We start from the raw sequence: 86,875 nt of genomic DNA, 5'->3' as shown, positions 1-86,875 counted from the left end.
ATTTTGGACCCACCTGATTTCCATGCCGAACTCAGAAGTGAAACGAAATAGCGCCGATGGTAGTGTGGGGCTTCCCCATGTGAGAGTAGGACATCGCCAGGCTTTTAATTTAGAAAAGCCCACTCGAAAGAGTGGGCTTTTTGCGTTATTAAAGCAAATAAATATTATTTCAATTCTGTTCTAGAATAGTAATAAATTAAGCTCATTCACGCTTATATTCTGTCTTTCTAATTCCCTCTTCTCGCATCTCACCAGTATGCTAAATCTTGTTCTTCATCACGAAGAACGTCTATTTTTCGACACTTATTGACGTTTAAGGTACGTTTATCTCAAGCCAAACTCATTACAGTTCAAATCAGTGTCTGAACATTCTTACTTAAGGCTTTTAACTTTGTAATTAGAGTAACGACAAAAGCCATCCCCAACCAATCGATTTTTCAGTGTAATTCCCTGATCCAGACTGCTCATTTATCCCAATTAAAATTTTTCTATTTGGACAATATAAAAAAGGCAGCCACTTGGCTGCCTGATAATTTAGAATGCGGAATCTACGCTTCTTGAGATGCTTTTTCGGCTTGCTTCGCTTTTTCTATCATTGGTGTAATTGTCGAGCCTTGAATTAAGATTGAAAAAACGACGACAGAGTAAGTCATGACTAAGATGATTTCTTTTACGTCGATGAGTTTATCTGGAATGACCCAAATACCCGATGGAATAGATAAAGCCATAGCAAGCGCTAGGCCACCACGTAATCCCCCCCAAGTTAAGATCTTCACTGACCAAGGGTTATATGTTCTAAAGCGTTTAAAGCCGACATAGGAAATAGCGACGCTCAAGTAACGTGCAGTTAGAACAAGTGGTACTGATACAGCCATCATGATCCAGTCTTCTTTGTGGAATTCAAATAGAAGCATTGACATACCAATGAGCAAAAATAGCACACCGTTTAGGAATTCATCTACCAATTCCCAGAAGTGATCAAGATGATCCTCACTCTCTTTAGAGAAGCCAATAAAGCGTGTCCAATTCCCGATCATGATACCTGAAACCACCATAGCCAGTGGACCGGAAACATGTAGATATTCGGCTAAGGCATAGCCTGCCGTCGGAACACCTATGGTGAGTAGCAATTCCATTGAGTGGTCGTTTGTTGCACTGATTAAATAGTGAAAAATTACCCCTAGAACTAAGCCGTAAACAATACCCCCAATTGCTTCTTGAACAAATAGTAATGCTACGCTGCTTACGCTCGGTGCTTCTATTCCAAATGCGATGGTAAATATGGTCACGAAGAGCACTAGACCGAAACCGTCGTTGAATAAGGACTCACCTTCAATTTGGGTCGAAATACGCTTCGGTGCATTAAGTTTTTTGACGATCGCTAAGACTGCAATTGGGTCGGTTGGAGAAATAAGCGCGCCAAAAAGTAAGCAGTAGACGAGCTTGAATTGAATACCGATCAGTAGGCAGAAACCGTAGAGAACAAAACCGATGAAGAAAGTTGAGAAGAGAGTTGCGCCTAGAGCAAGTACTGTAATTTCCCATTTTTGGTCTTTGAGGTTAGGCAGTTTGACGCCTAAGCCACCCGCAAATAATAGAAATCCTAGGATCCCCTTAAGTAGAAAATCTTCAAAGTCGATGCTAGTGATGGTTCGTGTTGCGATATCTGTAAGTTGAAACCAATCATTTTGACCCGCGATGAGAATGAAGAGCGAAAGTATCATTGAGCCTGCGGTAATGGCTATGGTGGTTTGCATTTTTCCTATCTTACTGTTTATAAAGGCAATTAGAATTGCTGCGGCAGATAGGAAACATAAAGTATGATAGACCGACATAGAGCCCTCTATTTGTAACTTTTTATGAATGGAAATTCTCGGCCTATGTTGGCTAAATAGCAAACATTTTTTCGTGATTTCTTTGTAACTTGAAATGGACGCTAAATAATCACTAATTCTACTTTTAGACGTCTAGACTCCTTTTGTTTGTGTGATAGGATGAGAAGATAATTAAAGGAATGAGGCTGTACTGTGGGAAGTAATGTAAGAGAGCAGATAGAAGCTCAATTGAAACAACGTATTTTGCTGATTGATGGTGGTATGGGTACCATGATTCAGGGTTACAAACTTGAAGAGCAAGACTATCGAGGTTTGCGTTTTGCAGATTGGCATTGTGACCTAAAAGGTAATAACGACTTGTTAGTGCTTACTCAGCCTCAATTGATTAAGGATATTCATAGCGCATACCTCGAAGCGGGTGCTGACATTCTCGAAACAAATACTTTTAATGCAACCTCTATTGCAATGGCTGACTACGAGATGGAAAGCCTGAGTGAGGAGATTAACTTCGCCGCGGCTAAGCTTGCTCGTGAGGTCGCCGATGAATGGACAACAAAGACGCCTAGTCGTCCCCGTTATGTTGCCGGTGTTCTTGGTCCGACAAACCGTACTTGTTCGATCTCTCCGGATGTAAACGATCCGGGCTACCGTAATGTTTCTTTCGATGAACTCGTTGAAGCTTACTCCGGATCAACTCGTGCGCTGATTAAAGGTGGTTCTGATCTTATTCTGATTGAAACTATCTTTGATACACTCAATGCGAAAGCGTGTGCCTTTGCGGTAGACAGTGTCTTTGAAGAACTAGGTGTTGAGTTACCAGTCATGATCTCCGGCACCATTACCGATGCGTCTGGTCGCACGCTTTCCGGTCAAACGACAGAAGCGTTCTATAACTCTCTGCGTCATGTAAACCCGCTTTCATTTGGCTTGAATTGTGCGCTTGGCCCTGATGAATTGCGCCCTTACGTAGAGGACCTTTCTCGCATTTCTGAATCTTTTATCTCAGCACACCCTAATGCTGGTCTACCAAACGCTTTTGGTGAGTATGACCTCTCGCCAGAAGATATGGCGATTCATGTTAAAGAGTGGGCGGAAAGTGGCTTCTTGAACCTGATTGGTGGCTGTTGCGGTACGACGCCAGAGCACATTCGCCATATGGCAATGGCAGTTGAAGGTGTGAAACCTCGTGATTTGCCTGAGCTTACGGTTGCGTGTCGTTTGTCCGGTCTTGAGCCTCTTACGATTGAAAATGAGACGCTGTTTATCAACGTGGGTGAACGTACTAACGTTACCGGTTCTGCTCGCTTTAAACGTCTGATCAAAGAAGAGCTCTACGATGAGGCTCTGGAAGTTGCTCGCCAGCAAGTTGAGAACGGCGCTCAGATCATCGATATCAACATGGATGAAGGTATGTTGGATGCAGAAGCCAGTATGGTTCGCTTTCTAAATCTATGTGCGTCTGAGCCAGAAATTTCCAAAGTTCCAATTATGGTCGACTCTTCCAAATGGGAAGTGATCGAAGCGGGTCTGAAGTGTATTCAGGGCAAAGGCATCGTGAACTCCATCTCTTTGAAAGAAGGGAAAGAGATGTTTGTTAAGCAAGCGAAGCTGATTCGTCGATATGGTGCTGCGGTTATCGTGATGGCATTTGATGAGGTTGGTCAGGCAGAAACGCGTGAGCGTAAGCTAGAGATCTGTACCAATGCTTATCGCATTTTGGTTGATGAAGTGGGCTTCCCGCCGGAAGATATTATCTTTGACCCGAACATTTTTGCGGTTGCGACGGGTATCGAAGAGCACAACAACTACGCAGTTGACTTCATTGAAGCGGTTGCAGATATTAAACGTGATTTACCACATGCGATGATCTCTGGTGGCGTGTCTAACGTTTCCTTCTCCTTCCGCGGTAATAACTACGTTCGAGAAGCGATTCACGCGGTGTTCCTATACCACTGTTTTAAAAATGGTATGGATATGGGTATCGTTAACGCGGGTCAGCTAGAAATCTACGATAATGTTCCAGACAAACTGCGTGAAGCGGTCGAGGATGTGGTGCTAAACCGTCGTGATGATTCAACTGAACGACTGCTCGATATTGCTGCTGAGTATGCAGATAAAGGTGTCGGAAAAGAAGATGATGCCTCTGCGCTTGAATGGCGTACCTGGACGGTAGAAAAACGTTTAGAGCATGCGCTGGTTAAAGGCATTACCGAGTTCATCGTAGAAGATACTGAAGAAGCTCGCCTTAATGCGTCCAAACCACTTGAAGTGATCGAAGGCCCTTTAATGGATGGTATGAACGTGGTTGGCGATCTATTTGGAGAAGGCAAGATGTTCCTTCCCCAAGTAGTAAAGTCGGCACGTGTTATGAAACAGGCAGTTGCTCACCTTGAGCCCTTCATTAACAAAGAAAAACTAGCCGGTTCATCCAACGGTAAGATCCTGCTTGCGACCGTTAAAGGTGATGTTCATGACATTGGTAAGAACATTGTTGGCGTGGTGCTGCAATGTAATAACTACGAGATCATCGATCTTGGCGTAATGGTACCGTGTGAAAAGATCCTGAAAGTGGCTAAAGAAGAGAATGTCGACATTATTGGCCTTTCTGGCTTGATCACGCCATCTCTGGACGAAATGGTTCATGTCGCAAAAGAGATGGAGCGTCTAGATTTTGAACTTCCACTTCTGATCGGTGGTGCGACCACATCAAAAGCGCATACTGCCGTTAAGATTGAGCAGAACTACAAACACCCAGTAGTATACGTAAATAACGCTTCTCGTGCGGTAGGTGTGTGTACATCACTGCTATCAGATGAACGCCGTCCGGCTTTTGTTGAAAAATTGGATGAAGACTACGAACGCGTACGTGACCAACATAACCGCAAGAAGCCTCGTACCAAGCCTGTCACCTTAGAAGCCGCACGTGCTAATAAGGTTGCGATTGATTGGGAGGCGTATACACCACCTGTACCAATTAAACCAGGCATCCACATTTTTGAAGATTTTGATGTCGCTACTTTGCGTAAGTATATCGACTGGACGCCTTTCTTCATGACTTGGTCGTTAGTCGGCAAGTTCCCAACAATCTTTGACCATGTAGAAGTGGGCGAAGAAGCACTGCGTCTGTACAAAGATGCAAATGAGTTGCTTGATCGCGTTGAGCGTGAAGGGTTACTGAAAGCACGAGGTATGTGTGGTCTGTTTCCTGCGGCTAGTGTTGGCGATGATATTGAAGTTTACACAGATGAGTCACGCACCAACGTTGCTAAAGTGCTGCATAACTTACGTCAGCAGACAGAGAAACCAAAAGGCTTCAACTATTGTTTGTCTGATTATATTGCACCGAAAGAGTCTGGTAAGCATGATTGGATTGGTGCCTTTGCAGTAACGGGCGGTATTGGTGAGCGTGAACTTGCTGACGAATACAAAGCGCAAGGTGATGATTTCAATGCCATCATGATCCAAGCGGTGGCGGACCGTCTTGCAGAAGCGTTCGCAGAGTACCTACATGAGCGTGTACGTAAAGAGATTTGGGGTTACGCTGCGGATGAAGAGCTGTCGAATGAAGAACTGATTCGTGAAAAATACCAAGGCATTCGACCAGCTCCGGGTTATCCGGCATGCCCTGAGCATACTGAGAAAGGACCGCTATGGGAACTGATGAATGTTGAAGAAAACATTGGTATGTCACTGACAACAAGTTACGCGATGTACCCAGGAGCGTCCGTATCGGGTTGGTACTTCTCGCACCCTGATTCTCGTTACTTTGCGATTGCTCAGATCCAAGAGGATCAGCTACAAAGCTACGCTGATCGAAAAGGTTGGGATAGGATCGAAGCAGAAAAGTGGTTAGGTCCTAACATTAACGGTTAATCGACTCAGATAGAAACAACAAGGGCTGCGATGTGTAGCTCTTGTTGTTTCTTGGTGAATTAAAGTTTTATCGTTGAGTTAAAGCGTTCTTACTGTTCAAACAGCTCTGTATGCAGTTTTTGGATCGCTTGACGTGATACTGACTCGTGGACAAGGAAGCACAGGTTATGTGGGCTTGCTCCGTAACAGATCATACGTAGGTTGAAGTCTTCTAACGTGCCAAACACTTGCTTCGCGTAGCCTTTGCTTTCACTCATATTGTTACCAATCAGAGCGACAAGACATAGGTCGTGTTCCACTTCTACTTTACATAGTTCTTCAAGTTCCTCGCGTGCCGCTTGTGGTAATTGAGGTGCACCGCCTGACGTGTCTGTTTGATCAAGGGTGAGTGATACACTGATTTCAGATGTGGTGATCAGATCGACAGATATTTTGTGTTTCGCTAGGATCTCAAATACCTTCGCTAAGAAGCCGTAGGCGTGGAACATGTTTGCGCTGCGCAGTGTCACCATGGTTTGGTTACAGCGCAGAGCAAGTGCACGGAATAAAGGTGAGCTTTCCACTTGATGACGGATCCATGTACCGCCTTTTTCTGGCTCTTTAGAAGAGCCTACGAATACTGGGATGTCGTGACGAAGTGCCGGAACCAGTGTTGAAGGGTGCAGGATTTTTGCGCCGAAGTTTGCCATCTCTGATGCTTCACTAAAGCTGATCTCTGGGATTGGCGCTGCTTTTGAGGCGATACGTGGGTCTGTGGTGTAGATGCCCGGAACGTCGGTCCAAATCTCTAGACCTGCTGCTTTCACCCCTTCTGCAATCAATGCTGCGCTGTAGTCACTGCCGCCACGACCAAGCGTTGTCGTGTTACCTTCTTCATCTGAGCCGATGAAGCCCTGAGTGATAACAACATACTCTTGGCATAGTGGAACCAACTTTTCTTGTGCGAGTTGTGAAATGGTTTCGACATTTGGTTCAGCACGACCAAAGGTAGCATCGGTTTTTAACACGTCGCGAATATCAAAACGGATGGTGTTAATACCACGCTCACGCATTAACTGCGCAAGAATGTGAGTCGACATTAATTCGCCACAAGCGACCAAATGATCGGTCAGTTTGGTGTTTGCTTGGATAGAAGTGGCCTCTGCCAAGCTTGTGACGGTATCAAGAATCGAATAAACCTCAGCCGCCGCTTCGGTTGCGTCTTCAAGTTGCGACAGAATCGATTCGTGAATGTTTGCTAGTTTCTGTAGTACTTCCGCACGATGTTCTTGGTCTTGAACACCATTTGCGAGTTCAACTAATAGATTAGTGACACCTGAGCAAGCGCTGCTGACGACAAGGCGAGTATTTGGGTTGTTTTCTATGATAGTGGAGCAACGGCTCATTGCCTCAAAGTTGGCAACACTGGTTCCACCGAATTTTGCTACGTTAAATGCGCTCACTGCGTTCTCCCACGACTTCCTGAAAAATAACAACAATTAATTGGTTGCCTAATACATCCAATGTTTGGTGAGGAAAGGAACAGAGCAAATAGAGAGGTAGTTAGAATGTAATTTGAAAATTTACCCTCAGAAGCTCTTCATCATACGGCACTGATGACAGTTGATGGGACTCAACCCAAGTCAACCGACAAGTCAAATCCTGCAACTTTGACTTACCTCGGCACTGCTCCCCCTGAGTGATTGGTATTGGAATTGCGGCTCCACAAATCACCTGCCTGGGCAGTGCTCCTCTTCTGCATAAAGCTTAAACATTGAACGGTTTTGTTGTCACATTGTCAACCAATATCTCAACCATTATGAAAGTTTTTATTAACGAATTTGTGACAGTGGTTTGACCTCTATACTTAGGGTTAATTGCCGATAGAGGAAAAATCTATTAGGGTGAAAACTTCGATACCTGAGCCAGCCTTTGAATAGAACTTTTATAACGCTCAGGATGAAAGACTGCAATCAAGGAGCTGACATGCCGATCCAAAGCTTTATCCCCCCACACCGTATTTTGATGGGACCTGGTCCCTCTGATATTTCACCTCAGGTTTTACAGGCGCTTAGCCGTCCAACCGTTGGTCACCTAGATCCCCTTTTCATTGCCATGATGGATGAGCTAAAACAGTTGCTTAAATACGCTTTCCAAACAGAAAATGAATTCACTATCGCTGTCTCAGCTCCGGGCAGTGCGGGCATGGAAACGTGTTTCGTCAACCTGATTGAAAAGGGTGACAAAGTCATCGTCTGCCGTAATGGTGTTTTCGGTGAGCGCATGCGTGAAAACGTGGTTCGTGCTGGTGGTGAGGCCGTTGTCGTCGATGATGAGTGGGGAACGCCTGTATCGGTCGATAAAGTTGAAGAAGCGTTAAAGGAGCACTCTGATGCTAAGATTCTTGCTTTTGTTCATGCAGAAACATCGACGGGCGCGGTAAGTGACGCTCAAGTCTTGGGTAAGCTTGCGAAGCAATACGGTTTGCTATCGATCGTCGATGCCGTGACTTCGCTTGGTGGTGTGCCTCTAAAAGTCGACGAGTGGCATTTAGATGCGGTGTATTCTGGCAGCCAAAAATGCTTGTCCTGTGTTCCTGGCTTATCGCCAGTGACGCTTTCTCCTGCAGCCATAGAGAAGATTCAATCCAGAACGACACCGGTTCAAAGCTGGTTCTTGGATCAAAGCCTAGTATTAGGTTACTGGAGTGGAGAAGGCAAACGCAGCTATCACCACACAGCGCCGGTGAACAGTTTGTATGCGCTGCATGAAGCTCTACTGATCCTTAAGAATGAAGGTTTAGAAAATGCGTGGGCGCGTCACCAGTTAATGCATGAGAAGCTCAAAGCTGGTTTGCAAAAGCTAGGTTTTGAATTTGTGGTAGAAGAAGCGTATCGCCTACCGCAACTTAATGCGATTTATGTCCCCGAAGGGATTGATGAAGCAAAAGTGCGTAATCACTTACTTGAAATCTATAATCTAGAGATTGGCGCAGGTCTTGGCTCACTGGCTGGCAAAGCATGGCGCATTGGTCTGATGGGTTATGGTGCTCGACCTGAAAATGTCGCCTTGTGTTTACGAGCTTTAGAAGAGTCGTTGATCGAATAACGGATTTGGTCATAGGATAAAGAAAAGCGAAGGTTATCCCTTCGCTTTTTTTATTTATTGCTTAGCGCTTGGGGCTGGCGTTGGTGAGGCTGAAAGAGCCTGATAAGGCGGTTGATAATTCACATCACTGAAATCAATGTTAGGGAATAAGAATTGTGCTTCTGCACGAATTTGCTCAGCCTTACTTGTCTCATCCAGCCCTTGATACGCTCGTATCAGGTTGTTGTAGAACGCTGGGCGTGGTTTGTCTTTAATGATCTCTAATGACCAATCAATGTATGGCTGAATCAACGTTGGGTCTTGCTTATATAAGCCAATATTTAGGAAGGTACTGTACACATCCCAATCAAAGCGATCTTTCCATACCACGGGATTAGAGACCTGATTGAGAATGTCTGGATTGGTTGGACGCGTGGTTTCAAACTTGGTGAGTACGTAGTTTGTGTGTAGAGCACTCACCATATAGAAAGTGACCACGATAGGGAACAATAGACTACAAATGCGCAGCAAACTTTTGGTTATGCGACTAAAGCCTATTTGACGGTAACGTGAGACTCGTTGATCCACCCAATAAAGCAAAATGATAAAGATCAGCCAGTGCACAAGAGAGTGATAGAACGGGTACTCGAGTTGTGAATGCAAAACAATGGGAATGAATAGTGCTAGCAGTGCCAGACGTGTGCCTCGGTTCGCCTGATAAATTCGGTGTAGCACTAAAGACATCGCCAAAAAGATGCCAAGAATAGGCAGTAAACCGCCTTCAACGCCCCAATAAAACAGTTCATTGTGTGGATGGTCCATTGAGGGGAGGCCTGGAGGGTATTGCTCATTCAATGCGTGCTGCCGAGCCGTATACAGTATGTATTCAGATTCAAACTTCCCATAACCATATCCGGTAAATGGTTTCTCAATCACCATATCTAAGGCTTGCGGGAAGGTATAAGTACGAGGCGATTCCATGTTTACTTTTTCACTTGCTAAGCCCCCTCCACTTGGAAAGGCGATATGCATAATGAAGACAGCAAGGGCGAGCCCGGTGAGTAAAGCGGCTAGCCAACGTAAAAAACGCCCTTGAGTGGCATAGCGGTACATGTATGGAATAACTAGCAAAATAGCGATGATCGAAGCCAGCCAGCCAGTGCGAGAGGCAAGTACCACAATCAGAGGGATAGTAAAAATTGGGACGGTGTAGAGTAGATAAATATCACTTAACTTACGTGAATACTTGTATGGCTGGCGAGCAAGTAGGTAGCTGGCTATCACCAGCCCGGTGGCAAGGAAACTCGCCATCACATTGGGCTGTTGAAAGATACCATAAGGACGGTTGGCCTCTGTGTTGTAACCAAATATATTCCCCGGTTTAAGGTACAAGTATTGTGTTAAACCAAAGATGCTCTCTATAACGACAGCGAGAACAATAAACCACAGTAGGCGTTGACGGTGCTTGTTACTGAAGTGGAATTGTTGTAGCACAATAAAAAATAGCATGCCGCTCCAAAGCCCTATCAGTTTGCTGGCGGCCAATATACTGTTCGCATTAGGATAGAACACTGGCAGCGTTATGATGATGCAACTAATGAACAATCCAATGGTTAATTTGGAGTAGCGTAACTCACGATTTGTAGCGAATTGATACAAGCCGATACCTAAAGCAAAACTGAATGCAATCCACGTCGTCGCATTAAATGAGAGTGCTAACCCAGAGCCCCCAGGGTTAGGCATAAAGAAATGCATCGCCAGCAAAAACAGTGCTGCCAATACCATAAGGAACTTGCGATTGAGGGGAACGAGAACTTTTTCAGGTGAAAGTTTGGTTCCACTTACATGTATAGTAGCCATAGAGATTGCATTGTTTTAAATGAAAAAAAAGACCAGCAATGGCTGGTCTTTGTACTTTACCTGTTTTTTCTATTTCAACATAGGCTTAAGGAAGCGAGCAGTGTGCGAACCTTCGATCTGAGACACATATTCCGGTGTGCCTTGAGCAATTATCTCTCCGCCACCTTGTCCACCTTCTGGCCCTAAGTCGATGATCCAGTCAGCGGTTTTAATCACATCGAGGTTGTGTTCAATGACGACAACGGTATTTCCATGGTCGCGCAAACGGTGTAGTACAGTTAGTAGCTGCTGGATATCGTGGAAGTGCAGACCGGTTGTCGGCTCATCTAAAATGTACAAGGTTTTACCTGTATCACGCTTAGACAGTTCTCGAGCCAGTTTCACACGCTGAGCTTCACCACCAGAAAGCGTGGTTGCCGCTTGACCTAGGCGAATATAAGACAAGCCCACATCCATCAGTGTTTGCAGTTTACGGGCAATCGCTGGCACAGGGTCGAAGAAAGTACGGGCATCTTCTACAGTCATCTCTAGTACTTCATCGATCGCTTTGCCTTTATAGCGAACTTCCAACGTTTCACGGTTATAACGCTTGCCCTTACATACATCACATGGCACATACACATCGGGCAGGAAGTGCATTTCTACTTTAATAACCCCATCACCTTGACAGGCTTCGCAACGACCACCACGGACGTTAAAGCTAAAACGGCCTGGCTTGTAACCACGGGAGCGTGACTCTTGCGTACCAGCAAACAGTTCACGGATTGGGGTAAAGATCCCCGTGTAAGTCGCAGGGTTTGAACGCGGTGTTCGACCAATAGGGCTTTGGTCGATATCGATAACCTTATCGAAGTGCTCTAGACCCTTGATGGATTTATATGGTGAAGGATGCGCGGTTGTTGCACCATTCAACTGGGTATGAGCAATTTTAAAGAATGTATCGTTGATTAATGTGGACTTACCTGAGCCAGATACTCCGGTAATACAGCTAAATAAGCCGACAGGAACCGAAAGGTCGACATTCTTTAGGTTGTTGCCAGTTGCGCCAACCAGCTCAACGGTTTTCTTGGGATCGCATGGCGTACGTTCTTTTGGTACGGCAATCTCTTTAGTACCACTGAGGTATTGCCCAGTCAGTGAGTTTGGGTTAGCGATGATTTCAGCCATGGTGCCTTCCGCAACCACATTGCCACCATGAACCCCGGCACCTGGACCAATATCAATCACGTGGTCAGCACAGCGAATCGCATCTTCATCGTGCTCAACGACTAATACGGTATTCCCCAAGTCTCGTAGGTGAGTCAGGGTTTTCAATAAACGTTCATTATCTCGCTGGTGGAGGCCAATAGATGGCTCATCCAAAACATACATTACACCGACAAGACCCGCTCCGATTTGGCTTGCTAAGCGAATGCGTTGTGCTTCGCCACCCGACAGTGTTTCTGCGCTGCGTGAGAGGTTGAGATAATTCAGGCCAACATTGACAAGAAACTGTAAGCGGTCAGTGATCTCTTTCATGACCTTCTCTGCAATTTGAGCGCGTTGTCCTTCCAGTTTTAGCGTATGGAAAAACTCGAGGGAATCAGCAATGCTCAGCTCGACAATCTCTGGCAGAGTTGTATCGGCAATGAATACATTGCGGGCTTCGAGGCGTAAGCGTGTACCGCCACAGCTTGAACAAGACTTAGTTGAGATGTATTTCGCCAACTCTTCACGTACGGAGTTTGATTCCGTATCTCGGTAACGACGTTCCAGCGTATTTAAGATCCCTTCGAATGGATGACGCTTAACACGAATATCACCACGATCGTTGATGTATTTGAATTCAACGTCAGTGCGGCCTGAGCCTTTTAGAATGATTTCTTGGGTTTTCTTCGGTAGTGAGTTAAATGGCACATGAAGATCAAACCCGTAATGATCCGCTAAAGAAGACAGCATTTGGAAGTAGTAGTAGTTTTTTTGATCCCAGCCGCGGATCGCGCCTTGTGCTAAACTCAAAGAGTCATCTTGGATCACTCGACTTGGATCAAAGTACTGTTGTACCCCTAAACCATCACAAGTGCCACACGCACCAGCAGGGTTGTTGAACGAAAACAAGCGAGGCTCAAGCTCTTGCATGCTGTAGCCACAAATTGGACAAGCAAAGTTGGCAGAGAAGATCACCTCTTCACCGTCACCATCCATTGGTGCAACGACAGCAATACCACCAGAAAGCTCCAGTGTGGTTTCGAATGATTCAGCTAAGCGTTGCTGCAAATCTGGGCGTACTTTAAAGCGGTCGACAACCACTTCGATGGTGTGCTTCTTGTGCAACTCTAGCTGCGGTGGATCAGAAAGGTCGCAAGTTTCACCATCGATGCGTGCGCGAATAAAGCCCTGAGCAGCAAGATTCTCCAAGGTTTTAACGTGCTCACCTTTACGCTCTTTCACGATGGGAGCAAGTAGCATCATCTTACTGCCTTCCGGCAACGCTAACACTTTGTCTACCATCTGGCTGACAGTTTGCGCAGCAAGCGGCGAATGGTGCGTTGGACAGCGGGGCTCACCCACACGGGCATACAGTAGACGTAAGTAGTCGTAGACTTCGGTTATGGTACCTACGGTTGAGCGAGGGTTATGGGACGTCGACTTCTGTTCAATAGAAATTGCAGGAGACAAACCTTCGATGTGATCCACATCAGGCTTTTCCATAAGAGACAAAAATTGACGGGCGTAAGCCGATAATGACTCAACATAACGTCTTTGGCCTTCTGCGTACAAAGTATCGAAAGCGAGGGATGATTTGCCAGAACCACTTAATCCTGTAATCACGGTTAGTTTGTCGCGAGGGATCGTGAGGTTGATGTTTTTGAGGTTATGAGTGCGGGCACCACGAACTTCTATTTTGTCCATCATTTTTGCTCTATGTGTCACCAAGTGAAGCAAGTATTACATAGTCGGAGAAATGTGCAAAGAAGGCACTGGATAAAAAAACAGTAAAAAGCTCGGCAAGTGCCGAGCTTTTTGAGTTGTTCTATCTGGAGGCGCTATGCTTCTTTTTTGGTGGCGTGTTTACCTAGTTCTGACTTCTTTTCATCTTTCAGATAGAGGTGCTCGAAACAGTAGTTAGTTGCTTCGATGTAGCCTTCTACGCTACCACAGTCAAAACGTTGACCTTTGAATTTGTACGCCAGAACACAGCCCGCTTTGGCTTGTTTGAGCAGCGCATCCGTAATTTGGATTTCGCCGCCTTTGCCTGGTTCGGTATTTTCAATTAACTCAAAAATATCGGGTGTGAGAATATAGCGGCCAATGATCGCTAGGTTACTTGGTGCAGTACCTGGATCTGGTTTCTCAACCATGTCATCAACGCGGTAGATATCGTCTTTGATCATTTCACCAGAAATAACGCCATATTTGTGCGTTTCTTCTGCTGGTACTTCTTGTACGGCAACAATTGAGCAACGGAACTGTTTAAACAGGGTGACCATTTGCGCCAATACGCCTTCGTCTTCATTGACACATAGGTCATCAGCAAGAACAACGGCAAATGGCTCATCACCAACGAGTTCACGACCAGTCAAGATCGCATGGCCTAGGCCTTTCATTTCGCGTTGGCGAATGTAGGTAAAGTTGGCTGAGTCAATGATCTCACGAATGTCTACTAGCAGCTCTTCTTTATTGGTTCCACTGATCTGATGCTCAAGTTCGTAGTTCTTATCGAAGTGGTCCATGATTGAGTGCTTGCCACGGCCTGTTACAATACACATGCCGTTCATCCCTGCTTGAATCGCTTCTTCAACGCCGTATTCAATCAGTGGCTTGTTTACAACAGGCATCATCTCTTTTGGCATTGACTTCGTCGCTGGAAGGAAGCGCGTACCGTAGCCTGCCGCAGGAAATAGACATTTTTTAATCATTGGGGGAATATCCTTTCTTATCATTTTTAAGAATCTACGCGCTACTTTATCATGAGACACGCAGAATAATCATGAACTAAGTATGAGAAATGTGTGAAATTAGACCAACTAACAAGCTTGATTCTTACGACATTAAGTTTTGGTCTGCCCAAGCAATCGCTTGGACGCGGTTTTTGACTGACAGTTTTTTGAAAATCTGATAAAGATGCGACTTAATGGTGAACTCACTCACGAATAACTCTTCAGCCATTTGGTTATTTGAGGAGCCAGCCTGAAGGCAGCGTAGAACCTGTAACTCTCTAATGGTGAGATCCACTGTTGCAGGTGCTGTATGGGTGTTAATGACATTGCGATAGTAGTGCAACAATTGGCTCGTGACATTTCTTGGCAACCAGTTCTGCCCGTTAATGATCCCTTTGAGGCCTTCTCCGATGAGCTCGATAGCCTCATCTTGATAGAACACGCCTTTCAATTGACCGAAAGTAAGCAACTCATCCGTAGTTAAGCGCTTGGGGACATTAAACACCACCGTTTCGAAGTTTTTCCAAATCAAAGGCAGATTCTTAATCGTTCGAATAAGTGATTTATGCTCGTTGAAGTCTATCAGTAAGATTTTGTTGCGATGCTTTGGACTCGCCTCCATTAAGGCCTCTGTAGAGATCACTGGAATGTCGATATCGGTGTATCTCTCCAATGCATTAACTTTCTTCTTTGCATGCTCTTCCATACTAATCAGAAACAGTTTTCTCGCATAAGCCGATTTTTTCACGCGCCAATCTCTCCAAAGTTTACACAATGTTAATACGTTGTCATTAATGATTACTAAGAGCTATAGGGCAGGCAAAAAAATGCGTTGAGATTCAAAGGATCAGGAAACGATGTCTGCAAAGCGAATCAGAAATGCTACGTGAGGGGGGGGCATAGAGATTCAGACGCCAGAGCTTTGCCGTTACAACTCATTCGGATTAGGCTTTAATCAATTCACCAAAGCGTGTTATTCTAATGCGCTAAAATTTTATATATCCAGAGTGAAACGGAGCACATCATGGCCAGCCGTGGAATTAACAAAGTTATCTTGGTGGGAAATTTAGGTAATGACCCAGAAATTCGTTACATGCCTAATGGCGGTGCAGTAGCAAACATTACGATTGCTACTTCAGACTCATGGCGTGATAAAGCGACTGGCGAACAGCGCGAAAAAACAGAATGGCACCGTGTTGTGCTATTTGGCAAGCTAGCTGAAGTCGCGGGCGAGTACCTTCGTAAAGGTTCGCAAGTATACATTGAAGGTCAGTTACAGACTCGTAAATGGCAAAACCAGCAAGGCCAAGATCAGTACACAACAGAGGTTGTTGTTCAAGGCTTCAATGGTGTAATGCAAATGCTTGGTGGTCGTGCTCAAGGTGGCGCTCCAGCAATGGGTGGTCAGCAACCGCAGCAAGGTGGTTGGGGACAGCCTCAGCAGCCAGCCCAGCAGCAGTACAATGCCCCTAAGCAACAGCAGCAGGCTCCGCAGCAGCCACAGCAGCAATACAACGAGCCTCCAATGGATTTTGATGACGATATTCCGTTTTAAATTTCATTGCTTCTGAATTTGAAAGGCCGCGAATACGCGGCTTTTTTATGTGTTAAGCATGACCAATACCCATTACTGTGAATCATTGCTCAACCTAGCTTAGTAAAAGGGGCGAGTTTTGACTTTGAATTCGCGGGTAGATGAACATCATAGTGTTGATTCACTCGAGCTTAGATTGCGTTTTGAAACTCAATAACTTTCCGCCTCAGACTCTCACAATCAAACGAATCAGATTGTTTACTGATTGCTTATCAAGTATAAGTCATTCAATAAGGTATATGATGAATAAAAAAGGGATTTGGCATTCATGAGGTATACCCCCACTCTTAAGTTAAGCACGCGTCTGGTGGCATTTGTCACCATGATAGTTATTTGCGCAATGTTTATTTTGTTTGTCGGTGGCACCCTCTCTTTTAAACGACTAGGACAAGAGTATCTAACCCATTACTTGGAGGGGATCGTCGAGGTTGTTGATAAAGAGATGGAAGATCCAGATGCCGCGTATTCAATGCAGCGTTGGATGCCAAAAATGCTGCAAGCGAGCAGCATCGTCGAAATGACACTATCGACCAACAACGCCGTTGTTTATCGTTTTAAAGATACTTCCCATAAGATGGATAATGCGGTTTTATTTGAGCAAGAGTTTCGACTTACTCATAACCAAGATTATGTCATCTACTTCAAAGCGATTCCCCCTTACCTAGGCTATGGCTACTCAATGCAGGCGCTGTGGTCAATTACGCTTGCCGTTATTTTGATCATCTTTTGCTTAATGCGTGGTGTCGCATGGCTAAAAGAGCAGTTATCAGGCTCTGAAATGCTCGAAGAGCGTGGCCGAATGATATTAGCTGGTCGCGTAGAACAATATGCGAAAGGTGATGAAAGAGAGTGGCCTTACACTGCCAGTGAGGCCCTGGATGTTTTAATCGAAGAGCTTCAAGACGCGCGTCAAGAACGCAGCCGCTTTGATACCTTTATCCGGACACAAACTTTCCTTGATAAGTTAACGGGCACTGCTAACCGTGTATTGTTTGATAGCAAGCTTGAATCTGCGCTGTTGGAGAGTGGCGCAAGCGGGGCCGTATTATTGGTGCGCATTCAAGATTGGAAGTTGGTTGAAGAGGAGCAAGATAAACAAACGTGTGATGAGTTTATCGTTGAAGTCGGTGGTCTGCTATCCAACTTAGTACAACGCTTTCCAGAAGTCGTCTTTTCTCGTTACTACGATGCTGATTTTGCCCTTTTTCTTCCTCACTATGCTGGAAAGGATGTGGCGAATTTGGCCTCGCAGTGTATTCGTCAATTAGAGAAACTACACCCTCCGTATCCATTAGATGCAGAAAACTGGTGTCACATTGGCATGACCATGTATAAAGAAGGCGAGCGTCACAGCCAAATCATTGATGAAGCAGAAACCGCACTTCGTAGTGCCCAGTTACAGAATAGTAATAACTGGAGTCGGTTTAAAAAGTGGAATCATGATGAAAATGTACGCGGTAGCGTGAGGTGGCGTACGCTATTTGATTCAGCGCTTACATCTGAAAATGTGATAATCTACGCACAATCTGCTTATTTGATAAGTGATTCGGCGCATAAACAGACACTGCATGAAGAATTAACCTGTCGAATTCACGACCCAGAAAATGGCATTGTGAAGGCTTCCCGCTTTATCTCTGCGGTAAGACAAGTCGGTTATGAAGCGCAAATGGATCGAGCTGTTATTAATAAATTCTTAAATGATTTTAAAGGTAGCATCGATAGAACTCAGTGTTATGTCCTTAACCTTAATGTGACTCCTTTTAGAAGTAGAGAGTACTTCAAGTGGTTTCGTTATGAACTCTTGCAGTTATCACGAGAACAAAGGCAGGCGCTGATATTTGAGTTTGTAGAGGCGCAATTCGTAAAACACTTAGATTTTATGCGACCAGCGGTAAGAATGTTGGCCGGCTTAGAATGTCAGATCATGATTGGGCAGGCGGGTCGAACAATTGTGAGCACCCATTATTTAAAAGAAGTGGAAATTAGGTACTTGAAGCTGCATCGCAGTTTAGTTGCCAAAATTGACCAGAGACATGAGAACCAACTGTTTGTCCGTAGTATGTTGGGGGCGGCCGCAAACAGTAAAACTAAAATAATAGCAGTGGGAATTGAGAATAAGCATGAACTAAATACTCTGGTTGAGTTAGGGGTTCATGGCGGCCAAGGGCGTTATTTCTCCGCAGAGGAGCAGTACCTTCCTCGTCCACAGGCAAAGCAAAGTTCTCATTCTGAATCTCAAGTGAAGTTGGGAAGAAGAAATCGCTGGCGGAAATAATAAAGATAATGAACATGGATTTTAAAGCAGTATTCGGCAAGCTCAAGCGCTCATCTGCCGGTGATCGCACGTGCTTTTTGGTGATCCAGCCAGACGCCGTTTATTTATCATCATCAGCGACTCGCAGTCGGCCATCTAAGATTGACATTACAGAATCAAACTGGGAACGAGCCTGTGAGCAAGCATTAAGTGTTGCAGCAAGCGCTTATGACTCTCTGACGGTGATACTTTCGCATAACTACTATCAGATGTATCAGATCGACAAGCCCGCAATGCCGCGTCAAGAGTGGCCTTCAGCGTTGCCTTTTTTGTTGAAAGAACTGATATCTGAACGTGCAATCGACATTATTTCCGATGCCGTAGAACTGCCGAATTCGAATAAAATTCAGGCATATGTGTTGTCTCGGAAAATTGTAGATAAGCTCGTTCTGCTGGCGAGTCGAGTACACCTAACATTAGACGCAATTGTTCCTGAAGATGATGTTTGGGGTAATACTGCGGGTGAGTTAGGTAACTTCTTGTTATTGCAGTACAGTACACGTGGGCACTTCCGAATCAGTGCTTTTGTTGATCACACCATTGCTTTCCATCGTTCAATTCGCAGCGTGACACCACCATTAACCGGGGTTCCATCTAGCGAACTGCAGATGGACGGTCTTTCGCTAGAGTTACAACGTTCGATTGACTACCTCTCTTCACAGCTTCGTCATGTGCAACTGCATCAACTCAAAGTGTGTTGTGATGAGGAAGACGAGAATGAGTTAGTCCAGTCGCTCAATTACCGCCTCAGCACCAAAGTATCACCACTGCTTCCGGGGGGGCATGAGCTCTCTGGGCATTTATTGGCTGACACGGCAGCAAACGCTGTTACGCAACGGGTGAATTTATACCCAGACTTTCTAAAGCCGAAAAAGAACCTTCTCACACTGAAAAATGTGGCGATTTCTTGGGGAGTAACGGCTGCGATGATCCTTCTTTCATACGGCTATGTCACTTGGCAAAGTAATGGCGTTGAAGATGAAATTGCGATTGTGAAGAGCAAAGGCAATATCCTGAACTCTGAGCTTGAGCGCTATCAAGTTCGCCTTCGTAAGCATCAGCCTGACACAAACAAGTTAGCGGCGAAAGTGCGTCTTGAGCGAGAAGTCAAAGCAAAACGCGATTCAATGAAAGCAGTAGGTAAATATGATGACTCTCAGCGTACGGGTTACTCTGGGGTGATGCAGTCTTTAGCTAAATTGGGCAGTAATAATATTTCACTGTCAGAAATCGATATCAATAATGATACGCTTGACTTGAAAGGGTTAGCCAGGTCACCAAGTGCCGTTCCTAATTGGGTTCGCCAATTTAAAAATGAGATCAGTTTAATTGGTCGAACATTCGATGATGTGACGATTGGACGTAATGATGAAAACGTAGTGACCTTTGAGTTGAAGACGCGCGGAGATAAAGAGCAATGAAGGAATTTTGGCTCTCATTGGAAGAACGCTTTGATGAAATGAGCGCACGTGAAAAAGTGCTGGTTGCACTGTGTGGTTTAGTTGCAATCGTGATGCTGCTGTTTACTTTGGTTTTGGAGCCAAAACTAAAGGAAATTTCCAGTAATGATAAGCGACTAAGCAACTTGAAGTTGACCAATCAAAAAACAGAAATTGATATTTTACGCATTCAAGCGCAATTGAAGAAAGACCCGAATGCGGAAATTGATCAAGACATTTCTGATCTATTGGCAGAGAGTCAGTACCTTTCTCTGCAATTGTCTGAGATTATTGAGCATTTAATTACGCCTTCTCAAATGGCAGAACTACTTGAAAGCGTGCTTGAACAACAAAGTGGAATTTATTTGTTGTCGCTAAAGACCTTACCTGCAGAACCGATTACTGAAAGCAAAGAAGCGTCGCAATACTCTGGTTATTACGTACATCCTGTGCGTATGGAACTGATGGGGGATTACTTCTCGATACTGAATTACCTCTCTAAGTTAGAGCGCTTGCCCACGAGTTACTACTGGCGCAGTTTTAATTACAAGGTAGATGAGTATCCAAAAGCGAAACTGGTGTTAGAAGTGTACACGTTAGGTTCTCGAGAGGAGTTTATCGGTGGTTAAAAAACGCATTATTTCAGCGATGCTGATAGTTGCTTCAGGTGGGGGGTGGGCGAATCAAGACCCAACGGCACCATTAGGCTGGAAGAAGCCTGTGGCTGAATCGAAAGCAAAGTCAAGAGTGAAGCAATATCGCTTGCCAACACTCAACAGCATTGTGTGCCAATCCAGCACAGAATGTATTGCTACTTTAAATAACCGAATTGTTGAACAGGGAGCACTGTTCAATGGCTATCGTGTTGTAAGAATTAACAGTGAATTTGTAACGTTAAAGCGTGGTGACCGCCAGTGGAAGCTCGCGCTTTTTGGTTTGAACGTAAAAAAATAATAACCAGAGCCTGATCAGATATGCGCAAATTAGTGGTAGGAATAACAATTGCTTCCTTAATGGGATGTTCAATGGGACACCGCGACCCAGTTGAAGTGAAGCAAGCTCTCAACGAATCTATTAATCAAGCAAACAGTCGCGCGCTTGAAGAGCTCCCATCTTCAGTAGAAGCCGATTTAATGCCTAATCTAGAGAGCAATGTGGCATCAGGGCAAGGCATGTTGAAGCGTTTTATTATTCAAGCGAATGCGGTCGAAGCGCGCAGTTTCTTTACTTCATTGGTCAAAGGTACTGAGTACAGCGTCGCTATTCACCCTGCTGTACAAGGTAACGTCACCGTCAACCTTTCTGATGTGACATTGGATGAAGTACTGCGCGTCGTGCAAGATATGTATGGTTACGACGTGGTGAAGTCAGGCAAAGTGATTCAAGTATATCCAGCAGGTATGCGCACGGTAACCATTCCGGTTGATTACCTGCAGTTTAAGCGCTCGGGTCGCTCGTTGACGAGCATCGTTACTGGCTCTGTCACCTCTGCCGGAACATCGAGTTCTGGTGGTAGCTCAAATGATTCAGATTCATCCAACTCAAACTCGAGTGATAGTTCAACCACATCGACGGGTGGCACGCGGATTGAAACCATTACCGAAAGTGATTTTTGGCCAATGTTGCAACAAGCGGTCGCAAACCTGATAGGGTCCGGAAAGGGACAAAGTGTGGTGGTGACGCCGCAAGCCAGTGTGATTGTGGTTCGTGCTTTTCCTGATGAAATCCGTGAAGTGCGTGAGTTCTTAGGTGTCTCTCAAGAGCGTATGCAGCGTCAGGTGATCCTTGAAGCGAAGATTTTAGAAGTGACTTTGAGCGACGGTTATCAGCAAGGAATCAACTGGTCTGATATGACAGCATCGATTGGCAATTCAGGCAGTATAGTGGTGGAGAGAGCGGCATCAGCATTACCGCCATTGGATGCGATTGGCTCACTATTGGGCGGTCAAACCAATGTGACAATTTCGGATGGCAATTTTGAAACCGTACTGAGTTTCATGTCGACTCAAGGTGACTTGAATGTGCTTTCTAGCCCGCGTATTACCGCCGCGAATAACCAGAAATCGGTTATCAAAGTGGGTACCGATGAGTATTTTGTTACTGAGCTTTCAAGTAACGTTGGTAACGGTGAATACTCTAATGCTGTACCTGAAGTAGAATTGACCCCGTTCTTCTCGGGGATTTCTCTCGATGTTACGCCTCAAATTGATGACCAAGGTAATGTATTTCTGCATGTCCACCCGGCAGTTATCGAAGTGGAAGAAGAGGTGAAGCGGCTCAATTTAGGTGGCGATTTCCAGAATATCCAACTGCCTTTGGCAAAAAGCTCGATTCGAGAGTCAGATTCCGTGATTCGCGCGAAAAATGGCGATGTGGTTGTGATTGGCGGCTTGATGAAACAGCAAAATCGTGAGCTTGTTTCAAAGGTTCCATTCCTAGGAGACGTACCAGCATTAGGTCATTTATTCCGTAACGTGAATAACGTAACAGAGAAAACCGAACTGGTGATTTTACTTAAACCTACCGTGGTTGGGGTAAATACGTGGCAAAAAGAGTTAGAACGCTCGCGTGATTTGCTACAAGAGTGGTTCCCTGACGCTCAGTAAAGCGCACGGGAGTCGTATTTTGCCATGGCGTTGTGATTAGCTTATGTACTTGTCGCATTTCGGATTCCGGATCCAACCTTTTTCTTTGACGCCAAATACGGGCATGTTTTTGGGGTTGGAGCCTCATTATGAAGCCATCCAAACCATCTTGGCAGCGGTGAAAATGGGTGAGGGAGTGATCAAGGTCACCGGTGAGGTAGGCACCGGAAAAACCATGGTGTGCCGTAAGCTGATTGAACAAATCGAATCGCAAGTTGAACTCGTTTATTTGCCTAATCCGGCACTGAGTGGCGAGCAACTTCAGTTTGCTGTTGCGAGAGAGTTGGGAATTGAAGAGTGTAATCCGCTGTGTATTGTTTCTCTTATTCAAGAGCATTTAATTCAGGTTCACTCAAGCGGTAAGAGAACGGTATTGATTGTCGATGAGGCGCAGGTGCTGTCTGCTGAGGCGCTAGAAACATTGAGGCTATTTGGTAACTTAGAAACGGAGCAACACAAGTTGATTCAACTGGTGTTGTTCGGTCAGCCAGAACTCGATGAGCGATTAGGAACCCATGAGTTAAGGCAGTTTCGTCAGCGGATAACCTTCAGTTGTCAACTTCGTCCTCTTTCGATTGATGAAGGGGTCGCTTATATCAACAATCGCTTAGATAAAGCCGGAAATGGTGCCCATATTTTCTCAATCGAGCAGAAAAAGGCAATTTGGCGCTCTGCAATGGGGATCCCACGCCTGATAAATCAGATCAGTCATAAAGCTCTACTTTCCGCGTTTAATGATCGTTGCAGCTTTTTGAAAAATCATCACGTTTATGTGGCGATTCACGATACGTTTGACGCCCGAAAACCTAAGTTTAAAACCCCCGTATTTTGGGGATGGAGTCAGCCTTGAGTGCTATCAATAAAGCATTATCAGAACTTGCTGAAAAAGAATCGCCTTCTGCGCTAATTAAAGCAGAAGTTCCGTGTGTATCGAAGAATAAGCCGTGGCTTTGGCTGGTAGGGGGCTTTTCATTAAGCCTCGCGGTTGGTGGGTGGGCAGTGTCTCAAGAACCAACTTTCGCAGAGCAAGACAGGGTTTCCGTTCCTACCTTGGCAGTAAGAGCTCCGGAATCTGTCAACGTGCCTGTCACCACCTTGACCAAGGTGAGTGAGTCACCAACTAGCAAAGCGACGCCTAAACTGGATAACGTCATTTATACCAAGCGAGTGGAATCTCCACAGCCTGAGGTGAAGGTTGAAGATGTTCATCAGAAGCTGCTGGCGGATAAAGCGTTGCATGATACCGAACCACGCCAAGTGCCCCCCCCTGTACTGCTAGCCAAGGTTATCCCGCTGCCGAGTGCTCCATCGGCCTCAACGCCGTCGAGTTCAATGCGTATTGAGCAGGTAGAATTGACACCTCAACAGTTGGCTGAAAAAGCGTTGGTTCGTGCTGATAAGGCAATGGATGCCAATGATATGAAGAGTGCATTGGCGGCATTTAATGAGGCATTACGTTATCAACCGACCAACGTTGAAGCGCGTCAGAAATTGGCGGCGCTCTATTTTGGCAAAGGCGATACACGCGAAGCGTACGATATCCTTCAAGCGGGGATCAACTTAGATAGGAATAACCAGGTTTTGCGCTTGGCGTTATCTAAATTATTGGTTAAAGCGGAACAACTTGAAGCGGCACTGAGCCCTCTCGTTCATATGCCGCCTGCGCCAAGTCGTGACTATTTAGCCATGCGAGCAGCATTAGCACAAAAGCAAAAACAGAATGAGATTGCATTGGAAAGCTATCAGCTGCTTACCTCGCGAGAACCTGAAAACGCTCGCTGGTGGTTGGGGCTTGCGATTCAGCAAGAGCGAGCATTGGCGTTTCAATCCGCAATTGACTCATACCAACAAGCGCTTGGAAAAGTCGGCATCTCAAATCAATCACAAGCTTTCATTCGTGATCGCTTGAATCTTTTAAAGCAACTGGAGAGTGCACAATGAAAATTCAGTTGAGAAAACGCTTAGGCGATCTGTTAGTAGAAGAAGGCATTGTCTCAGAAGAGCAAATTCAGCAGGCATTATCGGCACAGCGAAGTACCGGACAGAAGCTTGGCGATGCCTTGATTGACCTCGGCTTTATTACAGAAAAGCAGATGTTGGAATTTTTGTCTCAGCAATTGGCCTTGCCTTTGATTGATCTAAGCCGCGCTCCTGTTGATGCGGATGTTGTGCCGATCCTTCCTGAAGTGCATGCCCGCCGTTTGCGCGCGTTGGTGGTGGCAAAAAATGACGACACGTTGCGTGTTGCCATGAGTGATCCTGCCGACCTATTTATCCAAGAATCGTTGATGAACTTACTTGGTCAATACAACCTAGAGTTTATCATCGCACCAGAACGTCAGTTGATTGAAAGCTTTGACCGTTACTATCGCCGAACCCAAGAAATCGCCTCTTTTGCAGAGCAGTTGCAAGCGGAGCACCAAGACGTTGAGGGATTTAACTACGGTATTGATGAAAGCGACAGTGAAGACGTCACGGTAGTGAAACTGGTTAACTCGATGTTTGAAGATGCGGTGCAAGTTGGCGCGTCAGACATTCATATCGAGCCAGATGACAAGGTGTTGCGTTTGCGTCAGCGCGTTGATGGGATATTGCATGAGACGATCCTCAATGAAGTTAAAGTAGCCCCTGCTTTAGTGTTGCGTTTAAAGCTGATGGCGCACTTAGATATTTCTGAAAAGCGTTTACCACAAGATGGTCGATTCAATATCAAAGTGCGTGGCCAATCGGTCGATATTCGTATGTCGACACTACCAACCCAATACGGTGAGTCAGTGGTGATGCGCTTGCTTAACCAATCTTCCGGTTTACGCAAACTGGAAGACTCTGGTTTACCACCTGATTTACTGGCGCGCTTACGTCGCCAGCTCTCGCGTCCGCACGGCATGATCTTGGTGACCGGACCTACGGGCTCGGGTAAAACCACGACGCTTTACGGCGCATTGAGTGAGCTCAATGACCCGGGCAAAAAGATCATTACTGCAGAAGACCCTGTAGAGTATCGTTTACCGCGTATTACTCAGGTTCAAATAAACAGTAAGATCGACCTGACTTTTTCTCGTGTGCTGCGCACCTTTCTACGCCAAGACCCGGACATTATTCTTATCGGTGAGATGCGTGACCAAGAAACGGTTGAAATCGGCTTGCGAGCAGCCCTGACAGGGCATTTGGTTCTGAGTACCTTACATACCAATGATGCGATCGAAAGTGCATTACGTATGATTGACATGGGCGCGCCTGGTTACTTGGTGGCAAGTGCGGTTCGCGCCGTGGTGGCTCAGCGACTTGTGCGCCGAATTTGTACTGATTGCAAAACGACGGATGTGTTAGATGGCGCTCGTCAGCAATGGCTAGCTGAACGGTTCCCGAATCAAGTTGGAACTGTATTCCATCGAGGTAATGGTTGCCAAAACTGCAACATGACGGGTTATCGCGGCCGAGTTGGTGTTTTTGAAATACTCGAACTTGAACAAGACATGATGGATAAGCTGCGTGCTAATGATGCGGTCGGGTTTGCACAAGTGGCGCGTCGTTCTCCAAATTACAAGCCGCTTTTGGCATCGGCGATGGAGTTGGCGTTGCAGGGAATCGTGAGTTTGGATGAAGTGATGGCGCTTGGTGAGGGTGATGCTTCTGGTCAATTAGCCCCGATTTTGATGTAGGTAAGTGAATGCCAACTTTTCGTTATCAAGGCCGTTCTTTGGACGGCAAGCCAACCAGTGGCAAAGTGGATGCGGTCAACTCAGAGGCGGCGGCTGAGGCGTTGATGAATAAAGGGATCATCCCGCTAAACCTGCGTTTAGAAAAAGAAGCGATTAAGAACAAGGTGAGCTTGTCAAAGCTGCTCGTACCGGCCATTCCGCTGGAAGTGATTATTCTGTTTTCTCGTCAACTGTTCAGTCTAACTAAAGCGGGGGTGCCGCTGCTGCGCTCTATGCGCGGTCTGCTGCAAAACTGTGAAAACAAACAGCTAAAAGACGCACTTGAAGACGTCGTGTCCGAACTCAGTAACGGTCGAGGTCTATCGGCATCGATGCAGCCGCACACTAAAGTCTTTAGCCCGCTATTTGTCTCGATGATCAATGTCGGTGAGAACACGGGTCGTTTAGATGAGGCGTTATTGCAGCTTGCTAACTATTACGAGCAGGAATTGGAGACGCGAAAACGGATCAAAGCGGCAATGCGTTATCCGACCTTTGTGATCGTGTTTATTACCATTGCGATGTTTATTCTCAACATTTTGGTAATTCCGGAATTCGCCTCTATGTTTACCCGCTTTGGAGTCGAGTTGCCATTACCGACGCGTATTCTGATCGCCACATCCAACTTTTTCGTTAACTATTGGGGCATGCTGATCGTGACCATGGTCGGTGCTTTTTTTGCATTTCAGGCATGGGTTGCAACTGCGGATGGGCTGGAGCGGTTCGATAAGTTCCGCCTGCATTTACCAATAGTCGGGGACATCGTCAACCGAGCACAATTGTCCCGTTTTGCTCGCACTTTTTCTTTGATGCTTAAATCGGGTGTGCCACTGAATCAGTCTTTGGCATTGGCTGGTGAAGCCTTGGGTAACAAGTTTTTAGAAAATCGAATTTTGGAAATGAAAGCCTCTATTGAGGCGGGCAGCACTATTTCGGTTACCGCTATCAACAGCAAAATATTTACCCCGTTAGTGATACAGATGATCGCGGTCGGTGAAGAGACGGGGCGAATTGATGAATTATTGCTGGAAGTCTCGGATTTTTATGACCGAGAGGTAGATTATGATCTTAAAACTCTCACGGCTAGAATTGAACCATTACTTTTGGTTATTGTGGCCGGCATGGTAATGGTGTTGGCGCTTGGTATTTTCTTACCAATGTGGGGAATGTTAGACATTATCAAAGGCGGCTAATGCGTGGTTGAAAACCAAACAAGGGCGTCGGCCATTCTTGGTGGATTCGTGGTGGTCATTCTGCTTGTTGCTTTGATTTATAACCTCAAACCAATTGAGCAGCAAGGCCAAGCGACCGGTGTCAATATGGCTAAGGCTTGGATGCAAGATAGCGTCCTGCGTTATCGCCACGCATGGTTACTCAATGGTGAGCCCAAAACACTGTCGATGGATGGTTTTGAGCTGCTAATGACGGACGAAGGGTTAGTCTCACCTTTTGTCGCTGGCGGAGCGCTCGATTGTGACTATTGGCTGACGGTGCACTTTCCACAACGTAGCATTATGTCGAGTGAGTTGTTGGAAACTCGTGGTGTGGTTAAAAGTAATCATTTTCTGTGTGACTATGCTTACGAAAATGGTTATAAAATTGTAGTTAATTCGAGTAATAACTACTTGAAATTGAGCGTCAAAAGGCTGGCGGAGTGAATTTTTTGGCACTTTAGCGCTACAAATGACCAGTAAAGTTAGTATAATCCAAGTATTACCATAAGAAAAAGGTTGTAATAAAAAGTAAATTTACCATGTTTACTTTTTGTCATGCTTTGAATGAATAATGACGAATCGTCATTTTGCTCAAGCGGTAGAGAAAGCGCTCATCTTGCCAATTCAACAAAGTAGGGTGAGGCGTTATTCCGTTTTAGCATTATCTAAAAAAATGGTCACGTGACCGATAAAATTTGCAGTCACACTGCATGCTTACATAGAGAGAAAAAACAATGAAAAGACAAGGTGGTTTTACCCTTATCGAGTTGGTAGTGGTTATTGTGATCCTAGGCATTCTAGCGGTGACGGCAGCGCCACGTTTCCTTAACCTGCAAGATGATGCGCGTAACTCGACACTTGAAGGTCTGAAAGGTGCAATGGTTGGCGCGGCTGGCATTACTTATGGTAAAGCAGCTATTGCAGGTCAAGAGGGAGATACTGGTGCAATTTCAATTGGTACTAGCACTTTGAATCTAGTATGGGGTTATCCAGAAGCAACATCTCAAGCTCTTGGCTTGGTAGTTGATGGGTTGAGTGAGGATTGGGTTGTTAAAGGAACTCCTACAGATACAGTTATCCGTTTTGGTATTGATGGTTATTCAAAATCTTGTGTTAAATACACTGAAGGTACAGCGAACGATGCCGCTAAAGTGGAAGTTGTTATTCCAGGTGAGGGTGATACTGAGTGTGACTAACCCTTAGTTAAACTAAATTGGTTGAGGCCAGCCAGTCTGGCCTTGTTCTTCCTCATTCTGGTTAATCTCGGAATACTGAATATGCGTACATCCTCCGGCTTGAGCTCTGTTGAGTTCGCAGTGGTTTTAATCCTCCTCGGTGTGGTTGGCTATGTGGTATTACCAAGATTTATCAGTTTTGAATCTGAGCAGGTTGAGGCGCAGTGGGAAGTCACTAAGCAAAAAGCACAACATGTTTCGGAATCGCTGAGTAACAAAAAAACTTACGATCGTATTGAGGAAGAGCTTGAACGCGCAAAGGGTGAGCGTCACTAGCAGACTAGCAGTTACGATTTACACGCGTACTCACACTTCATGCTTAAGCTTTGTAAGCCTCTCATTATCCTAGACATTTCATCGTATACTTAATTCGCTTGTCCTAAGCTTAAGGTTGGGTTATGAAAATTCGCAGCTCTGCATTAGGGTTCACTCTGATGGAATTGATCTTGGTGATCGTACTCCTTTCTATTCTCTCGTTTTACGCGGCCAGTCGCTTTGTTGGTACGGCCAGTATTTCCGCCTACGCATTACAAGAACAAGCCATCTCCGTCATTCGCCAAGTACAAATCAACCGCATGCAATCCAACATTGACGGTGAGGATGATAACTTTATCCTCCAAGTATCCAGTTCGTGTATAGGCTCTAAGACCGCATGTGAATTGAGTAGCAGCCAACGTGAATCACGCAGTGATTATGTGGCAGACCCTAAAGCGGTGTTTAGTTTGAGTGGGGCGTTCTCTCCAATTAAATTTGACTTGTTAGGTAATCCTCAAGACGTCAGTGCTGGAGTTTCTATTCTGATAGAAGATAAAAATGGCGGTAGCCGCTGCCGCGTCGAAATAAACAGTCAAGGTTACGTGTCGGAAGGAGCCTGTTCATGAAGCGCCTAATTAGGAAGCGCTTAATCATCAGAAGGCTAAGCATGAAGAGCCAAGGCGGCATGACCTTGATTGAAATGGTGATCGCCATCGTGCTGATGGGCATCGCGATGATCGCTTACACCTCCTTCTTGGTACCGCAACTGCGCGATTCCGCGACACCACACTACCAGGCCCGCGCGGCGGCATTGGCACAAGGTGTTATGTCTCAGATCTTAGCGCGTGGCTTTGATAATCATAGCGATTTTGATGGTGGTTTAATTCGTTGTAGTGAAAACGGTGCGCCGAGCTGTACTGCGCCGGATGACTTAGGGCCGGATAGCGGGGAAACGCTGCCAAGCCACTTTAATGATGCGGATGACTATATCGGCTGTTGGAGCACGCCAATCACAGCCAGCCAATGTATTGGCGAGAGTCGCGGTAACATTAGCGATGTCTTAGGTGAAGACAGCAAAGACAGCTATCGTAATTTCCGTGTCGAAGTGGCGGTTGCTTACGATGACCTCACAGGCACTCCGCCTAATGGCGTAACGAACTACAAAAAAGTGACGGTGACGATATTCTCCAGTAACACGCAGCCGCTATCGCTGAGCGGGATTAGAGGAAACTACTGATGAACGCACGTGGTTTTACTTTAGTTGAAATGATCGCCACGATTGTGATCGGCAGCTTTATTATGCTCGGCATTGCCGGCTATGTGCAGTTAGGCATGAAAGGCTATGCCGATTCAATAGATCGCCAACGTTTACAAACTCAAGCCCAATTTGTGTTGGAAAAGATGTCGCGTGAGATTCGTCATGCGGTGCCCAACAGTTTTTATGAACCTAACGGTACCACCAACTGTTTAGCGTTTGTCCCTATCGAGTATTCTGGTTTTTACACTCTGAATGGTCAGGACTTGGAATTCTTATTAGGTAATGATACGGCGCGAACGGTAATGCCTAAAGACAGTTGGTTGGTCATTAATCCAAGCCGTTATGACGATCTGTTGCCATCTTCACCGCAGAGCTATTCTGTAAGTCTACTTTCCAAAGACGATGGGGTGTTTAAGGTAAATGGCGCAGCCGATAGCATTGATAGCTCCTCTATCTCGAGCCGTCATTATGTTTACCAGGAGAGCGCACAGATAACCTACTGCTTGGACAACAATCAGGTGACTCGCCAAGATGCGGCGTTTCCAGATCCGGTGATCGTTGCTGAAAATGTCGATACTGCGGCAAGTCGAATGTATTACAAAGAACCAACGCTCCAACGTGGTGGTTTAGTACACATCAATCTCGAGTTTGTCCAAGATGGCGAGCGCAGTGTTTACCAACAAGACGTGCAGGTGCTCAATGTTCCATAGCAGAAAACAACAAGGCAATGTATTAATCGTTGTGCTGTTCGTCATTATTGTGATGGGCTTCTTGGCTTCGTCATTAATGCGTGTGAATTGGTCGAACCAAAGCACACTCACGCGAGAATTTTTAGGAACCAAAGCGTGGTTTATTGCTCAATCTGCCAATGAGTGGGCACTGACTCAGCTTTACCCATTAAATACCCCAAAGCCCGATGTTGCTAGGTTATGTTTAAGCCAAGTCAGTGGCGCAACGCCGAATGTGACACAGGGAACGGGGTGTCAGCTAAAAACGATAACATGTTCAACGATCGGTACCTTTAATCCAGGTACTTCTGAAGCAGAATCCCTCTTTAAGGTACAAGCGACAGCGATTTGTGGCTCCGGGGTGATACAGGTACAGCGCCAGCAAGAGATATGGGTTAGGGAGTAAAAATAATGAAAAAGTTGTTCAAAGTCGTCACGCTGATGTTGTTAGTTAGTGCATCTAGCTTAACGTATGGGCAGCCATCTCTAGGAATATGTGAAATTCAAACGAATAGTCAGTTTTCAGTTGGCTTTACTGTGACCGGAAGTGATGCGTTCCAAGCCGTGTACTTTGAGCACAGTGGGAACCATGCTGATGAGGTTGTTTGGTATACACAAAGCAAGAAAAGTGACACTGATAGTAAGATATACCACTTTAATGAACAGCACCTGACAAGTGGTCAAGTCTATGAAATAAAAATATTTCATGATGCGAAGAGCAATAACCTATCAAAGTACTATCGACGAATTCAGGGTCAATCTCGCTGGCAATTGATTGGTACGATGAATAAGGCGATGAAGCACGGTAAGTTAAGTGTTTATGCAAATGGTACAGATATCTCTGGGGGACATTGTGACCCTAATGCCACCGAACCTCCTCTAACGGATCTGCCTGATTACGTCTGTGAAGTATTTCCAGAGCCAATCCAAGGATGGAGAGGTTCGACAAGCACTCTAAATATCTCCAACGATAGCGCTCGAGCCTTAGGGTGGTCTGAAGAATATAAGACTTACCCTGATAATATCTATCGTTATCAACAAAGTGGGTCTAGTAGCCGTGCTTGGGACAATATTCGAGTGGGTTTCGATATCGGTACTGAGCCTTGGCCGCTATACGAGAACCCAGCAGTGGAAATCTGTGATGGCTTAGGATGTTTTCCTAAAAATGGACGTTCAGCTTCTGACCAGACTGCTGGCGATGATGGGCTTACCGAAGCGAGAAAAGTGAAAGCGCCAGCAGAGTTTACCCCAAACTTTGGTCGCTTTGACTTACACGTCAGCTCTGACCTTATAGGGAGCGGCGATCAAGCTCGACCTGAAATAGAGTCGATTTGTGATGATAATCCGGATATTTGTCGTTATGAGTACTATGGTGATAATCGGCTTAAAGTCAACGTTCTGAGCAGTTTAAGTCGTTTGGAGATCAATAATCCAGGTGATAATCCGCTATTTGACGAACTGACGATTGAGCTTGCTAATGGCATGCAAATTGGGGAATTAGAAATATCAAATGGTCGTAATGTTGTATTTAAAACATTAGATAATTCAGCGATCACTCTAGGTACATGGAAAGAGAACACGGGAGATACCAAGTACTCATTTGGTCTGAACTCCATAATAAATATCTCGTCATCATTTGTTATGAGCAATCCTATGGATCTTGCGAATAACAATAGTGTTTTGTTTTACGCGCCGACAGCAAGCGTTCGCTTTCAAACCAAAACTAATGAGTTCTATGGCTACATTTTGGCGAAGGAAGTGAAATTTGAGAACCCGATAACGATTTATGGTGCTGTTACGTCTCAAGATTTAACGATGAGAAACCGTGTCGTGATTCAAAAACCGAATTACTCCTGTCCTTTTACCCCAATTGAGGATGGAAATTTTTTTGTAGAGCCTCAATGGCAATATGGTTTGACCTGTGATCGAATTCCTGTCGAATTTAAACTTCTAGATGAGCAAGGTGAATATATTGAATCCAATGCGAGTTTCTATCCTACCGTCAGTGGCGATCAAGGTACTTCATGGTGTGAGTCTGCGGTAGGCGCTGATTGTGGCGTGACGAGTGCAAACTTGAGCAGTGGACGCAAAACCTTGTATCTATCAACCACCGACATTGGCAAGTTGCAAATTGGAGCGACTTATGAGTCAAAGCCGTATTCTGGGGGGGAAGTGGAGTTTGTTCCCTATAAGCTTCATGCTCAACTGAGCCCTGTTGAAATGATTGCTGGGCGAGCTGTCAATGTTGAAGTGAAAGCCTTGGCTTGCCGTGGTGAACAGGCAACGGCAATAAAGGGTTATAACCAAAATATTGTACTGAGTGAGGATAGCTTCAACTTAAAGAGTCCTGCTAGCGGGAAGTTATACGACTTTGATTCTTCAGACTTGCTCTTTAAGAATGGTGTCGCATCGACCGTCGTGTCTTGGAGTGATGTAGGGCATGCGCGTGTCGCGTTTGAAGATAAGGCCTTCGACTGTCGTCAATACCAAGAGGCTGAAGATAGTGGTATTTATTGCCCTATTGATGGTGGCGTGTTGAAAGGTGAGTTCAGTATTAAGTCTCGCCCTTGGAAAATCGCGGCTTGTAATATCATGGCCACAAAAGATGGAAAACACAATCCTGCCAGTCAAGCAGGCGGTGAGGGCTTTATCCCATCATCAGAAAGCTTTAGTGTGACGTATAAGCCTGTTGTTCATAGTGACGGCAAAGGTAATGCAAACACTGTTTGTGATTATCCTGTCACACAAAACTATTTTTCGGATGCAGATGTCAGTGCGCCATTGAATACGGAGTTTTCAGTCGCGTATCCATCAACAGGAGATATCGCCAATTTAGCTGGTGGGCAGCACTTAGCTTTCAGTAAGGAAGAGGCAAAATCAGGAAAGGCGGTTGAATACGTTTGGAATGAAGTGGGGTCGTTGAACTTAAAAACAAAAACGACTTATCTTGAAATGTCGTTAGATGAAGATAATGCCACGATTGGGCGCTTTTACCCGAAATACTTCCAAGTGAAAGGCAGTGCTTGGATTTACCCTGACGGTCAAAACTTTGCTTATATGGGGCAGCCTTTTGATGGCGTTTCGTACTCTGTTGAGGCATTGAACGCTAATGAAGGTTCACTAAAAAACTATGCGCTCTTTGAGTCTGCGAATCAAGCGATGTTTAACATTGATGAGCTAAGTCCATTAAGTGAACGGTTCGATGCGCCGGACTCTACAGCACGCTGGGGGTTGGTAGATAAATCCCAAAGTATTGGTGATTTCACGATAAGTGGTAATTCGCTTTGCGGGGTGGATTCTGCAAATAGAAAGCAAGGTAGCGCATGTTGGATTAAAGACTTCTCTAAGATCCACGAGCCTAAAGGATATGCTGATGGGCCATACAACACGAATACTGGCGGAGACGCCTCCCACATTGGATTGGTGTACGGGAATAATGCCGATCCAGCTTCATATTTGAATGAGGGGGAGATCCGTGATTCGAGGTTAATTAAGCAACCCGATATCCGCTTTGGTCGAGTTAACTTATCTGATGCGGGCGAAAAACAAGGCACAGATACGGTGATTCACATTCCACTTCGAATCGAGTATTGGAATGGTAGTCGATTCACTCTCAATTTAGATGATAGCCAGACTCGTGTTCTCGGCGATAAAGCGAAACAAGTGCACATGTGGCCAACGGGAGACGATGTTAAGCAGGCTGATGTTGAATTAAGCGCGGGTGGTCAGGTTATTTCTGGGCGTTCGCGTTCTATCGAAGCGCAACAGGTGGAGTCAAACCGCCAACAGACTCGTGTGTGGCTTAATCTCGATCTAAGTGGTAACGACTTACCATGGCTCAAATACAACTGGGATAAAGAGCAAGCCGGAGAGGAGAACCCATCGTCAGTGGTTACCTTTGGTATTCACCGTGGCAATGACCGCGTGATTTATCGTGGTGAACCGGGTATAACCGGACAATGACCATCGTCGGTTTCTTGCGTTAAGTAAGGAAACTGCAAGAAATTGAGGCTTTCTGCTCATGTTTATGTACCAATGCCTTGCTGTGACAGCGAGGCATTGGTACATTTAGGACAATTTTTGTCTTCTAAATTTTTGCAGGATGAGCGAAGCACATGTTTAAAAAACTTCGTGGCATGTTTTCTAACGACCTATCTATCGATTTAGGTACTGCCAACACTCTAATTTACGTAAAAGGACAGGGCATCGTTCTTGATGAACCTTCTGTCGTTGCTATTCGCCAAGATCGTGCAGGTTCTGCAAAAAGCGTTGCTGCAGTTGGCCATGCCGCAAAGCAGATGCTTGGTCGTACACCGGGCAATATCTCCGCTATCCGTCCAATGAAAGATGGCGTAATTGCTGACTTTTACGTGACTGAAAAAATGCTACAGCACTTCATTAAGCAAGTGCATGACAACAGCATTCTTAAACCAAGCCCACGTGTACTTGTTTGTGTTCCTTGTGGTTCGACTCAAGTTGAGCGTCGTGCCATCCGTGAATCGGCATTAGGTGCTGGTGCACGTGAAGTTTACCTTATCGATGAACCAATGGCGGCTGCAATCGGTGCGGGCTTGCGCGTTTCAGAACCAACTGGTTCAATGGTGGTCGATATCGGCGGTGGTACGACTGAAGTTGCGGTTATCTCACTAAACGGTGTGGTTTACTCATCTTCGGTACGTATCGGTGGTGACCGATTCGATGAATCGGTGATCAATTACGTTCGTCGTAACTACGGCAGCTTGATTGGTGAAGCAACCGCTGAAAAGATCAAACATGAGATCGGTTCTGCGTACCCAGGTGATGAAGTGCGTGAAATCGAAGTTCGCGGTCGTAACCTTGCTGAAGGTGTGCCTCGTAGCTTTAGCCTTAACTCAAACGAAATCCTAGAAGCGCTGCAAGAGCCGCTGTCTGGTATCGTTTCGGCGGTAATGGTTGCACTGGAACAGTGCCCGCCAGAGCTAGCGTCTGATATCTCAGAAAACGGTATGGTACTGACCGGTGGTGGTGCACTACTGAAAGACCTTGACCGTCTATTGATGGAAGAAACCGGCATTCCAGTGGTTATTGCTGAAGACCCACTAACGTGTGTGGCTCGTGGTGGCGGTAAAGCGCTAGAAATGATCGACATGCACGGTGGCGATCTATTCTCTGAAGAATAAAGTGTCCGGCGAAGCCTAATTTTGGCTTCGCCTTCATTTCCGCTCTCTGTAATTTCAATCTGCTCCATTCCTGGTTCGGGTTAAGCCGTATCACCAGGTTGCCAAGTAAGGCTCAATAATCATGGAAGCAATCAGGTCAAAAACAAGATGAAACCGATTTTTGGCAGAGGTCTGTCTCTGCAATTGCGTCTGTTTTTTGCTGTCATCGTGTCGGCAAGCTTAATGCTGGCGGATAGTCGTCTAGATACGTTTTCCAACGTCCGATACCTATTGAACAGTATGGTTGCGCCTATTCAGTACGCAGCAAACTTGCCTCGTAGCATGTTTGATGGTCTATTCGAGCGTCTTAATTCTCACCAAGCTTTGATTGAAGACAACCGTAACTTGAAGCGAGAAGTACTTCGCCTCAAGAGTGAGCTCGTCTTGCTTAGCCAATACAAAGAAGAAAACCAACGTCTGCGTAAATTACTTGGTTCTTCGTTTGTCCGCGATGAAAAGAAAGTCGTCACTGAGGTGATGGCGGTTGATACCTCGCCATATCGTCACCAAGTGGTGATTGATAAAGGTCGTATCGATGGCGTTTACGTTGGTCAGCCCGTGATTAACGAGAAAGGCATTGTTGGTCAGGTCACGTTTGTTGCCGCACATAACGCGCGGGTACTGTTGTTAACAGACGCGAAGAATGCGATCCCGGTACAGGTGATCCGCAATGATATCCGCGTTATCGCATCGGGTAACGGCGAAGTGGATGAGATCCAACTTGAGCATATTCCAACCAGTACCGATATCCAAGTCGGTGATTTGTTGGTGACCTCTGGTCTTGGGGGGATTTACCCAGAAGGGTATCCGGTCGCCAATGTCACATCTGTGGCTCATGATCCGCGCCAAGAATTTGCCTCGATCAAAGCTGAGCCGGTGGTGGAGTTTGATCGTTTGAGATATCTACTGTTGATCTGGCCGAATGAAGATCGCCAGCACAAAGTATTGCAGTCCAATGTGGAAGAAGGTTCAGAGCAAGAGGTAACCGATGGCCAATAGTGTATTTCGAAGCCGAATGGTCATCGGCGTCAGCTTCTTTGTTGCGTTAGTTCTACAGACGATTCCATGGCCGGGTGTATTAGACCTACTGCGCCCATCATGGTTATTCCTCGTCACCTGTTACTGGGTATTAGCATTGCCGCACCGCGTCAATGTTGGGACCGCCTTGGTGCTTGGTCTGCTATGGGATATTTTGATTGGCTCGACCTTGGGTATACGAGGGATGATGATGTCGATCGTTATCTACTTGGTTGCGCTCAACTTTTTGGTGATCCGTAACATGGCATTGTGGCAACAGTCGACACTGATTGCCTTTTTAACTGTGCTATTGGAACTTCTGATATTCTGTGGTGAATATTTGAATCAGGACGTAGTATTTAACCCATTATCTCTGTGGACGGCTGCAATAAACTGTATACTTTGGCCATGGATGTTTTTACTAATGCGACGCGTCCGTCGCGCATGGCACGTAAGGTAGCGTTGTGAAAAAGGGCTTTCCCCTCGTTCTCGCCTCGGGTTCTCCGAGAAGAAAAGAGCTGCTTGCTCAACTCGGTTACGAATTTGATATTGTGCTTCCTGATATAGAGGAAGCAAAACAAGACCACGAGCAAGCACAAGACTATGTGTTGCGTCTCTCTCTGGAAAAGGCTCAAACAGGCTTAGCAATGGCTAAGCCTGATTCTGTTGTATTGGGCTCAGATACCATTGTGGTATGCGATAATCAAGTATTAGAAAAACCCAAAAGTTTTGAAGATTCAAAGCGTATGCTCAACAACTTATCTGGTCGTCAGCATCAAGTGATGACCGCTGTGAGCATTGTTTCATCGGAACAACAACACTCAGTGGTCGTTATCACTGACGTGTGGTTCAAACCACTGTCTGAAGAAGAAATCGAACAATATTGGCAGTCAGGTGAACCATGCGATAAAGCTGGAAGTTATGGTATTCAAGGGCTCGGAGGACGTTTTGTCACCCGAATAGAAGGCAGTTATCATGCCGTAGTAGGCTTACCTTTGTTCGAAACCGATCAGCTAATTCAAGAATTTTTATAATTGTTTTGAGGTGTGCACATGAGTGCAGAATTGCTGCTAAACGTGACCCCGAGTGAAACTCGCGTGGCCATGATTGAAGGTGGAGTACTACAAGAAGTTCATATTGAACGAGAAGCGCGTCGCGGCATCGTCGGTAATATTTATAAAGGTAAAGTGAGCCGGGTATTGCCAGGTATGCAAGCGGCGTTTATTGATATCGGTCTGGATAAAGCGGCGTTTTTGCACGCGTCAGATATAGTACCACATACTGAATGTGTGGCAGAAAACGAAAAACAGCAATTTCAGGTACGCGATATTTCTGAATTGGTTCGCCAGGGCCAAGATATTGTGGTGCAAGTGGTGAAAGATCCGCTAGGCACAAAAGGCGCTCGCCTAACAACCGACATCACTCTTCCATCACGTTATCTTGTTTTTATGCCTGGCTCGAGCCATGTGGGCGTATCTCAACGCATTGAAAGTGAGAGTGAACGTGAACGCCTAAAGAAAGTGGTAAACCACTATTGTGATGAGAATGGTGGCTTTATCATTCGTACCGCTGCAGAGGGTGCTGATGAGAAAGAACTCTCTCAAGACGCGGCATTTTTGAAACGTTTGTGGCTGAAAGTCATGGAGCGTCGTTCCAAATACAAAACGCGTTCAACGCTGTACGGTGAACTGGGCTTGGCGCAGCGTATTCTGCGCGATTTTGTTGGCACTGAACTGGACAAAATCATGGTCGACTCTCGTCTCGAGTACGAAAACCTCAAAGAGTTTACCTCTGAATATGTTCCAGAGCTGACCGATAAGCTTGAGCTGTACGAGGGTGACAAGCCGATCTTTGACATGTACGACACCGAGAATGAAATCCAACGTTCTCTGGAGCGTAAGGTTGAGCTCAAATCGGGTGGTTACCTGATCATCGATCAGACCGAAGCGATGACCACGGTAGACATTAATACGGGCGCGTTTGTTGGTCGTCGTAACCTTGAAGAGACCATCTTCAACACCAACGTTGAAGCGACTCTGGCGATCGCACGTCAACTGCGTTTGCGTAATCTTGGCGGTATCATCATAATCGACTTTATCGATATGGCATCAGAAGAACATCGTAAGCGTGTACTTACCTCTCTAGAAGGCGCACTGTCAAAAGACCGAGTGAAAACCAACATCAATGGTTTTACTCAGCTAGGGTTAGTCGAGATGACTCGCAAGCGCACACGAGAAAGTATTGAACATATTCTATGTTCTGGCTGCCCTACTTGTGAAGGACGTGGCAGCGTGAAAACGGTCGAAACCGTGTGTTACGAGATCCTACGTGAAATCACCCGAGTGAACCGTGCGTACGATGCGGACAACTTTGTTGTGTATGCATCGCCATTTGTCGCGGAAGCGTTGCTAGGTGATGAATCCCACGCGCTAGCGGAACTCGAAGTATTTATTGGAAAGCAAGTTCGTATTCAAGCTGAACCCCTGTACATTCAGGAGCAGTTTGACGTCGTGATGATGTAATTGGAAAATTTGTGAATTCTGGTTTTAAGCGTTTCGGGCGTTTCTGCACGTGGAGTTTGATCACCATATTGGTTCTACTGGCCATACTGGTAACGACACTGCGCGTCGCATTGCCACAACTTAACCATTTCCAAGATGAGATCAAAACCTGGGTCAAACAAGGCACAGGTTTTGACTTTTCTATCGCCAGCGTTGCTGGTTCTTGGCGTAATAACCATCCTTCAATCTCGTTGCAAGGTTTAGAGGCTAATCTGCCGAATAATCAAGATGCACGGTTTGCTGTCGACGAGATCCATATTGAATTTGATTTAATTCAGTCACTGTTCAGCCTGAAACCTGTGGTGGCCGATCTAACTATTGATGATTTGGCATTGGATATCCGAACACTTGATATTCTTGCCAAACCAAACAAGAGTAACAAGTCTACCAACGTAAATAAAAGCGAAACTAAGCTGATTGATCAACTTGACTCGTTACTCTTACGTCAGTTTGAAGACTTTACCATCACCGACTCACGCATTTGGTATCAGTCTGTTTCTGGTGAAACTCGCCGTTTAGATATCGAGCAACTACGCTGGAGTAATCGAGGTAAGCAGCACTTAGCGGAAGGTACGGTCAGCATCGCTGATGTCAGCCTCAACTCTTTGTTAGTGAGTGCAAACTTTAAAGATTACGGATCGTTGCTTGACGTGTCGGGTGAGTTTTATGTTAGCGCTCAAGACTTGTCTGTGACGCCGTGGTTAACCACCTATATGAAGGACGCTTCTGGCATAGAGTCCGGTCGCGTGAGTTTAAATACCTGGCTGACGTTAAAGCACAGTCAACCAAATTACGCATACGTTGAGCTGCGTCCTTCAGAGTTAGTCTGGAATGAAAATGGCCGTCACGAACTACTGTTAGAGTCTGGTATTTTTATACTTTCTCCGGACAAGCAAGGTTGGAAAGTTAATGGTCACTCACTGCAAATTCGTACGGATGACCGTCCTTGGCCTGAACTGGATGTGGCGTTTGATTGGCAACCTGACGGATGGTTGCTAAACCTCTCTCTGCTTGACATTGAAGCACTGACTCCATTAATCAAGTTAGCGCCACAGTCGGAATCCACTAGCGAACTACTCAATAAATTAGCACCAAAAGGGCGAGTGGAAGATATTCGTTTGTCGATGAACGGCAGTGTAGATACATTACGTTATTCGGTCGAGCTTGACCAGCTAGGCATGGCTCAGTGGGAGCTGCTGCCGGGCTTTCATCATGTGCAGGGGACACTGTTTGGTGACTTAAAGCAGGCCAAGGCCAACATCACAGTGATTGATGATGTCTTCCCGTATGGCGATGTATTCCAAGCGCCATTGAATATCAAACAAGGTGAAGTGGACATCATTTGGCAGCAAGATGAAAACGGTTGGCGTCTATGGTCAGACAAAGTGACCGCCGCGACGCCTGATTTGCAGGTGCTTGGTGCGTTTCGTTTGGATTTTCCGCAAGATCAAAGTCCATTTCTATCGTTTTATGCTGAAGCGGATCTCTACAATGCGGGTGGAACTTGGCGGTATTTACCGACTCCAGCGCTGGGACAAGATCTGACAGACTACCTTTCAACGGCGATTCAAGGTGGCAAAGTTAATACTGCGAAGCTACTTTGGTATGGTGAATTGGGTGACTTTCCGTACAAAGAACATAATGGCATGTTCCAAGCTTGGGTGGGACTGAAAAACGCCAAATTCAGCTTTGATACCGCGTGGCCGACCATTACTGATCTGCAGCTGGACTTGCTGTTCGAAAACGATGCGATGTATTTGGACTCGAAATCTGCAACCCTAAATGGCGTAAAAGCGAAACGCATTACAGGTCGTATTCCTGATCTTGCAGAAGGTGGTCATATTGAAATCGAAGCCAAAGCAAGCGCGCTAGGTAATGAAGTTCGCGATTACATGATGGCGACGCCATTGGTTGACTCTGTTGGTGCTGCGTTGACTGCGCTGAAAGTGAGTGGGCCTGTGTACTCCGAATTCCAGCTTAATATCCCTTTTGATTCAGACAAAGACGCAAGAGTGTGGGGCTATGCGGATTTAAACAACAACCAAGTCTATATCGATGCCCCGCCGATGACGTTAGAAAACGCGACTGGACGAGTCACCTTCGATAACGATATCGTGATGGCCTCAGGCCTTTCTGCTGAGCTCCTGAAGCAGCCGATCTCGCTAGACTTTCGTGGTGAAAATGCCGAGCAAGGCTATGACGTGGCGATCAATACCCTTGGAGACTGGGAGGTTGGACCGCTTAAACCTTATTTAGGTGACCGTTGGTTGAGTTTAGTCTCTGGTCATGCACCGTGGCAGATGGATATTGACTTACAGCTTAACGACGTAGGCTTCACTTACCAAGTGGATGTGTTAGCACAGTTGAGCCAACTGACGAGTGATTACCCCTATCCGTTAGGCAGAAAACGTGGTGAGGAAGGTCAAGCCAAGTTACAGGCGTTAGGCAATCAACAAGGCATTTCTGCGCGGCTGCAAATTCCCAATGCGAAGTACCAGACTGAAATCGATATTTCTGGTGATGTGCCAGTATTGACGGCGACAAATCTTGTGATTGGCAATGGTGGATTCAAAGTCAATCCGGTCGTTGGGCATGATGCTTCAATTCGTTTGAATGAGCTCAGCCTTGAACAATGGATTGATCTGATGAATGTGCCGACGAGTAACACAGAATCTGTCCTATCGAGCATGAAGACGCCGACGATTCCGTTGCCAACCCGCGTTGAGATGAATGTAAAAAACCTTCAATTCGGTGGTATTGAGTTTCACGATGTGGATCTGAATGCCCGTAAGAAAAACTTGAGCTGGCAGTTTGACGTCGATAGTCAGGAGATTAAAGGTAAAGCGAACTATCTTAAGCCTTACGACTTGTCGGTTTCTCTTGAGCGGCTGCACTTGTACATCCCTGGCTTTGATCAGATTACCGAAGAGAGGAATTCTCTGTTTGCCAGTGAAGATCAAGCTGCGCCATTGATTTCAGATTTTGACCGCCAGCTCCATAGTGAGATGCCAAATGTCGTCTTGAATATTGATGATTTCTGGTTGCAAGGCTACAAGGTTGGTCAGGTGAATGTGGACTTACAGCGTCGAAATAATCGTTTGGAGTGGAAAAACGTCACTTTCAGTAGCGGTCAAAGCCGCGTTGATATGAATGGCTGGTGGGAGTTAACCAAAGCGCGCAGTCACTCAAATCTAACCATCAAACTGCAAGGTGAAAACAACAGCGATTTGATGGAGCGTTTCGGCATTACCTCTGGCATTCAGCGAGCGCCATTTGATATCAATGCGAACTTGGAATGGGATGGTGCACCATGGTCGATGAAAACACAAAGTTTGCAAGGAAACGTATCGACTGAATTTGGCAAAGGGGTGATCAGCGAAGTGAGCGGTGCTGCGCGACTGCTTGGTTTGTTCAGTCTGGACTCCATCATTCGCAAAATGCAGCTCGATTTCACCGATGTGTTCGATAAAGGTATGGCATTTAACTCCATCACTGGTAGTGGCAAGATCCAAGATGGCGTGTTTGTCACCAATGACATTGTCATGGATGCACTGGCTGGAGAGATGCAAATCCGAGGTATGGCCGATATTAATGCTCGTTTGGTGGATGCAGAAGTGAATTTTACGCCAGATATTACCTCTGGTTTACCAATGTTGACGGCATTTGCGGTTGCACCTCAAACCGCGCTGTATGTGTTGGCGATCTCGACCGTGATCTCTCCGGTCGTGGAAGTTTTCACCCAAGTTAACTACGAAGTAAAAGGCCGGCTTGATTCGCCAACGGTAAAAGAGATATCACGTAGTAAAGGTGAATACACATTGCCAGAAAAATTGCGTGATGAAGCGAAATAATCACGCAGTTAGTTTTCTTAGCGTATAAGGAATAGAGAACATGGAACGTGTAGGCATCATACAAATGACGTCAGGTCCAGATCGAGAGGAGAATCTGGACTTCATTGCCAAGCAGTGCGCATTGGCAGCGGCGCAAGGTGTGAAGTTGGTACTCACACCAGAAAACGCAACGCTGTTTGCTAATCGCGAAGCGTATCACCATAACGCAGAAGTGTTGTGTGATGGTCCGATTCAACAGCGTTTATCTGATATAGCAAAACAAAATCAATTGACTTTGGTTTTAGGCAGTATGCCGATTTGTACTGAGCAAGGCGTCACGACCACCACGTTGGTTTTTTCTCCAGTGGGAGAGTGCATTGCTCATTACGACAAGCTACATATGTTCGATGTCGAAGTAGCGGATGGTCATGGTCGCTATCGTGAATCCGATACCTTTCGGGCTGGTGCTCAAATTGTCACAGCAGAAACCAATATTGGCACACTTGGATTGAGTATTTGTTACGATGTGCGCTTTCCTGAGTTGTATAAAGCATTACGCTTAGCGGGAGCAGACATTATTGTCGTACCAGCGGCGTTTACTGCGGTTACGGGGAAAGCACACTGGGAAATACTGCTGAGAGCGCGTGCAATAGAAACCCAATGCTGGATTTTAGCAAGTGGGCAAACTGGCACTCACCCATGTGGACGCCAAACATGGGGACACTCGATGGTTATTGACCCCTGGGGACAGATACATGTGCAACTTCACGAGCAAGTAGGATTGCTGGTGACAGAGATAGATTTGTCACAAAGCCAGCAAGTAAGGCAGAATATGCCGCTGACTCAACACAGTCGCTTTCAAAATGAATTGAAACGGAAACTAAAGAGCTAACTATGAGCATAAATCAAATAGAACAGGCACTCCTTGCCCCAAACGGTCTGACAGAGCAAGACATCGCTGATACGCTCGCGAGAATTGCCACACGCCAGATCGATTATGCGGACATTTACTTTCAGTCCAGCTGGCATGAGTCTCTGGTTCTAGAAGACAGCATCATCAAAGATGGCTCTTTTAACATTGATTGTGGTGTTGGTGTGCGCGCTGTAACGGGTGAAAAAACCGGTTTCGCTTACTCAGACCAAATTAATCTAGAAGGTTTAAAGCAAAGTGCCATTGCCGCACGTGGTATCGCTCAGCAAGGCCAAAATGGCAACGTTCAAGCGTTCAAGCGTTCAGCTAACCAAGCGTATTATGATGCGGTAAACCCGCTAGCAAGCTGGGAAAAGCAGCAAAAAACCGAACTGTTGATGTCGCTTGATGCGTACATTCGTACCAAAGAGCCGCTGATCAAAGAAGTCTCGATCAGTATCAGTGGTGTCCATGAGCAAATGCTTGTGGCAGCAACCGATGGTACTTACGCGGGGGATATCCGTCCTCTTGTTCGTCTGTCGATCAGCGTGCTCGCTGAAAAAGGCGATCGTCGTGAGCGCGGCAGCGCAGGTGGCGGTGGTCGTTTCGGTTATGATTTCTTCCTGTCTGAAACGGACGGCGTGAAACAAGCCTTCCAATTTGCAGATGAAGCCATCCGCATGGCGCTAGTGAATTTAGAAGCGGAAGCTGCGCCTGCGGGTATGATGCCTGTCGTATTAGGCTCTGGCTGGCCAGGTGTTCTTTTGCATGAAGCGGTTGGTCACGGCTTGGAAGGTGACTTCAACCGTAAAGAGTCTTCAGTCTTCTCTGGCAAGCTAGGCCAACAAGTAACATCGCCATTATGCACCATCGTTGATGACGGTACGTTGAAAGACCTACGTGGTTCATTGAATGTGGACGATGAAGGGGTAAATGGTCAGTACAATACGCTCATCGAAAACGGTGTGCTAAAAGGCTACATGCAGGACAAGCTAAACGCGCGATTAATGGGTGAGAACCCAACGGGTAATGGTCGTCGTGAATCTTACGCGCACCTACCAATGCCGCGTATGACCAATACTTACATGCTACCGGGTGAGCACTCGCCGGAAGAGATCATCTCAACCGTGAAGAAAGGTTTGTACGCGCCCAACTTTGGTGGCGGTCAGGTCGATATCACATCAGGTAAGTTCGTATTCTCTACGTCAGAAGCGTACTTGATTGAGAATGGCAAGATCACTCGCCCAGTAAAAGGTGCAACATTGATCGGCTCTGGTATCGAAGCGATGCAGCAGGTCTCAATGGTGGGCAATGACCTAAGTATTGACAGAGGTGTTGGTGTTTGTGGCAAAGCCGGGCAAAGTGTGCCGGTTGGTGTAGGCCAGCCTACGTTGAAGCTTGACTCCATCACGGTTGGTGGTACAGAGTAAGTGACTCGATAAGTGGATGAAATAGAGCGCTCATAGAGCGCTCTTTTGTTATGGGAATACGGAGCGCTACAGGTTTTCTTCGGCAAACTCTGCCAAGCGACTACGTACTACGCCATTGAGGTGAATATTGGCGCTGCCTTCAAAGTTCTTGAAGCGTTCAACCATATAAGTCAATCCAGACGTGACTGGTGTGAGGTAATGGGAGTCAATCTGTGCCAAGTTACCCGAACACACAATCTTCGTCCCCTCACCACAGCGGGTGATGATGGTTTTGATTTGTGAAGCGGTGAGGTTCTGACACTCATCGAGCAGGACAAATGCATTCTGGATAGAGCGACCACGCATAAAGTTAATCGACTTAAACTGAATGTTGGCTTTATCGCAGATGTACTTCATCGAGCCTTCAGTACAATGGTCGTGCTTGTGCAGCGCTTCCAGTGTATCTGTTACGGCTGCCAACCACGGCATCATTTTCTCTTCTTCTGATCCGGGTAAGAAACCGATGGATTCGCCAATATCTGGCGTATTACGTGTCACAATGATCTTATCGAACATCCCTTTTTCAATGGTTTGCTCCAGTGCTGCAGCCATCGCCAACAAGGTTTTACCACTACCAGCGGCACCGGTCAGAATCACCAAGTCAATCTCTGGATCGAGTAGGGCATCCATCGCCATGCCTTGATAGATATTTTTGGGTGTGATGTCCCAAGCGCGACGGTGCATCATGCGCTCACGGCTGAGGTCAAGCAGTGTGATCTTCTCTTCATCGATGCTTTCTACGCGACCGACAAAGTCACTATTTTCATCCATCATGTATTGGTTAATGAAAGTCGGCTCAAATGGTTCGCGATTGAGTTTGTGGAACGTTTTTCCGCCCAGAGCATAGCTTTCTACTTCATCAACGCCACTCCAGAAATCTCCTTCACGCTGTTGGAAGCCTTTGGTCAGGTATTGAATATCATCAATCAGTTGATCGGTGCGATAGTCTTCAATAAAGCGAACGCCAGCGCCTTTGGCGCGTAAGCGCATATTGATGTCTTTGGTGACGAGCACGACTTCACGTGGTGCGCGTTTGTTTTGTAGATAAAGCACCGCATTGAGGATGCGATTGTCACCGGCTTTGTCGGCGAAGGCTTTGACGGTTTCCTGCAATTCGAAGTCCGCCAAAATAGAAATGGTTCCTTGAGTTGGTTTTTCTTTGGAGACCGGAATACCCTCTGATATTTCGTCTGGTGTCGTGTCTCTGAATAAGTTTTCTAAAGCACGAATCGCAACGCGCGCATCTCGTGCTACATCGCGTTTGCTGTCTTTAATGCGGTCGAGTTCTTCCAATACCGTCATAGGGATGACGACATCGTGCTCTTGGAAAGAATAGATGGCGAAGGGTTCATGAAGAAGGATATTGGTGTCGAGTACAAACAGTTTCCGATCGGTATCGCCCATAGCGTCTCCTTGCCGCAAGCGCGGCTATGCTGCAGAAAGTTAAGTAGGTAAAAATCTTAACTCTGATTGCTTGCAATAGAGGTCGTCGAGCTATGTCGGTTAGTGCGCAACTGAGTAGCAAGACAACTTATTGCAAACCCGTGTTGATCCTAATCGTGTAGTTGTACACTCAAATCATACGCAATGCTTTTGAGTGCTCCTCACAACAAGTATACGTAATATTTACTTGTTACAACTCAATAATTGCCATGAGTTTTTTACAATTTGATTGCATTCTGAGTTCAGAAAAAAAAGTTTGTGCTTCGGGGCGTTTCAGCGTGACCTATATCACAGCATCAAGTAAGATTACCGACCTTTTTCTGCACATGGGCTAAGTCCAAATTATCATGTTGAGCTGAATTGAATATCTTCAGTTAAAAGTGGCATGGCAAGCATAATTGGTATAGCAGAAGCCAGAATCAGTTCTAAACTATTACCCATGCCACCGGGCATGAGTAGACAAACAAGAATCAACAACGAGGTAGTCAATACATGACATTTGCTTTGGGGCAGCGCTGGATTAGCGATACGGAAAGTGATTTAGGTTTAGGTACCGTAGTAGCAATGGATGCTCGTACTGTGACATTGATGTTTGCCGCATCAGAGGAAAACCGAGTTTACGCACGTAACGAGGCGCCAGTTACCCGAGTAACGTTTAACGTCGGTGATGTCATCGATTGCCAAGAAGGTTGGTCACTGAAAGTTGAAGAAGTACTGGAAGATGAAGGTTTATATACTTATTTTGGTACTCGTGAAGATACACAAGAAACCGCGGTTATTTTACGTGAGATTTTTCTAAGCAATCATATCCGTTTTAACAAGCCTCAAGATAAGTTGTACGCAGGTCAGATTGACCGTATGGACAACTTTGTTTTGCGTTACCGTGCATTGAAAAACCAGTTCGAGCAGCATAAGAGTCCAATGCGTGGCTTGTGTGGCATGCGAGCGGGTTTGATTCCTCATCAGCTTTACATTGCTCACGAAGTCGGTCGCCGTTATGCACCACGTGTACTACTTGCGGATGAAGTAGGTCTTGGTAAAACCATTGAAGCAGGCATGATCATCCACCAGCAAGTGCTGTCTGGCCGTGCCGAGCGCATTCTGATTGTCGTACCTGAGACACTTCAGCACCAATGGCTGGTAGAGATGATGCGTCGTTTCAACCTGCACTTCTCAATCTTTGATGAAGAGCGTTGTATTGAAGCGTTCGCAGAAGCAGAGAACCCATTTGATACGCAGCAATATGTACTGTGTTCTTTAGACTTCCTACGTAAGAGCCGCAAGCGCTTTGAACAAGCACGAGAAGGCGAGTGGGACCTATTGGTGGTCGATGAAGCGCACCACCTTGAGTGGAGCCAAGACAAGCCAAGCCGTGAGTATCAAGTGGTTGAAGGTTTAGCAGAGCGCACAGCAGGCGTGTTACTACTAACAGCAACACCGGAGCAATTAGGTCGTGAGAGCCACTTTGCGCGTCTGCGTCTACTGGATCCAGACCGTTTCTACGATTACGACACCTTTGTCGAAGAAGAAGAGCAATACGCGCCAGTCGCCGACGCAATTACGTCGCTATTCTCTGGTGAGAAACTGCCTGACGAAGCGAAGAACCAAATTACGGAGCTGCTTTCTGAGCAAGATGTTGAGCCGCTATTCCGCATTATCGAAAGCGACAGTGATGAAGACTTAAAAGCCTCAGCACGCCAAGAGCTTATCGACAATCTAATGGATCGTCACGGTACAGGTCGCGTGCTATTCCGTAACACGCGCGCGGCAATTAAAGGCTTCCCGACCCGTAATGTGCATTTAATGCCAATGGACATCCCATCACAGTACACAACGTCAATGCGAGTGTCTGGCATGATTGGTGGCAAGATGTCACCAGAAGCGCGGGCGATGAAAAACCTGTATCCAGAAGAGATCTTCCAAGAGTTTGAAGGTGATGACTCAAGCTGGTGGCAATTTGACTCACGCGTGAACTGGTTGCTTGAGAAAGTAAAAGAAAAACGCAGCGAAAAAGTACTCGTGATTGCGTCTCGTGCAAGTACGGCTTTGCAACTTGAGCAAGCCCTGCGTGAGCGTGAAGGTATCCGCGCCACCGTATTCCACGAAGGCATGTCTATCCTAGAGCGTGATAAAGCGGCCGCTTACTTCGCACAAGAAGAGGGCGGCGCACAGGTTCTGATCTGTAGTGAAATCGGCTCAGAAGGTCGTAACTTCCAATTTGCTAACCAGCTAGTGATGTTCGATTTGCCGTTTAACCCAGACTTGCTTGAGCAGCGTATTGGCCGTCTTGACCGTATTGGTCAAAAGCGTGATATCGATATTCATGTACCGTACCTAAAAGGTACGTCACAAGCAATCCTGGCGCGTTGGTTTGATGAAGGTTTGAATGCGTTCTCTGAAACTTGCCCAACTGGTCGCGCAGTTTACGACAAGTACTCAGATGCATTGATTGAGATGCTAGCGTCTGGTGATACGTCAAATCTTGATGAAGTGATTGAAGAGTCAACGAAGCTGAACAAAGAGTTGAAATCACAGCTTGAGCAAGGCCGTGACCGTTTGCTAGAGATGCATTCAAACGGTGGCGAGAAAGCACTGCAAATCGTTGAGAAAATATCATCCACAGATGGCGATACGAACCTAGTGACATTCGCACTGTCTCTGTTCGACACTATTGGCCTGAATCAAGACGATAAAGGCGAAAATGCGCTAGTGGTCACCCCATCTGAGCACATGATGGTCCCAAGTTACCCAGGTCTTCCGTACGAAGGGGCGACGATTACCTTTGATCGTGACACGGCACTCTCTCGTGAAGATATGCACTTTATCAGTTGGGAACACCCAATGATCCAAGGCGGTATCGATCTTCTGATGAGTGAAGGGGTGGGTACGTCGGCGGTTTCACTACTGAAGAATAAAGCGCTGCCAGTCGGAACAATTTTACTTGAGCTAATTTATGCAGTGGATGCGCAAGCACCGAAGCGTAGTGGTATTGCTCGTTTCTTACCAAAGACGCCAATTCGTCTGATGATGGATGCTCGTGGTAATGATCTCTCTTCTCAAGTGGAGTTTGAAGGCTTCAACCGTCAACTGAGCCCTGTAAATCGTCACCTAGGTAGCAAGCTAGTGACATCAGTACAGAAAGATATTCACAACCTAATCGAAGCGGGTGATGCGCAGGTTGAAAAGCAAGTGGAAGAAGTGCGTCAGCAAGCGCATCAAGAGATGCAGCACAGCTTGAATGCAGAGCTAGAACGTCTGCAAGCGCTGAAAGCCGTGAACCCGAATATCCGTGATGAAGAAATTGAAGCAATCGAAGCGCAAATTAAAGAGCTTACCGGTTACATTAACCAAGCTCAAGTGCAGCTCGATTCATTGCGTTTAATCGTGGTAAGCCACAACTGATTGGTTTTTATCTAAAAACTTGATAATAAAAAACGGCTCCTTTACGGGAGTCGTTTTCGTATTAAAATAGCCTTCTTTTCTATATTTTGAGAGCACACTGATGGCAATGCTTGAATACAATCCACCGACTGATCCTTGGACCGATATCGTGTTTGAGGACGATCATATCTTAGCTGTGAATAAGCCATCAGGTTTGCTATCTGTGCCGGGACGTCTTGCTGAACACCACGACAGCATGTGGAGTCGTCTTCAGGAGCAGTATCCAGAGATCCAGGTGGTGCATCGCTTGGATATGTCGACTTCTGGCTTGATGGTTCTTGCGAAAAACAAACGTGCTGAGAGCGCATTGAAAAAGCAGTTCCAATTTCGTCTAACCCACAAAATTTATTATGCGCGCGTTTGGGGACACATTGATCAGCAAGAAGGCGAGATCGATCTGCCGCTGATTTGTGATTGGCCGAACCGCCCATTACAAAAGGTGTGCTTTGACGACGGTAAGCCATCGAAAACCCTATTTCAGGTGGCGAAGTTAGAAGAACATGAAGACGGTTCGAAAACGACCATTGTGCGATTATTGCCAATCACGGGCCGTTCACACCAGCTGCGTGTCCATATGCAGGCGCTAGGGCATCCGATTGTCGGTGATGAGTTCTATGCAACGGAAGAGGCGAAAGCGTTCTCAGAGCGTCTTGAATTACACGCCTCAGAACTGAGTTTCTACCACCCAAAGAGCGATTGGCTGCGTAGCATTTTTGTTCCTTGTGATTTTTATCCTGAAGCGGAAGAGATGATCTTTGACTATTTCGACCCAGCGCGTAAATTACCTGATTATAAAACACTGCCTCGCTCATAAATTAATCCTCAGGCAGTGAACAAGGAGCTGTTATGTCACTGCCTAAAGTGGTCTTTCTTGACCGTGCGACCATCCCTGCTCATATTCAGATACCACGCCCTAGCTTTGCTCACCAATGGGTAGAATATGAGTACACATCACCACAGCAAGTCACTGAACGCCTTACGGATGCACACATCGTTATTAGCAACAAGGTGGTGCTCGATCAAACCATTCTTACCCAATTGCCGAATATCAAAATGATCGCCGTAGCCGCGACAGGATTTAATAACGTCGATGTGCACTATTGTGCGGAGCGTGATATCGCGGTGGCTAACGTACGTGGTTATGCGACTCGATCTGTACCAGAGCATGTTATCGCCATGTTGTTTGCGTTGCGCCGTAATCTATTTGGTTACCACCAAGATATTGCCGCAGGAGAGTGGCAACGCAATAAGCAGTTTTGTTTTTTTACTCATCCTATTGGTGATATCGCAGGCAGCACACTCGGTGTGATTGGCGGTGGTGCATTAGGTCAAGCAACCGCTCAGTTGGCGCAGGCCGTCGGTATGAAGGTATTGTTTGCCGAGCACAAAGGCGTGAGTGAGTGTCGAGAGGGGTACACCGAGTTTGATGAGGTACTCAAGCAGTCCGATGCGATTACGCTGCATTGCCCATTGAATGACGATACTTATCACCTAATCAGCACGGTTGAATTGCAGAAAATGAAGTCGACGGCGATTTTGATCAATACGGGGCGCGGTGGTCTGGTGGATGAGTTAGCGTTGGTGGATGCGCTGAAAGAAGAGGAGATTGCCGCCGCAGGTGTGGACGTATTTACTCAGGAGCCCGCCGATGAAACGAATCCACTGCTCGCCAATATGCACTTGCCGAATTTGTTGCTCACACCACATGTTGCATGGGGGAGCGATTCTTCTCTCCAGCGTTTGGCTGAAATCTTAATCGAGAATATTAATGCGTTTGAGCGGGGCGAAAGGTTCAATCGCTTAACCTGATGTGTGTATCGCTTGGAAGTAATAAAAAGCAGACCTCAAGTGAGGTCTGCTTTTTTTGCTGTTAAACGGAGTAGAATTAAACTTCTTCTTCGTTCAGCGCTTTTAGAATTTGGAAGATTTCACGGTAAGACTTTGCTGGCTTGCCGGCTTTCTTCTCTTTCGCTGCTTGACGCGCAAGTTGACGAAGGCGTTGACGGTCTGCAGTTGGGTACAGATCTACCACATCATCAATTGCCTTATCACCTTCTTCTACTACACGATCTCGTAGCACTTCTAGCTTGTGCAGTACGGCTGTTGCTTGCGAGTGCTTGTTGCGAACTTTGTCCAGAGCCGCTTGGATTGGCTCTGGATCTTCATAGCGCATCAATTTACCGATACGTTGCAATTGACGACGGCGAGCTTCGTTTTTAAAGCGTTGTGCATCCGCAATTGCTTCTCGCAGATCTTCGCTCATTGGGAACTTTTCTAATGTCGATGGCTTAAGACCGACTAGCTCTTCACCAAGCTTTTGCAGCTCTTCCATGTCGCGCTTCATCTCGGATTTACTTACCCAGATGATCTCTTCTTCTGGTTCCCATGGCGCTTTTTGATTCTTACGTGCCATTTCAGTTGCCTGTGTTCTGATTAATATTATGACTATTTTAACAAGAATCGTGGGGAGAAAGCGAAATTCTTGTTATTCTATTGTACATCGAATACATGATGTGAAAGACAATGGATATTAAACAGCAGGTTGCCGAGCAACGAACCGAGCTAGAACAAGCCGTCGCAAGGGCGTTGGAGATCGCTGCAGCGAAGTCTGATGCCGCTGAAGTCGCAATTACAAAAAGCACAGGCTTGAGTGTTTCCACTCGCATGGGCGATGTAGAAAATGTTGAGTTCAACAGCGATGGTGCACTTGGCATCACCGTCTACCGTGGCCAACGCAAAGGCAGTGCTTCCACATCAGACTTGAGCGAAGCCGCAATTAAGCAAACCGTGTTAGCGGCATTAGACATTGCTCAATACACATCAGAAGACCCATTTGCAGGCCCTGCGGCAAAAGAGTTCATGGTCAAAGACATTCCGGACCTAGACCTGTTCCATCCAGACGCTCCCAATCCAGATTATGCAGCAGAAGTAGCGATTGCGGCTGAAAAAGAAGCACTGAACTACAGTGAAGCGATTAAGCAAAGTGATGGTGCCAGTTACGACAGCCACTACGGCGTAAAAGTCTATGGTAACAGCCATGGCTTGCTAGCAAGTTACGCGTCAAGTCGTCACAGCACTAGTTGCTGTGTGATTGGCGTGGGTAAAAATGGCGAGATGGAACGTGATTACAGCTACACCGTAGCACGTCACCGTGATGATCTTTGGACACCAGAGACGGTTGGCCGTAAAGCGGCGGAAAAAACCATCAGCCGCCTCGATGCGCAAAAGCTAAAAACGGGTAAGTACCCTGTGATGTTTGCCGCTGATGTAGCGACGGGCTTGATTGGTCATCTAGTGATGGCGATTAGCGGTGGTAACTTGTACCGTAAATCCTCTTTCCTGCTTGATCACCTTGGCAAGCAAGTGCTGCCGGAGTGGTTCAATATCTCAGAGCGTCCGCACGTGCTGCGCGGCTTGGCTTCAAGCCCATTTGACAGTGAAGGCGTATACACACAAGACCGTGAAATCATCACTGATGGTGTTTTGGCGACTTACTTACTAACTAGCTACGCTGCTCGCAAGATGAAGATGGACCCAACGGGTCACGCTGGTGGTATTCATAACTGGTATGTGAAGTCTACGGGTCAAAACTTCGAGCAAATGCTGAAAGAGCTGGGCACTGGTCTACTGGTAACAGAAACCATGGGTCAAGGCGTGAACGTGGTGACCGGTGATTATTCACGTGGTGCTGCGGGTTTTTGGGTAGAGAATGGTGTCATCCAATATCCAGTATCCGAGATCACGATTGCTGGCAACCTGAAAGAGATGTTCAACAAGATTGTTGCAGTGGGTAGTGATGTGGAGACCCGCTCACAAATCCAGACGGGGTCTATCTTGCTTGATACCATGAAGGTGGCGGGGGAGTAAGCTTTTCTAGCCAATAGATGTGAAAAAGCCTGATGTGTTCATCAGGCTTTTTTTTGTTTTTAAGCGTCCTAGCCCTGAGTCAGATCGCTAGGGTTGCCAGGCCAAGGAAGACTGAAAGACCAATCACATCGGTGACGGTGGTCAATGCCATTCCACCCGCTAAGGCTGGATCGATGTTCATCTTCTTAAGCAGTATTGGAATACTTACCCCGGCAACACCCGCAACCAACAGGTTGGTTAACATGGCAGCCGAGATGATCCCACCGAGCATCCAGTTCCCTTTCCACACGACAACAATGCCGCCGATGATCAATGCCCACATGATGCCATTGAGTAAGCCGATGGCGGCTTCTTTCATCAATAGTTCGCGTTTGTTGGCGTCACCGATATGGCCAAGTGCAAGGCCACGAATGACCAGTGCAACCGTTTGGTTCCCCGCAACACCGCCCATCGATGGCACAATGGTCATTAAGACAGCGATTGCGGCCATTTGATCGAGCGTGGCTTCGAACATGTTCGACACGGATGCCGCTGCCAGTGCGGCAAGCACGTTGGCGCCTAACCAGACACTACGTTTACGTGCCGATTTAAACACTGGGGCGAAGGTATCTTCGTCGTCATCCATACCCGCCATACTCATCATTGAGTGTTCTGCGTCTTCGCGAATAACGTCGACCACGTCATCGATGGTGATACGGCCAACGAGGTGCTGATTTTCATCCACGACTGGCGCTGAAACCCAGTTACGACGTTCAAATAGGCTTGCCACATCAGAGTCACTGGTGTCTACCGTGATGGCGTCGTCTGCATCTTCCATCACATCCCTGACTTTTACATCAGGTTGAGTGGTGATCAGTGTGGTGATTGGCAGTTCACCGATCAGCTTGTTCTCATCGTCAATGACGTAAAGCGCGTCGGTTGCTTCAGGCAGTTCGCCTTTCATGCGCAAGTAACGCAGGACGACGTCGACGTCGACGTCACCACGAATGGTGATGACATCGGTATTCATCAATCCGCCAGCGGAATCCTCAGGGTAGGATAGGGCGGTCTCGACGCGTAGGCGGTCGTCAGAGTCCATTTGTGATAGGACTTCACGCGATAGCGTATCTGGCAAGCTCCGTAGTACGTAAGCCACGTCATCGGTGTCCATGCCTTCTGTCGCTTCTGCCAGCGCTTCAGGGGCCATTTTTGACACCAGACTGTCTTTTACGTCTTCGTTCAGTTCATCGAGGATCTCACCGTAGTCTTCCGGATCGGTCAGCTGCCATAGTACTTCACGACTTTTACGCGGAGATGCTTCTAAAAGGTGCGCGATATCCTCAGGTTCCATGTCCTGTAGTTGACGACGAACATGGACGAAGCGGCCATTCTCTAGTGCTTCTGTGACTTCTTGGAGGGCTTGGTGAGCTTGGTCGAATTCTATTTGCTCTGCCATTCATTCCTCCCAATTCCTGATATTTACAATGCGTTGAATAGTATCTTAATTCTAGGCACCTTTTAATAACAACTTATGAAAGTAGACAAAATTATTTGTTGATGGGAGGCTAGGGATGAGAAGGGATGTGTGCAGATGTGAGCAAAGCGAGTGAATCACTCGCTTTCTTCAAATTTGTCTTCGATCAGGTGACAAACTGCATTGAGGGCTTGCTCTGACTGTTCGCCAGTGGCGTGGATAGTAACATATTGTCCTTGAGCGGATTCGAGCATTAGCAGGCCCATCACGCTGTCTGCGGTCGCCGTTGTATCCTCTTCGTTGTTGATAGTAACGACGGCATCAAAACTTTGTGCCAGTTCAACTAACTTAATGGCTGCGCGAGCATGTAAGCCTAAGCGATTTTGGATCAATACTTTACGACTTAATTCCACCGTTATTCCTTAACGTTTTTTTCCAATGAAGTGTGGCGAATTTGCACTTGATGCCCTTTTTCTGCGAAGTATTCACCAATTTTTTGTGTTAGATATACCGAGCGATGTTTACCCCCTGTACAGCCAATCGCAACCGTTAGGTAGCTGCGGTTGTTTTTCTCTAACATCGGTAACCATGTCTCAATAAAACTTTCAATTTGCTTTTTGAGCTCAAGAACCGGTTGATGTTGTTCTAAAAAGGCAGCAATAGGGGCATCTAATCCTGTAAATGGACGCAGTGCAGGTTCCCAGTGCGGGTTTGGTAAAAAGCGAACGTCAAATACGTAATCCGCATCTGATGGTAGACCAAATTTGAAGCCAAATGACTCAAACACCATGACGAGGTCTTTGCGTTCACGCCCTTCAACACGCATACGCACGGTCTCGCTCAAGTCATGCAGCGATTGACCGCTGCTATTGAGCACGAGATCGGCATGGGCTTTTAGTGGCATCAAAATGTTCTGCTCAAGCTCGATCGCCTGATCCAAAGAGAGGGATTGACCGTCAAGTGAAAGTGGGTGAATCCGGCGTGTTTCGCTGTAGCGTTTGAGTAACGTTTCTTTGTTTGCATCTAAGAACAGCACCGTCACGTCGAGTTCCGCTTTGAGCTTTTCTAACGTTGCGTTTAGTTCTTTGAGTTTCTTAGGGATATTACGGATATCAATACTTACAGCGACGTTTTGTTTACTGCCGGCAGTGGACTGAACAAATGCATCAAGCAAATTAACCGGTAGATTGTCTACGCAGTAATAACCCATATCCTCAAGTACACGCAGGGCAACACTTTTACCAGCACCAGAGTGCCCACTGACTACGATTAATCGCATGATGATCGCCTTGATTACTGATGAATCATAATGTCGTAGAGTTCTTCATCACTCTGAGCATTGCGCAGCATTTTTAACACTTGCTTGTTGCTCAGACGCTCTGCCATGGAGGATAAAGTCTTGAGGTGCTCTTTGCATTGCTCTTCTGGTACGAGAAGAGCGAAAAGAAGATCGACTGGACGGTTGTCGATAGCATCAAATTCAATCGCTTCGTCACATTGTAGTAGCACGGCGATGGCTTTGTCGCTGGATGGCATTCTGGCATGAGGAATAGCGATACCGTTACCGATACCTGTACTGCCCATTTTTTCTCTGTTTAGCATACACTCAAACAGCTCTGTTGAATCTTGACCCGTACTTTCAGCCACGATTTGGCTGATCATTTCCAGGGCACGTTTTTTACTCGTACAATGGACTGCACTTTTCGTGCAGTCCAATGACAGTATCTCGCTAAGTTGCATGATTAATGACTGTTTAATTTTTCTTTGTGCTTGTTAAGTTGGCGAACTAACTTATCCACCAGCGAGTCAATCGCTGCATACATATTTTCGTCATCGGCTGACGCGTGGATTTCGCCCTGATTTACGTGGAGCGTAGCTTCCGCGATTTGCTGAAGTTTTTCAACTTTTAGTACAACTTGAACTTGATTGATATGGTCGAAGAACCTTTCGAGCTTCTGAAACTTTGTTTGAACATAGTCTTGCATTGAATCGGTAAGATCAACGTGATGGCCTTGAATATTGATTAGCATAGACTTTCCTTTTCAGTTGGTGCCTTAAAGTAGGCGTTTACGCTGACTTGAAGGGGCAATACCCAAGGATTCGCGATATTTCGCTATGGTTCGTCTTGCGACTTGAATCCCTTGATCAGCCAGAAGAGTAGCAATCTTGCTGTCACTAAGTGGTTTGGCAGTATTCTCCGCTGCGACCAGTTTCTTGATGAGAGCACGAATTGCTGTGGACGAACATTCTCCCCCATTGTCAGTACTGACATGACTGGAGAAGAAGTACTTCAATTCAAATATGCCACGTGGTGTGTGCATGAACTTCTGTGTGGTAACACGAGAAATTGTGGATTCATGCATTTCTACCGCCAAAGCAACATCGTTTAATACCATTGGCTTCATGGCTTCTTCACCATACTCGAAGAAATCTTGCTGATGTTCAACAATACATCGTGCAACTTTGAGAAGTGTCTCGTTTCTGCTTTCTAGACTCTTTATTAACCACTTTGCCTCTTGCAAATTGCTGCGAATATACTGGCTATCTGCGCTACTGCCTTTGCTTAGCTGTGCATATTGTTGATTTACCTTCAATTTTGGCATGCTGTCAGGGTTAATCGAAACTGTCCATTTGCCATGCTCTTTAAAGACAGAGACATCAGGAATGACGTACTCGGTCTCATCAGAGGTAATGCGACTGCCAGGGCGAGGATCAAGTTGCTGAATTAACTTCAACACTTCACGTAACTCGGTTTCTTTCAGCTTACTTTCTTTGATAACGAGTTTGTAATCACGATTGCCTAGCTGGTCGATGTGATCGGCAAGTACCATCTTCGCTTCGGCTAACCATGGGGTATCTTCAGGAAAAGTGGCCAATTGCAGCAATAAGCACTCTTGTAGGTTGCTTGATGCAACACCAAGAGGATCAAATTGTTGAATTCGCTTGCGAACGGCTTCGATTTCATCGAGCTCAATTTCTTCGTTATCAAAGCTCTCGTGAATTTCTTCCGGAGAAAGCGTAAGGTAGCCGTAATCGTCAATAGCATCGATAATGGTAAGAGCAATCGTTCGGTCAGTTTCACTAAAGGGGGTAAGATCCAGTTGCCACATTAAGTAATCGTGTAGAGACTCAGTGGTTTCACCTTGGTAAATCGGCATGTCGTCATCAAGAGCTAGGCCAGTACTGCCAGTGTTCGCACTGTAGACATCATCCCAAGTCGTATCGATTTCCAGCTCTGAGCTGATTTCTGACTTTTCGATGATGTCAGAGCTGTCTGGAAGATCTGTTTCAGAGGTATCGCTCGCACTGTCGTCAGACGTATTCAGTCCGGATTTGTCTTCACCATTGGCTAGAGGTTCTTCTTGACCTTCTTCAACTTCCAGCAGAGGGTTGGAATCCAGTGCATCTTGAATTTCTTGTTGAAGATCGAGTGTAGACAGTTGCAACAAACGAATGGCTTGTTGCAGCTGTGGCGTCATGGCTAACTGTTGACCTAGCTTGAGTTGTAATGAAGGTTTCATTCAGTGTTACTTACCTTGTAATGCTCAGAATCTTACCGTTCCTAATGTAATCATAGACGGAATTGTTCGCCGAGATAAACTTGTTTCACTTGCTCATTATTGAGAACTTCATCCGGAGTTCCTGAAGCAATGAGGTGTCCTTGACTGACAATGTAAGCTTTTTCACAGACGTCTAGGGTTTCACGAACATTGTGGTCGGTGATTAGCACACCAAGGCCACGATCACGCAGGTGTTCGATGATCTTTTTGATATCGTTTACAGAAATCGGGTCTACACCCGCAAACGGTTCATCCAACAGAATGAATTGTGGATTTGCGGCTAGAGCGCGCGCGATTTCGACACGTCGACGCTCACCACCAGATAGTGCCATACCCGCACTGGTTCGTATGTGCTGTATGTGGAACTCTTCCAATAAATCTTCTAGCTTATCTTGGCGTTCTTCATGTGTGAGTTCTTGGCGCGTCTCTAGTACAGCCATGATGTTGTCTTCTACTGAGAGTTTACGGAAGATAGACGCCTCTTGTGGCAGATAGCCGATACCCATACGAGAACGACTGTGCATTGGCAAAATACTAATATCTTGATCATCAATAGTAATAGTGCCTTCGTCACGGGGTACAAGACCTACGATCATATAGAAGGATGTGGTTTTACCTGCCCCGTTAGGGCCTAAAAGTCCTACGATCTGACCGGACTCAACCTCTAAGCTTACATCAGTAACCACTTTGCGCTTTTTGTAGCTTTTTGCCAAGTTTTTTGCGCTTAGTACCGCCATATTACTTCTCGATCTGATTAGGTTGCAAAATGGTGGTCACGCGCTCGTTTTTTGAGCTATCAGCAACCAATTTCTGTTTGCCAATTTGGTAACGGATTGAGGCGCCATTGATGGTGTTACCATCTTGAGCGAGTTGCGCTTGGCCCTTCATTGTCAGTTCGTCAGTAGAGATGCGGTAATCTAACTCTTCGGCTTGACCGCTTAAAGTTTTGCCATCATCCATTAGCTGAGAGAAGGTGGCTGGTTTGCCAAAAGCCTGAATCTGTTTAATTGACTGCGTTTTTGCATCGCGAGTTACGACGATTTTATTCGCATCAATATTAATACTACCTTGCTTAAGAGAGACATTGCCTTCAAAAGTCACCTGATTACTCTTCATGTCCACCAGTTGGGTGTTAGAGTTAATGTAAACCGGTTGTTGAGTGTCCGATTTTAATGCTAACGCTTGCGGCGCAGCTAAAATCAGCGCCAATAGGCTAAGGTGTAACGGTTTCATATCGACCTTGAACTTCATCTGTTAGAGTCGCGATATGCTTTTTCAAGTTACCTTGCATTGCGCCTCCAGTAGTTTCAAATTGAGGTCCAACCAACATCACTTGTTGATCGGCTTTAAAATCACGATTGGTTAGATTGATGACCAGTTTATCCGTTACCATGGTATCAAAACTGGCACCTGGTAATAGATTTTTCATTAAGACCTCGTCATATAGCGTCAAGATCTGGTCTTCATCTAGTACTGCTTTTGTCGCAGTCACCTTCCACTCGATGACATTCCCTTCTCGGTAAACCAACAAGGTTGGTTGGTTGAAAATCGTGTCACCACTTTTGGCATAGTGATCCAAATTCGTGGAGCGAATGATGTAACTGCGGACACCATCTTCACCATAAGTAATATTTTCCAGTCCAGTACCACTGAACATGGGCAGTTCTAAATCGGGTGCTACTTGCATACCTTCATGGCCTTTTGGAGTGAGCAAATAATAGCCACACCAAGCGACAACGAAGAGCAAGAGCAAGTATATAAGGCGAGTAAAACTCATAAAATAAAGGCCTTTATCTTAGCTCAGTACTTCCCTGACCATTGCCTTAATCTGATAAATAGATCATTTAAGTTTGCTGTATGACGGATATTACATCACGCCAGCTTTCAATAAGTCATGCATATTTAAAGCACCAACAATCTTGTTGTTGTCACACAAAAGCAGTGCGTTGATGTTTTTATCTTGCATTAAATTTAATCCCTCAACGGCCAGCATATCTGGGTGTGCGACGGTTGGGTTTTGTGTCATCACCTCTCCGATCGCCGTTGTGTGGATATCAATTCGTTTGTCCAATGTTCGGCGTAAATCACCATCGGTGAATATACCAAGCATAGCATCGTGTTCATCGACGATTGCGGTCATGCCCAATCCTTTCTCTGAAATCTCAAGAAGCGCATCGCGAATCAGCGCATCGGGAGCCACTTTGGGCAGTTTGTTGCCAAAGTGCATAATATCAGACAGCTTAAGCAGCAGTTTTCTCCCTAAAGTGCCGCCAGGGTGTGACAGTGCGAAGTCTTCAGCTGAGAAACCACGAGCTTGAAGTAGAGCTACAGCTAGCGCATCCCCCATCACTAAGGTAGCGGTGGTACTTGTCGTTGGTGCGAGTCCAAGTGGGCAAGCTTCCTTTGGCACCGTGATTTGCAGGTGCAGATCAGACAGTTTAGCCATGTTGGAATCAGGCTTACCGGTCATGCTAATGATTTTGATATTGAGGCGTTTTAATACGGGAAATAGAGACAAAATCTCATGTGACTCACCAGAATTAGATATCGCGATAACAATATCACCAGCGCTGATCATTCCAAGGTCACCATGAGCGGCTTCGCCTGGATGAACGAAAAACGCCGATGTACCAGTGCTTGCGAGCGTTGCAGCAATTTTGTTGCCAACATGGCCTGACTTGCCCATCCCCATCACAACAACTTTACCGCTGTTGGATAGAATCAATTCGCAGGCTTGTTCAAATTGCGCATTAAAGTACTGGCTCAGCTGTTGTAAACCAGCTATTTCGATATCAAGAACTTGTTTTGCAGCAGCGCGAAAATCAAATTGATTAGACATCTCAGGGCTCCAATTGGTCTTTAATTATTATGTTATTAAGCGGCCATGTTCATTAGTAGATAGCCTTGGTAACCCAAGAAACATACGACTAAAATGCTGCCTTCAATTCGGTTAATGCTACGAGATTTACCCAAGCACATCGCAACCAAAAGCAGAGAAACACCCAACATAACCCAGAAGTCGCGCCCCATAGCGTACTCACTTAGCACCGATGGGTTGATAATGCCTGGAAGTCCCATTACGGCCAAGATATTAAATACGTTTGAGCCGATGATATTGCCGACAGCCATGTCATCTTCGCCTTTTAAAACGCCAGCCAATGACGCTGCAAGTTCAGGTAAGCTCGTACCCACCGCGATGATCGTAAGACCAATCACAAGGTCACTCATGCCGAAAAATTTCGCGATGATAACGGCATTATCAACCAACATGCTGGCAGCGATAGGCAGCAGAATCAGGCCGATAACCACCCACATAATCGCTTTTGGATTGCTCACGCCTTCTGGAATTTCGGCTTCTTGCTCTTCAATTAATACGTCACCCGCTTTTTGTTCTTTACGGCTGATCTGCAACATGGCGTAAAGGAATCCACCAAATAGAACAAACAGCAGCACACCCTCGTAGAAACCTAAGTGGTTATCCCAAAGCAAAATGCCAGCTAAAACGGTAACCGCTATCATGAGAGGAAGCTCACGGCGAATCACTGCCGAGCTGATTGATAGTGGTTTAATAAGTGCGGTGATACCTAGGATTAATGCGATGTTAGCAATGTTCGAGCCTAGTACATTACCGACAGCCGTGTCAGTTTTTCCTTCCCATGCGGCCGTGGCGGACACCATCATTTCAGGTGCAGACGAGCCCATGGCAAGAATAGTCATACCGATGACCAAAGGCGATATACCAACGTTGCGAGCAAGAGCAGCAGAGCCAAAAACAAGTTTATCGGCACTCCAAACAAGTAATACAAGACCGACGATGAGCAACGCTACGGTTTCGAGCATGATGATTCCTAAGTAGTGAATAATTGAAATGAGTAACCGCTAATTTTGACCTTTTGCAGGCAAAAATGGAAGATAAACAACAAATAAATTAAAGGTTGGTAACGAAATTGCATTTAGCCTGTATGTTGTTTATTACCGCAATGAGGTCGTTGCCGAAATTTAGTCGCCTATCGTTGCTTCACTTTGTTTATAAGGGAATAGTGAAGTCTAGCCGATGTGATTTAATTGAACAGTGCTTTTAATTCAAGTTCAATGTGCTTATGATTGCAGCTAAATATACCTAAGTGACGTCAATATACTGTATTCATCGTCTGTCACGGTTTTCAATTCATTCTAAATAACGATGAGCGTGGTGAGCCCCTCAGAGTTATTTAGCTAAGTACTGGGAATCCACAACGGGCTACTGACTGAAAGACGAATTTACCTGGCGATTTTGTAAGTGATTACTTACAAATAGTAGAAGAAGATGATATGTCGCACAACGATTTAGTTACCTTAAATAATCTCACTTTCTCACGTGGAGATCGCACGATCTTTGACGGCATTGATTTGCGCGTACCAGAGGGGAAAGTGACGGCCATTATGGGGCCATCGGGAATCGGTAAAACGACGCTGCTACGCCTGATTGGTGGTCAGTTGTATCCAGAGCAAGGAGAGATCTGGTTTGATGGTGACAATATTCCTGCTCTTTCACGGAAGAAGTTGTACCAAGCTCGTAAGAAGATGAGCATGCTATTTCAATCCGGAGCACTATTCACGGATCTCAACGTATTTGATAACGTTGCCTTCCCTTTACGTGAACATACTGAACTGCCAGAAGAGTTGATTCGAACCATGGTGCTACTCAAGCTTGAAGCCGTAGGACTTCGTGGTGCGGCAGAGTTGATGCCGAGCGAATTGTCTGGGGGGATGGCGCGGCGTGCGGCATTGGCACGAGCCATTGCGCTTGACCCGGACTTGATCATGTACGATGAACCGTTTGTTGGTCAGGACCCAATTACTATGGGCGTCTTGGTTGAACTGATCAGTAATTTGAACCGAGCTCTGGGGCTTACGTCAATCGTGGTATCACACGATGTACCAGAGGTGATGAGCATTGCTGATTGGGTCTACTTGCTTGCAGATGGAAAAATCGTGGCATGCGGTACACCACAAGAGCTCAATGACAATCCAGACCCACGTGTACAGCAATTTTTACAAGGCGAAGCTGATGGCCCTGTACCATTCCGCTACCCAGCTCAAAGTATCGAAAAGGATTTATTTGATGGTCGATAGCTTTATTCAATTTGTCGCTTCGCTAGGCAGACGCACATTGGCCATTTGTGAAGCGTTCGGTCGCGCAACGTTGATGCTCGTTGGTGCGTTAGTGGCTCGACCACAGCCAATCAAAAACCTTCCTTTAGTGATCAAGCAACTTTACTCGGTAGGGGTACAGTCATTGGCGATCATTGTCGTTTCTGGTCTGTTTATCGGTATGGTGTTGAGCCTGCAAGGGTACGTTGTTCTTGTGGATTATGGTGCAGAGGGCAGTTTGGGGCAAATGGTTGCGCTGTCGTTGCTTCGCGAGCTTGGTCCAGTGGTTACTGCTCTTCTGTTTGCGGGGCGCGCCGGCTCTGCTCTGACTGCTGAAATTGGCCTAATGAAGGCAACTGAGCAGTTATCAAGCTTAGAAATGATGGCCGTGGATCCGCTTAAGCGAGTGATTGCGCCACGTTTCTGGGCTGGTGTTATCTCAATGCCACTGCTTGCTATGATTTTTATGGCGATAGGTATTTGGGGCGCAGAATTAGTTGGGGTTGATTGGAAAGGCGTTGATCACGGCAGCTTTTGGGCAGCGATGCAATCGTCGGTGGAGCTTGGTAAAGATATCGGCAACAGTATGATTAAATGTGTTGTATTTGCCCTTACTGTTACTTGGATTGCTCTTTTTAACGGCTATGACGCGATTCCAACTTCGGAAGGCATCAGTCGAGCTACTACGCGCACAGTTGTGCATTCTTCTTTAGCAGTACTAGGACTAGACTTTGTACTGACTGCATTGATGTTTGGGAATTAGTCATGCAACAAACACGTAAAACTGAATTATGGGTTGGCAGCTTTGTATTAGCAGGAATTTGCGCGATTCTTGTGATGATTTTTCAAGTTGCTGACGTAAAAAGCATGGGCTCTGGCAATACTTATACCCTGAAAGCCGAGTTCGATAATATTGGTAGCTTAAAAGTGCGCTCGCCAGTGAAAGTCGGTGGCGTGGTTATTGGTCGAGTAAGCAGTATTACGCTCAACCCAGATAACCTGCTGCCAGTAGTAAGTTTGTCGATCAACAGCAAATACAATCAGTTCCCAGAAACGTCCAGTGTGCAAATTCTGACTTCTGGCTTGATTGGCGAGCAATACATTGGATTAGTGCCAGGCTTTGTCTTTGATGATGAGGAAATGCTCGTAGATGGCGATACAATTGAAGACACCAAATCAGCATTGGTGCTAGAAGATTTAATTGGCCAGGTGCTATACAGCATTGGCGATTCAAATAAGGAATAACCCATGCTATCGAGATTATTGCTTTCTTTCGCAGCGGCTTTCACGGCATTTGGTGCAGCAGCCCAAGAAGTGGATAAAACGCAGCCATACCAGATGATGAAACAAGTCGCGGAAGTGACGTTTGAGCGATTGAAGAATGAGCAACCAAAGATTCAGCAAAACCCTAATTTGTTAAAGGATATTGTTGATCAAGAGCTGATGCCTTATGTAAATGAACGTTATGCTGCGTTGAAACTGCTCGGCCCGAATCTTAAAGGAGCCAAGCGTGAAGATGTTGGGGTGTTCATTAAAGCTTTTCGTGGTTACTTGGTGACATCATATGCACAAGTGCTGACGCAATATACGGATCAACAAGTCGCGTTTGGTCCAGAACCAAAGCTGGACCCGTCGAAACGTATCACTAGTATTAAAGTTGATATTATTGATGCGCCTCGCCCAAACATTACGCTTGAATTCAAACTGCGCAAAGATAACAAAACAGGAGAATGGCTGGCATTCGACATGGTTGCTGAAGGCATCAGTTTACTGTCGAGCAAGCAGTCGGAATGGAGCGGAAAAATTCGTCAAGATGGCATTTTAGCGGTAGCGAAAGATCTTGAGAGTTTGGCAGCGCAACCCATTCGTTTTGAGGCAAAAAACTAATGTCAGCATCTCATTCTCAGTGGCACTTACAGCAAGGCTCACTTAAGCTCAGTGGGGCGTTGGATAGAGATACTGTGCCATCACTATGGACGGTAGCGAAACAATGGCAGCCCTCACAAGTCGCTGTCGAGTGCTCGTTGGAAGAGATCGAGCGTATCGACTCAGCTGGAATGGTGATGTTAATTCACTTAATAGAGCATGCAAAAAAACAAAACTGTCATATAATGCTCAGTTTCGTGCCTGCGCAATTGCGCACTTTGTTTCAGCTGAGTAATGTTGAATCTTTAGTGGCCAAACATATACAGAATTATCAGGGGTAAATTGTGGATAGCGCAAAAGTACAACAGTTACTAGAAGAAGCACTAAACCTTCAAGAAGTGCATGTAAAAGGTGAAGGTAGCCACTATGAAGTGGTTGCTGTTGATGCTTGTTTCGATGGAATGAGCCGCGTTAAGAAGCAGCAGTTAATTTACGGTCCTCTGATGGATTACATTCAGCGTAACGACATTCACGCGCTATCGATTAAAGCGTTCACTCCCGAAGAGTGGGCACGTGATAAAAAGTTAATGTCGCTTTAAGGTTTATTGATGGAAAAGTTTCGAGTAATTGGGTCAGACAAACCACTAGTTGGTGAAGTGACTATTTCTGGTGCAAAAAACGCAGCACTGCCGATTTTATTTGCGTCTATTTTGGCTGAAGAGCCGGTAGAAGTGGCAAATGTGCCACACCTTCGTGATATCGACACGACCATGGAATTGCTAAAGCGTCTAGGCGCAACAGTAAGTCGTAATGGTTCTGTTCATGTCGATCCAAGCAGCATCAATGAATACTGCGCGCCTTACGATTTAGTAAAAACCATGCGTGCCTCAATTTGGGCGCTTGGTCCACTTGTTGCGCGTTTTGGTCAAGGCCAAGTATCACTGCCTGGCGGCTGTGCGATTGGCGCACGTCCAGTTGACCTACACATCACTGGCCTAGAACAGCTTGGTGCAACCATCACACTAGAAGATGGTTACGTAAAAGCAGAGGTTGATGGTCGTCTGAAAGGCGCACACATTGTGATGGACAAAGTCAGCGTTGGTGCAACCATTACTATTATGTGTGCTGCCGCATTAGCGGAAGGCACAACAACACTAGATAACGCAGCTCGTGAGCCTGAAATCATTGATACCGCCGATTTTCTAAACACCTTGGGGGCGAAAATTTCAGGTGCAGGTACAGATACCATCACGATTGAAGGTGTTGAGCGCCTGGGCGGTGGTAAGCACAGCGTCGTCGCAGACCGTATCGAAACCGGTACTTTCCTAGTTGCAGCAGCGGTGTCTGGTGGTAAAGTGGTTTGTCGCAACACCAATGCACACCTATTGGAGTCTGTGCTGGCGAAGTTGGAAGAGGCTGGAGCTCTAGTAGAGACAGGCGAGGATTGGATTTCTGTTGATATGACGGATCGCGAGCTAAAAGCTGTGAGCATCCGCACCGCTCCGCATCCAGGTTTCCCAACCGATATGCAGGCGCAGTTCACGCTATTGAATATGATGGCGAAAGGTGGTGGCGTGATCACGGAAACGATCTTTGAAAACCGTTTTATGCACGTACCAGAACTGATGCGAATGGGCGCGAAAGCGGAGATTGAAGGCAACACTGTGATCTGTGGTGACGTAGAATCATTAAGTGGCGCGCAAGTTATGGCAACGGATCTACGAGCATCGGCAAGTTTGGTGATTGCTGGTTGTATCGCAAGTGGTGAAACGATCGTTGATCGTATTTACCACATTGACCGCGGTTACGACAAAATTGAAAATAAACTGGCGGCACTTGGCGCAAATATTGAGCGAGTGAGCGAGGCAAGTTAAACTGCTTGGCTAGTGACGTGGACATCAAGAGAGCCGAAACTCAGGTTTCGGCTTTTTTATATGTTTTCATTACCATCATGTGATGGAAAGAGAACAAAGACGAGTTGTACTTGGCGTAAAGCCGGTTCCTGGAGAACAATGATGATTGCACTATTACGTGTATTTGCTGTCGCAATTTTCGCAATTGTGATGTTTATTGGCGGTTGTGGTTACTGCCTGCTGAGCCCTAGAAACCCTAAGCATGTTTATACCTTTGGCCGACTGTTCGGCAAGATGTCTCGGGTATTTGGCATTAAATTAGAGCTACGCATTCCCGAAGATGCTTATTCTCGTGGTCAGCATATGTATATTGCTAACCATCAAAATAATTGGGATCTGTTTACGGTTTCTTCAGCAGTGACACCAAAGGTGGTCACCGTTGGTAAAAAGAGCCTAGTATGGATGCCACTATTTGGTCAACTTTACTGGCTTACCGGCAATATTTTGATTGACCGTGCGAACCGATCGAAAGCGAAAGGAACTATCGATCAGGTGGTCGATAATATTAAAAAGAGTGATGTGTCGGTATGGATGTTCCCAGAAGGCACACGTTCACGTGGTCGAGGCTTACTGCCATTCAAAACCGGTGCGTTCCATGCTGCAATTGCTGCAGCAGTGCCAATCATTCCAATCGTATGTAGTTCAACGGATCGAATTAAATTCAACCGTTGGAACAACGGCCATGTTATTGTTGAGATGCTTCCACCTATTAGTACAGACGGTTATGGTAAAGAAAGTGTACGTGACCTGGCGAACCTTTGTCGTGAACAGATGAAAGAGAAGTTAGAAGCTCTGGATGAAGAAGTAAAACAGCGCAATGCGGCATGAGTTTGACGGACGATAAATAAAAAAATGGGTAGCTAGGCTACCCATTTTTTTATTTATCCTGAACGCAGGTCACTTAGTAAGTGCGAGCAATTATTTACGAACAGCGATTGCTTCAATCTCGATACCTACATCTTTAGGTAGACGAGCCACTTCCACGCAAGAACGTGCCGGGTAGTTTGCCACTTCGTGTTCGTCAAAGAACTTACCGTACACTTCGTTTACTGTGCCGAAGTCGTTTAGGTCTTTAACGAAAACGGTCATTTTAACGATGTCTGTTACTTTAAGGCCTGATGCTTCCACTACAGCCTTCACATTTTCTAGAGACTGACGTGCTTGCTCTGCGATGTCAGCTGACACTTCACCTGTCGCTGGGTTTACTGGAATTTGGCCAGAAGTTAGAACCATGTTACCTAGATCTACGCCTTGAACGTAAGGACCGATTGCTGCTGGTGCAGATTCAGTGTGAAGTACTTTCGTCATGTGAATTGTTCCATCTGTTTTATAGGGGAATAAAGAATATACCCAAGTATCTTGACGTTACTTGGGTATATTGAGTGTGCCTCTAAACATGAAGCACGTAAAGATCAAAATACCCCGCTAGGGCGGGGCATTAGTCAACTTTCTGTTAGTAATAAAGCGATAGGCGATTAACGCTCTGTCACGATCTCACGTGCAAATACTTTCTCACAGTATTTACATTTCAGACGGATATCGCCTTTCTTTTCGACGACATTGAAGCTACTTGCGACAGGTTCGTTGTGAGTAATACAGTTACTGTTTGGGCACTCGAAGACATTGTTGATTCGCTCTGGAAGCTCTAGTGCCAGTTTCTTCACTACTTCGTAGTTTTCGATTTGGTTGACGGTCGCGTGTGGTGCATAAAGTGCTAGCTTGCTCGCTTGCTCTTCATTGATGAAGATATTTTCAATCTTTAATAGATCTTTGTGGCCCAGTGCCGATGATGGCAAGTTAAGGCCAATGGTTACACGCTGAGACGAATTATGCATGTCGAACAGCTTCAGAACCTTGATACCAATTTGTGCCGGAATGTGGTCGATTACCGTACCGTTTTTGATTGCTTCTACCTGCAATTGAGTTTCTTTAGTCATGTCTTTTCTCCCTCGATTACAGTGTTTCGTTAAGAACCAATGCCAACAACGCTTGGCGCGCGTACACGCCGTTCTCTGCTTGTTGGAAGTAGTATGCGTGTGGTGTTCTGTCTACGTCAGTCGTGATTTCATCTACGCGTGGCAGTGGGTGTAGTACTTTTAGGTTCTCACGTGCACTTTTAAGCAGTGATGCCGTTAGGATGTAAGCTGACTTGATATGGGCGTATTCTGATTCGTCAAAACGTTCTTTCTGTACGCGAGTCATGTACAGAATATCGAGCTCAGGAATTACGCTCTCCATATCAGTATGCAGGCTGTATTGGATCCCAGCTTCGTCGAGCTCTTCACATAGGTAATCAGGCATTGCTAGCGCTTCTGGCGCGACAAAGAAGAAGCGAATGTTATTGAACTTCGCAAGGGCTTGCGTCAATGAGTGCACGGTACGACCGTATTTCAGGTCACCAACAAATGCGACGTTAAGGTTATCCAGACGACCTTGGGTTTCTGCGATGGTGTACAGGTCGAGCAGCGTTTGTGTTGGGTGCTGGTTTGCACCGTCACCGGCGTTGATGACAGGTACGCCGTTTGAGAACTCAGACGCTAGACGAGCAGCGCCCTCTTGTGGATGGCGCATCACGAATGCATCCACGTAAGAAGAGATAACCTGCACAGAGTCAGACAGAGTTTCGCCTTTTTTTGCCAGAGAGGTGTTGCCACCATTATCAAAGCCAATAACATCGCCGCCGATACGCTGAATGGCCGTCTCGAAAGAGAGACGAGTGCGTGTGGATGGCTCAAAGAAACAGCTTGCGACAACCTTGTTGTTAATCAGTTCTGGACGAGGTTCTTTTTTTAACTGACCTGCAGTTTCGACAATCAGTTCCAGCTCTTCACGTGAAAGCTCTGGAATAGAGATGATGTGCTTCTGGTAAAGCGAGTTCGCCATGATCTTCTTCCCTATAACAGTGGTGACTATCCCCAAAATTAACCGTGACGGAATTTTGGACATAAAAAAACCTCCCCAAATGGGGAGGTTTTAAAAATCAATAGAATTAACGAAAATAACAGCACGTAAGCGTAGTCGCTTAGCTAGAGCAAATCGCATTTTTACGTCAGCAATCAGCGTGGTCATTTCGTAATCCTCAGACAAATTGCCGAGCATTATACGCTTAACTTCCTTGAGCGCAAGCGATTACGCTATGCTTTTGGTGACTAAAAGTCGCTAACTTCCGAGTGTCGCCACCATTACCGCTTTGATGGTATGAATGCGGTTCTCGGCTTCGTCAAACACGATAGAGTATTCTGACTCAAATACCTCTTCCGTTACCTCAAGGCCTTTCATACCGTATTTTTCTGCCACTTCTTTACCCAAGGTGGTTTCGTCATTGTGGAAAGCAGGTAGACAGTGCATGAACTTCACGTGCGGATTACCCGTTTTTTTAATCACATTCATGTTGACTTGGTAAGGTGTCATCAGTGCAACACGCTCATCCCAAGCTTGTGCTGATTCGCCCATGGAAACCCACACATCGGTGTAAAGGAAATCACAACCTTTTACGCCCTCTTCGACGTTTTCAGTCAAGGTGATTTTCGCGCCTGTTTGCTGTGCAATCTCTTGGCAACTCGCCACTAACTCTTCTTCTGGCCAGAAAGATTGTGGTGCGACAAGACGAATGTCCATGCCCATTTTCGCCGCGCCAACCATGAGAGAGTTGCCCATGTTGTTGCGTGCATCACCAAGGTAGGCGAACGTAATCTCATGTAGCTGTTTACCGCGTCCATGCTCTTGCATGGTAAGGAAGTCGGCAAGGATTTGTGTTGGGTGGAATTCGTCGGTCAAGCCATTCCATACTGGCACGCCAGCGTAAGTCCCCAGTTCTTCCACGATGGATTGACCAAAGCCGCGATATTCGATGCCGTCATACATTCGACCAAGTACGCGAGCAGTGTCTTTGATTGACTCTTTATGGCCGATTTGTGAGCCAGAAGGACCGATGTAAGAAACTTGTGCGCCTTGGTCAAAGGCCGCGACTTCAAACGCACATCGGGTACGAGTAGAAGATTTCTCAAAGATTAACGCGATGTTTTTGCCTTGAAGTTTCTTCTGCTCTGTTCCTGCATATTTCGCTTTTTTCAGCTCAGCAGACAGTTCGAGCAAAAACTGGATTTCTTTTGTAGAGAAGTCCAATAGCTTCAAAAAGTTGCGATTACGTAGATTGAAAGCCATAGCTCGTCCTTTAGGTCGTTTGGTTGATGAAGGATAAAAGCATTAAAACATATAAATGCTCTTATTGTGAATAATTATTTTTCGCGTGAGTAAAAAAAGGTTGATGTATTCACATCAACCTTAGTCATTATGTATCTCGTTTGCTGAGAGAGGTTTCTCAAATATCGTCGCGTTCTATTGGGCAGCTCATACAACGTGCGCCACCACGACCTCGACCAAGCTCATTACCTGGAATCGTTAGGACTTCGATTCCTGCTTTGTCATATTTCTCATTGGTATAGACGTTACGCTCGTAACCAATCACCACCCCCGGTTTCACCGTGAGGACGTTATTGGCATCATTCCACTGTTCACGCTCGGCTTCGTAGCTGTCGCCACCGGTCGTGATGATTTTTAGTTGGTCCAAACCAAGTGCAGATTCAATCGCATGTAGGTAGTTGTGCGATGCTTCCACATGCATTTCACCATTGCTCTTTGGCGTTAAGCGCCAAGTGTCGAGCTCTTTACGCATGATCTCAGGGTAAACCGAGAAGGTATCAACGTCCATATGCGTCATGACGGTATCTAGGTGCATGCATGAGCGGTGTTTTGGTAAGTCGATAGCAATGACTTCTTTCGCCTGACCGGATTTAAACAGGCTTGCTGCTAGGTTTTCTACCCCCTGTGGCGTGGTGCGCTCAGATATACCAATGAGTACCGCTCCTTTACCTATCACCAGAACATCACCACCTTCGATGTTTGCATTGTCGTAGTGAAGGTCTTCGTTACCAAAGTACTTAATGAAATCTTGCCCTGCAAACGCCGGATGCCAGTGGTAGATGGCTCGCAGATGATTCGTTTCACGTTGACGTGCAGGCATCATCATTGGGTTAAGGGAGACACCGCCATAAACCCAGCAGGAGGTATCTCGAGTAAACAGATGGTTTGGCAGGGGCTCAATAACGAAGTCGAGTGGTTGTTGCATTTTTGGTAGCATCGATGATGACTGAATTGGCAACTCTGAGTAGGCCAAACCGCCAAGTAGGATAGTGGCAAGATGCTCGTTGTCCATCTCGATAAAGTATTGACGCAAATCTCGAGCGAAAGTTGGACCATAGCGGAAGTCCGAAATCTGAGTATTTAATAGCCACTGTTTTGCCTCCGGAACGGCAAGAGTTTCGACCAGTAAATCGTGCAGCAGTAACACTTCGACACCTTGATCTCGAAGCGTGCGAGCAAAGGCGTCGTGTTCTTCTCCTGCGGCTTCCACTGCTAATACATCATCAAACAGTAGATCGTGACAGTTTGATGGTGTGAGGTGGGTTAGGGCACGCTCTGGGCGATGTAGTAGTACTCGTCTAAGTTGACCAACTTCTGATCCAACGTACAGCTTACTCATTTTGCATCCTTACAAATTTTCCAGCCGTTAGTTATGACAAGCTTGCAGCAAAGATGCAAGCTTACACTAATGGTCTATATATCGAATTTTATTGATTTTAAGATTTATATTTTTCTCAGGAGGTCGGTTGTTCTTTTTTTCTATATATAATTCTTTTTTCCAATAAGCTTGAGGAGTGCGTTTTTATTCTCTTCGCTTTTAGAGGAAGTGAATACATCGTTAGAGCATAAAGCGCGCATAATAATTCTAAAATATGCAGGTTAGACGCTGTCTTTATTCGTTCGGTGACAATCAGTGTGTCGTTACTGTATTCACTCCAAGGTCATAAACACGCAATGCTCTTGGAAACCAGCCGTAAACAACCGGAATAGGATCTTCTGAATATTACAGATTGTCTATTTTTGTTGATTTTATGTTTCTGCCTGCAGAGTTTCGATTTTCACGTAGTAATAATCACTAAGAATCGAGGCTGTTTGGTGTTTGTTTGTGGCTTTTCATCGCAATCCGTGCCATATTTCACCGCATCAACATACTCAGTTTTGAGTAAAGTGTTTCCATCAAGTAACTAATCTGGAGCCAAAACATGTCTCACGAAGATGAATATCTATCAGTAGAAGAATTAATTGAGATTCAAAAGGAAGAGACTCGCGATATCATTGCAGCATTGCTAGAAGATGGCAGCGATCCAGATTCATTATACGAAATCGAGCACCACCTATTTGCCGAAGACTTTGACACGCTAGAGAAAGCCGTAGTTGAAGCGTTCAAGATGGGCTTTGAAGTACTTGAAGCTGAAGAAACAGAAGATGAAGATGGCAACAAACTGCTTTGCTGTGATGCAACAATGGAATCTGCGCTGAACGCAGAAGCGATTGATGCACAGGTTGAGAAACTGGTTCATCTTGCAGAGAAATACGACATCATTTACGACGGTTGGGGTACTTACTATGAAGGCGAAGATGCGCTTTACCCTGACGAAGATGATGAAGACGAAGAGTAATTAACTCATTCATACTAGGAAGCCAGCATTTATCGCTGGCTTTTTTGTGCCTTGAAAATGAACCACGCCGATGATGATAAATAACTCTCATTGAGTTAGCTAATAGTCTATAACCCTGTGTCACTTGAGTATATAATGAGTGAAAATTGATCTAGCTCAAGGTGACTATGCAACTCTCACTCGCCGGTTTATGGCAAGTCTCTCCACTGACGGACCTTTCTATCCCACAGGATGACATCACTTTTCCTGCACCTTTGAGTCGGGTATTACCCGCTGAACTGACAGAAGAAGCGATTCGTCAGCAAGAGTGGCATCTGATGCATGACATTGAAGTGGATGAATCCATGATGGCATTCCCAGCGGTAGAAATGGTGTTGGGTGGTGTGGATTACCATGCTGAAGTGCGTTTGAACGGAGTTGCATTATTTGATTGTGACGGCTCACAAAGCTTGTACAAAAAAGACATTCGTCCGTTCATGCAGATGGGACGTAACCGCTTTGAGATCCTGTTCCTTGAGGAAGATGAAGATCTTCTACTGGGTGAGGATAAGCCAGAGTTGTGTTCACTTGCGGATCACGAATACAAAAAGAGTGATGAGCGCTTGGGGGTATGGCAAGAACCGTATCTGCAGTTTATTCGTAATGTGCGTTTAGATCGCGTGGCAACAGAGCAGATTTGGCACTATGGTGGAGGCTGTGAGTTCAAAGTCGATTTGTACTATCAGACGTTTGCGCCAGGACTGGTATCTGCGTCGGTGAAGTTTAATGGCATGACTTACTGCATTCCAATTGATGTTCGCGCCGATCACACCACTGCACTTTTCCAGATCGACGCGCCAAAATATGCCGATCTTAACGCTCCCGATCCAAATGATCTCTACCAATTGTCGGTGGAGCTAGATGGGCAGCGCCAAGCCTTTTCGGTTGCACTCAGCCAAGAGCTCTGCGTTACTCACCTTGTTTTGTAACGGTTTAGCTCTGTAGGTGTCTGAATTTGTAAATGCTTGATGCGTAAGTTACAGCGACTTAAGCATCACCACTTCACATGCATCATGCCCTGTTTGTCCAAGCGGGGCATCTAAATGTTCAAAGCCAAGCTTTTCATACAAGCCCACTGCCTCTCTTAGACATTCTGTTGTTTCTAAATAGCACTGTTGATAACCGAGTTGTTTCGCAAGTTGTAAGCTCAACGCGACGATGCGTTTGGCTAAACCGTGCCCTCGCGTTTGAGGTAAGAAGTACATCTTTTGCAGCTCACACACATTTGGTTCACCAGCTAAAGGTGCAAAGCCACCACCACCCACAATCTCGCCTTGGTGCTCTACCAACCAGTAAGCAGCGCCTTGTTGGCTGTAAACCGAGTACATGTCATCAAGGGTCGGATCTGCTACGCCATAACCTTTGTCTGTGGTTAAGCCATATTCTGCCGAGACTTTGCGAATGACTTGAGCAATGCCGGGATTATCTTGCGCTGTGATTGGGCGAAGGACGAAGTCAGCAATTTGTTCCATGTTTTGCCTATAAAAAGGGTCACGAGTTAGTGACCCAATATATTTCGATTAAGCATGTTGGTGCAAGCAAAACTGCGGAGCTTTGGCGTGGCTTTCCGATTTACGTATCCATACTTTCTCGTGGAAGTAGTAGGCGACGGTGTTCAAACTAGGTTCTAGCATTGCCATTACACCACCGACAAACGCGTCACCTGTTAGTAAGTAAACCACTGTAAAGGCAACGCTAAAGTGGATAGTGGCAAAGCTTGCGGTTTTTAATTTGGTCATCCATTGACGAGCTTTAAGCGCAGGGACTTTTGCCCATGCCTTTTCATGAAAGTAGAAAGCGACGGTGTTCACGGACGGCTCAATCATGGCAATTAAACTACCAATCAGAATGTCGCCAGTAAGCACGTAAGCGACACTAAACGCGATAGTAAAATGGAGTGCGGCAAAGGTTAGTGTCTTTTTCATGATAATTACTCAATCGTTGTGTTGTTTCGATAGGTCTATTATTGAGAATCATTATCACTAAAGCCAATGGGCAGTTAAGATTATTTTGATAGGTAAAAGCTATTAAATGTGTGGAGAAGTAGAAGAGAAGAGCGGATATTTCTGAAAACTTTCCAAGTCATAAAATGGCAAAAAGGGTTGATGCTTTCACACCAACCCTTTGATTCTTTTATTCTAACTTTTAGCGATTAAAGTGCAGCGATCGTTGTCTTCTGTTCTTCTAACTTAGCTAAAGTCTCTTTGTAGCCTTCAAGCTTCTCACGCTCTTTAGCAACAACTGCCTCAGGTGCTTTCGCTACGAAGCCTTCGTTACCTAGTTTGCCTTCGATACGCTTGATTTCACCGTGAGTCTTTTTGATTTCGCCATCTAGGCGAGCAAGTTCTGCGTCTTTGTCGATCAGACCCGCCATTGGGATCATCAGCTCAGACTTAGCAACCAATGCTGTTGCGCACGCAGGCGTTTCTTCGTCAGCAGCAAGCACGCGTACAGATTCTAGTTTCGCAAGAGACATCAGTACTTGTTTGTTTGCTTCTAGGCGTGCTGCATCTTCCGCATTTGCAGCTTTCAACATAACCTCAAGCGGCTTACCTGGGTTGATGTCGTATTCAGCACGTAGGTTACGGATGCTAGTGATGAACGCTTTCACCCATTCGATATCGTCTAGTGCTTCTTGGTTGAAGTTTGCTTCGTCGAATTGAGGCAGTGCTTGAAGCATGATTGTCTCGCCTTCTACACCTTCAACTAGTGGCTTGATGCTTTGCCAGATAGTTTCAGTGATGTAAGGAATCACTGGGTGAGCTAGACGTAGAGTCTTCTCAAGAACTGTGATTAGTGTACGGCGAGTACCACGCTGTTGCGCTTCAGTACCTTTCCATAGAACGGGTTTGGTTAGCTCTAGGTACCAGTCACAGAATTGGTTCCAGATGAATTCGTAAAGCGTGTTCGACGCCATATCTAGACGGAAGTTGTCGATATGGTTGTTGAACGCTTTCGCTGCGAGTTCAAACTGAGACTCGATCCACTTGTCTGCTAGTGAGTATTCGATCTCACCACCGTTGAAGCCACAATCTTGCTCTTCTGTGTTCATCATTACGTAACGGCTCGCGTTCCATAGTTTGTTACAGAAGTTACGGTAACCTTCTAGACGCTTCATATCCCAGTTGATATCGCGACCGGTTGATGCCATTGCTGCAAGCGTGAAACGTAGCGCGTCAGTACCGTATGCTTCGATACCGTTTTCAAACGTCTTACGTGTGTTCTTCTCGATCTTCGCGGCAAGTTGAGGCTGCATCATGTTGCCACAACGCTTCTCTACTAGAGACTCTAGGTCGATACCATCGATCATGTCGATTGGGTCAAGTACGTTACCTTTCGACTTAGACATCTTGTCGCCGTTTTCGTCACGGATTAGACCAGTAACGTAAACCGTCTTAAATGGTACTTGTGGTTTGCCGTTTTCGTCTTTCACGAAGTGCATGGTCATCATGATCATGCGAGCAACCCAGAAGAAGATGATGTCGAAACCCGTAACGAGTACGTCTGAAGGGTGGAATACTTTCAGATCGTCCGTTTGCTCTGGCCAACCTTGAGTGCCGAACGTCCATAGTGCAGAAGAGAACCATGTATCCAAAACGTCTTCGTCTTGGTGCAGTTCTATTACTGACTCTAGGTTGTTGTTCTTGCGAACTTCTTCTTCGTCACGACCTACGTAAACATTACCTTGGTTGTCGTACCAAGCTGGGATGCGGTGACCCCACCATAGCTGACGAGAGATACACCAGTCTTGAACGTCACGCATCCAAGAGAAGTACATGTTTTCGTATTGCTTAGGCACAAATTGGATGTCGCCATTTTCTACTGCTTCAACCGCTGTTTTCGCTAGAGGCGCAGTACGTACGTACCATTGGTCAGTTAGCATTGGTTCGATAACCACGCCACCACGGTCGCCGTAAGGAACTTGTAGATCGTGATCTTTCACTTCTTCAAGTAGACCTAGCTCGTCGAATTCAGCAACGATAGCTTTACGAGCGGCAAAGCGCTCCATACCGTGGTACTTAGCAGGTAGTTCTGTGCTGTATGCGTCGCTTGCTTCGCCGTTAGTGTTGAATACTTCAGATGCAGCACGGATGTTCGCGTCGAAAGTCAGAATGTTGATCATTGGTAGCTGGTGGCGCTTACCAACTTCATAGTCATTGAAGTCGTGCGCAGGTGTGATTTTCACACAGCCAGTACCTTTTTCCATATCTGCGTGCTCATCGCCCACGATTGGGATGCGACGACCAACGATAGGAAGAATGATGTCTTTACCGATAAGATCTTTGTAGCGTGGATCTTCTGGGTTAACTGCAACACCAGTATCGCCTAGCATGGTTTCTGGACGAGTAGTCGCAACAACGATGTAGTCTTTGCCATCTGCTGTTTTAATGCCGTCTGCTAGCGGGTAGCGGAAGTGCCACATGTGGCCTTTCGTGTCTTTGTTCTCTACTTCTAGATCCGAGATAGCTGTGTGTAGCTTTGGATCCCAGTTAACTAGGCGCTTACCGCGGTAGATTAGGTCGTCTTCGTATAGGCGTACGAACACTTCTTGAACCGCGTTAGACAGACCATCGTCCATCGTGAAACGCTCACGATCCCAGTCTACAGATGCGCCAAGACGACGAAGCTGCTTAGTGATAGTGCCGCCAGATTCGCCTTTCCATTCCCAGATTTTGTCGATGAAAGCTTCACGACCGTAATCGTGTTTTGTTTTGCCTTCTTCAGCTGCGATCTTACGCTCAACAACCATCTGAGTTGCGATACCTGCGTGGTCAGTACCTACTTGCCAAAGGGTATTTTTGCCCTTCATACGTTCACAACGGATAAGTGTATCCATGATCGTATCTTGGAACGCGTGGCCCATGTGTAGGCTACCAGTGACGTTCGGTGGCGGGATCATGATGCTGTAAGCTTCTTTAGTCGTGTCACCGTGTGGCTTGAAGTAGCCTTTCTCTTCCCAAGTCTGATACAGAGCTTGTTCGATTGAAGTTGGGTTGTATGTCTTTTCCATAGCGCTCTTTTAATGGATACGTTGATGGTTGAATCTAAGTCAATCTTTATAAGTGAGGGATCTTAGTAAGATCACCTTAACTATAAGGATTGACCGTTAAGGATAATCAATTTCGATTGTTTGCAGTTGGTATCCTGCTTGACGGTAAATTTTATACCTTCCTCTTGCGAGCTGTTTAGCTTTTTCTTCGCAAGGGACGAAGTCTACCACCTCTGCAAACTTGTTCGCAAAGGTTGTCTCATTTTCCGCCAAATTAATTACCAACTGACGATTCCAAGACGGCTTAACGCCCTCGTAGCCGATTTCAATATTCGTCGTGTATTTAGGCCCTTCACCTACGAGATTATGTGCCATGTACTTATCAGCATCAACTTGCCAGAAAGCTTCAGCAAGCTGCTCCGCTTGCAGTTTATCTTGGCAGTTCAAATATACTTTAGCGCCTTGACGAGCAAAGTGCTGAGTCAAAAACACGATGTATTGTTCAAACCCCGTAACGGTTGCTTGTGGGCTCTCTTCTTTAATGATGTAGAAAGTGGCGTTGTGCATCATTCTCTCGTTTGCTTAAAGTCTCATCCTAAGACCATCTTAACCCTCATTCTTTCTCAAGAATATTGGGATAATAAAAAAGGGCCTTTCGGCCCTTTTAGATTGTGTTCAGAAATTACTCTTCTGTCTCTTGGCCGCTGCGGTTCAAAAGGAATTGGACAAGCATTGAGACAGGACGGCCTGTTGAGCCTTTCGCTGCGCCTGATTTCCAAGCCGTACCTGCGATATCGATGTGTGCCCAGTTGTATTTCTTGGTGAATTTAGACAAGAAACAGCCCGCAGTAATTGTGCCAGCAGGACGGCCACCGATGTTTGCCATATCAGCAAATGGACTCTTCAACTGCTCGTGGTACTCGTCAGCCATTGGTAGACGCCATGCACGGTCACTCGCTTGCTCAGAAGCGTTGATCAGCTCATGAGACAGTGGGTTGTGATTGGAAATAACGCCGCTGATGTGGTGACCTAGTGCAATAACACAAGCCCCCGTTAGCGTTGCCACGTCAACGACGCAATCCGGTTCAAAGCGCTCTACGTACGTCAGCGCATCACACAGAACTAAACGGCCTTCCGCGTCGGTATTGAGTACTTCTACCGTTTGGCCTGACATGGTTGTTAGGATGTCACCGGGACGGTATGCGTTGCTGCCAGGCATGTTTTCACAGCCTGCAAGTACACCAACCACGTTGATTGGTAGATTCAGTTTCGCTAGTGCTTTCATAGTGCCGAATACCGATGCAGCACCACACATGTCGTACTTCATCTCATCCATGCCTTCGCCAGGTTTTAGCGAGATACCACCTGAATCGAACGTCAGGCCTTTACCAATCAGTACGATCGGTTTTGCATCTGAATCTGGGTTGCCTTTGTATTCGATGATAGACATCATCGATTCGTTTTTCGAGCCACGACCTACCGCAAGGTAAGAGGTCATGCCTAGTTTTTCCATCTCTTGCTCACCAATGATCTTGGTGGTGACGGTTTCGTAATCGTCAGCTAGGCGACGAGCTTGAGAGGCTAGGTAGGCTGGGTTAGCCACATTTGGCGGCATGTTGCCAAGATCTTTAGACGCTTTTACACCAGACGCAATCGCTAGGCCATGAGTGATCGCTTTTTCACCTAGGTTTAATTCACGACGCGTTGGTACGTTAAATACAAGCTTACGCAGTGGGCGTCGAGTTTCTGGCTTAACGCTCTTGAATTGGTTAAATGTGTAAAGGCCATCTTTTGTTGCTTCAACAGCTTGGCGAACTTTCCAGTAAGTATCGCGGCCTTTAACGTGCAGCTCTGTTAGGAAACATACGGCTTCCATTGAGCCAGTTTCGTTAAGTGTGCTGATCGTCTTTTGAATGATTTCCTTGTACTGGCGCTCGCCTAGTTCACGTTCTTTACCACAACCTACAAGTAGAACGCGCTCTGACAACACTCCCGGTACTTGATGCAGTAGCAGCATCTGACCAGGTTTTCCCTCTAGATCACCACGGCGAAGTAGTGAACTGATGTAGCCATCACTGATTTTATCAAGTTGCTCGGCTACTGGAGAAAGGCGACGTGGTTCAAACACACCAACAACGATACATGCGCTACGTTGTTTCTCTGGACTGCCACTTTTTACACTGAACTCCATGCGTACTCCTACATCCTGAAGACAAATTGCTATAAATGTTAGATAATGATCGCTTACTTGTTGAATTTAAGCTCGGGTCTTACCCTCAGAGCTGATTTAAGCGCTAACATCTAGTTTATAATTTTTAAAAAATAAATGGTTCAACGGGAAACTATAGTGATTCGACCAAAAAAACAAGTTTTGTATAGGTAATTTCAGCGTGATTATTGTTAGATATTTGATCCGCGAAACACTCAAGAGCCAATTTGCGATTTTCTTTGTGCTTTTTTTGGTGTTTGTGAGCCAGAAGTTTATCAGTGTCCTCGCAGATGCTTCTGACGGAGATATCCCTGCTGGATTGATTTTCTCTATTGTTGGCTTGAATATGCCTGCAATGGGGCTATTGATGCTGCCATTGAGTTTGTATATCGGCATATTGATCACGTTTGGGCGTTTGTATGCCGAAAGTGAGATCGTGGTGATGAATGCCACTGGTATCGGGAATAAGTTCTTGGTTCAGGCGGCGTTGTACTTGGCGCTCATCACTTCTGGCGTGGCGGCATTCAACGCACTGTGGTTATCGCCTTGGTCTCAGGACCGAGTGGAGCAGCTTTATGAGCAAGTCGCCGCAGAAAACAGCGTTGACTTGCTTAAAAAAGGCCAATTCCAAGGTACGCCAGATGGCTCTTCCGTGGTGTTCATTGATGACATCAAAGACAACACTTTGCGTCATGTGTTTGTCGCACAGATGCGTCCGCGAGATTCTATTTTACCAAGCGTGATGTTCTCTTCTTCTGGTGAAGTAAAAGAGCTTTCTGACGGCCGCCAAATCATCACCATGCAAGAAGGTACGCGATATGAAGGTGTACCAACGCGTGTGGAATATATGGTCACTAAGTTTGAACAGTATGAAGGTTTGATTGGTCAGCGTGAAGTGAAGCCAAAAGGTCGTGATTGGGAAGCGTACCCTACGGCTGAGCTGATTGGCCATCCTGCCCCTGAAGCACAAGCGGAGTTACAATGGCGAGTCTCGTTATTTGTGTGTATTCCGTTGTTGACCATGCTGGTTATTCCACTTTCTGCGGTTAACCCGCGTCAGGGAAGATTTGCCAAGATGGGGCCTGCCATTTTGATTTACTTGGCGTATTTCCTGGCAATCAGTGCGACTAAGTCAGCACTTGAAGATGGTGCAATCCCTGCAGCCGTTGGTATGTGGCCGATTAACGTCACGTTGTTGCTGGTCGCCATAATGGCAAATATGATGGACAGTGTCCCTGTCCGACGTATGAAAGAAAAACTCCGCAAGAAGAGGCGTGCGTAAGCAGTGTTTAAAATATTAGACCTTTACATTGGTAGAACCATCATCTCGACCACGGCCTTGGTGCTGGCAACTTTTGTCGGTTTGTCTGGCATCATTAAATACGTAGAACAGTTACGTAAAGTGGGGCGAGGTGCTTACGATTTGATGCATGCGCTTTACTTTGTGTTGCTGAGTATTCCTCGTGATGTGGAAATGTTTTTCCCAATGGCGGCACTGCTGGGTGCCTTGATCGGCTTGGGCATGTTGGCATCCAGTTCAGAACTCGTTGTGATGCAAGCCGCGGGTTTCTCTAAGCTGGACATAGGCCTTTCGGTATTGAAAACTGCGGTTCCTCTCATGTTAATCGTGATGGCGTTAGGCCAGTGGGGCGCACCAGAAGCTCAAAAAATGGCGCGAGACTTACGGGCATTTGCATTATCTGGTGGTAGCATCGCTTCAGTCAGAGCCGGGGTGTGGGCGCGTGATGCTAATGACTTCATCTTCATTGGAAAAGTGGAAGATGACAAACTCTACGGTTTGAACATGTGGCGCTTCGATGAAGATAAGAACCTAGATAAGGTGATCTTCGCAGAAGAAGTGGACTACCAACAAGACAACAACTGGTTGATGCGTTATGTGCAAGTTACCGATATGGAAAATGAGAGCATCATTACCAAACAAGACCTAGAGCAGATGGAATGGCATACATCGCTGGCTCCAGATAAGCTGGCCGTCGTGACAGTGAAGCCAGAAGAGCTTTCTTTAAGTGGTTTGTATGATTACGTGACCTATTTAAAAGCGTCAGAACAAGATGCTTCTCGCTACGAATTGGCGTTTTGGCGTAAGTTAACTCAGCCACTGTCCATTGCCGTCATGATGCTGATGGCGCTGTCGTTCGTGTTTGGCCCACTGCGGAGTGTGACCATGGGAGCAAGAGTATTATCGGGCGTAGTTGCTGGTTTTACCTTCTATATCTCCAGTGAGTTCTTCGGCCCTCTCACCTTAGTATATGGAATACCGCCAGTTTTCGGTGCGTTGGCTCCGAGTTTAGTATTCTTAGCCATTGCGGTATCACTGCTAAGAAGAAAACTATAGGTTTTCAAAACACGATAAACATAAAAAAGGAAGGCACTGAGCCTTCCTTTTTTTATTCTGTTTTACTGCGTCGCTATTTTGCCTTTGGCAATACCACCACTTCAGTTTTTGCCCAAATATCGTGGAAACCCCGTTTTTGAGGATCAATTGGTACTGTTAAGTTAGCCAAACCGAAGCCTGATGTTGCTAGGCGAATCAACGCTTGAGTCACGGTAATTGGTACGCCATCTTTGCTGTTACGGATTTGCATTTTCCAAGCACGCATGCCTAGTGTTTGACCTGCACGCGTCCAGAAGAAAACAAAGAAGTAAATCCATACCGCCGCCAAGTAGAGCGTAAATAGAGGGCTTAATATTGGATGTTTGCCTAGCATATCTGCAGCATCGACATATTCCCCATAGTTGAGTAGCCCGGCCGCATTGAGGGCAAAAACAATCGCCATTACAACACCAGCCGCCATCATTTCAATCGCTAAGATAATCAGCGTGTCGTAAACCAAAGCGCCGCAACGACGAAAAAATCCCGCAGGTGGAAGAGTTGTAGAAGTAGTCATAGTTCCATCACTTACCTTGAAAATTGTGCGTCAGAATATAGATTCCATTAGCATGTGAAAAGAGAGCTGACGCACAGAGTTTCTCATTTTGGTTAAATCATCCATTCATCTTCTGACTTCTATTCACCGAAGAGGGGGAGGGAAATCATCAGTTTATAAGCGTATTTTTTAATTTGGTGAAACTTAAGCCTCTGCTACCCGTTGACCCAAAGGGAAAATTTTACTGATGAGCGCTGCTTGGTCACACTTTGTGGCGAAATTATCAGCAAACGATAGTTATTTCAGATTTTTCTACTTGCGTGGGTCAAAAGCTTCCGTATAATGCCAACCATCAAAGGGCAATAGCCTCAAGATGCCGGTATGGTGAAATTGGTATACACGACGGATTCAAAATCCGTTGCCTTCGGGCGTGGCGGTTCAAGTCCGCCTACCGGTACCATATTTAAACAACAAAGCCTCGACGAAAGTCGGGGCTTTGTTGTTTCTAGCACAATCAATAGCTTTCCTCAGTTTTCCTTGCCTGTTATCAACGAAAATCTCTCCCAATAGACTCCCTTTATCAACCCTGAAATTTTGCCCATGGTGCATCTATGGTTCATCGCATGTCGATTCTGTGCGCAAGGGAATTCCCGTAAATCCAACAAACTCAGGTTACTACAAACTCGCAAGCCAGTATTGCCAAGAGCGCTGAGCTACCAGAACCATGGTCCTACCATGGTGAATTTACGGTGGTATGGGTTTTCTTATGTGTTAGCTTGGAGGGTAACTTGAAGAGTACCATAACATTCCAAGTTCACTGGTTGGTGAAAGAGTCGGCAAAAAACAATTTATCAATGGTCTTATGACAGCCTCGCGTTTTTTTGGCGTTGAATATGAGGAGCTAGAGTCGGTGATTCCAAAGTCATTGGCTGACGATGAAGAATTGCTCGATATGCCTAAGTTTATCCGTGATGGAAAATTGTTGAGTAAGCTAGGTACTGTTTAGATTTGCTGAGATGGGCGAATATCGTTTTTATTGATTGCCTGTAGAGCCTTTCTTAATGCGGCTTGTTGGTTAGTGTGTATCAAGGCTGTAGGAGATATACATTAGCAGTCAATCTCACAATTTAGCCACCTGCATTGACTAATAAGTTTGGTAGACTCGAGATCGCGAATTTATTATTTCTTCGATAGCAACGAGTAGTTGTCCACAGGCTTTTGTGGGTAATCTGTTTAAATCCTGAGTGTTATTTTGGGGGAATCTTCAGTGTGTTCACAAAATGTTCGTTTGACGTGGTTTTTTAGAAAAAATGCATTTTTAGTATTGCCAAAGAAATACATCTCTCTATAATGCGCATCCATCGACACGGTAGGCTCAATAAGGCTTCAGCAGTGTCGAAGAGGTGAAGAAATTTCGGTAAAAATAGTTGAAAAAAGTGTTTGACACTTTCAGTTATATAGATAGAATTCACCTCCGCTTTGAGAGGAAATTATCGCAAAGCAAGCTCTTTAACAATATAGACCTATCAATCTGTGTGGGCACTCGTTGATGATAATCCAATTAGAAACTTCGGTTTCAAATTAGGTTTCAATGAACTGAGTGACCAAT

General features: G+C 45.9%; 73 protein-coding genes, 1 tRNA gene, 1 rRNA gene, 1 pseudogene and 1 riboswitch. Of the genes and pseudogenes, 46 read left to right on the top strand and 30 right to left on the bottom strand.

The features are described 5' to 3' along the window. Nucleotides 1–102: ribosomal RNA gene (rrf, locus tag AK966_RS16785) — 5S ribosomal RNA — on the top strand; the annotation flags it as partial. Nucleotides 103–548: 446 nt separating this feature from the next. Here the strand turns inward: rrf and AK966_RS16780 are convergent. Then, nucleotides 549–1,835, bottom strand: a complete 1,287-nt coding sequence (locus tag AK966_RS16780) for a sodium:proton antiporter (protein WP_099080103.1) — start codon at nucleotides 1,833–1,835, stop codon at nucleotides 549–551. A gap of 192 nt (nucleotides 1,836–2,027) precedes the next feature. Here AK966_RS16780 and metH point away from each other — a divergent pair, with 192 nt between their 5' ends. After that, nucleotides 2,028–5,708 (top strand): methionine synthase, encoded by a 3,681-nt coding sequence (metH, locus tag AK966_RS16775; RefSeq protein WP_099080104.1) that lies wholly within the window; start codon nucleotides 2,028–2,030, stop codon nucleotides 5,706–5,708. Nucleotides 5,709–5,797: 89 nt separating this feature from the next. Here metH and lysC read toward each other — a convergent pair whose 3' ends face one another. Continuing rightward, nucleotides 5,798–7,150, bottom strand: coding sequence for a lysine-sensitive aspartokinase 3 (lysC, locus tag AK966_RS16770; protein ID WP_099080105.1), 1,353 nt, complete (start codon nucleotides 7,148–7,150; stop codon nucleotides 5,798–5,800). Between the two features lie 122 nt (nucleotides 7,151–7,272). Further along, a riboswitch (Lysine riboswitch) is annotated at nucleotides 7,273–7,451 on the bottom strand. 222 nt (nucleotides 7,452–7,673) lie between these two features. Between lysC and AK966_RS16760 the strand changes: the two genes are divergently transcribed. Further along, a complete protein-coding gene (locus AK966_RS16760; RefSeq protein WP_119464576.1) occupies nucleotides 7,674–8,795 on the top strand; it encodes an alanine--glyoxylate aminotransferase family protein in 1,122 nt (373 codons plus the stop codon). A gap of 54 nt (nucleotides 8,796–8,849) precedes the next feature. Here AK966_RS16760 and AK966_RS16755 read toward each other — a convergent pair whose 3' ends face one another. From AK966_RS16755 to AK966_RS16740, 4 genes are all read right to left on the bottom strand, one after another. Beyond that, on the bottom strand, nucleotides 8,850–10,634 hold the full coding sequence (locus tag AK966_RS16755; protein ID WP_119464575.1) for a PglL family O-oligosaccharyltransferase: 1,785 nt from the start codon (nucleotides 10,632–10,634) through the stop codon (nucleotides 8,850–8,852). A 69-nt stretch (nucleotides 10,635–10,703) separates the two neighbouring features. Further along, nucleotides 10,704–13,526, bottom strand: coding sequence for an excinuclease ABC subunit UvrA (gene uvrA / locus AK966_RS16750; protein ID WP_119464578.1), 2,823 nt, complete (start codon nucleotides 13,524–13,526; stop codon nucleotides 10,704–10,706). A gap of 134 nt (nucleotides 13,527–13,660) precedes the next feature. Beyond that, nucleotides 13,661–14,533 (bottom strand): UTP--glucose-1-phosphate uridylyltransferase GalU, encoded by an 873-nt coding sequence (gene galU / locus AK966_RS16745; RefSeq protein WP_099080108.1) that lies wholly within the window; start codon nucleotides 14,531–14,533, stop codon nucleotides 13,661–13,663. Nucleotides 14,534–14,657: 124 nt separating this feature from the next. Beyond that, a complete protein-coding gene (locus tag AK966_RS16740) occupies nucleotides 14,658–15,302 on the bottom strand; it encodes a LuxR C-terminal-related transcriptional regulator (protein WP_099080109.1) in 645 nt (214 codons plus the stop codon). Between the two features lie 276 nt (nucleotides 15,303–15,578). On the opposite strand from AK966_RS16740, the gene AK966_RS16735 reads away from it, so the two are divergent. The 26 genes from AK966_RS16735 to tldD all read left to right on the top strand — a co-directional run bounded on the left by AK966_RS16735 (nucleotide 15,579) and on the right by tldD (nucleotide 45,883). Then, entirely contained in the window at nucleotides 15,579–16,109 is a 531-nt protein-coding gene (locus AK966_RS16735; RefSeq protein ID WP_099080110.1) for a single-stranded DNA-binding protein, read from the top strand. Between the two features lie 307 nt (nucleotides 16,110–16,416). Then, on the top strand, nucleotides 16,417–18,423 hold the full coding sequence (gene csrD, locus AK966_RS16730) for an RNase E specificity factor CsrD (protein ID WP_099080111.1): 2,007 nt from the start codon (nucleotides 16,417–16,419) through the stop codon (nucleotides 18,421–18,423). A 14-nt stretch (nucleotides 18,424–18,437) separates the two neighbouring features. Further along, nucleotides 18,438–19,883 (top strand): PilN domain-containing protein, encoded by a 1,446-nt coding sequence (locus tag AK966_RS16725; RefSeq protein WP_119464574.1) that lies wholly within the window; start codon nucleotides 18,438–18,440, stop codon nucleotides 19,881–19,883. Then, nucleotides 19,880–20,530, top strand: a complete 651-nt coding sequence (gene gspM / locus AK966_RS16720; protein WP_099080113.1) for a type II secretion system protein GspM — start codon at nucleotides 19,880–19,882, stop codon at nucleotides 20,528–20,530. Before AK966_RS16725 ends, gspM begins: the two co-directional genes overlap by 4 nt. Continuing rightward, entirely contained in the window at nucleotides 20,523–20,855 is a 333-nt protein-coding gene (locus AK966_RS16715; RefSeq protein ID WP_172438149.1) for an MSHA biogenesis protein MshK, read from the top strand. The genes gspM and AK966_RS16715 overlap by 8 nt, the downstream gene beginning before the upstream one ends. 20 nt (nucleotides 20,856–20,875) lie before the next feature. Beyond that, nucleotides 20,876–22,507, top strand: a complete 1,632-nt coding sequence (gene mshL / locus AK966_RS16710; protein ID WP_119464573.1) for a pilus (MSHA type) biogenesis protein MshL — start codon at nucleotides 20,876–20,878, stop codon at nucleotides 22,505–22,507. A 43-nt stretch (nucleotides 22,508–22,550) separates the two neighbouring features. Next, on the top strand, nucleotides 22,551–23,396 hold the full coding sequence (locus AK966_RS16705; RefSeq protein WP_119464572.1) for an ExeA family protein: 846 nt from the start codon (nucleotides 22,551–22,553) through the stop codon (nucleotides 23,394–23,396). Next, complete coding sequence (locus AK966_RS16700) at nucleotides 23,381–24,487, top strand: lipopolysaccharide assembly protein LapB (RefSeq protein WP_119464571.1); 1,107 nt, start codon at nucleotides 23,381–23,383, stop codon at nucleotides 24,485–24,487. The genes AK966_RS16705 and AK966_RS16700 overlap by 16 nt, the downstream gene beginning before the upstream one ends. Continuing rightward, the gene (locus AK966_RS16695) at nucleotides 24,484–26,208 is read left to right on the top strand and encodes a GspE/PulE family protein (RefSeq protein WP_119464570.1); all 1,725 of its coding nucleotides are present in this window, start codon (nucleotides 24,484–24,486) and stop codon (nucleotides 26,206–26,208) included. Before AK966_RS16700 ends, AK966_RS16695 begins: the two co-directional genes overlap by 4 nt. Nucleotides 26,209–26,216: 8 nt before the next feature. After that, nucleotides 26,217–27,440: a type II secretion system F family protein gene (locus tag AK966_RS16690; protein WP_119464569.1), complete on the top strand. Its 1,224-nt coding sequence runs from the start codon at nucleotides 26,217–26,219 to the stop codon at nucleotides 27,438–27,440. Between the two features lie 3 nt (nucleotides 27,441–27,443). Further along, entirely contained in the window at nucleotides 27,444–27,905 is a 462-nt protein-coding gene (locus AK966_RS16685; protein ID WP_119464568.1) for an MSHA biogenesis protein MshF, read from the top strand. 290 nt (nucleotides 27,906–28,195) lie between these two features. Next, nucleotides 28,196–28,657, top strand: coding sequence for a type II secretion system protein (locus tag AK966_RS16680; RefSeq protein WP_099080120.1), 462 nt, complete (start codon nucleotides 28,196–28,198; stop codon nucleotides 28,655–28,657). A gap of 81 nt (nucleotides 28,658–28,738) precedes the next feature. Further along, nucleotides 28,739–28,972, top strand: coding sequence for an MSHA biogenesis protein MshA (locus tag AK966_RS16675; protein WP_119464567.1), 234 nt, complete (start codon nucleotides 28,739–28,741; stop codon nucleotides 28,970–28,972). A gap of 122 nt (nucleotides 28,973–29,094) precedes the next feature. Then, entirely contained in the window at nucleotides 29,095–29,577 is a 483-nt protein-coding gene (locus tag AK966_RS16670) for a type II secretion system protein (protein ID WP_119464566.1), read from the top strand. A gap of 41 nt (nucleotides 29,578–29,618) precedes the next feature. Then, the gene (locus tag AK966_RS16665) at nucleotides 29,619–30,188 is read left to right on the top strand and encodes a type II secretion system protein (RefSeq protein ID WP_119464577.1); all 570 of its coding nucleotides are present in this window, start codon (nucleotides 29,619–29,621) and stop codon (nucleotides 30,186–30,188) included. After that, the gene (locus AK966_RS16660) at nucleotides 30,188–30,919 is read left to right on the top strand and encodes a PilW family protein (RefSeq protein WP_119464565.1); all 732 of its coding nucleotides are present in this window, start codon (nucleotides 30,188–30,190) and stop codon (nucleotides 30,917–30,919) included. Before AK966_RS16665 ends, AK966_RS16660 begins: the two co-directional genes overlap by 1 nt. Then, on the top strand, nucleotides 30,909–31,343 hold the full coding sequence (locus tag AK966_RS16655) for an MSHA biogenesis protein MshP (RefSeq protein ID WP_099080124.1): 435 nt from the start codon (nucleotides 30,909–30,911) through the stop codon (nucleotides 31,341–31,343). Before AK966_RS16660 ends, AK966_RS16655 begins: the two co-directional genes overlap by 11 nt. Before the next feature lie 5 nt (nucleotides 31,344–31,348). Continuing rightward, nucleotides 31,349–34,900 (top strand): DUF6701 domain-containing protein, encoded by a 3,552-nt coding sequence (locus AK966_RS16650; RefSeq protein WP_119464564.1) that lies wholly within the window; start codon nucleotides 31,349–31,351, stop codon nucleotides 34,898–34,900. A gap of 152 nt (nucleotides 34,901–35,052) precedes the next feature. Beyond that, nucleotides 35,053–36,096 carry a rod shape-determining protein gene (locus AK966_RS16645; RefSeq protein ID WP_099080126.1) on the top strand — a complete coding sequence of 348 codons (1,044 nt, stop codon included), beginning with the start codon at nucleotides 35,053–35,055 and terminating at the stop codon, nucleotides 36,094–36,096. A gap of 147 nt (nucleotides 36,097–36,243) precedes the next feature. Next, nucleotides 36,244–37,134 (top strand): rod shape-determining protein MreC, encoded by an 891-nt coding sequence (mreC, locus tag AK966_RS16640; RefSeq protein WP_099080127.1) that lies wholly within the window; start codon nucleotides 36,244–36,246, stop codon nucleotides 37,132–37,134. Then, on the top strand, nucleotides 37,124–37,612 hold the full coding sequence (gene mreD / locus AK966_RS16635; RefSeq protein WP_099080128.1) for a rod shape-determining protein MreD: 489 nt from the start codon (nucleotides 37,124–37,126) through the stop codon (nucleotides 37,610–37,612). The genes mreC and mreD overlap by 11 nt, the downstream gene beginning before the upstream one ends. Before the next feature lie 4 nt (nucleotides 37,613–37,616). Continuing rightward, nucleotides 37,617–38,186 (top strand): nucleoside triphosphate pyrophosphatase, encoded by a 570-nt coding sequence (locus AK966_RS16630; RefSeq protein WP_119464563.1) that lies wholly within the window; start codon nucleotides 37,617–37,619, stop codon nucleotides 38,184–38,186. A gap of 18 nt (nucleotides 38,187–38,204) precedes the next feature. Then, complete coding sequence (gene rng / locus AK966_RS16625) at nucleotides 38,205–39,674, top strand: ribonuclease G (RefSeq protein WP_099080130.1); 1,470 nt, start codon at nucleotides 38,205–38,207, stop codon at nucleotides 39,672–39,674. Nucleotides 39,675–39,685: 11 nt separating this feature from the next. Beyond that, nucleotides 39,686–43,564 (top strand): YhdP family protein, encoded by a 3,879-nt coding sequence (locus AK966_RS16620; protein WP_119464562.1) that lies wholly within the window; start codon nucleotides 39,686–39,688, stop codon nucleotides 43,562–43,564. A 40-nt stretch (nucleotides 43,565–43,604) separates the two neighbouring features. Continuing rightward, entirely contained in the window at nucleotides 43,605–44,435 is an 831-nt protein-coding gene (locus AK966_RS16615; RefSeq protein WP_119464561.1) for a carbon-nitrogen hydrolase family protein, read from the top strand. Between the two features lie 2 nt (nucleotides 44,436–44,437). Next, nucleotides 44,438–45,883, top strand: a complete 1,446-nt coding sequence (gene tldD, locus AK966_RS16610; RefSeq protein WP_099080133.1) for a metalloprotease TldD — start codon at nucleotides 44,438–44,440, stop codon at nucleotides 45,881–45,883. A gap of 66 nt (nucleotides 45,884–45,949) precedes the next feature. On the opposite strand, the gene AK966_RS16605 is transcribed toward tldD, so the two are convergent. Further along, a complete protein-coding gene (locus AK966_RS16605) occupies nucleotides 45,950–47,326 on the bottom strand; it encodes a PhoH family protein (RefSeq protein WP_119464560.1) in 1,377 nt (458 codons plus the stop codon). Nucleotides 47,327–47,857: 531 nt separating this feature from the next. On the opposite strand from AK966_RS16605, the gene rapA reads away from it, so the two are divergent. The 3 genes from rapA (at nucleotide 47,858) to AK966_RS16590 (ending at nucleotide 52,615) form a co-directional block, all read left to right on the top strand. Continuing rightward, complete coding sequence (gene rapA, locus AK966_RS16600) at nucleotides 47,858–50,767, top strand: RNA polymerase-associated protein RapA (protein WP_119464559.1); 2,910 nt, start codon at nucleotides 47,858–47,860, stop codon at nucleotides 50,765–50,767. A 100-nt stretch (nucleotides 50,768–50,867) separates the two neighbouring features. Further along, a complete protein-coding gene (rluA, locus tag AK966_RS16595; RefSeq protein WP_099080136.1) occupies nucleotides 50,868–51,620 on the top strand; it encodes a bifunctional tRNA pseudouridine(32) synthase/23S rRNA pseudouridine(746) synthase RluA in 753 nt (250 codons plus the stop codon). 32 nt (nucleotides 51,621–51,652) lie between these two features. Next, nucleotides 51,653–52,615 (top strand): D-2-hydroxyacid dehydrogenase, encoded by a 963-nt coding sequence (locus tag AK966_RS16590; protein WP_099080137.1) that lies wholly within the window; start codon nucleotides 51,653–51,655, stop codon nucleotides 52,613–52,615. Between the two features lie 76 nt (nucleotides 52,616–52,691). Here AK966_RS16590 and yjgA read toward each other — a convergent pair whose 3' ends face one another. Beyond that, the gene (gene yjgA, locus AK966_RS16585; RefSeq protein WP_099080138.1) at nucleotides 52,692–53,219 is read right to left on the bottom strand and encodes a ribosome biogenesis factor YjgA; all 528 of its coding nucleotides are present in this window, start codon (nucleotides 53,217–53,219) and stop codon (nucleotides 52,692–52,694) included. 110 nt (nucleotides 53,220–53,329) lie between these two features. Here yjgA and pmbA point away from each other — a divergent pair, with 110 nt between their 5' ends. Continuing rightward, on the top strand, nucleotides 53,330–54,673 hold the full coding sequence (pmbA, locus tag AK966_RS16580) for a metalloprotease PmbA (protein ID WP_099080139.1): 1,344 nt from the start codon (nucleotides 53,330–53,332) through the stop codon (nucleotides 54,671–54,673). A 79-nt stretch (nucleotides 54,674–54,752) separates the two neighbouring features. On the opposite strand, the gene mgtE is transcribed toward pmbA, so the two are convergent. From mgtE to AK966_RS16525, 11 genes are all read right to left on the bottom strand, one after another. Next, the gene (mgtE, locus tag AK966_RS16575) at nucleotides 54,753–56,108 is read right to left on the bottom strand and encodes a magnesium transporter (RefSeq protein WP_119464558.1); all 1,356 of its coding nucleotides are present in this window, start codon (nucleotides 56,106–56,108) and stop codon (nucleotides 54,753–54,755) included. A 155-nt stretch (nucleotides 56,109–56,263) separates the two neighbouring features. Then, nucleotides 56,264–56,539 carry an HPr family phosphocarrier protein gene (locus AK966_RS16570; protein ID WP_099080141.1) on the bottom strand — a complete coding sequence of 92 codons (276 nt, stop codon included), beginning with the start codon at nucleotides 56,537–56,539 and terminating at the stop codon, nucleotides 56,264–56,266. Between the two features lie 2 nt (nucleotides 56,540–56,541). Further along, nucleotides 56,542–57,405 (bottom strand): RNase adapter RapZ, encoded by an 864-nt coding sequence (rapZ, locus tag AK966_RS16565; RefSeq protein WP_099080142.1) that lies wholly within the window; start codon nucleotides 57,403–57,405, stop codon nucleotides 56,542–56,544. A 14-nt stretch (nucleotides 57,406–57,419) separates the two neighbouring features. Next, nucleotides 57,420–57,866: a PTS IIA-like nitrogen regulatory protein PtsN gene (ptsN, locus tag AK966_RS16560; RefSeq protein ID WP_099080143.1), complete on the bottom strand. Its 447-nt coding sequence runs from the start codon at nucleotides 57,864–57,866 to the stop codon at nucleotides 57,420–57,422. 2 nt (nucleotides 57,867–57,868) lie between these two features. Next, nucleotides 57,869–58,156: a ribosome hibernation promoting factor gene (gene hpf, locus AK966_RS16555; protein WP_119464557.1), complete on the bottom strand. Its 288-nt coding sequence runs from the start codon at nucleotides 58,154–58,156 to the stop codon at nucleotides 57,869–57,871. A 24-nt stretch (nucleotides 58,157–58,180) separates the two neighbouring features. Then, on the bottom strand, nucleotides 58,181–59,647 hold the full coding sequence (locus AK966_RS16550) for an RNA polymerase factor sigma-54 (protein ID WP_099080145.1): 1,467 nt from the start codon (nucleotides 59,645–59,647) through the stop codon (nucleotides 58,181–58,183). A 50-nt stretch (nucleotides 59,648–59,697) separates the two neighbouring features. Next, nucleotides 59,698–60,423 (bottom strand): LPS export ABC transporter ATP-binding protein, encoded by a 726-nt coding sequence (gene lptB, locus AK966_RS16545; protein WP_099080146.1) that lies wholly within the window; start codon nucleotides 60,421–60,423, stop codon nucleotides 59,698–59,700. A 1-nt stretch (nucleotide 60,424) separates the two neighbouring features. Continuing rightward, nucleotides 60,425–60,919 carry a lipopolysaccharide transport periplasmic protein LptA gene (lptA, locus tag AK966_RS16540; protein ID WP_099080189.1) on the bottom strand — a complete coding sequence of 165 codons (495 nt, stop codon included), beginning with the start codon at nucleotides 60,917–60,919 and terminating at the stop codon, nucleotides 60,425–60,427. Continuing rightward, nucleotides 60,900–61,463 carry an LPS export ABC transporter periplasmic protein LptC gene (lptC, locus tag AK966_RS16535; RefSeq protein ID WP_099080147.1) on the bottom strand — a complete coding sequence of 188 codons (564 nt, stop codon included), beginning with the start codon at nucleotides 61,461–61,463 and terminating at the stop codon, nucleotides 60,900–60,902. The genes lptA and lptC overlap by 20 nt, the downstream gene beginning before the upstream one ends. Nucleotides 61,464–61,553: 90 nt before the next feature. Next, a complete protein-coding gene (kdsD, locus tag AK966_RS16530; protein ID WP_119464556.1) occupies nucleotides 61,554–62,525 on the bottom strand; it encodes an arabinose-5-phosphate isomerase KdsD in 972 nt (323 codons plus the stop codon). A 35-nt stretch (nucleotides 62,526–62,560) separates the two neighbouring features. Further along, a complete protein-coding gene (locus AK966_RS16525; protein WP_099080149.1) occupies nucleotides 62,561–63,526 on the bottom strand; it encodes a calcium/sodium antiporter in 966 nt (321 codons plus the stop codon). A gap of 471 nt (nucleotides 63,527–63,997) precedes the next feature. On the opposite strand from AK966_RS16525, the gene mlaF reads away from it, so the two are divergent. The 8 genes from mlaF (at nucleotide 63,998) to AK966_RS16485 (ending at nucleotide 69,426) form a co-directional block, all read left to right on the top strand. After that, nucleotides 63,998–64,801 carry a phospholipid ABC transporter ATP-binding protein MlaF gene (gene mlaF / locus AK966_RS16520; RefSeq protein WP_099080150.1) on the top strand — a complete coding sequence of 268 codons (804 nt, stop codon included), beginning with the start codon at nucleotides 63,998–64,000 and terminating at the stop codon, nucleotides 64,799–64,801. Beyond that, nucleotides 64,791–65,582: a lipid asymmetry maintenance ABC transporter permease subunit MlaE gene (gene mlaE, locus AK966_RS16515; RefSeq protein WP_099080151.1), complete on the top strand. Its 792-nt coding sequence runs from the start codon at nucleotides 64,791–64,793 to the stop codon at nucleotides 65,580–65,582. The genes mlaF and mlaE overlap by 11 nt, the downstream gene beginning before the upstream one ends. Nucleotides 65,583–65,584: 2 nt before the next feature. Further along, nucleotides 65,585–66,064 (top strand): outer membrane lipid asymmetry maintenance protein MlaD, encoded by a 480-nt coding sequence (gene mlaD, locus AK966_RS16510; RefSeq protein ID WP_119464555.1) that lies wholly within the window; start codon nucleotides 65,585–65,587, stop codon nucleotides 66,062–66,064. Between the two features lie 3 nt (nucleotides 66,065–66,067). Continuing rightward, complete coding sequence (gene mlaC, locus AK966_RS16505; RefSeq protein ID WP_099080153.1) at nucleotides 66,068–66,706, top strand: phospholipid-binding protein MlaC; 639 nt, start codon at nucleotides 66,068–66,070, stop codon at nucleotides 66,704–66,706. Further along, entirely contained in the window at nucleotides 66,706–67,026 is a 321-nt protein-coding gene (locus AK966_RS16500; RefSeq protein WP_099080154.1) for a lipid asymmetry maintenance protein MlaB, read from the top strand. Before mlaC ends, AK966_RS16500 begins: the two co-directional genes overlap by 1 nt. Before the next feature lie 3 nt (nucleotides 67,027–67,029). Further along, nucleotides 67,030–67,284, top strand: a complete 255-nt coding sequence (ibaG, locus tag AK966_RS16495; RefSeq protein WP_005432865.1) for a BolA family iron metabolism protein IbaG — start codon at nucleotides 67,030–67,032, stop codon at nucleotides 67,282–67,284. A gap of 9 nt (nucleotides 67,285–67,293) precedes the next feature. Continuing rightward, nucleotides 67,294–68,559, top strand: a complete 1,266-nt coding sequence (murA, locus tag AK966_RS16490) for a UDP-N-acetylglucosamine 1-carboxyvinyltransferase (protein WP_099080155.1) — start codon at nucleotides 67,294–67,296, stop codon at nucleotides 68,557–68,559. A gap of 141 nt (nucleotides 68,560–68,700) precedes the next feature. Then, on the top strand, nucleotides 68,701–69,426 hold the full coding sequence (locus tag AK966_RS16485; protein WP_099080156.1) for a 1-acylglycerol-3-phosphate O-acyltransferase: 726 nt from the start codon (nucleotides 68,701–68,703) through the stop codon (nucleotides 69,424–69,426). Nucleotides 69,427–69,516: 90 nt separating this feature from the next. On the opposite strand, the gene AK966_RS16480 is transcribed toward AK966_RS16485, so the two are convergent. The 5 genes from AK966_RS16480 to arcA all read right to left on the bottom strand — a co-directional run bounded on the left by AK966_RS16480 (nucleotide 69,517) and on the right by arcA (nucleotide 74,140). Continuing rightward, entirely contained in the window at nucleotides 69,517–69,906 is a 390-nt protein-coding gene (locus AK966_RS16480; protein ID WP_005432832.1) for a RidA family protein, read from the bottom strand. Between the two features lie 167 nt (nucleotides 69,907–70,073). Continuing rightward, nucleotides 70,074–70,535 (bottom strand): aspartate carbamoyltransferase regulatory subunit, encoded by a 462-nt coding sequence (gene pyrI, locus AK966_RS16475; RefSeq protein ID WP_099080157.1) that lies wholly within the window; start codon nucleotides 70,533–70,535, stop codon nucleotides 70,074–70,076. A gap of 16 nt (nucleotides 70,536–70,551) precedes the next feature. After that, nucleotides 70,552–71,481: an aspartate carbamoyltransferase gene (gene pyrB, locus AK966_RS16470; protein WP_099080158.1), complete on the bottom strand. Its 930-nt coding sequence runs from the start codon at nucleotides 71,479–71,481 to the stop codon at nucleotides 70,552–70,554. Between the two features lie 276 nt (nucleotides 71,482–71,757). Further along, a complete protein-coding gene (gene argF, locus AK966_RS16460) occupies nucleotides 71,758–72,762 on the bottom strand; it encodes an ornithine carbamoyltransferase (protein WP_099080160.1) in 1,005 nt (334 codons plus the stop codon). A gap of 157 nt (nucleotides 72,763–72,919) precedes the next feature. After that, the gene (arcA, locus tag AK966_RS16455) at nucleotides 72,920–74,140 is read right to left on the bottom strand and encodes an arginine deiminase (protein ID WP_099080161.1); all 1,221 of its coding nucleotides are present in this window, start codon (nucleotides 74,138–74,140) and stop codon (nucleotides 72,920–72,922) included. A 583-nt stretch (nucleotides 74,141–74,723) separates the two neighbouring features. Here arcA and rraB point away from each other — a divergent pair. Both rraB and AK966_RS16445 read left to right on the top strand, forming a co-directional pair. Next, nucleotides 74,724–75,140: a ribonuclease E inhibitor RraB gene (gene rraB / locus AK966_RS16450; RefSeq protein ID WP_099080162.1), complete on the top strand. Its 417-nt coding sequence runs from the start codon at nucleotides 74,724–74,726 to the stop codon at nucleotides 75,138–75,140. Between the two features lie 167 nt (nucleotides 75,141–75,307). Next, the gene (locus AK966_RS16445) at nucleotides 75,308–76,108 is read left to right on the top strand and encodes a glycosyl hydrolase 2 galactose-binding domain-containing protein (protein ID WP_099080163.1); all 801 of its coding nucleotides are present in this window, start codon (nucleotides 75,308–75,310) and stop codon (nucleotides 76,106–76,108) included. 48 nt (nucleotides 76,109–76,156) lie between these two features. Here AK966_RS16445 and AK966_RS16440 read toward each other — a convergent pair. The 5 genes and pseudogenes from AK966_RS16440 to pepA all read right to left on the bottom strand — a co-directional run. After that, nucleotides 76,157–76,645 (bottom strand): annotated as a pseudogene (locus tag AK966_RS16440) (GNAT family N-acetyltransferase); the annotation flags it as partial. Nucleotides 76,646–76,699: 54 nt separating this feature from the next. Next, the gene (locus AK966_RS16435) at nucleotides 76,700–77,104 is read right to left on the bottom strand and encodes a DUF2061 domain-containing protein (protein WP_099080165.1); all 405 of its coding nucleotides are present in this window, start codon (nucleotides 77,102–77,104) and stop codon (nucleotides 76,700–76,702) included. Nucleotides 77,105–77,331: 227 nt separating this feature from the next. After that, entirely contained in the window at nucleotides 77,332–80,190 is a 2,859-nt protein-coding gene (locus AK966_RS16430) for a valine--tRNA ligase (protein WP_099080166.1), read from the bottom strand. Nucleotides 80,191–80,286: 96 nt separating this feature from the next. Then, nucleotides 80,287–80,736: a DNA polymerase III subunit chi gene (locus AK966_RS16425; protein WP_099080167.1), complete on the bottom strand. Its 450-nt coding sequence runs from the start codon at nucleotides 80,734–80,736 to the stop codon at nucleotides 80,287–80,289. A gap of 115 nt (nucleotides 80,737–80,851) precedes the next feature. Further along, complete coding sequence (gene pepA, locus AK966_RS16420) at nucleotides 80,852–82,360, bottom strand: leucyl aminopeptidase (RefSeq protein ID WP_099080168.1); 1,509 nt, start codon at nucleotides 82,358–82,360, stop codon at nucleotides 80,852–80,854. A 199-nt stretch (nucleotides 82,361–82,559) separates the two neighbouring features. On the opposite strand from pepA, the gene lptF reads away from it, so the two are divergent. Together lptF and lptG are read left to right on the top strand one after the other, a co-directional pair. Then, nucleotides 82,560–83,660, top strand: a complete 1,101-nt coding sequence (gene lptF / locus AK966_RS16415) for an LPS export ABC transporter permease LptF (RefSeq protein ID WP_119464554.1) — start codon at nucleotides 82,560–82,562, stop codon at nucleotides 83,658–83,660. Between the two features lie 3 nt (nucleotides 83,661–83,663). Then, complete coding sequence (gene lptG, locus AK966_RS16410) at nucleotides 83,664–84,734, top strand: LPS export ABC transporter permease LptG (protein WP_099080170.1); 1,071 nt, start codon at nucleotides 83,664–83,666, stop codon at nucleotides 84,732–84,734. Nucleotides 84,735–84,807: 73 nt separating this feature from the next. Here the strand turns inward: lptG and AK966_RS16405 are convergent, their stop codons facing one another. Next, complete coding sequence (locus tag AK966_RS16405; RefSeq protein WP_099080171.1) at nucleotides 84,808–85,287, bottom strand: RDD family protein; 480 nt, start codon at nucleotides 85,285–85,287, stop codon at nucleotides 84,808–84,810. A 354-nt stretch (nucleotides 85,288–85,641) separates the two neighbouring features. On the opposite strand from AK966_RS16405, the gene AK966_RS16400 reads away from it, so the two are divergent. Next, nucleotides 85,642–85,726: transfer RNA gene (locus tag AK966_RS16400), tRNA-Leu, on the top strand. Nucleotides 85,727–86,875: the final 1,149 nt, after the last annotated feature.

Origin of the sequence: Vibrio sp. PID23_8 (assembly GCF_003584965.1) — a bacterium.
Taxonomy (GTDB): Bacteria; Pseudomonadota; Gammaproteobacteria; order Enterobacterales; family Vibrionaceae; genus Vibrio.
The sequence above is the reverse complement of the archived record's forward strand: the minus strand, read 5'-3'. Positions and strand labels throughout refer to the sequence as shown.

Bases quoted from the DNA above. Each gene is read 5' to 3' on its own strand.
- AK966_RS16780 (WP_099080103.1), bottom strand. From the start codon at position 1,835: ATGTCGGTCTATCATACTTTATGTTTCCTATCTGCCGCAGCAATTCTA.
- AK966_RS16760 (WP_119464576.1), top strand. From the start codon at position 7,674: ATGCCGATCCAAAGCTTTATCCCCCCACACCGTATTTTGATGGGACCT.
- AK966_RS16755 (WP_119464575.1), bottom strand. From the start codon at position 10,634: ATGGCTACTATACATGTAAGTGGAACCAAACTTTCACCTGAAAAAGTT.
- uvrA (WP_119464578.1), bottom strand. From the start codon at position 13,526: ATGGACAAAATAGAAGTTCGTGGTGCCCGCACTCATAACCTCAAAAAC.
- galU (WP_099080108.1), bottom strand. From the start codon at position 14,533: ATGATTAAAAAATGTCTATTTCCTGCGGCAGGCTACGGTACGCGCTTC.
- AK966_RS16735 (WP_099080110.1), top strand. From the start codon at position 15,579: ATGGCCAGCCGTGGAATTAACAAAGTTATCTTGGTGGGAAATTTAGGT.
- csrD (WP_099080111.1), top strand. From the start codon at position 16,417: ATGAGGTATACCCCCACTCTTAAGTTAAGCACGCGTCTGGTGGCATTT.
- AK966_RS16725 (WP_119464574.1), top strand. From the start codon at position 18,438: ATGGATTTTAAAGCAGTATTCGGCAAGCTCAAGCGCTCATCTGCCGGT.
- gspM (WP_099080113.1), top strand. From the start codon at position 19,880: ATGAAGGAATTTTGGCTCTCATTGGAAGAACGCTTTGATGAAATGAGC.
- mshL (WP_119464573.1), top strand. From the start codon at position 20,876: ATGCGCAAATTAGTGGTAGGAATAACAATTGCTTCCTTAATGGGATGT.
- AK966_RS16705 (WP_119464572.1), top strand. From the start codon at position 22,551: ATGTACTTGTCGCATTTCGGATTCCGGATCCAACCTTTTTCTTTGACG.
- AK966_RS16700 (WP_119464571.1), top strand. From the start codon at position 23,381: ATGGAGTCAGCCTTGAGTGCTATCAATAAAGCATTATCAGAACTTGCT.
- AK966_RS16695 (WP_119464570.1), top strand. From the start codon at position 24,484: ATGAAAATTCAGTTGAGAAAACGCTTAGGCGATCTGTTAGTAGAAGAA.
- AK966_RS16690 (WP_119464569.1), top strand. From the start codon at position 26,217: ATGCCAACTTTTCGTTATCAAGGCCGTTCTTTGGACGGCAAGCCAACC.
- AK966_RS16680 (WP_099080120.1), top strand. From the start codon at position 28,196: ATGAAAAGACAAGGTGGTTTTACCCTTATCGAGTTGGTAGTGGTTATT.
- AK966_RS16675 (WP_119464567.1), top strand. From the start codon at position 28,739: ATGCGTACATCCTCCGGCTTGAGCTCTGTTGAGTTCGCAGTGGTTTTA.
- AK966_RS16670 (WP_119464566.1), top strand. From the start codon at position 29,095: ATGAAAATTCGCAGCTCTGCATTAGGGTTCACTCTGATGGAATTGATC.
- AK966_RS16665 (WP_119464577.1), top strand. From the start codon at position 29,619: ATGAAGAGCCAAGGCGGCATGACCTTGATTGAAATGGTGATCGCCATC.
- AK966_RS16660 (WP_119464565.1), top strand. From the start codon at position 30,188: ATGAACGCACGTGGTTTTACTTTAGTTGAAATGATCGCCACGATTGTG.
- AK966_RS16655 (WP_099080124.1), top strand. From the start codon at position 30,909: ATGTTCCATAGCAGAAAACAACAAGGCAATGTATTAATCGTTGTGCTG.
- AK966_RS16650 (WP_119464564.1), top strand. From the start codon at position 31,349: ATGAAAAAGTTGTTCAAAGTCGTCACGCTGATGTTGTTAGTTAGTGCA.
- AK966_RS16645 (WP_099080126.1), top strand. From the start codon at position 35,053: ATGTTTAAAAAACTTCGTGGCATGTTTTCTAACGACCTATCTATCGAT.
- mreC (WP_099080127.1), top strand. From the start codon at position 36,244: ATGAAACCGATTTTTGGCAGAGGTCTGTCTCTGCAATTGCGTCTGTTT.
- mreD (WP_099080128.1), top strand. From the start codon at position 37,124: ATGGCCAATAGTGTATTTCGAAGCCGAATGGTCATCGGCGTCAGCTTC.
- rng (WP_099080130.1), top strand. From the start codon at position 38,205: ATGAGTGCAGAATTGCTGCTAAACGTGACCCCGAGTGAAACTCGCGTG.
- AK966_RS16615 (WP_119464561.1), top strand. From the start codon at position 43,605: ATGGAACGTGTAGGCATCATACAAATGACGTCAGGTCCAGATCGAGAG.
- tldD (WP_099080133.1), top strand. From the start codon at position 44,438: ATGAGCATAAATCAAATAGAACAGGCACTCCTTGCCCCAAACGGTCTG.
- AK966_RS16605 (WP_119464560.1), bottom strand. From the start codon at position 47,326: ATGGGCGATACCGATCGGAAACTGTTTGTACTCGACACCAATATCCTT.
- rapA (WP_119464559.1), top strand. From the start codon at position 47,858: ATGACATTTGCTTTGGGGCAGCGCTGGATTAGCGATACGGAAAGTGAT.
- rluA (WP_099080136.1), top strand. From the start codon at position 50,868: ATGGCAATGCTTGAATACAATCCACCGACTGATCCTTGGACCGATATC.
- AK966_RS16590 (WP_099080137.1), top strand. From the start codon at position 51,653: ATGTCACTGCCTAAAGTGGTCTTTCTTGACCGTGCGACCATCCCTGCT.
- yjgA (WP_099080138.1), bottom strand. From the start codon at position 53,219: ATGGCACGTAAGAATCAAAAAGCGCCATGGGAACCAGAAGAAGAGATC.
- pmbA (WP_099080139.1), top strand. From the start codon at position 53,330: ATGGATATTAAACAGCAGGTTGCCGAGCAACGAACCGAGCTAGAACAA.
- mgtE (WP_119464558.1), bottom strand. From the start codon at position 56,108: ATGGCAGAGCAAATAGAATTCGACCAAGCTCACCAAGCCCTCCAAGAA.
- rapZ (WP_099080142.1), bottom strand. From the start codon at position 57,405: ATGCGATTAATCGTAGTCAGTGGGCACTCTGGTGCTGGTAAAAGTGTT.
- ptsN (WP_099080143.1), bottom strand. From the start codon at position 57,866: ATGCAACTTAGCGAGATACTGTCATTGGACTGCACGAAAAGTGCAGTC.
- hpf (WP_119464557.1), bottom strand. From the start codon at position 58,156: ATGCTAATCAATATTCAAGGCCATCACGTTGATCTTACCGATTCAATG.
- AK966_RS16550 (WP_099080145.1), bottom strand. From the start codon at position 59,647: ATGAAACCTTCATTACAACTCAAGCTAGGTCAACAGTTAGCCATGACG.
- lptB (WP_099080146.1), bottom strand. From the start codon at position 60,423: ATGGCGGTACTAAGCGCAAAAAACTTGGCAAAAAGCTACAAAAAGCGC.
- lptA (WP_099080189.1), bottom strand. From the start codon at position 60,919: ATGAAACCGTTACACCTTAGCCTATTGGCGCTGATTTTAGCTGCGCCG.
- lptC (WP_099080147.1), bottom strand. From the start codon at position 61,463: ATGAGTTTTACTCGCCTTATATACTTGCTCTTGCTCTTCGTTGTCGCT.
- kdsD (WP_119464556.1), bottom strand. From the start codon at position 62,525: ATGTCTAATCAATTTGATTTTCGCGCTGCTGCAAAACAAGTTCTTGAT.
- AK966_RS16525 (WP_099080149.1), bottom strand. From the start codon at position 63,526: ATGCTCGAAACCGTAGCGTTGCTCATCGTCGGTCTTGTATTACTTGTT.
- mlaF (WP_099080150.1), top strand. From the start codon at position 63,998: ATGTCGCACAACGATTTAGTTACCTTAAATAATCTCACTTTCTCACGT.
- mlaE (WP_099080151.1), top strand. From the start codon at position 64,791: ATGGTCGATAGCTTTATTCAATTTGTCGCTTCGCTAGGCAGACGCACA.
- mlaD (WP_119464555.1), top strand. From the start codon at position 65,585: ATGCAACAAACACGTAAAACTGAATTATGGGTTGGCAGCTTTGTATTA.
- mlaC (WP_099080153.1), top strand. From the start codon at position 66,068: ATGCTATCGAGATTATTGCTTTCTTTCGCAGCGGCTTTCACGGCATTT.
- AK966_RS16500 (WP_099080154.1), top strand. From the start codon at position 66,706: ATGTCAGCATCTCATTCTCAGTGGCACTTACAGCAAGGCTCACTTAAG.
- murA (WP_099080155.1), top strand. From the start codon at position 67,294: ATGGAAAAGTTTCGAGTAATTGGGTCAGACAAACCACTAGTTGGTGAA.
- AK966_RS16485 (WP_099080156.1), top strand. From the start codon at position 68,701: ATGATTGCACTATTACGTGTATTTGCTGTCGCAATTTTCGCAATTGTG.
- AK966_RS16480 (WP_005432832.1), bottom strand. From the start codon at position 69,906: ATGACGAAAGTACTTCACACTGAATCTGCACCAGCAGCAATCGGTCCT.
- pyrI (WP_099080157.1), bottom strand. From the start codon at position 70,535: ATGACTAAAGAAACTCAATTGCAGGTAGAAGCAATCAAAAACGGTACG.
- pyrB (WP_099080158.1), bottom strand. From the start codon at position 71,481: ATGGCGAACTCGCTTTACCAGAAGCACATCATCTCTATTCCAGAGCTT.
- argF (WP_099080160.1), bottom strand. From the start codon at position 72,762: ATGGCTTTCAATCTACGTAATCGCAACTTTTTGAAGCTATTGGACTTC.
- arcA (WP_099080161.1), bottom strand. From the start codon at position 74,140: ATGAGTAAGCTGTACGTTGGATCAGAAGTTGGTCAACTTAGACGAGTA.
- rraB (WP_099080162.1), top strand. From the start codon at position 74,724: ATGTCTCACGAAGATGAATATCTATCAGTAGAAGAATTAATTGAGATT.
- AK966_RS16445 (WP_099080163.1), top strand. From the start codon at position 75,308: ATGCAACTCTCACTCGCCGGTTTATGGCAAGTCTCTCCACTGACGGAC.
- AK966_RS16435 (WP_099080165.1), bottom strand. From the start codon at position 77,104: ATGAAAAAGACACTAACCTTTGCCGCACTCCATTTTACTATCGCGTTT.
- AK966_RS16430 (WP_099080166.1), bottom strand. From the start codon at position 80,190: ATGGAAAAGACATACAACCCAACTTCAATCGAACAAGCTCTGTATCAG.
- AK966_RS16425 (WP_099080167.1), bottom strand. From the start codon at position 80,736: ATGCACAACGCCACTTTCTACATCATTAAAGAAGAGAGCCCACAAGCA.
- pepA (WP_099080168.1), bottom strand. From the start codon at position 82,360: ATGGAGTTCAGTGTAAAAAGTGGCAGTCCAGAGAAACAACGTAGCGCA.
- AK966_RS16405 (WP_099080171.1), bottom strand. From the start codon at position 85,287: ATGACTACTTCTACAACTCTTCCACCTGCGGGATTTTTTCGTCGTTGC.